The organism is Paraburkholderia nemoris (genome assembly GCF_905221015.1).
GTDB classification, from domain to species: domain Bacteria; phylum Pseudomonadota; class Gammaproteobacteria; order Burkholderiales; family Burkholderiaceae; genus Paraburkholderia; species Paraburkholderia nemoris.
The window spans coordinates 115,344-229,250 of the sequence record NZ_CAJNBO010000011.1 but is presented as its reverse complement, the minus strand read 5'-3'; the positions used below and the strand labels follow the sequence as shown (position 1 = coordinate 229,250).

At 60.3% G+C, this 113,907-nt stretch carries 110 protein-coding genes and 2 pseudogenes (2 of these 112 running past the window's edge); 66 read left to right on the top strand and 46 right to left on the bottom strand.

What is annotated here, in order from left to right; genetic code table 11:
* The 13 genes and pseudogenes from KHO33_RS19080 to KHO33_RS42935 all read left to right on the top strand — a co-directional run.
* Positions 1-115, top strand: partial view of an NAD(P)/FAD-dependent oxidoreductase gene (locus tag KHO33_RS19080; protein ID WP_200561105.1) — the 3' end only. 1,151 nt of this gene lie to the left of the window's left edge; only the last 115 of its 1,266 coding nucleotides appear in the window; the start codon falls outside the window, past its left edge; the stop codon is at positions 113-115.
* Positions 116-140: 25 nt separating this feature from the next.
* Positions 141-1,544: an MFS transporter gene (locus KHO33_RS19075; protein WP_093634284.1), complete on the top strand. Its 1,404-nt coding sequence runs from the start codon at positions 141-143 to the stop codon at positions 1,542-1,544.
* 420 nt (positions 1,545-1,964) lie between these two features.
* Entirely contained in the window at positions 1,965-2,213 is a 249-nt protein-coding gene (locus tag KHO33_RS19070) for an RHS repeat domain-containing protein (protein WP_234480339.1), read from the top strand.
* Between the two features lie 41 nt (positions 2,214-2,254).
* On the top strand, positions 2,255-5,908 hold the full coding sequence (locus tag KHO33_RS19065) for an RHS repeat-associated core domain-containing protein (protein WP_200561103.1): 3,654 nt from the start codon (positions 2,255-2,257) through the stop codon (positions 5,906-5,908).
* A 15-nt stretch (positions 5,909-5,923) separates the two neighbouring features.
* Positions 5,924-6,313, top strand: coding sequence for a hypothetical protein (locus KHO33_RS19060; protein ID WP_200561101.1), 390 nt, complete (start codon positions 5,924-5,926; stop codon positions 6,311-6,313).
* 85 nt (positions 6,314-6,398) lie between these two features.
* Positions 6,399-6,794 carry a hypothetical protein gene (locus KHO33_RS19055; RefSeq protein WP_200561099.1) on the top strand — a complete coding sequence of 132 codons (396 nt, stop codon included), beginning with the start codon at positions 6,399-6,401 and terminating at the stop codon, positions 6,792-6,794.
* A gap of 172 nt (positions 6,795-6,966) precedes the next feature.
* A complete protein-coding gene (locus tag KHO33_RS19050) occupies positions 6,967-7,338 on the top strand; it encodes an RHS repeat-associated core domain-containing protein (RefSeq protein ID WP_200561097.1) in 372 nt (123 codons plus the stop codon).
* A 122-nt stretch (positions 7,339-7,460) separates the two neighbouring features.
* On the top strand, positions 7,461-7,901 hold the full coding sequence (locus tag KHO33_RS19045; RefSeq protein ID WP_200561095.1) for an Imm50 family immunity protein: 441 nt from the start codon (positions 7,461-7,463) through the stop codon (positions 7,899-7,901).
* Positions 7,902-7,916: 15 nt separating this feature from the next.
* Positions 7,917-8,468: a polymorphic toxin type 37 domain-containing protein gene (locus KHO33_RS42945; RefSeq protein ID WP_407946186.1), complete on the top strand. Its 552-nt coding sequence runs from the start codon at positions 7,917-7,919 to the stop codon at positions 8,466-8,468.
* Positions 8,465-8,773 carry a hypothetical protein gene (locus tag KHO33_RS19030; protein WP_120304165.1) on the top strand — a complete coding sequence of 103 codons (309 nt, stop codon included), beginning with the start codon at positions 8,465-8,467 and terminating at the stop codon, positions 8,771-8,773. The genes KHO33_RS42945 and KHO33_RS19030 overlap by 4 nt, the downstream gene beginning before the upstream one ends.
* Positions 8,774-9,032: 259 nt before the next feature.
* A pseudogene (locus KHO33_RS42940) lies at positions 9,033-9,581 on the top strand (RHS repeat-associated core domain-containing protein); the annotation flags it as partial.
* The gene (locus KHO33_RS19020) at positions 9,571-10,005 is read left to right on the top strand and encodes a hypothetical protein (RefSeq protein ID WP_128576023.1); all 435 of its coding nucleotides are present in this window, start codon (positions 9,571-9,573) and stop codon (positions 10,003-10,005) included. The pseudogene KHO33_RS42940 and the gene KHO33_RS19020, both read left to right, overlap by 11 nt.
* A gap of 131 nt (positions 10,006-10,136) precedes the next feature.
* A complete protein-coding gene (locus tag KHO33_RS42935; protein WP_200561634.1) occupies positions 10,137-10,478 on the top strand; it encodes an RHS repeat-associated core domain-containing protein in 342 nt (113 codons plus the stop codon).
* Positions 10,479-10,987: 509 nt separating this feature from the next.
* Here the strand turns inward: KHO33_RS42935 and KHO33_RS42800 are convergent.
* On the bottom strand, positions 10,988-11,089 hold the full coding sequence (locus KHO33_RS42800; RefSeq protein WP_268963893.1) for a SymE family type I addiction module toxin: 102 nt from the start codon (positions 11,087-11,089) through the stop codon (positions 10,988-10,990).
* The gene (locus tag KHO33_RS42795) at positions 11,090-11,221 is read right to left on the bottom strand and encodes a hypothetical protein (RefSeq protein WP_321207607.1); all 132 of its coding nucleotides are present in this window, start codon (positions 11,219-11,221) and stop codon (positions 11,090-11,092) included.
* 132 nt (positions 11,222-11,353) lie between these two features.
* Here KHO33_RS42795 and KHO33_RS19005 point away from each other — a divergent pair, with 132 nt between their 5' ends.
* From KHO33_RS19005 to KHO33_RS18995, 3 genes are all read left to right on the top strand, one after another.
* Positions 11,354-11,740 carry a hypothetical protein gene (locus KHO33_RS19005; protein WP_128576021.1) on the top strand — a complete coding sequence of 129 codons (387 nt, stop codon included), beginning with the start codon at positions 11,354-11,356 and terminating at the stop codon, positions 11,738-11,740.
* A gap of 203 nt (positions 11,741-11,943) precedes the next feature.
* Positions 11,944-12,141 carry an RHS repeat-associated core domain-containing protein gene (locus KHO33_RS42930; RefSeq protein WP_200561093.1) on the top strand — a complete coding sequence of 66 codons (198 nt, stop codon included), beginning with the start codon at positions 11,944-11,946 and terminating at the stop codon, positions 12,139-12,141.
* Between the two features lie 143 nt (positions 12,142-12,284).
* Positions 12,285-12,596 carry a hypothetical protein gene (locus tag KHO33_RS18995; RefSeq protein WP_200561091.1) on the top strand — a complete coding sequence of 104 codons (312 nt, stop codon included), beginning with the start codon at positions 12,285-12,287 and terminating at the stop codon, positions 12,594-12,596.
* A 71-nt stretch (positions 12,597-12,667) separates the two neighbouring features.
* Here the strand turns inward: KHO33_RS18995 and KHO33_RS18990 are convergent, their stop codons facing one another.
* The 5 genes from KHO33_RS18990 to KHO33_RS18970 all read right to left on the bottom strand — a co-directional run bounded on the left by KHO33_RS18990 (position 12,668) and on the right by KHO33_RS18970 (position 17,289).
* Complete coding sequence (locus tag KHO33_RS18990; protein ID WP_200561089.1) at positions 12,668-12,769, bottom strand: SymE family type I addiction module toxin; 102 nt, start codon at positions 12,767-12,769, stop codon at positions 12,668-12,670.
* Between the two features lie 46 nt (positions 12,770-12,815).
* Positions 12,816-14,492, bottom strand: a complete 1,677-nt coding sequence (locus tag KHO33_RS18985) for a J domain-containing protein (RefSeq protein ID WP_200561087.1) — start codon at positions 14,490-14,492, stop codon at positions 12,816-12,818.
* A gap of 6 nt (positions 14,493-14,498) precedes the next feature.
* Positions 14,499-16,208 carry a molecular chaperone HscC gene (locus KHO33_RS18980; protein WP_200561085.1) on the bottom strand — a complete coding sequence of 570 codons (1,710 nt, stop codon included), beginning with the start codon at positions 16,206-16,208 and terminating at the stop codon, positions 14,499-14,501.
* Between the two features lie 293 nt (positions 16,209-16,501).
* Positions 16,502-16,963: a GNAT family N-acetyltransferase gene (locus KHO33_RS18975; RefSeq protein WP_054034106.1), complete on the bottom strand. Its 462-nt coding sequence runs from the start codon at positions 16,961-16,963 to the stop codon at positions 16,502-16,504.
* A 50-nt stretch (positions 16,964-17,013) separates the two neighbouring features.
* Positions 17,014-17,289, bottom strand: a complete 276-nt coding sequence (locus KHO33_RS18970) for a hypothetical protein (protein ID WP_200561082.1) — start codon at positions 17,287-17,289, stop codon at positions 17,014-17,016.
* A 108-nt stretch (positions 17,290-17,397) separates the two neighbouring features.
* Here KHO33_RS18970 and pdxR (KHO33_RS18965) point away from each other — a divergent pair, with 108 nt between their 5' ends.
* Positions 17,398-18,870, top strand: a complete 1,473-nt coding sequence (gene pdxR / locus KHO33_RS18965; RefSeq protein WP_200561080.1) for a MocR-like pyridoxine biosynthesis transcription factor PdxR — start codon at positions 17,398-17,400, stop codon at positions 18,868-18,870.
* A 42-nt stretch (positions 18,871-18,912) separates the two neighbouring features.
* Here the strand turns inward: pdxR (KHO33_RS18965) and KHO33_RS18960 are convergent, their stop codons facing one another.
* From KHO33_RS18960 to KHO33_RS18950, 3 genes are all read right to left on the bottom strand, one after another.
* On the bottom strand, positions 18,913-20,016 hold the full coding sequence (locus KHO33_RS18960; RefSeq protein ID WP_054034102.1) for an NAD(P)/FAD-dependent oxidoreductase: 1,104 nt from the start codon (positions 20,014-20,016) through the stop codon (positions 18,913-18,915).
* 184 nt (positions 20,017-20,200) lie between these two features.
* Positions 20,201-20,404 (bottom strand): DUF3562 domain-containing protein, encoded by a 204-nt coding sequence (locus KHO33_RS18955; protein ID WP_200561078.1) that lies wholly within the window; start codon positions 20,402-20,404, stop codon positions 20,201-20,203.
* Positions 20,405-20,588: 184 nt separating this feature from the next.
* Entirely contained in the window at positions 20,589-21,653 is a 1,065-nt protein-coding gene (locus KHO33_RS18950) for a DMT family transporter (protein WP_200561076.1), read from the bottom strand.
* A 171-nt stretch (positions 21,654-21,824) separates the two neighbouring features.
* Between KHO33_RS18950 and KHO33_RS18945 the strand changes: the two genes are divergently transcribed.
* The 8 genes from KHO33_RS18945 to KHO33_RS42790 all read left to right on the top strand — a co-directional run bounded on the left by KHO33_RS18945 (position 21,825) and on the right by KHO33_RS42790 (position 29,661).
* The gene (locus tag KHO33_RS18945; RefSeq protein ID WP_200561075.1) at positions 21,825-22,427 is read left to right on the top strand and encodes a lipocalin family protein; all 603 of its coding nucleotides are present in this window, start codon (positions 21,825-21,827) and stop codon (positions 22,425-22,427) included.
* 86 nt (positions 22,428-22,513) lie between these two features.
* Complete coding sequence (locus KHO33_RS18940) at positions 22,514-23,290, top strand: DUF1295 domain-containing protein (RefSeq protein ID WP_200561073.1); 777 nt, start codon at positions 22,514-22,516, stop codon at positions 23,288-23,290.
* A gap of 53 nt (positions 23,291-23,343) precedes the next feature.
* On the top strand, positions 23,344-24,459 hold the full coding sequence (locus KHO33_RS18935) for an SAM-dependent methyltransferase (RefSeq protein ID WP_200561071.1): 1,116 nt from the start codon (positions 23,344-23,346) through the stop codon (positions 24,457-24,459).
* Positions 24,460-24,472: 13 nt separating this feature from the next.
* Positions 24,473-25,072 carry a uracil-DNA glycosylase family protein gene (locus KHO33_RS18930; RefSeq protein WP_200561069.1) on the top strand — a complete coding sequence of 200 codons (600 nt, stop codon included), beginning with the start codon at positions 24,473-24,475 and terminating at the stop codon, positions 25,070-25,072.
* Between the two features lie 179 nt (positions 25,073-25,251).
* Positions 25,252-25,851, top strand: a complete 600-nt coding sequence (locus KHO33_RS18925; RefSeq protein ID WP_054034089.1) for a cytochrome b — start codon at positions 25,252-25,254, stop codon at positions 25,849-25,851.
* A gap of 56 nt (positions 25,852-25,907) precedes the next feature.
* Positions 25,908-27,359 carry a glycosyltransferase family 2 protein gene (locus KHO33_RS18920; RefSeq protein WP_200561067.1) on the top strand — a complete coding sequence of 484 codons (1,452 nt, stop codon included), beginning with the start codon at positions 25,908-25,910 and terminating at the stop codon, positions 27,357-27,359.
* A 195-nt stretch (positions 27,360-27,554) separates the two neighbouring features.
* Positions 27,555-28,793, top strand: a complete 1,239-nt coding sequence (locus KHO33_RS18915; protein ID WP_200561065.1) for an aromatic ring-hydroxylating oxygenase subunit alpha — start codon at positions 27,555-27,557, stop codon at positions 28,791-28,793.
* A gap of 448 nt (positions 28,794-29,241) precedes the next feature.
* The gene (locus KHO33_RS42790) at positions 29,242-29,661 is read left to right on the top strand and encodes a rubredoxin (RefSeq protein ID WP_200561063.1); all 420 of its coding nucleotides are present in this window, start codon (positions 29,242-29,244) and stop codon (positions 29,659-29,661) included.
* Here the strand turns inward: KHO33_RS42790 and KHO33_RS18900 are convergent.
* Positions 29,658-30,503 (bottom strand): oxidoreductase, encoded by an 846-nt coding sequence (locus KHO33_RS18900; protein WP_200561061.1) that lies wholly within the window; start codon positions 30,501-30,503, stop codon positions 29,658-29,660. The two genes, KHO33_RS42790 and KHO33_RS18900, sit on opposite strands and share 4 nt — an antisense overlap.
* Before the next feature lie 57 nt (positions 30,504-30,560).
* Positions 30,561-31,490, bottom strand: coding sequence for a LysR family transcriptional regulator (locus KHO33_RS18895; RefSeq protein WP_200561059.1), 930 nt, complete (start codon positions 31,488-31,490; stop codon positions 30,561-30,563).
* 110 nt (positions 31,491-31,600) lie between these two features.
* On the opposite strand from KHO33_RS18895, the gene lysA reads away from it, so the two are divergent.
* Positions 31,601-32,842, top strand: coding sequence for a diaminopimelate decarboxylase (lysA, locus tag KHO33_RS18890; RefSeq protein WP_407946183.1), 1,242 nt, complete (start codon positions 31,601-31,603; stop codon positions 32,840-32,842).
* Between the two features lie 54 nt (positions 32,843-32,896).
* Here the strand turns inward: lysA and KHO33_RS18885 are convergent, their stop codons facing one another.
* Complete coding sequence (locus KHO33_RS18885) at positions 32,897-33,817, bottom strand: LysR substrate-binding domain-containing protein (protein ID WP_200561056.1); 921 nt, start codon at positions 33,815-33,817, stop codon at positions 32,897-32,899.
* Positions 33,818-33,933: 116 nt separating this feature from the next.
* Here KHO33_RS18885 and KHO33_RS18880 point away from each other — a divergent pair, with 116 nt between their 5' ends.
* The 10 genes from KHO33_RS18880 to KHO33_RS18840 all read left to right on the top strand — a co-directional run bounded on the left by KHO33_RS18880 (position 33,934) and on the right by KHO33_RS18840 (position 48,243).
* Entirely contained in the window at positions 33,934-34,701 is a 768-nt protein-coding gene (locus tag KHO33_RS18880; RefSeq protein ID WP_054034078.1) for a transporter substrate-binding domain-containing protein, read from the top strand.
* A 39-nt stretch (positions 34,702-34,740) separates the two neighbouring features.
* Complete coding sequence (locus tag KHO33_RS18875; protein WP_200561054.1) at positions 34,741-35,856, top strand: succinylglutamate desuccinylase/aspartoacylase family protein; 1,116 nt, start codon at positions 34,741-34,743, stop codon at positions 35,854-35,856.
* Between the two features lie 727 nt (positions 35,857-36,583).
* On the top strand, positions 36,584-37,015 hold the full coding sequence (locus tag KHO33_RS42150; protein ID WP_234475624.1) for a hypothetical protein: 432 nt from the start codon (positions 36,584-36,586) through the stop codon (positions 37,013-37,015).
* Positions 36,997-37,386: a hypothetical protein gene (locus KHO33_RS42145; protein ID WP_234475625.1), complete on the top strand. Its 390-nt coding sequence runs from the start codon at positions 36,997-36,999 to the stop codon at positions 37,384-37,386. Before KHO33_RS42150 ends, KHO33_RS42145 begins: the two co-directional genes overlap by 19 nt.
* A 227-nt stretch (positions 37,387-37,613) precedes the next feature.
* Complete coding sequence (locus tag KHO33_RS18865; RefSeq protein ID WP_090691283.1) at positions 37,614-38,393, top strand: hypothetical protein; 780 nt, start codon at positions 37,614-37,616, stop codon at positions 38,391-38,393.
* A gap of 219 nt (positions 38,394-38,612) precedes the next feature.
* On the top strand, positions 38,613-39,386 hold the full coding sequence (locus KHO33_RS18860; RefSeq protein ID WP_234480338.1) for a hypothetical protein: 774 nt from the start codon (positions 38,613-38,615) through the stop codon (positions 39,384-39,386).
* A gap of 86 nt (positions 39,387-39,472) precedes the next feature.
* Complete coding sequence (locus KHO33_RS18855) at positions 39,473-43,027, top strand: calcium-binding protein (RefSeq protein WP_200561050.1); 3,555 nt, start codon at positions 39,473-39,475, stop codon at positions 43,025-43,027.
* A 155-nt stretch (positions 43,028-43,182) separates the two neighbouring features.
* Positions 43,183-45,333 carry a type I secretion system permease/ATPase gene (locus KHO33_RS18850; protein WP_200561630.1) on the top strand — a complete coding sequence of 717 codons (2,151 nt, stop codon included), beginning with the start codon at positions 43,183-43,185 and terminating at the stop codon, positions 45,331-45,333.
* Positions 45,333-46,760, top strand: a complete 1,428-nt coding sequence (locus KHO33_RS18845) for an HlyD family type I secretion periplasmic adaptor subunit (RefSeq protein ID WP_200561048.1) — start codon at positions 45,333-45,335, stop codon at positions 46,758-46,760. The genes KHO33_RS18850 and KHO33_RS18845 overlap by 1 nt, the downstream gene beginning before the upstream one ends.
* Before the next feature lie 100 nt (positions 46,761-46,860).
* On the top strand, positions 46,861-48,243 hold the full coding sequence (locus KHO33_RS18840; RefSeq protein WP_236074687.1) for a TolC family protein: 1,383 nt from the start codon (positions 46,861-46,863) through the stop codon (positions 48,241-48,243).
* A 131-nt stretch (positions 48,244-48,374) separates the two neighbouring features.
* Here the strand turns inward: KHO33_RS18840 and KHO33_RS18835 are convergent, their stop codons facing one another.
* From KHO33_RS18835 to KHO33_RS18820, 4 genes are all read right to left on the bottom strand, one after another.
* Positions 48,375-48,641 carry a cupin domain-containing protein gene (locus tag KHO33_RS18835; RefSeq protein WP_200561046.1) on the bottom strand — a complete coding sequence of 89 codons (267 nt, stop codon included), beginning with the start codon at positions 48,639-48,641 and terminating at the stop codon, positions 48,375-48,377.
* A 76-nt stretch (positions 48,642-48,717) separates the two neighbouring features.
* Positions 48,718-49,113 (bottom strand): hypothetical protein, encoded by a 396-nt coding sequence (locus KHO33_RS18830; protein ID WP_200561044.1) that lies wholly within the window; start codon positions 49,111-49,113, stop codon positions 48,718-48,720.
* A 414-nt stretch (positions 49,114-49,527) separates the two neighbouring features.
* Complete coding sequence (locus KHO33_RS18825; protein ID WP_200561042.1) at positions 49,528-51,684, bottom strand: phosphocholine-specific phospholipase C; 2,157 nt, start codon at positions 51,682-51,684, stop codon at positions 49,528-49,530.
* A 63-nt stretch (positions 51,685-51,747) separates the two neighbouring features.
* Complete coding sequence (locus KHO33_RS18820; protein ID WP_200561041.1) at positions 51,748-52,071, bottom strand: hypothetical protein; 324 nt, start codon at positions 52,069-52,071, stop codon at positions 51,748-51,750.
* A 209-nt stretch (positions 52,072-52,280) separates the two neighbouring features.
* On the opposite strand from KHO33_RS18820, the gene KHO33_RS18815 reads away from it, so the two are divergent.
* The 5 genes from KHO33_RS18815 (at position 52,281) to KHO33_RS18795 (ending at position 60,286) form a co-directional block, all read left to right on the top strand.
* Positions 52,281-54,263, top strand: coding sequence for an amylo-alpha-1,6-glucosidase (locus KHO33_RS18815; protein ID WP_200561039.1), 1,983 nt, complete (start codon positions 52,281-52,283; stop codon positions 54,261-54,263).
* Between the two features lie 51 nt (positions 54,264-54,314).
* Positions 54,315-57,122 (top strand): MGH1-like glycoside hydrolase domain-containing protein, encoded by a 2,808-nt coding sequence (locus KHO33_RS18810; protein ID WP_200561037.1) that lies wholly within the window; start codon positions 54,315-54,317, stop codon positions 57,120-57,122.
* Between the two features lie 18 nt (positions 57,123-57,140).
* Positions 57,141-58,742, top strand: a complete 1,602-nt coding sequence (gene zwf / locus KHO33_RS18805) for a glucose-6-phosphate dehydrogenase (RefSeq protein WP_200561035.1) — start codon at positions 57,141-57,143, stop codon at positions 58,740-58,742.
* A 35-nt stretch (positions 58,743-58,777) separates the two neighbouring features.
* Positions 58,778-59,578, top strand: coding sequence for an ROK family protein (locus KHO33_RS18800; RefSeq protein ID WP_054034057.1), 801 nt, complete (start codon positions 58,778-58,780; stop codon positions 59,576-59,578).
* Between the two features lie 141 nt (positions 59,579-59,719).
* Positions 59,720-60,286 (top strand): YbhB/YbcL family Raf kinase inhibitor-like protein, encoded by a 567-nt coding sequence (locus KHO33_RS18795; protein WP_054034055.1) that lies wholly within the window; start codon positions 59,720-59,722, stop codon positions 60,284-60,286.
* Between the two features lie 69 nt (positions 60,287-60,355).
* Here the strand turns inward: KHO33_RS18795 and KHO33_RS18790 are convergent, their stop codons facing one another.
* Positions 60,356-61,351: an aldo/keto reductase gene (locus tag KHO33_RS18790; protein ID WP_200561033.1), complete on the bottom strand. Its 996-nt coding sequence runs from the start codon at positions 61,349-61,351 to the stop codon at positions 60,356-60,358.
* A 591-nt stretch (positions 61,352-61,942) separates the two neighbouring features.
* On the opposite strand from KHO33_RS18790, the gene KHO33_RS18785 reads away from it, so the two are divergent.
* The 5 genes from KHO33_RS18785 (at position 61,943) to KHO33_RS18765 (ending at position 66,800) form a co-directional block, all read left to right on the top strand.
* Complete coding sequence (locus tag KHO33_RS18785) at positions 61,943-64,135, top strand: TonB-dependent receptor (RefSeq protein WP_054034050.1); 2,193 nt, start codon at positions 61,943-61,945, stop codon at positions 64,133-64,135.
* Between the two features lie 77 nt (positions 64,136-64,212).
* Positions 64,213-64,896, top strand: a complete 684-nt coding sequence (locus KHO33_RS18780; protein WP_054034048.1) for a Fe2+-dependent dioxygenase — start codon at positions 64,213-64,215, stop codon at positions 64,894-64,896.
* On the top strand, positions 64,893-65,615 hold the full coding sequence (locus tag KHO33_RS18775; RefSeq protein WP_054034046.1) for a PepSY-associated TM helix domain-containing protein: 723 nt from the start codon (positions 64,893-64,895) through the stop codon (positions 65,613-65,615). The genes KHO33_RS18780 and KHO33_RS18775 overlap by 4 nt, the downstream gene beginning before the upstream one ends.
* A gap of 135 nt (positions 65,616-65,750) precedes the next feature.
* On the top strand, positions 65,751-66,440 hold the full coding sequence (locus tag KHO33_RS18770; protein WP_200561031.1) for a nitroreductase: 690 nt from the start codon (positions 65,751-65,753) through the stop codon (positions 66,438-66,440).
* 48 nt (positions 66,441-66,488) lie between these two features.
* Positions 66,489-66,800 (top strand): high-potential iron-sulfur protein, encoded by a 312-nt coding sequence (locus KHO33_RS18765; RefSeq protein WP_054034272.1) that lies wholly within the window; start codon positions 66,489-66,491, stop codon positions 66,798-66,800.
* Positions 66,801-66,844: 44 nt separating this feature from the next.
* On the opposite strand, the gene KHO33_RS18760 is transcribed toward KHO33_RS18765, so the two are convergent.
* Positions 66,845-67,195, bottom strand: a complete 351-nt coding sequence (locus tag KHO33_RS18760) for a DOPA 4,5-dioxygenase family protein (protein WP_097395052.1) — start codon at positions 67,193-67,195, stop codon at positions 66,845-66,847.
* 998 nt (positions 67,196-68,193) lie between these two features.
* Between KHO33_RS18760 and KHO33_RS18755 the strand changes: the two genes are divergently transcribed.
* Complete coding sequence (locus KHO33_RS18755; RefSeq protein WP_054034044.1) at positions 68,194-68,667, top strand: hypothetical protein; 474 nt, start codon at positions 68,194-68,196, stop codon at positions 68,665-68,667.
* A 255-nt stretch (positions 68,668-68,922) separates the two neighbouring features.
* Positions 68,923-69,204, top strand: a complete 282-nt coding sequence (locus tag KHO33_RS18750) for a hypothetical protein (protein WP_200561029.1) — start codon at positions 68,923-68,925, stop codon at positions 69,202-69,204.
* A gap of 43 nt (positions 69,205-69,247) precedes the next feature.
* On the opposite strand, the gene KHO33_RS18745 is transcribed toward KHO33_RS18750, so the two are convergent.
* Together KHO33_RS18745 and KHO33_RS18740 are read right to left on the bottom strand one after the other, a co-directional pair.
* Complete coding sequence (locus KHO33_RS18745; RefSeq protein ID WP_200561027.1) at positions 69,248-71,206, bottom strand: hypothetical protein; 1,959 nt, start codon at positions 71,204-71,206, stop codon at positions 69,248-69,250.
* Positions 71,207-71,496: 290 nt separating this feature from the next.
* Entirely contained in the window at positions 71,497-71,652 is a 156-nt protein-coding gene (locus KHO33_RS18740) for a glycine zipper 2TM domain-containing protein (protein ID WP_407946185.1), read from the bottom strand.
* Between the two features lie 273 nt (positions 71,653-71,925).
* Between KHO33_RS18740 and KHO33_RS18735 the strand changes: the two genes are divergently transcribed.
* The 5 genes from KHO33_RS18735 to KHO33_RS18715 all read left to right on the top strand — a co-directional run bounded on the left by KHO33_RS18735 (position 71,926) and on the right by KHO33_RS18715 (position 75,211).
* Positions 71,926-72,279 (top strand): YciI family protein, encoded by a 354-nt coding sequence (locus tag KHO33_RS18735; protein WP_054034039.1) that lies wholly within the window; start codon positions 71,926-71,928, stop codon positions 72,277-72,279.
* Positions 72,280-72,434: 155 nt separating this feature from the next.
* Positions 72,435-72,848, top strand: a complete 414-nt coding sequence (locus KHO33_RS18730; RefSeq protein WP_054034037.1) for a YciI family protein — start codon at positions 72,435-72,437, stop codon at positions 72,846-72,848.
* Between the two features lie 61 nt (positions 72,849-72,909).
* The gene (locus tag KHO33_RS18725; protein WP_093634237.1) at positions 72,910-73,437 is read left to right on the top strand and encodes an SRPBCC family protein; all 528 of its coding nucleotides are present in this window, start codon (positions 72,910-72,912) and stop codon (positions 73,435-73,437) included.
* 84 nt (positions 73,438-73,521) lie between these two features.
* The gene (locus KHO33_RS18720; protein WP_054034033.1) at positions 73,522-73,929 is read left to right on the top strand and encodes a VOC family protein; all 408 of its coding nucleotides are present in this window, start codon (positions 73,522-73,524) and stop codon (positions 73,927-73,929) included.
* Positions 73,930-73,933: 4 nt separating this feature from the next.
* Positions 73,934-75,211: an RNA polymerase sigma factor gene (locus KHO33_RS18715; protein ID WP_200561025.1), complete on the top strand. Its 1,278-nt coding sequence runs from the start codon at positions 73,934-73,936 to the stop codon at positions 75,209-75,211.
* Between the two features lie 74 nt (positions 75,212-75,285).
* Here KHO33_RS18715 and KHO33_RS18710 read toward each other — a convergent pair whose 3' ends face one another.
* From KHO33_RS18710 to KHO33_RS18690, 5 genes are all read right to left on the bottom strand, one after another.
* Positions 75,286-75,864 carry a DUF4337 domain-containing protein gene (locus tag KHO33_RS18710; protein WP_054034270.1) on the bottom strand — a complete coding sequence of 193 codons (579 nt, stop codon included), beginning with the start codon at positions 75,862-75,864 and terminating at the stop codon, positions 75,286-75,288.
* A 199-nt stretch (positions 75,865-76,063) separates the two neighbouring features.
* Positions 76,064-76,240 (bottom strand): DUF1427 family protein, encoded by a 177-nt coding sequence (locus KHO33_RS18705; protein WP_054034268.1) that lies wholly within the window; start codon positions 76,238-76,240, stop codon positions 76,064-76,066.
* A gap of 55 nt (positions 76,241-76,295) precedes the next feature.
* Positions 76,296-77,261 carry a quinone oxidoreductase family protein gene (locus KHO33_RS18700; RefSeq protein ID WP_200561023.1) on the bottom strand — a complete coding sequence of 322 codons (966 nt, stop codon included), beginning with the start codon at positions 77,259-77,261 and terminating at the stop codon, positions 76,296-76,298.
* Positions 77,262-77,429: 168 nt separating this feature from the next.
* Complete coding sequence (locus KHO33_RS18695) at positions 77,430-78,269, bottom strand: AraC family transcriptional regulator (protein ID WP_054034266.1); 840 nt, start codon at positions 78,267-78,269, stop codon at positions 77,430-77,432.
* Positions 78,270-78,391: 122 nt separating this feature from the next.
* Positions 78,392-79,336: an AEC family transporter gene (locus tag KHO33_RS18690; RefSeq protein WP_200561021.1), complete on the bottom strand. Its 945-nt coding sequence runs from the start codon at positions 79,334-79,336 to the stop codon at positions 78,392-78,394.
* Between the two features lie 127 nt (positions 79,337-79,463).
* Here KHO33_RS18690 and KHO33_RS18685 point away from each other — a divergent pair, with 127 nt between their 5' ends.
* Complete coding sequence (locus KHO33_RS18685) at positions 79,464-80,330, top strand: LysR family transcriptional regulator (protein WP_200561019.1); 867 nt, start codon at positions 79,464-79,466, stop codon at positions 80,328-80,330.
* 9 nt (positions 80,331-80,339) lie between these two features.
* Here the strand turns inward: KHO33_RS18685 and KHO33_RS18680 are convergent, their stop codons facing one another.
* Complete coding sequence (locus KHO33_RS18680; protein WP_200561018.1) at positions 80,340-81,011, bottom strand: VC0807 family protein; 672 nt, start codon at positions 81,009-81,011, stop codon at positions 80,340-80,342.
* 258 nt (positions 81,012-81,269) lie between these two features.
* Between KHO33_RS18680 and KHO33_RS18675 the strand changes: the two genes are divergently transcribed.
* Positions 81,270-81,806 carry a GNAT family N-acetyltransferase gene (locus KHO33_RS18675; RefSeq protein WP_054034025.1) on the top strand — a complete coding sequence of 179 codons (537 nt, stop codon included), beginning with the start codon at positions 81,270-81,272 and terminating at the stop codon, positions 81,804-81,806.
* A gap of 113 nt (positions 81,807-81,919) precedes the next feature.
* Here KHO33_RS18675 and KHO33_RS18670 read toward each other — a convergent pair whose 3' ends face one another.
* On the bottom strand, positions 81,920-82,660 hold the full coding sequence (locus KHO33_RS18670) for a GNAT family N-acetyltransferase (RefSeq protein ID WP_054034022.1): 741 nt from the start codon (positions 82,658-82,660) through the stop codon (positions 81,920-81,922).
* 109 nt (positions 82,661-82,769) lie between these two features.
* Between KHO33_RS18670 and pdxR (KHO33_RS18665) the strand changes: the two genes are divergently transcribed.
* Positions 82,770-84,281 (top strand): MocR-like pyridoxine biosynthesis transcription factor PdxR, encoded by a 1,512-nt coding sequence (gene pdxR / locus KHO33_RS18665; protein WP_200561016.1) that lies wholly within the window; start codon positions 82,770-82,772, stop codon positions 84,279-84,281.
* 224 nt (positions 84,282-84,505) lie between these two features.
* Positions 84,506-84,838: a hypothetical protein gene (locus KHO33_RS18660; protein ID WP_054034020.1), complete on the top strand. Its 333-nt coding sequence runs from the start codon at positions 84,506-84,508 to the stop codon at positions 84,836-84,838.
* A gap of 69 nt (positions 84,839-84,907) precedes the next feature.
* Here KHO33_RS18660 and KHO33_RS18655 read toward each other — a convergent pair whose 3' ends face one another.
* On the bottom strand, positions 84,908-85,714 hold the full coding sequence (locus tag KHO33_RS18655; RefSeq protein ID WP_054034018.1) for an aminoglycoside phosphotransferase family protein: 807 nt from the start codon (positions 85,712-85,714) through the stop codon (positions 84,908-84,910).
* 6 nt (positions 85,715-85,720) lie between these two features.
* On the bottom strand, positions 85,721-86,377 hold the full coding sequence (locus tag KHO33_RS18650; RefSeq protein WP_054034016.1) for an aspartate/glutamate racemase family protein: 657 nt from the start codon (positions 86,375-86,377) through the stop codon (positions 85,721-85,723).
* On the opposite strand from KHO33_RS18650, the gene KHO33_RS18645 reads away from it, so the two are divergent.
* Entirely contained in the window at positions 86,357-87,337 is a 981-nt protein-coding gene (locus KHO33_RS18645; RefSeq protein WP_234475676.1) for a GNAT family N-acetyltransferase, read from the top strand. The genes KHO33_RS18650 and KHO33_RS18645 overlap by 21 nt on opposite strands.
* 166 nt (positions 87,338-87,503) lie before the next feature.
* Here KHO33_RS18645 and KHO33_RS18640 read toward each other — a convergent pair whose 3' ends face one another.
* The 3 genes and pseudogenes from KHO33_RS18640 to KHO33_RS18630 all read right to left on the bottom strand — a co-directional run bounded on the left by KHO33_RS18640 (position 87,504) and on the right by KHO33_RS18630 (position 91,236).
* Positions 87,504-87,755, bottom strand: a complete 252-nt coding sequence (locus KHO33_RS18640; protein ID WP_054034014.1) for a hypothetical protein — start codon at positions 87,753-87,755, stop codon at positions 87,504-87,506.
* A gap of 183 nt (positions 87,756-87,938) precedes the next feature.
* Complete coding sequence (locus KHO33_RS18635; protein ID WP_200561014.1) at positions 87,939-89,882, bottom strand: putative bifunctional diguanylate cyclase/phosphodiesterase; 1,944 nt, start codon at positions 89,880-89,882, stop codon at positions 87,939-87,941.
* A 636-nt stretch (positions 89,883-90,518) separates the two neighbouring features.
* A pseudogene (locus KHO33_RS18630) lies at positions 90,519-91,236 on the bottom strand (transposase).
* A 418-nt stretch (positions 91,237-91,654) separates the two neighbouring features.
* Here KHO33_RS18630 and KHO33_RS18625 point away from each other — a divergent pair.
* Positions 91,655-92,239: a flavin reductase family protein gene (locus KHO33_RS18625; protein WP_054034001.1), complete on the top strand. Its 585-nt coding sequence runs from the start codon at positions 91,655-91,657 to the stop codon at positions 92,237-92,239.
* A gap of 39 nt (positions 92,240-92,278) precedes the next feature.
* Here KHO33_RS18625 and KHO33_RS18620 read toward each other — a convergent pair whose 3' ends face one another.
* Positions 92,279-92,764: a GNAT family N-acetyltransferase gene (locus KHO33_RS18620; protein WP_054033999.1), complete on the bottom strand. Its 486-nt coding sequence runs from the start codon at positions 92,762-92,764 to the stop codon at positions 92,279-92,281.
* Between the two features lie 158 nt (positions 92,765-92,922).
* Here KHO33_RS18620 and thrS point away from each other — a divergent pair, with 158 nt between their 5' ends.
* Positions 92,923-94,326 carry a threonine--tRNA ligase gene (thrS, locus tag KHO33_RS18615; RefSeq protein WP_328821142.1) on the top strand — a complete coding sequence of 468 codons (1,404 nt, stop codon included), beginning with the start codon at positions 92,923-92,925 and terminating at the stop codon, positions 94,324-94,326.
* A gap of 121 nt (positions 94,327-94,447) precedes the next feature.
* Here the strand turns inward: thrS and KHO33_RS18610 are convergent, their stop codons facing one another.
* The 8 genes from KHO33_RS18610 to KHO33_RS18575 all read right to left on the bottom strand — a co-directional run bounded on the left by KHO33_RS18610 (position 94,448) and on the right by KHO33_RS18575 (position 103,365).
* Complete coding sequence (locus tag KHO33_RS18610) at positions 94,448-95,179, bottom strand: maleate cis-trans isomerase family protein (RefSeq protein ID WP_200561012.1); 732 nt, start codon at positions 95,177-95,179, stop codon at positions 94,448-94,450.
* Between the two features lie 39 nt (positions 95,180-95,218).
* Positions 95,219-96,598, bottom strand: coding sequence for an amidohydrolase family protein (locus tag KHO33_RS18605; protein WP_234475682.1), 1,380 nt, complete (start codon positions 96,596-96,598; stop codon positions 95,219-95,221).
* A 101-nt stretch (positions 96,599-96,699) separates the two neighbouring features.
* A complete protein-coding gene (locus KHO33_RS18600; RefSeq protein WP_054033993.1) occupies positions 96,700-98,049 on the bottom strand; it encodes a nucleobase:cation symporter-2 family protein in 1,350 nt (449 codons plus the stop codon).
* Positions 98,050-98,200: 151 nt separating this feature from the next.
* Positions 98,201-99,313, bottom strand: a complete 1,113-nt coding sequence (locus KHO33_RS18595; protein WP_054033991.1) for a CobW family GTP-binding protein — start codon at positions 99,311-99,313, stop codon at positions 98,201-98,203.
* Between the two features lie 50 nt (positions 99,314-99,363).
* Positions 99,364-99,978 carry a UbiX family flavin prenyltransferase gene (locus KHO33_RS18590; protein ID WP_054033989.1) on the bottom strand — a complete coding sequence of 205 codons (615 nt, stop codon included), beginning with the start codon at positions 99,976-99,978 and terminating at the stop codon, positions 99,364-99,366.
* Complete coding sequence (locus KHO33_RS18585; protein ID WP_054033987.1) at positions 99,975-101,372, bottom strand: UbiD family decarboxylase; 1,398 nt, start codon at positions 101,370-101,372, stop codon at positions 99,975-99,977. The genes KHO33_RS18590 and KHO33_RS18585 overlap by 4 nt, the downstream gene beginning before the upstream one ends.
* A 101-nt stretch (positions 101,373-101,473) precedes the next feature.
* Complete coding sequence (locus KHO33_RS18580) at positions 101,474-102,400, bottom strand: amidohydrolase family protein (protein WP_054033985.1); 927 nt, start codon at positions 102,398-102,400, stop codon at positions 101,474-101,476.
* A complete protein-coding gene (locus KHO33_RS18575; RefSeq protein ID WP_054034264.1) occupies positions 102,400-103,365 on the bottom strand; it encodes an amidohydrolase family protein in 966 nt (321 codons plus the stop codon). Before KHO33_RS18575 ends, KHO33_RS18580 begins: the two co-directional genes overlap by 1 nt.
* A 242-nt stretch (positions 103,366-103,607) precedes the next feature.
* On the opposite strand from KHO33_RS18575, the gene KHO33_RS18570 reads away from it, so the two are divergent.
* Positions 103,608-104,495 (top strand): LysR substrate-binding domain-containing protein, encoded by an 888-nt coding sequence (locus KHO33_RS18570; RefSeq protein ID WP_054033984.1) that lies wholly within the window; start codon positions 103,608-103,610, stop codon positions 104,493-104,495.
* On the opposite strand, the gene KHO33_RS18565 is transcribed toward KHO33_RS18570, so the two are convergent.
* Positions 104,482-105,378, bottom strand: a complete 897-nt coding sequence (locus tag KHO33_RS18565; protein ID WP_200561010.1) for a LysR substrate-binding domain-containing protein — start codon at positions 105,376-105,378, stop codon at positions 104,482-104,484. The two genes, KHO33_RS18570 and KHO33_RS18565, sit on opposite strands and share 14 nt — an antisense overlap.
* A 136-nt stretch (positions 105,379-105,514) precedes the next feature.
* Between KHO33_RS18565 and KHO33_RS18560 the strand changes: the two genes are divergently transcribed.
* The 3 genes from KHO33_RS18560 to KHO33_RS42140 all read left to right on the top strand — a co-directional run bounded on the left by KHO33_RS18560 (position 105,515) and on the right by KHO33_RS42140 (position 108,730).
* Entirely contained in the window at positions 105,515-106,042 is a 528-nt protein-coding gene (locus KHO33_RS18560; RefSeq protein WP_054033982.1) for a (2Fe-2S)-binding protein, read from the top strand.
* Positions 106,043-108,316 carry a xanthine dehydrogenase family protein molybdopterin-binding subunit gene (locus KHO33_RS18555; protein ID WP_200561008.1) on the top strand — a complete coding sequence of 758 codons (2,274 nt, stop codon included), beginning with the start codon at positions 106,043-106,045 and terminating at the stop codon, positions 108,314-108,316. It begins immediately after the preceding gene.
* A 63-nt stretch (positions 108,317-108,379) separates the two neighbouring features.
* Entirely contained in the window at positions 108,380-108,730 is a 351-nt protein-coding gene (locus KHO33_RS42140) for a substrate-binding domain-containing protein (protein WP_234480335.1), read from the top strand.
* A gap of 339 nt (positions 108,731-109,069) precedes the next feature.
* On the opposite strand, the gene KHO33_RS18545 is transcribed toward KHO33_RS42140, so the two are convergent.
* The 3 genes from KHO33_RS18545 to KHO33_RS18535 form a co-directional block, all read right to left on the bottom strand.
* Positions 109,070-109,654 (bottom strand): TlpA disulfide reductase family protein, encoded by a 585-nt coding sequence (locus tag KHO33_RS18545; RefSeq protein WP_128576004.1) that lies wholly within the window; start codon positions 109,652-109,654, stop codon positions 109,070-109,072.
* On the bottom strand, positions 109,644-110,702 hold the full coding sequence (locus KHO33_RS18540; RefSeq protein WP_200561006.1) for a transporter: 1,059 nt from the start codon (positions 110,700-110,702) through the stop codon (positions 109,644-109,646). The genes KHO33_RS18545 and KHO33_RS18540 overlap by 11 nt, the downstream gene beginning before the upstream one ends.
* A gap of 139 nt (positions 110,703-110,841) precedes the next feature.
* Positions 110,842-111,207, bottom strand: coding sequence for a DUF2946 domain-containing protein (locus tag KHO33_RS18535; protein WP_200561004.1), 366 nt, complete (start codon positions 111,205-111,207; stop codon positions 110,842-110,844).
* A 593-nt stretch (positions 111,208-111,800) separates the two neighbouring features.
* Between KHO33_RS18535 and KHO33_RS18530 the strand changes: the two genes are divergently transcribed.
* Positions 111,801-113,192: a surface-adhesin E family protein gene (locus KHO33_RS18530; RefSeq protein ID WP_200561002.1), complete on the top strand. Its 1,392-nt coding sequence runs from the start codon at positions 111,801-111,803 to the stop codon at positions 113,190-113,192.
* A gap of 355 nt (positions 113,193-113,547) precedes the next feature.
* Positions 113,548-113,907: the 5' portion of a hypothetical protein gene (locus tag KHO33_RS18525; protein WP_200561000.1), read on the top strand. The gene runs 156 nt beyond the window's last position; the window shows 360 of its 516 coding nt (coding positions 1-360); the start codon lies at positions 113,548-113,550; its stop codon lies off the right edge, out of view.

The following is a 113,907-nucleotide window of genomic DNA, read 5'->3' as shown; positions in this document are numbered from 1 at the left end:
CGGTGTCATCGCCATTAACACACCGCGCGAACTGAAACTGTCGCGCAAATGGATGAACCAGGGCCGGACTATCGACCTTGCCACCCTGACCGACGCCTCAACGGCGCTTGCCTAACCACACCTACGGACGGCACCACGGCATGAGAACCATCGACAACACCATGGGGGACCGCAGCAGCGCCGGTGTCTCAGGCCCCGTGACCCGGGGCTCGATCATCGCGCGTCTCGAGCGCTTGCCGAAGAATGCGATGCAGGTGCGCGCGCGCATACTGATCGGTCTCGCGACGTTCTTCGACGGTTTCGACGTGATCGCAATCGCGGCCACGCTGCCGATCCTGATTGCGAAGTGGCATCTGACGCCGTGGGAAATCGGCTTCCTGATCGGCTCCGGCTCGGTCGGCCAGTTGATTGGCGCGTTTGTGTTCCCGTGGTACGCGGAACGCAAAGGCCGTGTGAAGGCGATTGCGTTGAGCTCGGGGATTATCGGCATTACGAGTATTGCGTGCGGCTTTGCGCCGACCTTCGCGGCGTTTGTCGTGCTGCGTGTGATTCAGGGGCTCGGGCTGGGTGGCGAGCTGCCGGTGGCCGCGACCTATATCAACGAGATCAGCCGCGCGCATGGCCGTGGACGTTTCGTGCTCTTGTATGAGATCGTTTTTCCGGTCGGCTTGCTCGCATCGAACGCGTTGGGTGCGTGGATCGTGCCGCGTTTCGGCTGGCAGGCGATGTACTTCATCGGCGGCATGCCGTTGATTCTGTTCTTCGTGCTGCGCAAACTGGTGCCGGAATCGCCGCGTTGGCTGGCCGAACGCGAACGAATGGCCGATGCCGATACGGCGGTGCATGCTTTCGAACGCGCCGTGAAAGGTCCGCTTCCGCCGGTTGCCAATGCGGCTGAGTTCGACGCGATGGCCAATCGCCATCCGAAGCGCCGTATGAGCGATCTGTTCGGGCCCGCGTATCTGAAGCGCACGATGGCCGTCGCGATGCTGTGGATTACTTGCGGCTTTATTCAGTACGGTCTGTCGACATGGCTGCCGACGATCTATCGCACGGTTTATCATGCGCCGCTGCAACTCGCGTTGAATCTGGCGGTGGCGGCTTCGGTGCTGGGCGTGGTGGGTTCGCTGACCTGTGCGCTGCTGGTCGATAAGGTGGGGCGTAAGCCGATTATCAATTTGTCGTTTGTGGCGTGCGCGTTGTCGTTGCTGCTGGCGGGTGTGTTCCACAATTCGTCGGTGTATGTGGTGGCGACGTGTTGTGCGTTCTCGCTCGGGTTTCTTGCTTGCGGCTTTATCACGGCCTATGTGTACACGCCGGAGCTGTACCCGACGAGTATCCGTGCGATGGGCTGCGGCGTGGGCGGCGCATGGCTGAAGGTAGCGGCGATCTTCGCGCCGGCGATCGTGTCGAAGACGATGATCGGCGGTAATCTGGAAGTGGCGTTCTATATTCTCGCGGCTGTGCCGTTTATTGCGGCAATTGCGGTGCACTTTCTTGGGATTGAGACCAAGGGGAAGGTGCTGGAGCAACTCGAGGCTTGATGCCTTTTGGCGTGTGATGGGTTTGGTGGGCGGTTGATGTAGTACCGCAATGGCAGGAAGGCGAAGGGCGCACTGGGTGGTGCGCCCTTTGTTTTTTGGGGCCAACAGTATGGACACGTCGAGGAGTCCATTGACTAGCGTGATCGACGTATTTGGTGGACGCATTTTGCGCTGGCGCATAGTTCCCTCAAAGTTCGACCGCCGTGTAAGAAAGTCACTACACAATTAGAGAATCATCCTCTATAAATTCGATTCGCTTTTGAATATCGTCCAATCAATTAGTAAACCTATAAATATGGTTGGAGGATGTCGATGTTTGTTCCATCTAGGCGCTTCCGTTCCGGTGCGAAGACTTGCCGAGAAAGTCACTGGGTGCCAGTCGGGCGCGTAGCGAGTTGTTGCGCTGTGGTTTGCTTACTCATGTCTGTGACGTCTGCCCAAGCCGATGACGTCACCTACGGATACGACGCGCTGGGCCGCCTCACCTCGGTGACTGTCGCGGGCGCGACTGCGTATTACGACTACGACGCGGCCGGCAATATCACGGCGATTCGGCGGCAGGGGGTGGCGTCTTCGATGTCGCCGGTGAACGACGTAGGTCCTTCGCCTGTATCTGATGCCGGCAAATCGGCATCGTCGCGGGCCTTGACTCAGGCCAGCGCGCGGTAGGTTCGCGACGCCCTCCCTTCCTCAGTCTCTTTCAGACCTTTATGCACTTCATCGATACCCTCGCGGCGCGTCGGGTCCTTTTGCGCCCGCTCGTGCTGTTCTTCTTCGTGCTGATGTCATGGTTTGTCGCGCCACATGCGTATGCCGAATGCGCCGACGACTATGCAGCAAACGGTGCCTATCCGACCAACCCGAGTTGCAAACTGCTCGCGGCGAGCGCCAGCTATAAATCCGGCTATGCCTGCGGCGAGCCGTTTACGTTCGCCGCCTATTGTGGCGGTTCTTCCGGAGGCACCACGGTCGAACCGCAGTCGCCTGACGAAGCCGTGGTCCTGGACGGTGACGGTGTGGACGGCAACCCTGGAGGCGCGGGCGGCTGTGCGTCTGATGCAACGGCGGGCTGCGGGAGCAGCTCCTCGGGAGGCGACCCGGTCAGGTTGTACACGGGCCAGTTCCATCTGGTTGCCCATGACCTGCATGTCGCCGACACGATCGCACTAGATCTGGCACGGGTGTACCGCAGCAGCGCCTACGACACCTCGGGCAGGCCGATGGCCGGCGCGTTCGGCATCGGTACGACGTTCAACTACGACAGTTATCTCGCAATCAGTGCGGAGGATAGCAATGGCATGCGGCAACGGGTCGAGCTGTACCTGCCGAGTGGCATCCGCGTGCCATTCGCATTGCGTGCGGGCAGCAGCGCGATTTGGGATGACCTGACGAGCCCGGGTGAGTATTACAAAGCCACAGTGAGCAATGGCAATGGAAGCGGCAGCATCAGGGTGCTGACCCTGCGCGATGGCCGCGTGCTGCGCTTCACGATGGTCGCGGGAATCTACCGGCTCAGCAGTGTGCAGGACCGCAACGGCAATACGGTGACGATTACCCGCAATAGCGTAACCGGTGCGGTCACCAGCATCAGTGGTCCGAATGGCCGTGTGCTTACGTTCACGTCGATCGTGGGCGCACGGGGCACGCCGCTCATCTCGCGCGTGGTCGACCCGCTGAATCGTCAGGTCAGCTATACCTACGACAGCCAGGACCGCCTCACGCAGGTCACGGACGCCGGCGGCGGCGTATGGAAATACGGCTGGGACAGCAAATCACGGCTGGTGACGGTCACGGATCCGGAAAGTAACGTTCAGGTCACCAATACCTACGACGACAACGACCGCATGGTTGCCCAGAACCTCGCGGATGGCAGCACCTTCGGCTTCGCCTATACGATCACTGACGGCAAGGTGACGAAGACCGAAGTGACTGACCGCCGGGGCAGCATCCGCCGGCTCGAGTTCGATGTAAACGGGCGGGTGGTGCGCAACACGTATCCGGCAGGGCAATCGATCCAGCAGGTGCAGACGTACACATACGACGGCAACGGTCGCGTGACGAATCTCACTGCGGGTGATCGCCAGTACGCCTATACCTACGACGCTAACGGCAACCGCACGAGCGAGGCTGATCAATCCGGCACGCTGGTCACGCGTACGTTTGACAGCTATAGCCAGTTGCTGACCGAAGCGCAGGCGGGCGACCCGCAGCGGGGCGTGGCGACCGTCTACACGTACGACTCGAAGGGCAACCTGCTCACGGTCACGGACCGCGTGGGCAACCGCACAACACTTACGAACGACAGCCAGGGCCGCCCGCTGACGGTGACAGACGCGCTCAAGGGCGTGACGAAGTTCACCTGGACCGGCGCGGATCTGATAAGCGTCACCGATCCGCTGAACCGCAGCACGGAGTACACAACGGACGCGGCCGGTCGCGTGACGGTAGTGCAGGATCCGCAGGGCAACAGGACGAAACGCACGCTCGATGCTCTGAACCGTACCACCGACGTGACCGACGCACTGGGCGGCGTGACCCGCTTCACGTGGGACCGCAATGGACGCCTGCTTAGTCAGGCCGATCCGAAGGGTGTCACAACGCGCTACGCATACAACGCGGTCGGGAGGCCAGTTAGCAAGACCGATCCGTTGGGCCACAGCGAGACATACACGTGGAACAGCGCGGGGCAACTGGCGACAGTAACTGACCGCATGGACCAGACGAGGACGTATGGTTACGACGCGGCTGGTCACCTGCAGACGGTCTACTTCACGCCGACGGGCAAGCCCAACTCCAAGCCTGTTCGTAACTGGAGCTACGGCTGGGATAAGTTCGGTAGGCTGCAGACGACGTCTGATGCCGGCGTGAATCAGCCCCCTGCGGCGAGCTATCGCTACTACGACAGTGTGACGGGTTACTTCAATGGGTGGTTTGAGACGAGCAGCCAGCAGGGGCGCTGGTGGTTGCGCTACGCGGCTGACAGCCGGGATCTGGCGCGCATCGAGTTGAACGACGCGACGGTGGACTACAGCCGCGACGCTGAGCATCGGATCACGCAGATCCAGTACCAGGTGAACGGGGAGGCGCCGCGCACGTTCGGCTACAGCTACGATGCCCTAGGCCGGCGCAGTCAGGCGACACTCGCTAACGGCATCACGGCGGTCTACACGTGGGATGCCGCCAGTCAGCTGACTGGCATCACATACAAACGCGCCGATGGCAGCGTGCTGGGCGACCTGACGTACGGGTATGATCTGGGCGGCCGTCGCACGAAGGCGGGCGGGAGTCTGGCGAAAGTGGACCTGCCGCAGGCGGTGAACGACGCGCAGTACAACCTGGCGAACCAGATCACTCGCTGGAGCGGCAGGACATACAGCTACGACCTGAACGGCAACCTGGCCAGCGACGGTACGAACCAGTACAGCTGGAACGAGCAGGATCTGCTGGCCGGGATTACTGGAGGAGTCACGGCGAGCTTCAGATATGACATGTACGGCAATCGCCGGGAGCAGACGGTTGATGGTCATCGGACGCAGTCGTTCTGGATTGGCGACGAACTGAACTTCACGATTGTCGACAACGATTACGCGCACCGTGTCCGTCAATTCTCGCCGTATCCGGAGAGCGGACTGGATGAACTGACGTACCGGCGTATTGGGGACGATGCGAGTCAGGACCGCTATGTTCTGCGCGACGCGAACAACAATGTGGTTGCGCTGACGGATGCGAACCAGCAGAGCCAGACGCAGTACCGATATGAGCCCTATGGCAAGACTACGCAAACCGGCGCGGCAGACCCGAACCCGCAGCAGTACACCGGGCGGGAGAATGATGGGACGGGGCTGTATTACTACCGGAACCGGTATTACAGTCCGGCCACAGCAAGGTTCATCAGTGAGGATCCGGTTGGCTGGGCGAGTGGGCAGACGAATGCGTATGCTTATGTAGGCGGGAATCCGGTCCAGTTTAGCGATCCGTCGGGGTTGCAGTTTGCTGGCGGCGGTTCTCTTACGCCGGGCCCATATGTACCAGGTGGCGGGTTCAGACCGAGGACGCCTGGGTCTGGTTCGCTGGGGCTTGACGACTGGTTAAGCAACCCCTCTGGCGGAACCTTTGCGGACAGCAACGCTGATGATCCTGTTGTTTATCCGGATAATCCGGATAAGGCAAAAGAAAGATTCAGACCAATCAATGGCACTCCAGGGAAACAATGCCTCGACGGTTCTGTGTGGGAGAAGGATACCTCTGGCCACGGCAATCGAGACGGTGATGGATCTCAATGGAAGCGCTGGCCGAACAGGAAATCATGGGAAAACGATCGTACTCCTCAGAGCATCTGGCCCGATGGGCGCATCCGGAAATAGAGAATGGAGAGAGGTATGTCACTCAAGTTTGGTGATCTTCTGGCCAGGGCGCTACAGGAGTGGCCGGCCGAGATTGATCTGAAGCATCTAGTGCGAAGCTCTCCGACGTCGACCGGGTATACCGTTCGTGGGCTGGCTGAGATATCAGATGCAATAGAAGCGCAGCATATCGGTGTGGTTGATGAAATCATCATGCGGAATCTGCATTGCGTAATTTACGAGGTGGTACACGCTGCTGCGGCGTATGTTATCCGGATCAAGGTGTCTGAATTAAGGCCAGAAACGGTTCGGCAGAAGCTTGATAGAAATGTTCGAGATTGTATGGAAATGCCGGACTTGGGCTATCCGCCAGACGCTATTGCACTAGGCAAGCGCTACTTTGCGGAGAACGGCACGGAGGGGTAGGTTCGTCCCAGTTCGCTCTGAGGCTATCAAACAGTCAGACAGCGGAAGGGGATGGACGCGTTCGAAAATGAGGGAGGTCGTAACGGTGTCGTTCAAATTCAATGACTTGCTAAGACACGCTCTTCTCGAATGGCCCGAGGTAGTCGACCTGAGCGTACTGGTTCGACGCGATCCGCTATCGGATCGCCATTCAGTTAAAGGCTTGTACGATTTGTCTGATGCGAGGGAGGCGCACTATATTGGTTCGACAGAGGAAATTATCTTGCGTAACCTACACAACTCAATCTTCGGTGTGTTGCACGAAGCCGCGTTGTGTGTCAGTCGAATAAGGCCGGTCGATCTTAGGGAAGCTGCTGTTCGTGTTCGATTTGAAAAGCACTTAAAGAATTGTATGGAGATGCCTGAGCTTCGGTTCTTGCCTGCTGACATCGAACTGGGCAAGCGCTACTTTGCTGAGAACGAGGGGGGTGGCACAGGCTAGTCCCTAGCTTTGAGGCTATCAACAGTCAGGCACCAGAAGGGCCGCGTTTGAGCGGCCCTTCGTTTATCTACTCTTGCTCGGGCGGAGCAGTGGGCTTTGGGCGGTCACAGCCAACCGGAGGTAGGTACGTTCAACGAATGCAGCTACGACGCGCTTGCCCAACTGCAGACCGATGAGTGTCGGCGCAGTACCGTTTGTCTACTACCGGAACCGGTATTACGACCCGAACACGACGCGATTCATCAGTGAGGATCCGATTGGCTGGGCTAGTGGTCAGACGAACGCGTATGCCTACGTCAACGGCAATCCGGTGCAGTTCACGGATCCGTTTGGGGAGTCCAAACTCATGCCCATTACGGGTGGGCCGCGGGGCGGGTTTATCGTTCATCCTTTTAAACCCAACGTGAACTACTACGATTCAAATGGCGACTTATCGGCTCAGTATCATGGTGGCCATTCTCACAATGGGATGATGCCGCACGGTCACAACGCTGGGCCGAATTTTGACCGCGATGAAGGGCTTCCACTCTGTCCGATCCTTTGAGAATGGATCTCCGATCTAGGCGTTGGCGCGCAACCCATGCCGTCGACGCCCTCGTGAGAAGGTCGTCATGACCGATCGCAATGCTTGATGAGTTAACGTGTGCCGACTCCCTTGGGGGCTAAATGATGGGCGAAGTCTATGACTATGGGTGGGGTGAGGTAGGCAACTCCGACTTGCTGAAGAAGGTATTTGGATACTGGCCGGCTTTCCATGATGCGCATGTGCTGTCTATCAAGATGGAGCACGGAAAACGTGGCGCCCGGGTCGTGGATGTCGCAATCGAATTTCGGCACTGGGGGCAGGATGACCCAAACTGGATCGCGCGTGGACCAGACTGCATCATTACGCTGACTCTACTTGAGGTAAAGATTGCCGACATATCTATGGAAGCTTTTGTTCAAGACAACTGGGTATGTGACGTTTGTTTCGCGAGGACAGACGACAACCTGCTGCTCTTCGAGCTTGATCCTAATAGTGGTGTTAGCGTCTTTCTTGCGTGTACGTCTGCCGAGATTACTCGAATAGAGCCGTATTGCGCGCCAGTTACTTCGACTACGACGTGACCTCCAACATGTAATCTGTGCGGGAGCGCCACAGTACCGTTTGTTTACTACCGCAATCGCTACTACAACCCAACGACCGCACGGTTCATCAGTGAGGATCCAGTTGGCTGGGCGAGTGGGCAGACGAATGCGTATGCTTACGTCAACGGGAATCCGGTTCAGTTCAATGATCCGTCCGGATTGCAGATGGTGTTCCCATACACGCCGGTTCCGCCGCCGGGTGGCGGGTCTGGGCAGGCAGGCGGTGTTCCGCAGTGGTTTAACGACCTGTTTAACGGACCAACATGGGCGAAGCCACCATCGAATGCTTACGACAAGGATGGGCCGAAGGCGCCGGGTAAGCCCGGAGACGCGGAAGGGTTTTGCTCACCTAAGGGCGGTGACGATTGGGTCAAAAATCCGAACGGAAGAGGGTATGGCTGGCGCGGTAAGGACGGGCGCGTGTGGGTTCCGACAGGACCACATGACCCAAGCAAAGGCGAGTCACACGGTGGGTCACATTGGGACGTTGAAACGCCCGGTGGCGACTACGAAAATATCTTTCCTGGTGGAGCACGTCGTCGATGAACAGATCGCCAACAACGGTGGAACTTGAAGCAACAGGTGTGCGGTATTTTTCCAGAGGTGACGAGGACGCGTTTTTTGCATGGCTTAACAGGCTGCCGTGCGTGGTGCGATACGAAGGGCATCTCCGCACCTTGTATATCACTGTCAACCCGACAGCACTCGATCAAGAAGGTCTTCGCGAACTACTTGCCTTGTTTCGTCGATACGGAGTTGGCCTTCGGCAACTTGCTGTATTTGATCGCAGTGAGTTTAGTGATTGGTTCCGAAATAAGCAGGCCTTCTGGTACGACGAGATCTTTGGCTGAATTATCTTCGGCTTCTGTGCTTGTTAAGAGTCCCGCTCGAACGGGACTCTTGACAATCTGCGTATGTGTGACTACCTGAGCTCACGCGATCCATATAGTTACGACGAGGCAGGCAAACTCGTGAGTTCGCTCAGTTAGTTAGCTGCTTCGCGAGCGCAACAAGGAGATCGCGACGACCGATGCGGTCGGGTGCGCCTCTGAAGTGCGCTGACATCTATGAGCCTGCCGCGACTGAACAGTACCGTTTGTTTACTATCGGAACCGCTATTGCAGTCCGCAGACGGGCCGGTTCATTAGTGAGGATCCGATCGGGTGGGCCAGTGGGCAGACGAATGCGTATGCTTATGTCAACGGGAATCCCGTGTCGCTGTACGACCCTTTCGGTTTCTGGAGCGTCAGCGGGAGTGTGTATGGAGGTTTCGGCGTACAGGTCACCGTCTACGGCGACGGCTCTGCCCCAACGGCTTCGAGCATTACTGGGGTGGGGATACGCGGCGGGCGCGGCGCAGGTATAGGGCTTAGTTTCGATCCAAACGGCGCAGTACCAAGTAGAAGTAGCGATGGTTCGTCGGTAACTATCGGTGGTTTTGCGGAGGCGGGCACTAGCTTAGGTCCTTTTAATGCAAGCGTCGGTGCCTCCAGCGGCGTGGAATTCAACCAGTCTGGTTCGTCCGGCCTTCCGGGATTCGGGGGGCGGCCTTATCGAGGGGCGGGCGGCGGTATCGCGATCGGCTTTCCAAGTGCAGGTTTTGGGGGCGCTGCTTGTGCTGCAGTTGGCATTGAGGTGACCTATAGTCGTGGCAAATAAACTCATGTTCTGGCCTGCGATCAAGGTGGTGGTGCTAACAGTAGTGTTTGTGGCAGGATTGTCCGTGCAACCTGTTGCCAATATGCCGTTTGAGAGTTGGGTATTCCTTGGCGGGCTAGCAGGTGCGATGGGCTTTTTCCTGGCTTTGTGTGCTCTCCTTTTAAACCATCTTTTCTGGCCAAAAGCTAAGAAATGGAGGCTACCAGGATGGTCGAACGGTTTGTTATCACCGTGGCAACTGATTGATTTCTACTCGACGGTTTTGCTGGTAGTGGTTGCCAGTAGTGGACTTTCTCTGTGGGCGAAGCACGGGTGGCGTGAGGCTACGTTGGCGTTGTTCCCATTCGGAATGGCGTGCGGGATATGGATTGGCGTTCGACTCGGGATTGTGATTTTTAAGTCCAGAATGCCTGCACCTTCCTGATGGAAATATCCGCATAGAGTTCATACCGCTGACGCCCGCGTAACCGGAGATGCGATGTCTGCGGACAGGCCCTACTCGGTACGTAAGTACCTTCAATCAATGCGACTACGACGTGACCACGCAACTGCAAACTGGTTTGGTCTGTCGCAGTACCGTTTGTCTACTACCGGAACCGGTATTACAGTCCGGGCACAGGGAGGTTCATCAGCGAAGACCCCTTAGGCTACGCCAGTGGTCAGACGAACTCGTATGCCTACGTGGGCGGGAACCCGGTGTCAAAGACTGATCCGTTTGGGCTTGGACCATGGGACCAGAAGTATGGCTTGTCGAATACTTATTGGAATTGGCTCCACCGGCAAGATGGCGGTTCGTTGATCAAAGAGCTTAAAGACCCACGGACCGGGCAAGTCCCGAAAGACACTGCGTTGGAGTACTACAAGATCTATCTTTTAGAGACCGGGCAATGCGGGTGAAGGCTCAATATTTGTGAGGTGATGAACTTTATGCCTGGTTGCATTTTTTGTGGATCTGGTGCGGACTTCGATGTAGACGGATTCTTGGTGTCCTCGCCGTGGTCCGGTTTAGCAGACATATTTCGACGCGGGCCGACTGGGAATGCATACCGCCCCATCAGAGAGTCCTCGTCCCTACAAATCGCGGTGTCGCCAATTGACGAGCATCTCCTTGAACCGCAGATTGATGCGACGCTCAGTTTCTTGCGAAGCTACGAGGCTGAAGTGAGGCGGCTGGTCAGGTTTCCAGGGGTGGACGCGGTCGAGTTCCGCATGGGCCTCTTCTGGTTGCCCGACACAGCCATTTACCCGATTTCGCTCACGCCATCGTTTCTCAAGGCAGTTGGCGACGTCGGTGCGGCCGTTGACATATATGTTTATGCAAGTGACGGCGTAAATTAGGTTGAGCGTTGCCAGTGCAATCTGAAGTTGCAGCGACAGAAGGGGCCGCATTCTCGGCCCTTCTGCATTTAAAGCGGCGTAATGATGAGCCGCTGGTGTTCGACGGTGATACGTACGCGCTGTCCAGGCTCAAAGCCGGCGGTCTCGATCCATCGTCCGGAGAGCTTCATTCACGGAAAGGTGGCCGGCTCCTTGCGCATATGGAAGGGCAGGCGTGCCGGTTTCTGATAGCGCCAGGATTCCTGGATGGTGACGGATCGCTCGGTGACGGGTGGACGTGCTTTATGATTGGCATCAGCCATGATCAACTCCTGGTGTGAGTTGGTGGTGGTCAGCGGGCGGTGGCCGAATCGGAAATCGTGGGAAAAGAAGCAAACTCCCCAAAGCGTCTGGCCCGACGGGCGCATACGAAAATGATGACTGAAGGAAAAAACATGTCGCTCGAATTCAGCAATTTGTTCTCCCGTGCAATTTCTGAGTGGCCTGCCGAAATTGACTTGCGTTCTCTCTCGACAAGCAAATCTGGATCGGATCGATATTCCGTTGATGGACTCTATGACGTGGCCGATGAACGTGAGAGTCGGTATATTGGCTCCTCTGAAGAGACGATCATGCGCAATTTGCATACAGCGCTCTATGAGGTTCTGCATGGGGTCGCCGCCTATGTGATACGAATCAAGCTTTCTGATTTGCGAGCCGAAGCTGTCCGGGTTCGGCTGGAGCGACGTCTTCGAGAATACCTAGCTGCGCCTGATGATTGTAGTCCCCAGGATATCGAGTTAGGCAAGCGCTACTTTGCTGAGAACAGGAGGGATGCTTAGGTTCTTTCCAGTTCGTTCGTCTGGGCGGTCAAATAGTTGGACAACAGAAGGGTCGCGCGAGCGGCCTTTCGTTTGTCTAGCCCCGATTGGGCGGAGTAGTGAACTCGAGGTGGTCATGGCCAAGTGAGCATAGATACGATCATCTAAATGCAGCTACGACGCGACCACCCAACTGCAAACCGCGGAGTAGGGCTGCAGTACTGATGTATTGCTATCGGAACCGGTATTGCAACCCGGCGACCGGACGGTTCATCAGCGAGGATCCGATCGGCTGGGCGAGTGGCCAGACGAATGCGTATGCTTATGTGGGTGGCAACCCGGTTCAGTTAACGATCCGCGCGGCACGGAACGAGGGCGACCATACAATTGACTTCCGGGTACTTGGTATGTACATCCGATAACGGGGGATGGTTGATTTTATGACCCAGATGGGAAGCCAGGTCTAGATATCGACGTGAGCCATAGTCATGATGAGATGTGCCCGCATATCCACGTTTGGCGAGACGGAAAGCGAGGTAGTGGTGAGGCGCCCTTCTGACGGGGGATGTCTGATCACCATGCCGACGGCAATGTAAGTTCAATGTGGGCGCGAATTGTTACCGAGGAAGCCATGGATATTTTTTTTGCGCGGACCAGGGGCGGAGTGGAGAGATTCCTTGATATCAAATCCAAAATCTTGGACGCAGAGCTATGGGTGAACGGAGGGGTAGATTTGGAAGGTATCGATACACATCAATATGCGATAACGAAATTCAACACCAGTTTCGATATGTCCAAGGATAGTGATCGTGATGCAGCTCTTGGGACGATAGAAGATCATTACAAGGACTGCAGAATCTGGATTGAAGGCAACTGATGTGTTGAGTGTCTGACCATCAGTGCGCCCGTTGGGAATACAGAAGGGCCGCGTTCGCGGCCCTTCTGTATTTAAACCGGCGTAATGATGAGTCGCTGGTGTTCGACGGTGATGCGCACGCGGGATCGTGGTGTGAAGCCGGCGGTCTCGATCCATCGGCCGGAGAGCTTCATCCACAGAAAGAAGGGCCATCCCCCGCACAGGTGGCCACGCGAACCGCTATCGCGCCATCCTATGCGACAAACGCCGCTGCTTCACTTCCTCAATAATCCAGACACTCATCAATCCCGCGCTCACGCAAGCGATGATGTCCGGCTTGGAGAGCGCAAACGCCAACCATACGAGGTGTACGTAGCCGCGGAAAAAGGGCGGCACGGCCCGGCGCAAATCGCTCCAACGCGTCGTCGCCAACACACCACCCGCTGCGGCCATCACCGTAAAAAGCGCCCACGCGAATTGCGTCGAACGCTCGTCCCGTTGCAACAGCAAAACGATCAACGTGGCGAAGCCCGCAAACCACATCGTCGCTACAAACCACGCAAGGCGCGGCCGACGTGCGAGCCAGCCGCGACACTCCTGTTGCGCAAAAGAGAAGAAAAAAGCGAACAGCACGCCGTGCGCGAACGGCATCTGCCACGCGCGAGGATCAGTGGAGAGCCAATGGCCGGCGAAGCCGAACCCGATCGGGCCGACGGCGGCGAGTATCGCGAGTTGTTTGATGCGCGGCCATCCATAGATCAGCGCGGCCCACATCGTGCAGATCCCGAGTGTGTCCATTGCGATCGACGTCAAGCGCCCGCTGCCTCCGTCGCACAATGCGGCGGCGGTCGCGCCGAGCCACACCGGAATCCATCCGTAACGCAGCCAGCCAATCGAGCGCAGCGTTCGCAGCCGCTGTTGCTGCGGTTCGGACAGCAGCACCGTCGTCGCGGCGCTGATGACCAGCGTCACCATCAGCGTGGCCAGAAGCACGGCCAACTGAACAGGCGTCCATTGATCGAACCACTGATCGCTATTCGCGTTCATCGACGCGTTGGCGAACAGCAAGCCGCACCATGCGCTCAGCACAAGCGCTGGACCGAACAGGCGGCCTACGCCAATCCGAAACGTCAGGCATCGGGTCCAGAATTCGGCCTTCTCGCTGTCGAGTCGCAGGCGCACGACATTCGGATGATAGCGACTGAGCGCAGTCAGCAACTGTTCCATCTCGGTGCGCACGCCAGCGCGCAGCAGTGCGTGTGCGCCGGTCGCCAACGGAGGTTGAGGCCCTTCGAGCAGCGCCATTGCATTCGTGAAGCGCAAGCGTAGCGAGTTGTAGTCCTCGTCGGCGAATACGCGGTCTAGCGCGAGGGTTGCGATGGCCGCGTTGCGCCGCCGCAGATGCGCGGCGTTGTCCCGCCATCCCAGGACCGCACTCAGGTTCATGCGCAGCGTGGCGGGCGTATCTTCGTTCAGACAATGAACCAGCGCCTGCCACTCGAGTTCATCGCGCATCTGAATATTAACGATGGCCGCAAATAGATCCTGCAGCGAACGACGTGACTCGAGCTGATCCCGTTGCGAGACGAAGTGCTGCCACAACTGCACGGCGCTTTCGAAGGCGTCGTGTTCGCGAAGATGTGCTTCAGGCGGTGGGTTGGGCACCGGGACCGGCATCGATACAGGTCCCGGCACTGAAGCAGGCACCGCGGCTATCGCCACCGCAGCACCGCCGCCGCTCGCCATCTGCAAAGCCGACTCATACGCATACCGAAGCCGCTGAAACGCCTCAGCATCCTCATCCGGACGTTGCTGTTTCAAAAGACGCGCATAAGCACGGCGCACGGTACGCTCGTCGGCGTTCGCCGCAATGCCGAGCACATCCCACGGCCAGTGGTGGGCTGAAGTCATATCCATAGCCGATCAGTACGTCACGTGCACATCGAAGCGATCCAGCAGCGCGCTCAGTTCACTGCGCGCATGGGCGATTTCCTCGGCATTCTGCCGTTCGAGCAGCGACTGGAAGCGCGCGATATGCGCGGCCAGATATTGCCGATGCTCCCCCAGCGTTTCCTCATAGACACGATCAGCGCGCGTGAGCAGCGTGCGATTCTCCAGTTGATCGCGCGGATGGATCTTCAACGCAGCCAATGCCGCGAGTCGTTCGCTGATTTCTTCCGGCGTCAGCACGCCGGGGTTTTCTTCGATCACCATAGCTCGCTTCACGCCGCCGGGAAACGCAGTGGCTTCCACTTCCAACACGCCGTTGACGTCGTAGGTGAAGCGCACATCCGCACCCGCCTGGCCGGCTGGCTTGACGGGCACTTCAAGCGTGAACTCACCGAGCGGAACGTTGTCGACGGTCAAGCGCGCTTCCCCTTGGAACACCTTGATGCTCAACACCTGCTGACGGTCGCTCACAGTGAAAATACGCTGCATGCGGCTCACCGGCACGATCGTATTGCGCTCGATGATCGGCAAGTAGTGCCCGGGCACATATTGATTGGCACTGACCTGCATCGCAGTATCGATGCCGAGGCTATACGGCGCGACATCGGTCAGCACCATTTCATCGAGACCTGCGTCCCGCGTGACAAGCCCCGCCTGCACAGCAGCGCCGAGCGCGACGACTTCGTCCGGGTTCAGATTGGCGGCGGGCAAACGGCCGAACATCTTCGAGACCAGCTTGCGCACCATCGGCATACGCGAGGCGCCGCCGACGAGGATGATTTCATCGAGCGCATCCACGGCGATCTTCGAATCGCGCAACGCTCGCTCGACCGGTTTGCGCAGACGTTGCAACAAATGCTCGCAGGTCCGTTCCGCGGCCAACGCGTCGAGTTCGAGGCTGTGCTCATCATCGCCAACCGTGAGCTTGAGCGTGACGCTATCGGCACCGCTCTGCGTGAACAGACGCTTCGCACGTTCGGCCTGCTGGTGCAGACGTTGTGCGGCAATCGGAGTAAGCGATTTGACTTGAAGGCGATTGCGCTGGCAGAACAACTCGACGAGCGCTTCCGTGAAATCCTCGCCACCCAAAAAATTGTCGCCCGTGCTGGCGCGCACTTCCATCACGCCTTCGAAGAAGTCGAGCACCGAGACATCGAACGTGCCGCCGCCCAGATCGAAGATCAGGAACTTGCGTTCGCTGTCGCGCTGATGCACGCCGTACGCGAGCGAGGCCGCGGTCGGTTCGTTGACGAGGCGCAGCACATTGAGCCCGGCGAGTTCGCCGGCGATGCGCGTGGCCTTGCGTTGCGCGTCGCTGAAATAGGCGGGCACGGCGATCACGGCGTCGCTTACCGTTTCGCCGAGGAACGCTTCGGCATCGGCTTTCAGCGATTTGAGCACCAGCGAAGACAGTTCTTCAGGGCGCAGTGTCTGTACGCCGAGCGACACGTTGCGATTCGTGCCCATGTAGCGTTTGAAGTTGGCGGCGGTGCGTTCGGGATGCGTATGCAAGCGGTCATGGGCGGGGCGGCCGACGAGGATCGAGCCGTCGTCATCGATCGAGACGCACGACGGCGTCAGCACATCGCCCAGTGCGTTCGGGATGAGAGCAGCCTCGTTATTGCGCCAGACGGCCGCAAGACTATGCGTGGTTCCAAGATCGATGCCGATGATCGAAGGCATGTACAGTTTCCGATTCGTTTTGCGCCCCTTCGTGGGGAGATCGCCCAAGGTCGCGTGGGAGCCAGATGGCGCTCCGTCCAATGGCGATAACGGCAGGCTGCCTGCAAACTTGAGCGGCGAAGGGAACGAATGCGGTGTGTGTCGATGAGGGCGATGCGCTACGCATGCCGGCTGGATGGGCCGCCGGCCATGCGAATGCGATGTGTGGCCGCGCAAGAATGGCGACGCGAGAAGGGGATGCGAAGCGGGGACGCAAAGCCCGCCAGGCGGGCCTGCTGCGCTGTATCACAACGTCACAACGCCTTGCGGTACACCACGAAACCGGAGTGATCGGCGACCTTGTCGTACAGCTTCATTGCCGTGTGATTCGTCTCATGCGTTTGCCAGTAGACCCGTTGCAGACCGTCGGCCTTGGCGCGTGCATACACTGCTTCGATCAATGCACGGCCGACACCTTTACCGCGCTCGGCTTCCAGCGTATAGAGATCTTGCAGATAGCAGGTCGGTGCAACCATGGTCGTGTGACGGTGATACAGGAAGTGCACGAGGCCAAGCAACTGGCCGTTGCGTTCGGCGACCATCGCGTGCATGGGCTCGTAGGCGTCGAAGAAACGGCCCCATGTGACTTGCGTGATTTCGCGCGGCAATGCCGTTTCGCCCGAGCGGCCGTAGAACGCGTTGTAGGCGTCCCACAGCGGCAGCCATGCGTCGAAGTCGGCGGGCGTGACGGGGCGGATTTGAATCGCGTCGGACATGGGTGTGGCTCCTTGTGTGGTGATGGTTGAGGGCGAGTGCGTCGTCGCTGCTAAGGCTGAGTTGAACAAGCATAGACGGCCGCGCTGAACGCCTGCTCGCGCTCTTCTTCTGCAGTAGGTGTTGCGGACGTTGCTGAAGCTGCGCCGGCTGCGCTACTGTGCTGCTCCAGATTTTCGTTCACGCAGGCATCCAGGCTCGCACGTGCCGTTGCCGCCGGCTCGAGCAGCCCGTAGGCATAAGCCGCGCACGCCAGCGCCACGCACCACTTCACCGCGGCGCCATAGCGCAGGCGTGCGGTGACGGCGTGACGTGCATGCGTATTCATGGCAAGGGCCTCTCTCGAGAGTATTCGGCGACTCCAGAACCGTCAGCATAAGAAATTTGTGGCACCATTGTTAGCTCCACAATACGACCAGAATTTGGAGCCACGAAATTGGACTACGGTCTGTTGATGTCGAACGTCGAACGCGCAATGGGTGGGCGCAAGCTTACACAGCAGGACTTGCTCTACGAGAGTCTGCGTCGCGCGATTCTCGATGGCGATATCCGCCACGGCAGCCGTCTTCTTGCTACGCGAGCGCTTGCCGAACAATTGGGCATTGCGCGCAACTCGGTGCTCTACGCGTACGAGCGGCTTACCGACGAGGGCTTCATCACGGCGAGCCGGCATGGTTCTATCGTCAGCATGGTGAGCGGTTCGGGCGCTTCGATCTCCGCAGCAAGCGGCAGCGTGCAGACGCCTGAAAACCATCTGTCGCGCCGCGTCGCCGATCTGCCGCGCGAGCGCACGAATCCCGACGACCCCACGCCGTTTCGTCCCGGCGTGCCCGCACTCGATGAATTTCCGCTTGCGCAATGGCGTGCCTCGATGGAGCGCGCATGGCGCGCGGTCGAGCCACGGGAACTCGGTTACGGCAACAACGCCGGACACCCCGCATTGCGCCGCTCGATTGCGGAATACGTGCGCGTGTCGCGTGGTGTGCGGTGTTCGGCGGAGCAGGTGTTCATCACCTCAGGCACGCAGGCGAGTCTCGATCTATGCGCCTGCATGCTGGCGGACCCCGGCGACAGTGTCTGGGTCGAGGATCCCGGCTATCACGGCGCGAAGGCCGCATTCCAGGCCGCTGGTTTACAACTGGTGCCGATTCCCGTCGACGCGGCCGGCATGGCGCCGACGCCCGATCACTGGGAACAGACGCCCCCACGCCTGATGTACATCACGCCGTCGCACCAATATCCGCTCGGCAGCGTGCTGAGCCTCGAGCGGCGCTGGTCGATCATCGAGAATGCGGTGGCGCGCGGCGCGTGGATCATCGAAGACGACTACGACAGCGAACTGCGCCACAGCGGTCCACCGTTGCCGTCGATCCAGGGCCTCGCAGCCGACACGCCAGTGATTTACCTCGGTACTTTCAGCAAGACAATGTTTCCGGCGCTGCGGATGGGCTTCATGGTCGTGCCGGCGCACCTCGTCGCGGATATTGACGAGGCGCTCAGCGAGATCGCCCGGCAAGGGCGCGTGGCGGAACAAATCGCGTTAGCGGATTTCATCGATAGTGGGAAATACGCGCGGCATCTTCGGCGCATGCGGCGGCTGTACCAGCAGCGCCGCTCCGCATTGGTGAATGCGATCGAGCGGCATATGGGCGACCTTGTGACGGTCTCGTCCGACGGCGGCGGGATGCATCTGACGATGCGACTTGATGTGCCGCTGCGCGACCAGGACGTGAGCGCAGTGACACGCGAGCACGGTTTGCATATCGCTGCGCTCAGTGCGTTTTGTCAGCCGCCTGCTAAAGACGCCGCGCGCTACAACGGCTTCATGCTCGGCTACGCGGGCGTCAAACCGCACGAAGCCGATGCATTGGTGGCGCGACTCGCCGCCGTGGTGCGCGCACTACGCTAGATCGCGAACGAACGAACATCGTATTCTTGTGACGAAAGAAATCTAGACCGCTTCCGTCCTGAGCCAATGCGAGAGCCCAGCGTCATCCTCTGTATCCAGCGCTTGCGCGACCCGGCGCCCGACTGCCGCGCCGAATTTATAGCCGTGGCCCGAGCATGCCGACACCACCAGCGTGTTGCCGATTCGCTTCGAAAAAAAGCGTTCGTCCGCAGTGAACGTGTAAGCGCAGGTTTTTACTTCGGTGACCGTATAGTCGTCGATGCGGCTGAACGGCGGTGAAAACAACCGGCGCAGACTATCGCCTTCTCCGGGCGCCGCGATGCGATTGGCATCAGGATCGGGCGCACGTGATCTGTGCACACTGGCGCCGAACTTCAGGCCGACACAGTCGATTGGCGGCAGCACGTAACCGCTGCTGGCGCCGCCAATATCGACGATAGCGGGCGCATTCGACCATGCGTCCGCCAGATCTGCGGGTGGTTCCATATAGGCGACCACGTTGCGATAAGTCATCAGGTTTTCGGCGAGCGAGGGGAACAGTTGCAGCGTCCACGCGCCGGCGGTGACCACGAGGCGGTCGGCGCGAATGATCGTGTCGTCTTCGATGCGCACGGAGGCCGCATGCGCATCGACTGCGAGCACCTTGGTATGCGTGCGAATTTCGGCGCCGCGCATCTTGAGCCACGCTTTCATGTCGCGTGCGATGCGTTCGCTAAACAGCGCGCCGCCATCCTGATCGAGGTAGGCGTAGCGAAACGTGGAGGGGTCGAGAAACGGGTAACGCTCGGCCGCTTCGCGCGGGTCGAGTTGTTCGTACTCGAATTTCATCCGGTCGAGACCGGTGCGAAATTGTTCGGCGCCATCGCCTGCGTGTTGCGAAATGCCGAGCACGCCGCAGTTCGCATAGTGGGACACGCCCAGGTCATTCCACAGCAGATCCCAACTATCGAATGCTTCGGCGATGGTGCGTGCGTAGCCGTCGGCATCGCCATACGCGCGACGGATCATGCGACTCCGGTCGCCCGAGGCGGCAAGTGGGTTTGGAATCGAGCCCTGCTCGATCAGCGTGATGTCGTGTCCCAGCTTCGCAAGCGACCACGCTGTGCTCAAGCCGGCAATGCCCGCGCCTACGATTGTCACCCGCATGCCAACTTCCCCCGAGTCGATGTATCCGGGTCAGAGTCTAGCAGTGGGAAAAATAAACCGGTACGCGTTCTGGCAACGCGAAAAATAATCCGGTATATGTTCTGAACTGAAGAATCGCCGCGCGTGCCAGCGGGGTCGATCCAGCGTGCTACCAGGCAGGGGGTGGTCTCCGCGCGCCGCCGTGTCAGTGTTTGTGTTTCGACGGATGGCGCAGCTTGTCGCGTACTTTCTTCGCGGCGAACAGCGGCACGTAATCGAATACACGCGCTTCGTGCCCGTAGTCGGCCAGTGTGTCTGCATACATCTTCGAAACCGTTTCCGTCGGGGTATCGGTTTCCTCTGCAATGCTTCTCACCACTTCGTCGACATTAGGCTCGGGTTGGGACATGGAACTCTCCGGGGCAGGCGGGGTGGACCGGCAGGGTTGCCGGGAACGGGCGCACGACGGGAGTTTCATTAGAGGATGCGATTGGCCACGATGCCAATTGAATCGGTCTATCGCACGAACCGTTCCACAGAGATTTTTGTCTTGCGCTGCAGCAAGCGCCCGCACCACGCGGTGATCCGAGAAATCAATGTGTATGCCGATGATGAATATCTGGGAAATGCGCGTGCGCATGCGTGATTGGCGCATGGGAATGCGGATGCGTGTGCGGCTCGTGGCCGTCCCAGGCGAAATCGTGCTCGTGCTGGTGATGCGCGTCGTGCCGATGCCGATGGGTATGATCCAGCGGGGCATGCGTGTGCGGATGCTCGTGTCGTTCGCGGATGTGCAGCCAGACACCCAGCGTCATCAGGGCAGCGGCCACCCAGAATAACGGCGGCGGCATCTCCGGCCACAGCAGCCACGATAAGGTCACACCAAATAGCGGTGCGACCGAGAAATAGGCGCCGGTACGCGCGGTGCCGAGATTGCGCAGTGCGACGACGAACAGCACGAGACTTACGCCGTAACCCGCGAAACCCGTCAGCATGGCGAGCGCGACGATCGTGGCCTTGGGCCATGCGGCGCCGAGGGTGAGCGCGAGCGTCACGTTGACCGAACCGGCCACGAGTCCTTTTATGCAGGCGATGAACATGGCGTCGTGAGTCGACACCTTGCGCGTGAGATTGTTGTCGACTGCCCAGCAGGCGCAGGCGCCGACCAGCAGCAGTGTGCCGGGCGGCAGGCCGGCCGCGCCGGGCTGCCACGACAATGCCACCCCGCCCGCGACGATCGCGGCCATGCCCAGGAACACTTGGATGTCGACGTTCTCTCGAAACACGATCCACGCGATCAACGCGGTGAATACGCCTTCGAGATTCAACAGCAGCGAGCCGGTGGCGGCCGGCGTCGTTTTCAGGCCGAGCATCAGCAGCGCCGGCCCCGCGACACCGCCGGCCACGATCGCGCCGGCGAGCCACGGCACTTCGCGCACCGGGAAGCGGTGGTGACTGGTCGGCTGCCCGTCCGCCTGACCTTTCAGGCGGCGCGCCAGAATCACGGCGGCAAGGCCTGTGCCGCTGCCGAGGTAGAACAGTCCGGCCAGCAAAAACGGCGACAGCGAGCCGAGCAGCGCCTTGGCGAGCGGCGTGGTCGCGCCGAACAAGGCGGCGGCGAGCAGGGCGGTGAAAGCGGCGTTGAAGCGAGTCGGCATGGGCGGAAAATTCGGAGGGGCAAGCGTTGCCGACACGATACCGCTATCGGGCCGCGGACGCCTAACTTCGCCGAACAGGCTGGCGTTGGGGCTCCAGATCCCGCCCGTACGCATCCATCCGGCCGCGTCGAACGTAATACGCTTAATACCGCTACGTTCGAGGCCACCGCCATGCGCCGTGTTGTCTATACCGCCGTTGCTCTTGCGACCGTTCTGCTGCTGTCCCTCACGGGGTGCTCCAACGATCCACCCAATCCCAACCCGCGCGCCAGTGCGCCGCTCACAACGGTGCCGCTAGACCTGCCGCGCTATATGGGGACCTGGTACATCATCGCGAACATTCCGTACTTCGCAGAGCGGGACATGGTGGGTAGCCGCGCGGAATGGAAATTGCGGCCCGATGGCAAGATCGACGATTCGTATTACGGCCGCAAGAAGAGTTTCGACGCGCCCGAAAAGCACTATCAGTTCCTCGACACGCCCGTGCCCGGCAAAGAAGGCGGCGAATGGAGCGTGCAACTGTTCTGGCCGGTTCACGTGACGCAACTGACGCTCTACGTCGACCCCGATTATCGCTACACGATTCTGGGTTACCCCGGCAAAAACCTCGGCTGGATTTTTTCGCGCGAGCGCGACATGAGCGACGACACCTATCGGGCGCTGCTCGGGCGGCTCGATGCAATGGGCTACGACACGTCGCGTTTCAGGCGCGTACCGCAGCGGCCTGACCAGTTGGGTAAAGCGGGCTTCTCTTCGCCGGGTGACAAGGACTAGCGATGGGCGTATCGGACGCCACGCCCTCGCGCATCCGATCGCGCCCTCACAGCGTATAACCCGCATCGCCATCGAATGAGGACCCCATGTCGCCACTTGCCGCCGCCGTGATCGCCCTGATGGCGCTCATCGTGATCTTCAGCGCCGTCTGGGTATGGCAGTTGAAGACCGGGAACGCCGGCATGGTCGACCCGGTCTGGGCCTATTCGCTCGGACTGGTCGCGGTGCTTTACGCTGTGCTCGGCAACGGCGATCCGGTATCGCGCGCACTGACTGCGCTGGGTGGCCTGGTTTGGGGCGTGCGGCTCGGCACGCATCTGTGGAAACGCAATTTCGGCAAACCGGAAGACGCGCGCTATCGGCGCTTTCGTGAAGAATGGGGCGACAAGGCAGCCAGCAAGATGTTCTGGTTTTTCCAGGTGCAAGTCGTGATTTCGATGCTGCTGTCGATCGCATTTCTGGTGCCGTCGTACCGGAGTACCGCACCGGCCATCGGCTGGATCGTGCTGGCGGTGGTGGTGTGGATCGCATCGGTAGTCGGCGAAGGTATCGCGGACCGGCAACTCAAGCGCTTCGCGCAGGACCCGGCCAATCACACCACCGTGTGCCGCGTTGGCTTGTGGCGCTATTCACGGCATCCGAATTACTTCTTTGAATGCGTGCATTGGCTTGCTTACATCGCGCTGTCGATCGGCACGCCTTGGGGTTGGTTCACGTTGTTGCCGCCGGTGCTGATGGCGTTTCTGCTGCTGAAGCTCTCCGGCATTCCGTTGCTCGAAGAAAGCATGGCGAAAAGGCGCGCCGGTTACGCCGATTACATGCGTACCACCAGCGCGCTGATTCCGTGGCCGCCGCGGCATTGAGATGAGCCAGCCGCGGCGCGAAAGTCCAGAAAAGACGATAGGGAGTGAGCCTCATGAGCCTTTCCACCACCGACCATACAATGCCGCCTTCGTCGCCCACCGAACCTGGTGACGGTTGGCTGATCCAGAGCTGCGAACGCGGCTGGCTGCCCGACAGCGTGATCCGTTTCGGCATGCGTCAGTTGATGCGCCAGCGTTTGCGCGACGAAGCGATCGACAACGGCGAGGTGCGCGCACAACGGCTCAACCGTCTGCTGGGCGACTTGCGTTCAAGCCCGATCGCCATCGAAACGCAGGCCGCCAACACGCAGCATTACGAGGTGCCGGCGTCGTTCTTCCACGCGCATCTCGGACCGCATCTCAAGTATTCGAGCTGTTTGTACCCAACCGGCAACGAGACGCTCGCGCAAGCAGAAGCGGCGATGCTCGAGCGCTACGCCGAACGCGCGGAACTGGCTGACGGTCAGCGGATTCTCGATCTCGGCTGCGGATGGGGTTCGTTGTCGTTGTGGCTTGCGACGCATTATCCAAACGCGCAGATCGTCGCGCTGTCGAATTCGCATGGGCAGCGCGCGTTCATCGAAGCGCGTGCGGCGGAGTTCGGTTTGCACAACCTCTCGGTGGTCACGGGCAATGTCGTCGATTTCGAATTCGACGAAGCGCAGCTTGGCGGCGGCTTCGATCGCGTGGTGTCGATCGAGATGTTCGAGCATATGAAGAACTACGGGCTGCTGCTCGCCAAGATTTCACGCTGGATGCGCTGCGACGCGAAGCTGTTCGTGCATATCTTCGTGCATCGCACGCTTGCGTATCACTTCGAGGTGCAGGACGGCAACGACTGGATGTCGAAGTACTTTTTCACCGGTGGCACGATGCCCTCCGAAGCGCTCCTGCTGAACTTTCAGGACGATCTGCGGATGGAGCGGCAGTGGTGGGTGAACGGCACGCACTACGAGCGTACGGCGAATCATTGGCTCGCCGCGCTCGACGCAGCGCGCGACCGAGTGATGCCGATGCTGGTCCATACCTATGGCGCGCGCGATGCGGCTGTATGGTTTCAGCGGTGGCGGATGTTCTATATGGCTGTGGCCGAGTTGTTCGGCTACGCAAACGGGAATGAGTGGGGCGTGGGACACTATCGGTTTGTAAAACGCTATACCGAATCCTGACCCGCGCCTCGGTATGACTGCAAGGAAACCCATTTCACTGAATACGTTGTTGCACGACATTCGCGCCTGTACGGTCTGCGCGCCGATGCTGCCGCATGCGCCGCGGCCGGTCGTCGTGGCGTCGGCCGAGTCGCGCATTCTGATCATCGGGCAGGCACCCGGTGCGCGCGTGCATGCTTCGGGCATTCCATGGAGCGACGCGAGTGGCGCACGTTTGCGCAAGTGGCTCGAGGTTTCCGACGAGACCTTTTACGACGCCTCGAAATTTGCCATCGTGCCGATGGGTTTCTGCTTTCCGGGCAGAGGCGCGAGTGGCGATTTGCCGCCGCGGCCCGAATGCGCCGCGCTTTGGCATCAGGCTTTGCTCGCCCAGTTGCGCGAGGTGCGGCTCACGGTGCTGATTGGCCAATACGCACAGCGTTTTGGCCTCGGTGACGCATTCGGGCCGACGCTGACCGACACGCTGCTGCGCTGGCGAGATTTCGGCCCTCATGTAATACCGCTGCCGCACCCATCGCCGCGCAATATCGCCTGGTTCAAGCGCAATCCGTGGTTCGAAGCGGATGTATTGCCGACTTTGCGGGCGCGGGTTCGCGCGGTGCTCCAGGAATGATTCGCCTCGCGCCGTCAAAATACCTCGAAATAATCGGAAACACACAATTAAGCGCCTGGCGGAATAAAACGGCAAACTAATGCGTTTGCTTCATACCGGCGTCGAGATCAGGCCTGCTGCGGCACGGCCGAATTTTCAAACAGCTTTCGCCAGAAAACCACTTGCAGACGGAACGACCGATGAATACTCACGCCGACTCCCTGACCGATTCAACCGGCACGCCGCTGGTGTCGCGCTATACCCGCACGGCGATAACGCTGCACTGGCTGATCGCGCTGCTGATGATCGGCAATGTCGTACTCGGCTTGACTGCGGAATCATGGCCCGACGACTGGGTGCGTCCGGTGGTCGACACGCATAAGTCGATCGGTATCACGGTGCTTGGTCTCGCGCTGATGCGCATCTTGTGGCGCGTGACGCACAAGCCGCCGCCGTTGCCGCGTGAGTTTCCGTCGTGGGAAAAGATCGCCGCGCACGTTGCCCATTTCTTGCTGTACCTGCTGATGATTGCGCTGCCGCTTTCCGGCTGGCTGCACGATTCCGCGTGGAAAGACGCCGCCACGCATCCCATGCATCTGTTCAATCTGTTTCCCTGGCCGCGCATCGGCTATGTGATGAATCTCGACCCGGTGCTCAAGGAGACACTGCACGATCGCTTCGGCGCCTTGCATACCTGGCTCGGCTACGCGCTGTATGCGTTGCTGGCAATGCATATCGGCGGCGCGCTGAAACATCAGTGGATCGATCGCAAGTCGGTTCTGAAACGCATGGTGCCGTAAGCATCGCCGCGCTGCTTTCTATCTAATAACCACCAACGACGGACTCGGCAGTCATTTTGAAGAAAACTCTGGAACAGGCGCTCGCCCTCGCATCGCCGCGCATACTGCCGCGTCCCACTACGCTGCTGAGCACGCTGATTCATTTCAGCGTCGTCGTGCTGTGGTTGTTGCTGTTCGCCCGCGCATTCTTTCTGCAAGGTGTGGTGGCGTGGTCGACCGGCATTGCGTACGTCGTGTACGACACCTTGCTGCTCGCGTTCGTCACCTGGAAAACGCTGCCGTTGATGCGGCCCACGCCGCCGCTCGAGCCGGACTTCGATGCGCGCAACTTGCCGGACATGGGTGTGATCGTCGCGTCGCATAACGAGGCGACGGTATTGCCGGTGACGCTCGCCGCGTTGCTGCGCCAGACGCATGGCCCGGCACAAATCGTGATCGCCGACGACGGCTCCACCGATGCCACCCATGCGCTGCTCACCGAACGCTTCGGCCTCACTGCCGCCGCTGACGGCGTGTTGAGCGCGCCGAGTTCGCTGTATCCGAATCTGTACTGGCTGCGCGTGCCGCACGGTGGCAAGGCGCGTGCGCTGAACGCCGCCATCATGGTCATGACCACCGAGACCGTGATGACCGTTGACGCCGACACACTGCTCGACGACGACGCCACCTACGCCATGCGCGCCGCCTTCGCGAGCGAGCCGAAGCTGGTCGCGGCGGCCGGCATTCTGGTGCCGGTATGCGGCAAATCGGTGTCGGGCCGCGTGTTCCAGTGGTTCCAGACCTACGAGTACATGCGCAACTTCATCGCCCGTTTTGCGTGGATGCGCGCCGACAGTCTGCTGCTGATTTCCGGCGCCTTCGCCTCGTTCAGGCGCGACGCGCTGGTCGACGTGGGCGGTTTCGATCCGCAGTGCCTAGTCGAAGACTACGAACTGATTCATCGGCTGCGCCGCTATTCGGTCGATCATGATCTCGGCTGGGACGTGCGTGTGGTCGGTGATGCGCATGCGCACACCGACGCGCCGGACAACCTCGGCAGTTTCCTGCGGCAGCGCCGCCGCTGGTTTGCGGGCTTCCTGCAAACGCAGTACTGGAACCGCGACATGACCGGCAATCCGCGCTACGGCACGATGGGCATGCTGATGCTGCCGGTTAAGGCCATCGATACGATGCAGCCGATCTACGGGCTGACCGCCTTCGCGCTGCTGCTCGGCTTTCTGTTCGGCGGGCATGGCGCGATCGTCGTGTCGATTTTCAGCGTGATCGGCCTCAAGACGGCGATCGACCTCGCGTTTTATCTCTGGTGCATCCATCTGTATCGCCGCTGGACTGGTCACCGCACCGGCTCCAGTTTGTCGATGGCGGTGCTCGCAGCGATCGCCGAGCCGTTCACGTTCCAGCTGGTGCGGCACGTCGGCGCGCTGCTCGGCTGGCTGCATTTCCTGCGCGGCGGACGCTCGTGGGGCGTGCAACGCCGCTCCGGGCTCGTGACGCGCGACGAAAGCTAGGCGCCAATCGTCTGGTCAAAGTCAGAGGCACATAGGTCGGAAGACTGGCTCGCCCACCCAACGGGCGGTGAGCCGGACATGGCATGCAGGCGGGGGAACCATGCCGCTTCGGCTTCGAGTAGACTGTACGGCGATGTCGGCCCGCGAATTGCAGGGCGACCACCTTCTATCCGCTCGTGCACGGAGGCTCCACCTATGCATGCTGTTCCCCCGCTCGAACAAGACACCGTCGATGCGCCGGTCGATACGTCGCCGGCTCATGCAGCCGCGCAAACCCACGCCTCAACAGGCGCGAAACCACACGCGCCGGATCAGGCCGCCAACGACGCCCCAGTGCGCGATCTGCGGCGCGTAGGTATTCACCCTGATTACTGGTATCCGCTCGCGTGGTCGCATGAGGTGAAGCGGGGCAAGACGCATGGTGTGACGTTCGCGGGTGAGCCGATCGTGCTGGCGCGTACGGAGTCCGGCAAGGTATTTGCGCTCGAAGACCGTTGCGCGCATCGCCAGGTACCGTTGCATCAGGGCGTGGTGGACGGCGAATCGATCCGCTGCGGGTATCACGGCTGGACCTACGATTGTTCGGGCACCTGCATCGACGTGCCGTATCTGGGCCGCGACCGTCTGCCCAACGGCGTGCGTTCTTATCCGTGCCGCGAAGTCGAAGGCCTGATTTTCGTGTTTCCCGGCAACGCCGAGTTGGCCGAAGAACGGCCGCTACCCGCGTTCAGCTCCGTATCCGACAAGAAGTACAAGACGCGCCGTTTCGGCCGTCCCGTGAATTGCCACTATTCGTTCATGCACGAGAATCTGATGGATATGAACCATCAGTTCCTGCATCGCCGCCAGATGGGTCAGATGCGCGCCCGTTCGCTGGGCCGGCGGCGCGGTGAGGGTTGGGTCGAAGTCGATTACACGTTTGCGCGCATGGCCGGCCAGCAGCCGATCGGCGAAGCGATCGTGTTCGGCCAGAGCCGCAAGACCGGTGGCGACAACGACAAGGACGTGATGACGATCCGCACCGAGTATCCGTATCAGACGCTGCAGATTCGCACGTCCGATCAGACGCTGGTGATGGACTTATGGATCGTCTACGTGCCACTCGATCGTGAGCAGCGCACGAACCGCACCTTTGGCCTGCTATCGATTCGCAAACCGGGCATTCCCGGCGTGCTGAATCTCGCGTGGCCGCTGCTCGTGTGGTTCACCGAACGCATTTTCAAGGAAGACCGCGAGATCGTCGAAGCAGAACAGCGTGCGCACGATTCGCAGGGCGCGGACTGGAATCACGAGGTGTTTCCGGTCATCAACGAACTACGCGCCTTGTTGCGCGAAAGCGGCGCGCCGGATCAGGTGGTGGGCGCCGGCACGGGTGGCGCCGCAGTGATCCGCTTCTGGGATTCGCGTCACGGCAACCCATTGTCGAATACCTGATATTCGAGTTCTTTTGGCGTTTCGGCCGTTGCCGCGATCGTGGCGGCGGTGTCTGAGCGTGCTGGCGAGGTGGCGCTCTCGTAGGCAGGCTTTCCGCCCGGTGGAGAATGAATCCATCTCCACCCGGTAGGGAATTCAGGCCGATCGAGCAGCGATAATGGCATCTGACACGCCAAGGTTTGCGCCAATCGAGATGCGCCGACCTCCGACCCGTGTACCATTTCGCTTTTTCCAATCTTTAAGAACGCCTCGTGACTACGCAACACATCCCCACCGCCTCCCGTAAATCCCTCACTCTGCTGCAACTGCTGGGCCTCATCGGCGCCGCCGGACTGATCGCTGCGATCGTGCTGAACCAGTTCGCCTGACCCCGCCACGAAGCCCTCGCTTCAAGCATCCGACCCTATGCCGGCGCTCGCTGCCGGCTTCATCGATATTCCGATTTGCCATGTACAAGAAGGGCGTCGCTGTAGAAATCCAGTTTTCTCCCGAACGGCTCAACGACGGCGCCGGCGATCCGTACTGGATCGATTTGACGCAAGTCGAAGCGCAACGGCTGTTGGAAAGCCTGCAGGCACGTCTTGCTGAAAGTAGTGCAGGTACCGCCGCGCCTTTGGTTGTGAGCCTTGATGAGATGGCGGCGGCGTCGCGCCTGGTCGATGCGCCACATGCCGCGGAAGAAAGCGCAGCGCCTGCGGACGACTTCAAACAATGGGTCTGCGTGATCTGCGGCTGGATCTACGACGAAGCCGCCGGCTTGCCGGAAGAAGGTATCGCGCCGGGCACCCGCTGGGCAGAGGTCCCGGCCGACTGGCGTTGCCCACTGTGCGACGTGGGCAAGGAAGATTTTGCGTTGGTCGAGTTTTAAGCCGGAAAATCCGCGCCGACCGTCGTGGCCTCCCACGCATCGAAGTCACCGCGCATGAAGTCGAGCTTCTTGCGCGCCAGTTCGAGCGCGGCCTTGCCGAGCAGCAAACGCAGCGGCGGCTTGTCTGACAGCGCGGCGTCGATGATTGCCTGGGCGGCGCGCACCGGATCACCCGCCTGCTTGCCGCTGCGCGCCTCGGTCTGTTTGCGGCGCTCACCGGCCGTGGCCGTATAGTCGTCGATCTCCGTCGCTGATTGCTTGATCGACGGACCCGCCCAGTTCGTGCGGAACGGGCCGGGTTCGACGATCAATACGTCGATGCCGAGCGGCTTCACTTCCGTCGCGAGCGATTCGGACAAACCTTCCACCGCGTATTTGGTGGCGTGGTAATAACCGGTCGCGGCGAAACTCGTGATGCCGCCAATCGACGACACATTCACGATCAAGCCACTGTGCTGCTCACGCATGATCGGCAGCACGGCCTTCGTGATGTCGACCAGACCGAACACGTTGGTCTCGAACATGGCGCGGACTTCGTCGTCCTCGCCTTCTTCGATCGCGGCCAGATAGCCGTAACCCGCGTTATTGACGAGCGCGTCGATGCGCCCGAAATGCTGCTTGGCCTGCGCGACTACATCGTCGATCTGCTTGCGGTTCGTTACGTCGAGCGGGAGAACCAACGCGCGATCGCCGTGTGCTTCGGCGATATCTTTCACTTTCGACGCGTCGCGTGCGGTGACCACCGCGCGCCAGCCGCGCTCAAGCACCAGCCTCGCCAACTCGCGGCCGAAGCCGGTGGAACAGCCTGTAATCAGCCAGACGGGATTGTCTCGATTCATCATTTGGGAACCTCCGGTTGATGGGCGAACGTGGCGCGGTTTGTTAGTCGAGTAGCGCCTTTATTGCTGCTTGCGTTTTGAGTGGGTTTTTAATTCTATTCTTAACGCGGCGGCCTCGCTTTGCAGCGCTTCGACGAACGCGCCGGCCAGCGGATGGCTTGGGCGATGCTCCGGATGAACCACACTCACGCGAAACGGCAGTGACACGGCGAGCGGCCGGATATGCAGATTGCGGCCCGCGAAATCCAATGCAGTAAGCGGATTGACGATGGCCACGCCGAGACCTTGCCGCACGAAGCTGCACACGGAGACGGCGGTGGGCGTCTCGATCATCTGGCGGCGCGCGATGCCGGCTTGCGTGAAGGCTTCGTCGATCTGAATCCGGTATGGATCGTTCGACGACAGACTGATGAAGGGCTGATTCGCGAAGTCCTTCAAATCGATCGCGCGCTTGGCGAGCAATGGATGCCCATCGGGCAGCACACAGACCTCGTCTACTTCGAGCAAGGGCGTCAGGCGTGTTCCAGCAGGCGGCGCGCCGTGTTCGGTCAAGCCGAGGTCATAGCGCTGCGCGGTTAGCCATTCTTCGAGAAACGGCGATTCCTGCGTTGCGATCGAGAGGCTGACGCCAGGCTGTACATCGTGAAAACGTTTCGCGGCGCCTGGCAGGATCGAATGCGAAAACGCGGGCAACGCGATGATGGAAAGCTGGCCGCCCTGAAACTCGCGCAGACTTGCCGCCGTGGACGCCACCCGTTCGAGCCCGATATACGCGCGCTTGATTTCATCGAACAGCGTCAACGCGGACATGGTTGGACGCAGCCGCCCATGCACGCGTTCGAACAAAGCAAAACCGATGCTCTGTTCCATGCGCGCAAGCTCGCGGCTTACCGTGGGCTGCGAGGTGAAGAGCATCTCGGCCGCTTTGGTGACGCTGCCTGCCGTCATCAACGCACGGAAGACTTCGATATGTCGATGAGTGAGCGCCATGATGTGTATATCAGAAGTGAATGGATTCACGAAGAATAGGTATTTTACTGAATGACTGATTCTCAGCATCATGTGGCTCACTAATGCTTCGATATAGAGAGCCGCGAACCGTGACCACATTCAATCCACCACAACTCGTCGAACTTGCGCATCAGTACGGCACGCCGCTTTGGGTCTACGACGCCGATGTGATCCGCCAGCGTATTGCCGAATTGCGCAGCTTCGACGTGATCCGCTACGCGCAGAAGGCGTGTTCGAACGTGCATATCCTGAAGCTGATGCGCGACGAAGGGGCGATGGTCGATGCCGTGTCGTTAGGCGAAATCGCGCGCAGTCTAGCGGCGGGTTTCCAGCCGGACGCTGATCCTGAGGGCGTGGTGTTTACCGCTGACCTCATTGATCACGCGACGCTGGCCACAGTGATCGAGCATCGCATCACGGTCAACGCCGGTTCGCTCGATATGCTTGAACGTGTTGGACGACATGCACCTGAAGGTCACCGTGTGTGGTTGCGGATCAATCCCGGTTTCGGCCACGGTCACAGCAACAAGACCAACACGGGCGGCGAGCATAGCAAGCATGGCATCTGGCTTGACGACGTGCCGTTGGCGATTGCCATAGTGCGGCGTTACGGCTTGAAGCTGGTCGGGTTGCACATGCATATCGGCTCCGGCGTCGACTACACGCATCTATCGCGCGTGTGTGATGCGATGGTCGAAGCGGTGCAAGGTTTAGGCCACGATATCGAAGCGATTTCGGCCGGGGGCGGTTTGTCGGTGCCGTACAGCGAAGGCGAACCGCGGATCGACGTCGAGCATTATTTCCGCCTTTGGGATGCGGCGCGCAAGCAGATCGAAGCGCATCTTGGGCATCGCGTGAGACTCGAAATCGAGCCTGGGCGCTTTCTGGTCGCCGAGGCGGGTGTGCTGGTTGCCGAGGTGCACGCGCTGAACCGGCGGCCGAACCGGCAGTTCGCTCTGGTGGATGCGGGATTCAATGATCTGGTGAGGCCGTCGTTTTACGGCAGCCATCATGAGATGACAGTGGTGAAGGGTAATGGCATGCCGAGCGAAGCTCCGCCTGGCTCTTTCGTGGTGGCCGGGCCGTTGTGTGAAGCGGGCGACGTGTTCACGCAGGAGGCGGGTGGTGTTGTCGCGAGCCGCTCCATGCCGGCTCCTGAAGTAGGGGACTTCGTCGTGTTTCATGACACCGGGGCATACGGCGCGTCGATGTCATCGAACTACAACAGCCGGCCGTTGGCGCCTGAGGTGTTGGTGGAGAACGGCAAGCCGCGGTTGATTCGGCGCAGGCAGACCATCGAGGAGCTGATCGCGCTCGAAACGCCAGATTGATTTTGTCGAGCGTGGTTGCTGCGAGCGCTCGTTGGGCTCTTTATGCTCCAACGCTCATCGCGCCCGCACAGTGCGCATGTACGACGCAATCATCGTCGCGAGTTCCTGTGCGGCTGGCGTGACGGGAATCGCCGCACGCTGCAACAGGCAGACGTTCTGTTCGACCGCCCGTTCGCGCACATTGATCGACGTGAGCGTGCTCGCAAACGGTCCGCGTTTGACGACGATCGACGACTCCAGCGACAGGCAGTCCGTCGCGCCAACCAGATGCAGCGTCTCGTACAGACCTTCTACCGTCGCGATGATTTTCGGCGGCGGCAGGCCGTGGCTCTCGAACAGATGGTTCAGGCGATTGACCTGCGGATCGTCGGTGAGATTCGGCGAGGGCGTCGCCACCCACGTGCAATCGACGAGATCGGCAATCGAGGTGGCACCCGCTTTCGGATGACCGCGACGGCAGACCACCACAGGATCGGACGGATAGAGCGGCGTCACGGACAGATCGGCCGTATCGGTGTGCTTCGACACTAGCGCGACGGCGAAATCGAGCCTACCTTCGCGAATCCACGAAATCATCATCCGCGAGGTGCCGGTGCGCAAATGTACCGCGACCCGCTCGAAGCGTGCGCGGAATTCCATCAGCACCGGCGCGAAGGCATCGATCAGCGGCTCGGTGGTCATGCCGAACGTGACCTCACCCGCGTAGTCGCCACGCAACTGCTGCACTTCCTGCTCGGCCCGCTCGCATTCGCCGAGAATCGCGCCGGCACGCTGCAGGAGCCGCTGGCCGAGCGCGGTTAGCGCGATGCCGCGGTTCGTGCGGGTGAATAAAGTCGCACCCAGCATCGATTCGAGGTTCTGCAGCTGCTGCGTGATGCCGCTCTGGGCGACACCGAGCGCCCGCGACGCCGCGCGAATGCTGCCGTGCTCGGCAACGGCGGTGAACGCGCGTAGCTGGGAGATCGTCAGCGTCATGAGAAGTCTCTGTGATCGGTAAAAGTGATCATGATATTACTTTCGGGACTTCTTTGAGGCGCAACGGCGGCATAGGATGGCCCAGTAGTAATCCGCCCAACCCACACCCGCCTCCCATGAAAATTCCGCTGATGATCCTGAGCGCCGCGCTGGCTTTCAGCAGTGCTGCGTTTGCCGCCGACCCCGCCACGCTGCGCCTCGGCATCGATCCGACCTATCCGCCGATGGACTCCAAGGCGCCCGACGGCAGCTTCAAAGGTTTCGACGTCGATCTCGGCAACGAGATCTGCCGGCGCATCCATGCGCATTGCCAGTGGGTCGAACTCGAATTCTCGGGGATGATTCCGGCGCTGCAGGCGCGCAAGATCGACGCGATCCTTTCGTCGATGGCGATCACAGAGAAACGTGAGCAACAGATTCTGTTTTCGTCGAAGCTGTTCCAGTTCAAATCGCGGCTGATCGCGCGGCAAGGTTCGGCGCTCGCGGGCGGCTTGAATGCGTTGGCCGGCAAGCAGATCGGCGTGCAGTCGGGGACGCAGTTCGAAGGGTACGCGTTGAAGAATTGGGCGCCGCTTGGCGTGCACGTGGTTGCGTACAAGAGTCAGGATGAGGTGTTCGCCGACTTGCAGAACGGTCGCCTCGATGGCGCGCTGCTCGGATCTGTTGAAGCCGACTACGGCTTTTTGCGCACGCCGGCGGGGAAGGGGTTTGCGTTTGTCGGCGAGCCGCTTTCGATGGGTGATCGCGGCGTAGGTATCGGTCTGCGCAAGGATGAGACTGCGGTGCAGGCGTCCATTAACGAGGCGATTGCTTCGATGCGCAAGGACGGTACGTACGCGCAGATTGCGAAGAAGTACTTCGACTTCGATCCGTACGGCAACTGATTTTCTCACTTCATATTTTTCTCCAGGCTTTTTGCTCTCATGAATAAGCAATCGATTCCGCTTCTGTCGCCGGCCATCGGCACGCACCGCGAACTGGTGTCGTTTCATTTTGGTCCTGCGGATAGCGGACAGAAGATATATATCCAGTCGTCGCTGCATGCTGATGAAACGCCGGCGATGCTGACGACGGTTTTGCTTAAGCGTCGATTGCTTGAACTGGAGAAGCAAGGTGCGTTGAACGCGGAAATCGTGCTGGTGCCGGTCGCGAATCCGGTTGGGCTTGGACAGTACGTACTCGGGCAGTTTCTTGGGCGCTTCGATCTGGGCAGCGGCAAGAACTTCAATCGACACTTCATGCAGTTTTCGAAACTGGTGGAGCGGGCTAAGGATGCCTTGGGTTCGGATGCTGCGGAGAATCGGCGGATTGTTCGCGAGTTGATTGCTGCTGAACTCGCCGAGCAGAAACCGTTGACCGAATTCGAGTCGCTGCAATTGGCTTTGCTGAAGCTTTCGTTCGATGCGGATGTGGTGATCGATTTGCATTGCTCGTTGGAAGCGGCGATGCATCTCTATACCAGTGAGGCGGCGTGGCCTGAGTTTGAACCTCTGTCACGGTATCTTGGTGCGCAGGCTTCGTTGCTGGCGACTAACTCGGGTGGGGAGTCGTTTGATGAGACGCATAGCTTGTTGTGGTGGCAACTGCAGGAAGCTATGCCTGCTGATAAGCCGGTACCCAATGGGGCGATTGCTGTCACTGTGGAATGCCGTGGGCAACGGGATGTGTCTTACGAAGTCGCGCAGGAGGATGCGGACGCGTTGGTCGATTATCTGGTCTGGCGGAAGGCTATTAAGCTTGATGTGAAGCCTTTGCCCGAGTTGCTTGAGCCTGCGACGCCGCTCGCTGGCAGCGAGCAGTTTTATGCGCCCGTTAGCGGGATTCTGATTCATCGCGCGAAGATCGGGGACACGATTCGTGTTGGGCAGCCCTTGTTCGATATCGTCGATCCGTTGACGGATGAGACGACTACGCTCGTTAGCAATACCGAGGGTGTGTTTTATATGCGGCGCGCGATTCGGTTTGTGACGGCCGGGGCGCCGTTGGGGCGGGTTACGGGGAAGAAGGCGTTCAGGACCGGGGTCTTGTTGGGGGCGTGAGAGTCTTTGCCTTTTGTAGCGATTTTGTCTGAGGCTGTTAGGGCAGAGGAGTTTCCTTGCCGTGTGCTTACAACGCTGGTCTCGCGGCAAAAGGCGAGGCAAATGCCGTGCCGGACAGCAAAGGTATGGCCTGCCTTTTTCAGTTGGATCCGATGACCCTGAAGAATTTGAAACACTGACTGGTACGATCCAATTCGAGGAGGCTCCGGAGTCATCTGGAGCCCCATCTGTCACCGGCACAATTGGAACCCAGCCGGTATATATATCGGCGTCCCCGCGGACAGCTCATACGAGACTCCCACGAACCGTGACGGAATGCCATATCGCACCCGTCAGTTGCATCCCCGCTAGGACGGCCAAGCTAGGAGCTAGGTCCGAACACGTGCGCATAGTCGACCCCCGCGTATAGCGTCTGTCCCATCTGGAAGACCAGCAATTCATTCGGTCACATTCCATTATCACGCACTAGCATTGCGTCGCGGTCCGCACTTCGCCAGCGCCAATCCGCCTACCTGCCCAAGCAACACAGATAGCCGATCGATAGCCGCTTTCTTCGATGTGTCTGACCATTCCCGGCACCAATGCAGAAATTTCTGCTAGACGCGTGCAGATCGTTTCTTCGATGATTGCGAGGCACGCTAAAAAGTGCCCGAGCGAGAAAAGCCCGCTGCGCCAGCACCTGTTCACCGCTCCGACGCATGGTCAGGACAGCACCGGAATAAGATAAATGAATTGCACAAGAAAATACCTGGGCATTGCCGCCTTGATCATCATTTCCCTACTAGCGTTTTCTCTGGGATGCTTTTTTATAAAGAAGCAAGATACAGAAAAGACTACGGCCGGTGCGGTGGCGGGAGGTGATGCAAGGATCATCAATGCCAACTCAAACGGCAACGATCCTACTGTATCGATGAATCCATATCCGGCGTCGTCACCGATACACGGTGAGTTCAATGAATTCCGCAATTGGGTGCTGAATAACAAGAAACTGGCGGCTCTTAGCGACGCGGCAGGTCCCCGTCATCTGTTGAGGCTGTCCGGCCAGCTAGCAGTAAAGGGATTGCCTCGACTATCCACTGTGATCTACTTGAGCAGCGACTGTCCGCTGTCACCAAGATATTGCCATCGCTGGACACCCATATGTGCAGCACGTTTCTAAAAGGCGGACTCAACGCCATGGAGTTCACGGTCCAAGCTTCTTCAGTCATGGAATCGTTTAGCGACGACGAAGCAAAAGCATGGTTCGCTATTAACAAAGCTGCCATTGAGGCACAACTGGATGGGTCGCCGCTTATCGTGCTGTCAACTGAAGACGCAACGCGGGGCGTTCTAAAAATCGCAAGATCGATGTATGAGCCGGAATCCACGGCATTTATTTCCGGGTTGACTAGCTTGAAGACAGCGAACGACGAGGATGCTTGCGCGACAGTTCGAACACTCTACTCCAAAGGGAACGCTCTGCCCGAGCCTTATCGGGGATATATGGCAAGGATGCTTCTCACAGGAAAAGAGGGAAATGAAAAATTTTGATGCCAGCCACTATTTGATATCGAGTGCGAATTTATCTTATTCCGTCTCGTATTTTTCGACACACCTGAACATTCCTGGCATCAATACAGAAATTTCCGCATGGCAACGCGCAGCGTTTCTTCGAATATTGCGGCCACGCTAAAAGGTTCCCGAGCGACAGAAGGCTGCCACGCCAGCGCCTGCTCACCGCTCCGATACATGGTTAGGACCGCACTGGAATGACACAAATGAGCTACAAAAAGAGATGCTTGGCCATTTCCGCTTTAATCGTCACTTTGCTGGCGGCGTTTTTCCTTGGATGCCTATTTACGAAGAAGCACGATGCCGGCAAGACTACGATCGGCGATGACAAGATAAGCAATCTAATCTTGAATGACCCCAATGCATGGATAAATCCGTATTCGGCGTCATCACCAATACATCGCGAGTTCGATGAATTTAAAAAATGGATGCTGAATAACAAGAAACTGGCAGGCCTCAACGATTCAGCGAGTCCCGGCCATCTGTTGCGGTTATCCGACCAACTGCAGACAAAGGGAGTGCCCAGGTTACCGACTAACCTGCTGGAGCAACGTTTGTCCTCTGTTAGCAAGATATTGCCGTCGCTGGATACCCATCTGTGTAGCACGCTTCTAAAAGGCGGATTTAGCACCACAGAGTTCATGGTCCAAGCTTCTTCGGTCTTGGAATCATTTAGCGACGAGGAAGCGAAGGCATGGTTCCTTGTCAACAAAGCTGCCATCGAGGCACAACTGGATGGATCACCGCTCATCGTTCTGTCTGCTGAAGACGCGGCGCGGGGCATTCTGGAAATCGCAAAGTCAATGTATGGACCGCAATCCAGGGCCTTCATTTCCGGGCTAACTGGCCTGAAGACAGCGAACGATGAAGATACGTGCACGACGGTACGAATCCTTTATGCCAAAGGCAATTCTCTGCCTGAACCTTATCGCGGATACATGGCGAGGTGGCTTCTCACAGGAACAGAGGGGAACGAAAAGCTTTGATAGAGACTATTTCCTAATGAGGAATGCGAGCCGGTTTGATGCTGCCTTTCAGGTTTCGATCCATCTGACCATTCCCGGCACCGATGCAGAAATTTCCGATAGATGGTCGCGCAATCTTTCATTGATGATTGCGGGACAGGCTAAAAGTGCTTGAACGAGAGAAGCCCGTCGCGCCAGCGCCTGTTCAGCGTTCTGAGGCGCGGGTAACAAAGCATTGAAATGGCACAAATGAAATTAACGACGAGATTCTTACTCAGTGCGATTGTGGTTATCTGCGTTGCAACGGCATTTTTCCACGGCTGTCATCAGAAGCCGAAAAAGGGCGTAAACGAGACTGCGGTTAGGGATGTCATGGTCCGTGATGCTACGGTATGGACAAATCCCTTTTCGAAGACGTCTCCTATATACCGCGAGGCTGAAGAATTTCACCAATGGCTGCTAGATAACAGGACGCTGGCCGATGAGGTTGACGCGGCCGGGTCGGTTGATAAATTAATGCTAGCGGGTCAGTTGGCAACAAAAGGATTGGCCCGATTGCCGACTGATTTGCTGGAGCAACGCCTGCCTCTTGTTGGCAGGATGCTCGCTTCATTGGATACACATACGTGCAGCAGGTTTATACGGGGCGAGATACCCGACTCAGAGTTCATCAGCTATGCAGCCCCGATCATGGAGTCCTTCAGCGCCGCTGAAGCGAAAGCATGGTTCACTGTGAATGGGTCTGCCATCAAGGCTCAGTTGGGTAACGCTCCGATTCTCGTTCTGTCGACTGAAAATGCAAAGCAAGCGATTTTTCAAATCGCAAAATCGATGCAAGAGCCGGAACACAGTGCGTTTGGTTCCGGATTGGCGGGCTTGCAAACTGAGAGCGACGAGGATGCGTGCGCGACTGCGCGAACTCTCTATCTCAAAGGAAATTCTTTGGCTGAACCGTATCGGGGATACATGGCGAGATTGCTTCTTACTGGAAAAGATGGACATCAAAAGCCTTGAGCCGATCGCTCTCAGCTGGAAATTCGGGCTGACTTGATGGTTTTTTTATCCGCTTTTTTCCCAACATAAAATTGGACTACTACACAATGAATATCAGTATAGTTGACGGTCTTCTTGGCCCAATAACCGATACTGTTTCATCGATTGTTACCACTATCGAGTCCGTGGCAGGTAAGGATATGGTAGGGGCTGCTGCCAATGCCGGTACGGTACTTATCAATGGTGCAGCAATCCTCACTGACAGTGGCTACCTATCGACGCTCAATTCGGCCGTCGGCACCACCAGCACGGCAGCGATGACTATCAAACGCTTCCCAGACCAGATGGAAGCATTGAATACTTCACTGTCCAACTATAACAGCGCTATAGCGTCTGGCGATCACGGAGCGATAAGCGCTACCGGCCTGAACCTGACAGGCTCTGTCGCAACGGTCATTAGTACCATCGGGTCGATAGTCGCGAGCGTTGCTGACGCGATGGCAACCACGGGTTTGATCGGAGCGACAGCGGCGGCCCCTATAACGAGCCTTGGTCTGGCGATTTCGGCGACGGCGGGATTGTTTGCGCTGGCCGCAACTAACGCGGTCGTGGACGCGGTAAAAGCAGCCGCGGACAATATCAGTAATCTGCTCAATGACATCGAGGCACAGTTGGGTACAGGCTCGTCGGATTCCGGTCAGACGGGTGCGCCTGGCGCTGGCGGGACTGGACCCGAATCCGGCGCTGGCGGCGCCGCAATGGGTAAATATCAGGAAACGTATCCCCTAATCAGCCCACTTGTCCTCGACCTGACTGGTTCGGGAATCAACCTGACTCCGCTGAACACAAGTTCTCCGTACTTCGACTTAACCAACAATGGTTTCGCCCGCCAAACCGGCTGGGTTGGTGCCGGTATGGGATTGCTTTGTTTCGATCCGAACGACCAGAACATCACGAATATCACCCAGCTATTCGGCAACGAAACGACTGACGGATTCGATATCCTGCGTAGGCTCGACGCCAATCATGACAATGTTATCGACGCATCCGATCCCGAATTCGCAAGCCTGCGGGTGTGGGTCGATGCCAACGGGAATGGCGCTTCGGATTCAGGCGAACTCTACACACTCAGTCAGCTCGGCATCGTTTCTATCAACCTGAATGCCACTGCGGTAACTGAGACCATCGCAGGCAATAAAATAAGTTCGATTAGCAGTTATACGCTGGCAGACGGCACCACTCGCGAAATTGTCGATGCATGGTTCGCCAACAGCACGATGAACACCAAACCGCTTACGCCAGTCGATGTGACGGCAGCTGCAGCGGCGCTCCCTCAATTGGCAGGCGCGGGAACATTGCGGGACCTGCGCTCGGCCATGACGCTCGATCAGGATTTGCAGAATCTCGTGCAGATCTTTGTGAAGCAACCGCCTGGCACCAGCCCCTCCAGCTTGGAGTCGGCTGCGCAAGCGATTCTTTTCCAGTGGGCGAGGGTTACTCAAGTGGCGCCCACGTCGCGTGGTGGCTCGATTGACGCACGGCAACTTAGCTTCGTAGAACAGTACTTGGGCCGGCCGTTCAATACAACCGGTGACGGTGCCAACCCGGGAATCAGGGCGGCTGCCTACTTGCAACAATCCTGGAATGATCTGTACGACGCGGCGTTGGCACGCCTCGTCTTGCAATCGCCTCTGGGTGCGAGCATGGCGCCCGAATTCAGGTACGACGCCGCCACCGATACGGTCCAGGCGACTGCTACGTTCGCACCGGCACTAGCCGCAGCCTTCCAGCGTCTCGGCACGATTAACGCCACAAATCTTGCTTCGTGGGATCTGCTGTTACGCGTCGCAGACGCAGCGCGATTTGACATGGGGATGTCCAACTCGGTGTTCGAGAAATACGTTGCCGCTGCGACGAACGACACCGTCGCATCGATTGCGAACGCCATTGCCTCGGGCCTCCAGATCAGCATCGACGGATCGGGGCGCATCCAGGAAACCGGTAGCACGATCTATCACGATTTCTATGCTGGTCCGGGAGTTAGTGTGCTGATCGGTGAGCGCGCTGGCAACGACCCAAGCATCCAGTTGCCGGGTCACGATGTATTCCACTACTCCGCCGGTGATGGCGTCGTGGAAATTCGCGAAAGTGACCCAAACTCCAGCGCGCCTGCCAACACACTGAGCTTCGGTTCGGGGATCGACCCGTCATCGATCAAAGCCAGGGTCCTGAGCAACGGCGACATGGTGCTGACCGACGGCGTCACAGGCGACCAGATTACGCTGGTAGGGGAACTACGCGACAGCGGCGGGGGCGTCCAGTTTGTGCAGTTTGCAGATGGCACAACATGGACGAGGTATCAGTTGATTCAGGTTGCCGCACTCTGTGGAACATCGGGTAATGACAAGCTCTACGGGACTGCCAGCGCGGAAGTATTCGATGGCAAAGGCGGCAACGATTATGTCCAGGGCGGTGGCGGTGGAGATACGTTCATCTTCAACGCGGGGTACGGAAAACTGGAAATTTACGAATCGGACAAGAGCAACAGTCCCTACAACGTTCTTCAGCTTGGCCCTGGAATCAACAAATCGTCGGTCACGGTACGGGGGACAAGCAGTGGCAATCTGGTGCTAACGGACGGTATCGCGGGGGATCAGATCACCCTGGACTCGGCAATGCTCTTTGATTCAATGGGAGTGCAGGCGGTACGGTTCTCTGACAACACAATCTGGACGCGTCAGCAGCTAATTCAGATGGCCACTACGGGCACGGCGGGTAATGACACGCTCTATGGAACTGGCAACGCCGAGGTATTCGACGGAAAGGGCGGCAATGATTACGTCGTGGGTGGCGGCGGTGGCGATACGTTCATCTTTAATGCGGGCTACGGAAAACTTGAGATTAGTGAATATGATTCCGCCAGCGCGCCGCATAACGTGCTCCAACTGGGTACGGGAATCAGTGCGTCATCAGTCGCGGTGAGGAGCACGAGCAATTCCGGCATTGTGCTGACGGACGGCATCGCGGGCGACCAGATCACGCTGGATTCGTTTATGAGCGGCAGATCCTGGGGAGTGCAAGAGGTGCAATTCGCCGATGGGACGACATGGAACAGACAGCAACTGCTCCAGATGGCGGCAACCGGTACGGCGGGCGACGACAAAATCTATGGAGCATCCAACGGGCTAGTATTCGACGGCAAGGGCGGCAATGACTATATCCAGAGTCAAGGCGGTGGCGACACGTTCATCTTCAATGCGGGCTACGGGAAACTGGAGATTTCGGAACTAGACTCAAGCAAGACGCCCCATAACGTGCTGCAACTGGGTGCGGGAATCAGCGCGTCATCAGTCACGGTGAAGGCCACGAGCAATTCCGGTATTGTGCTGACGCATGGCATCGCGGGTGACCAGATCACGCTGGATTCGTTTATGAACGGCAGCGCTTGGGGGGTGCAAGAGGTGCAGTTTGCCGATGGCACGACATGGAACAGGCAGCAACTGCTCCAAATGGCGACTGGCACGGTGAGCCTCGCCGATCGGCAAGTCAACAACCTGATTGCGGGCATGGCATTTTACGGCGCGCAATCGGCTGCTAATTCGCAGACGCTGGCTGCGATCCAGCAGCAACCGCAAGCGATGCTCGCGGCCAACCTGTACTAACACTTCCTTCATCTGCTGTTCAGGCATCCGCGGTGCTTTGCGTCACGGATGCCCGCGTGTCTATCCGCGGCATAGTTCTCCATGCTGTAACTGACTCGCAAGTGCCGTACCGAAAAAGTCAATAACCCTTGAACGCTCCTGAATTCAACCAGTCGGTGCCTTCCGCGTCCGACCCAGCTTCTGATACTGCTCCCCACGACAAGCCCGTTCACGATCCGGCACTAGCATGCCTTGTCGTCATCGCGCGATTTCATGGCGTTGCCGCAGACGCCGCGCAGTTACGTCATGCCGCGGCGCGCAGCAATGAGCGCTTCGACAGTGATGCGCTCGTTCTGGGCGCTCGCTCGATTGGTTTGAAGGCGTCGCCAGCGCCGCTGCGAATCGACCGGCTTGATCGCACGCCTTTGCCCGCACTTGCTTTTGACAAGGACGGCAAGCATTTCATCATTGCGCGCTGCGACGGCAAGACGGTCTTTGTTCTTGAAGCGGAGGCTCTCGCTCCTACTGTGATGCCACTCGACACGCTGGCGGTCCGTACGACTGGCCGGATGCTGCTATTCACATCGAGAGCCTCGCTGGCCGGTGAACTCGCGCGGTTCGATTTTTCGTGGTTCATTCCGGCGATCATCAAATACCGGCGACTATTGCTGGAAGTGCTCGGCGTGTCGCTGGTCCTGCAGATCTTCGGGCTCGTCTCGCCACTGATGTTTCAGGTAGTGATGGACAAGGTGCTCGTGAACCGCGCCTACAACACCCTTATCGTTGTTGGCATTGCGCTTTTCGTCAGCTCCACTTTCGAGGTGCTTCTCACGGGTCTGCGCAACTTCACTTTCTCGCACACCACCAACCGGATCGACGTGGAACTGGGCGCGCGTCTGTTCCGCCATCTGGTGGCACTGCCGTTACCCTATTTTGCGGCCCGGCGCGTGGGCGATACCGTAGCTCGCGTACGAGAACTGGAGAACATCCGAAACTTCCTGACAGGTCAGGCGCTGACTGCCGTTATCGATCTTGTGTTCTCGTTCGTTTTCATCGGAGTGATGTGCCTCTACAGCGTGTGGCTCACGCTCATCGTCGTCGCGTCGTTGCCGCTCTACGCCGTCATTTCAGCCACGCTTGTGCCCGCTTTGCGTCGGCGTCTGAACGAGAAATTCGCACGCGGCGCGGACAACCAGTCGTTTCTGGTCGAAACCGTTTCCAGCATCGAAACGGTCAAGGCAATGGCCGTCGAGCCGCAGTTCATCAAAAGATGGGAAACGCAACTCGCGGCCTACGTCGCATCGGGCTTCCGCGTGACGACGCTTGGAAATGTGGGCCAGCAGCTTATCCAGTTTGTCGGCAAGCTGGTCACGCTCGCGACGCTGCTGCTGGGCGCGAAGCTGGTCATTGACGGTCGGCTGACTGTCGGGCAACTGATTGCGTTCAACATGATGTCGCAGCACGTCGCCTCGCCGATCCTGCGTCTTGCCCAGCTATGGCAGGATTTCCAGCAGATTGGCATCTCAATGGGACGACTGGGTGACATTCTCAACACGCGAAACGAATTGCCGCATAGCCGGCAGGCACTGCCTGCGGTGCATGGCGACATCCGGTTTGAGAATATCTGTTTCCGGTACCGGACGGACGGCCCACCGATTCTCAATGACATATCCCTGGACGTGCGCGCGGGCGAAGTGATTGGCATTGTTGGCCGTTCAGGCTCTGGCAAGAGCACACTCACGAAGCTGCTGCAGAGACTTTACTTGCCTGAGCAGGGCACTGTACGCATCGACGGCATCGACCTTGCTCTCGCCGATCCTGCGTGGTTGCGCCGACAGGTGGGCGTGGTACTGCAGGAGAACGCGCTCTTTAACCGTACGGTCCGCGAGAACATTGCGCTAACCGATCCAGGCGCGCCACTTGAACTTGTGATGCGGGCCGCAAAACTGGCCGGCGCGCATGATTTCATCTGCGAACTGCCGCAGGCCTACGACACGCCTGTCGAAGAGCACGGCGGCAATCTGTCAGGCGGCCAGCGCCAGCGACTGGCGATTGCACGGGCGCTGCTCACCAATCCACGCATCCTGATCTTCGACGAGGCGACGAGCGCGCTCGACTTCGAAACCGAGCGCGTTATCCAGAACAACATGCGAGCCATCTGCGCGGGACGAACCGTGATCATCATCGCCCACCGCCTGAGCGCCGTGCGTCATGCGACGCAGATCATCGCGATGGACAAGGGGCGGATTGTGGAACGTGGGACACACGACGCGCTGCTCGCGCATGGCGGCTATTACGCCTACCTTATTTCTCTGCAGAACAGTTGATGATGCGTTTCCATCTGCAGGCATTCGCTGATCTGATGGGTCGGTACGCGGGTATATGGCGGGCCGGGTGGTCGATCCGCGACCAGCTTGATGCTCCCGAAAAGCTCAGTTACGAACTGGCTTTCCAGCCGGCCCAGCTCGAACTGGTTGAAACACCTGTTCATCCAGCGCCTCGATGGGCAATTCGCATTCTGGTGATCCTGTCAGTGCTGATCCTGCTGATCGGCATCCTTGGTCGGCTTGATATCGTTGTCACGGCAAAGGGCAAGTTTGTTCCCAACGAGCGCGTCAAGATCATCCAGCCGGCGATAACCGGCGTGGTGCGGCAGATTCTGGTTCGTGACGGTCGGCGCGTCAATGCGGGACAGGCATTGCTGGTCCTGGACGCGACACAGGCAGCGGCTGACGCGGACAAGGCCCGTTCATCGCGGATCGATGCAGCACTCGCGTCCGCCAGGGCGGCCGCACTGCTGGATGCGGTCAAAACCGGGCACGTCCCGCCACTGGTTGCCGTGGATGGCGCATCGTCCGAGCAACAGGTCCAGGCGCAGAATTTCACCGAAGGGCTTTACCGAGAATACGCGGACAAGCTCGCCGCGTCGCAAGCCGAGCTTCTTAAGCGGGAAGCCGAACTCTCGACGACCCGACAGCAAGTGGCCAAACTGCGTGCAACTGCGCCACTGGCGCGTAGCGCAGCCGAGGATTACCGTGCGTTGGCACGCGACCAATACGTCGCGCAGCATGACTATCTCGGCAAGGAGCAGACCGCGCTTGAACAGGAGCATGAACTCGCCGCGCAGCAGAGTCACGCTCGCGAACTTGCCGCTTCCGTGGTGGAACAGCAGGCGGCGATCCAGGTGACAACCTCGCAATTCTCTCGGGAACAGCTTGATGCACTCGAGAAGGCAAAACAGCAGTTTGCACAGAACCGCGCTGACGAAACCAAGGCCGTGACGCGACAGGAACTGATGACACTTTACGCACCGGTTTCGGGAACGGTCGAGCAACTGGCCGTACATACGCTCGGCGGAGTTGTCACAACGGCACAATCGATCATGGAGATCGTGCCGGACGACGCGGTGGAAGTCGAAGCAAGCATTGAGAACAAGGACGTGGGCTTCGTCAATGTCGGGCAGGACGCCATCGTCAAGATCGAAGCGTTCCCGTATACCCGGTACGGTTACCTGATCGGCAAGATCACGTCAGTATCGAACGACGCAATGCAGGACAGGAACCGGAAGCTGGGCCTGACGTTTACGGCGCGCATTCGGCTGCCGACCAATCAGATGCAGATCAATAACAAATCAATCAATCTCACTCCGGGCATGGAGGTGACGGCGGAAATCAGGACCGGGCGGCGCAGTGTTGCCGGATATTTCCTTGATCCGCTGATGCAGACAACCGGGGAGAGCCTGCGTGAACGTTGAACGGGTCAATGGCAAGGGGCCCGGTTACGCTCGCACGCTGAGGACGGCGCTGTGGCTATCGGTATTGGGCGCCACTCCGGGTATCGCGGGAGCAGTCGATGTGTTCGGCACCGACGCCTTAGTCTCCCGAACACCTGCGAACGCGTTTTCAGATATTGACGCCGCGCATCCCTGTCAGTTCGGGCCGCTGGAGGCGCCGCTTCTTCTGGCGGAGGCGGTGAATCGCGCCTTGTGCGGAAACCCGAAAACGCGGGAAGCCTGGGCGAATGTAAAGGTGCAGGCCGCGGCGGTTGGCGTGGCAAAGTCAGCCTATCTGCCGAACTTGACGGCCAACCTGCAGGACGTGCGCGAAGACTCCGTGACGGACGTGAAAGGTTATCCGCGCCTGAGCTCAGCGAACCGCTCGACGGTTTTTTCCGGCTCGGTCTCGGCGAACTGGGTGCTGTACGACTTTGGTGGCAGGAAGGCTGCGCTTGCAAATGCACAGGCTTTGCTCGCGGCTGCGCGGGCCAACCAGGATGCCGCTCTGCAGACCGCCTTTTCCACTGTGGCAACAGACTACTACGCAGCGCAGGCGGCAACCGGCAAGCTGGCCCTGACGAAGGAAACGGAAAGTATCGCGCGTGACAGCTTTGTCGCGGCGTCGACACGCGTGACCCGCGGCGTCGCGGCGATTTCCGACCAGTTGCAGGCTCAGACTTCATATGCGCAGGCGACGTTCAACCGGGCGAAGGCCGAAGGCGACTTGCAGGCCGCTCTCGGCACGCTCGCCTTTGACATGAGCCTCAGCCCGGATCAACCAATCAAGATGCCGGACGCTGAAGATGGCGTGGTGCCAGACCAGGATTTCACAGCGTCGGTCGCCGGGATGATCGAGCAAGCGCAAAGCGCCCACCCGGTTATCGCTGCCGCCAGGGCGAAGCTTGACGCGGCAATGGCGAGCGAGCAGCAGACACGTGCCGAAGGGTTGCCCAACTTCAGTCTGATCGCGAAGTACAGCCAGAACAACCAGCCCGCCAGTCTGGGGCTGGGCCAGCCTCAATTGGCCGCGACAGGGCACGACTGGTATGTTGGCGTACAGGTGCAGATCCCGTTGTTCGAAGGGTTGAGCCGGACGTACAAGGTGCGTGGAGCACATGCTCAAGTGGAGGTCCAGGAGAACACGCTCGATGAAGCTCGCCAGCAGGTCGGGCTCGATGTCTGGAAAAGCTATCAGGTACTGCAGACGAACATACAGAATGTGGGGAACACGGCTACGTTGAAGCGGATTGCGCAGCGGTCATTTGACGTCGCAAACCATCGGTACACGGCGGGTGTGGGAAACATTCTGGAACTGCTGAACGCACAGAAGTCGCTTTCGGAGGCAAAGCAGCAACGCATCCAGGCGCTAACAGACTGGCGCGCGGCGCGGCTTCAGTTAGCCGCGAAGATGGGACGCCTGGATGCCGGAGATCTGCGTACGGAACAGGTTCCACAGCAATAGTCAGGTGCGTGCCACGGGGAGCGCGCGGTTTGCAGCCGCACTGAACTGGGGGGCTATCGTAACCGCATCGGAGGCCCCTTTGCTTGCGTAGGAGCATGCAGATCGAGGCACTCCGCCTACACGCGCACCTCCTACTTCCTTCCCACCAGATACGTCACACCATTCGGACCGTAACTCTCTGCATGCGGTTTGTTCGCCGGCAAGTGAAAGACGTCGCCGACTTTATATACCTGCTCGGTGTCGCCCACGCGTATGTGCAACTCGCCTTCCAGAATCAACGCCTTCGCCTCGAACGGATGTTCGTGTACGTCCATCGTGATGTTCGCCTCCCGCGTCACAACGACGGCCTCGGGGAATCCTTCTTTCGTCAGGCTTTCAATGAATGCTTCGCGGTCCATGGCGCCCTCAGCGGCTAGCAGTTGCGAAGATTTACTGTAACGCTATCCGCCAATTCGTGCAGCGCGCAGCCCTGTGTTATGCCGGTGCCGTTACACCTGAGCCGACCTTCCTGCGCGTTCTCGTGCGCGGCGCCACTGATTCACCCAACCCTTTCCTGCGGCGCGCAGCATTCAATTCCGCTTCCTCCGCATCGGCCATCACGACTGAGATCTTTCCTCGCTCGATGTTCGCCTCGGTTTCGTACTGCTGTGCCGTACGCTCCAACAACTCCGCAAGCAACATCTGATCGCGACGGTCGCAATGGTTCATTGCGATACCTTTGCGCAGCGTCCTCGCCAGCATAGCCAGCGATGAAAGCCGTTCCACATACGTGCGGGTTGCTTCCAGTACCTCGCCGGCAAGTCGCTTATATTCAGCGGGCTTCACCGAAAGGCGAGGGTTCATAAAGGGAGCTTCAGCGGGTTTGTTCATGGCGCGATTTCCGGTTGATTCTCGAAATCGCCCGACACTCGCTGCAAACGGGTGGGCGGGCACGTAGCGAGGTTGAGAGACCGGTGTCCCGACAAGCCGGCGAGCCTTGCGGCCCCCTCGCCATCACCCGCCCGTTGAAGACGCGCTGAGGCAAACGCACGGACCTGCACAACAGGTTATGCGATCAGAACAGTCGGGCTCTCACACCCGGTCATCATTGTTTTGACGACCGCCAGATTATAAATGCGCTCTTCTCTTAAAATTCACTTTGCTAAGCTAACTATCTAGCTTTGGCTAATCGGCCTAAGACCGTTCTAATTTTCTTTCGCCGTAATAGCCCGGAGCAACTGAGCTTCGATCAGGCGACTCAACAAAGCAGCCACCCAACCGAAGCCCGTCCATCATCACCTTGCTTTAATTCACCACCAACACCGGCGCCACAGCCGCCGGGTCACTAATACTCGGCCGGCCATTCTCAACGTGCCCAGCCAGACGAACCGAGAAGCTGGCGTCGTCGTTACTCGTCACCGTCAAGTCGTACCAGTGGTGGCTCGACGCCAGCACCCAGGCCTCTTCGATGTGCGCCCCCGCCGGCACCAGCACCGGACGCGCGCGCGCGCCATACGCGTTGTCCGTCACCGTCAAGCGGGCAATACCGCCGCCCTTGTTGCTGAACTTGATAAACACATTGCCGTTCGCAACGTCGTATTGCACCTTGATTTCCGGCTGTGCGGGTTTGTTGTTGCCATGTCCACCAAACGCTGCCTGTGCAGTCTGCGCCGTCGCCGTCTGCGTATTCCCCGCAAACTTGCGCACGAAACCATTCGGCCCAAACACTTCGAACGCGTACACACCGTTCGTCGTCGTCAGATCGAAGGTCTCGTTGAGCGACTTGCCGGCCTCGACGGTATAACGCCACGGACCATCCGTGCGATTCGTCGAGTACACGTAGAAATGCGCGCCTTGATTGCCGCTATTGGCAAACGCGATGTCAAACGTGTTCTTCTTCACGTCCGCGTGACCGTTCACGTGCAACTCGTACGGCAACGCACGGGCGAAACGGATGCCGCTTTCCTGCGGGTCGAATGCCACTGGCGTGGTGGGCACCGTGGGTTTCGGCTGCGACGAGCACTCGTTGGCGATTTGCTGGTAGTTGCTCGTGTCCGGGAGCGCAGGTACGGAGGAGTCCGGCGTGCGGAAGTCGAAGGCGGTGGTCAGGTCGCCGCACACGGCACGGCGCCATGCGGTGATGTTCGGCTCATACACGCCAAAGCGCGTTTCGATGAAGCGAATCACCGAGGTGTGATCGAACACCTGCGAGCACACAAAGCCGCCCTTGCTCCACGGCGACACGATCGTCATCGGTACGCGCGGGCCGAGGCCATACGGCAAACCGTCCGCGGTGTAGCTGCCGCCACGTCCGGGATTCACCGCGTTGTGAATCTCGCCGTCGGTGCTGACGGTCGACTGTCCCTGGGCCGGCGTCGTTGCCGGTTGCGGCGGCACGAGGTGATCGAAGAAGCCGTCGTTCTCGTCGTACATGATGAACAGCACGGTCTTGCTCCACACTTCGGGATTCGACGTCAGCGCATCGAGAATCTGCGACGTGTATTCCGCGCCGTATGCGGGCGTATAGCTCGGATGCTCGGAGTACGCAGCCGGCGGGCACAACCACGACACCTGCGGCAGACTACCCGCGAGTACGTCGTTCTTCAGGTCCGCAATCGTGCGCACGGTCTGCGCGCGCTCGTACAAGGCGCTGCCCGGCTGCGCGTTGATGAAATTCGCGAAGTTCTGCAGCACGTTGGTGCCGTAGTTGCCGTTCAACGGATCGGCGCCGGTCAAACCCTGCTGATACACCTGCCACGTAATTCCCGCGGCTTGCAGGCGTTCCGGATACGTGGTCCACGAGAGCAACTGATAAGCCGGCGGGCCGTCGTTGTCGACGAAATCGTTGTTGTCGAGCAGGGGGCCGCCCATGGTGCCGGTCGGATCGACCATGCCGGTCATCAGGTACGACCGGTTCGGGTGCGTCGGTCCCGGCAGCGAGCAGAAATAGGCATCGCACACGGTGAACGCGTCGGCCAGTGCATAGTGGAACGGGATGTCACTACGCAGGTAGTAGCCCATCGTCATGTCCGTCTTGTACTGGGGCCACTGGTTGTACGCGCCGTTGTTCATCGCGTAGTGCGTCGGGTACCACGAGTGGTCGAGGTCGCCGATACATTGCGCACTGGTCGTCGCCGTGTTCAGATGGAACGGCAGCACCGGTTGCGCGGCGTTCTCCTTCGACGGCTGGTACCACACGGGTTGCTTGCCACCTGGCAGCGGAATCGGGAAGCGGTCGTTGTAACCACGTACGCCGCGCATATGGCCGAAGTAGTGGTCGAACGAACGGTTCTCCTGCATGAACACGACGATGTGCTCGACATCGCGGATCGTGCCGGTGCGCGAAAACGCGGGCACGGCGAGCGCATTGCGAATGGACTCGGGCAGCGCGGTCAGCGCGGCGGCAGCGCCGGCGGATGAAGCCACGGTCTGCAGGAAACGGCGACGGCTATTTGATGTCATCGAATATCACCTTCTGCGGGTGGGGAAAGAATAGCGCGCCTCGCGCGCGCCGGTGGAGTCGGATCAGTTGCTGTTGGCGTTGTCGCCCGGTGCGTAATGCATCACGGGCGTGACTTGCTGGCTGTCGGCAGCGAGGCTCGCTTGCATGTTTTGTGTGATCGGATCGGACGCAGCGGCAGGGTCGGCTGCGAGTGGCGCTGATGCGTTGGGCATTGCCGCTGCTGGGGCCGTCGTGGCGCTTTGCGCGACAGCGTTGTCAGCGCTGTTCTCGGCGGTCGGCGATGAAGACGTCGAGGCCGAGCCGGAGTCATCGGCGCCACAACCGCCCAACGCGAAAGTTGCGAGTGCAACGAAGGCGGCGCTGGCAAGGCGAGTGTTTGTTCTCATGTCTGCATCCAATTTATGGCGGCGGATGCAGTCTCCATTCCTTTCGAGAAATAATTGTGAAACGTTTGCGAGCGGATAGACTTACGTTGCGATGTCGGCTATTAGAAAGGAGTTGGAAAGCAGTAAGCAGGAGAATGGTCACGTAAGCGCCACACGGCTGAAGCCTTGGCACACCGAACGATTTGCGCCTCGCATACTTTGGCAAGTCCATGACACGCATCGAAAGACCTTTCGACATCACGCGTCTCGAAGACGAATGGCTCGAGGCTGACGGCTTCGGCGGCTTCGCTTCGGGAACCGTCGGCACGCTGCGCACGCGCCGCTATCAGGCCTTGCTGCTCACGGCCACGCGCGCGCCTGGCGGACGCGTGGTGCTCGTGAACGGGGTGGAAGCGTGGCTCGAAGCGAACGGGCAGCGTTATCCGTTGAGCATGCAGCGGTATATGCCGGACGTGATCTATCCCGACCTGGCAGCGAGTCTTCTCGCGTTCGACACCGCCCCGTGGCCGACATGGCGTTTGCAACTCGATCCGCACGCAACGCTGATAACGGAAGTGTTTGTCAGCAAGGCGACGCGCGAAACGGTTTTGCGTTGGCGGCTGGAAGGCGCAGTAGCGGCTTCCGGCGCAGGCACGTTCACCCTGAAAGTCAGGCCCTTGCTCTCCGGGCGCGATTACCATGCACTGCACCACGAAAACTCCGCTTTCAATTTCACCGCGCAGATGAGCAGCGATCAGGCGTGCGTGAATTGGCAACCTTATGGCGACCTGCCGGTCATCAACGCGGCGACCAATGGCGTCTACACGCACGCACCGGATTGGTATCGGAACTTCTGCTACGTTCGCGAGCGCGAGCGTGGCCTCGACTTCAGCGAGGACCTCGCTACGCCAGGCGTGTTCAGCTTCAATCTCGCGGATGGCGAAGCGGTGATGGTCCTCAGCGCTTCGATCGCGCTCTCGGCGGCGGAGTCGGCAAGTACCAAACCAGCCGTCGCCCACGCAACGGAACTCGCGCACATCGAACAGCAGCGCCGCAGCGCACTCGGCCCACGCCTGCAACGTTCCGCCGACGCCTACCTCGTCGCCCGCAACGAAGGCGGCACGATCCTCGCCGGCTTCCCCTGGTTCACCGATTGGGGCCGCGACACGTTCATCGCCATGCGCGGCTTGCTGATCGCAACGGAGCGCCTCGACGAAGCCGAAGCGATCCTGCTCGAATGGTCGGGCACCTTGTCCGATGGCATGCTGCCGAATCGCTTTCCCGATTACGGCGACACCCCTGAATACAACTCTGTCGATGCATCGTTATGGTTCGTCATCGCGGTCCACGACTATCTGGCGACGAACCACGCGCAAGCCGACACTCGAACGCGCCTGCAGCAGGCGGTCGAAACCATCCTCACGGGCTACACGAACGGCACGCGCTTCAACATCAAAGCCTCCGCCGCCGACGGTCTCCTGAGCGCCGGCGTCTCGGGTGTCCAACTCACGTGGATGGACGCAAAGGTCGGCGATTGGGTGGTGACGCCGCGCATCGGCAAACCTGTGGAAGTGCAGGCGCTCTGGATCAACGCATTGCGCATTGCAGCAACGTGGAACCCACAATGGCAGCAACCTGGTGACCGGGCGCTGCAAGCGTTTCATGAACGTTTTACCGATCCGTCGACGCAAGCGCTCGTCGATAACGTCGACGTGGATTTCGTGAAAGGCGCCGTTGACCGCTCGATCCGCCCAAATCAGATCTTCGCCGTAGGTGGCCTGCCATTTCCCTTGCTCGAAGGCGCGGCGGCGCGCGCGGTGGTCGATCAGGTCGAAACGCAGCTGCTCACGCCGCTTGGCCTCAGAACACTCGCCCCGTCCGATCCCGCCTACCGCGGGCACTACGGCGGCACGCCGCTGGAGCGCGATGGTGCCTATCATCAGGGGACAGTTTGGCCATGGCTGCTAGGCCCATTTGTCGAAGCGTGGCTGCGGGTCCACGGCGCAGAGCCGGATGCCCGTACCCAAGCCAAAGCGCGCTTTCTCGACCCGCTGTACGCGCATCTCGATCACGCCGGCCTCGACCATCTCTCCGAAATCGCCGACGGCGATGCGCCGCACACGCCCGCCGGTACGCCGTTTCAGGCGTGGTCGCTCGGGGAGTTGCTGCGCATCGAAAACCTGCTTGCCCGATTGGAGTCCATCGCCCCTTAAACCGCGCTACGATGTGAGTCCCACCGCCAGGCCCGACGCAAGGACGTAGTCATGCCACCGCTGCGCGCTGCCAATCTGCTCGACACGATCGAAGGTTCCCGCCTGCACTCCGCCGACTGTGCCCATTGGCAACGCTGGGGGCCGTATCTCAGCGAGCGTCAGTGGGGCACCGTGCGCGAGGATTACAGCGCGGACGGCACCGCCTGGGACTCTTTCCCCCACGACCACGCACGCAGCCGCGCCTACCGCTGGGGCGAAGACGGCATCGCAGGTTTCGGCGATGACAAACTCAGCTGGTGTGTGTCGCTCGCGCTGTGGAACCGTAAAGATCCGATCCTGAAGGAACGTCTGTTCGGCCTCACCAATGCGCAGGGCAATCACGGCGAGGACGTGAAGGAGCTGTACTTCTACGTCGACGGCACGCCGACGCATTCGTACATGCGGATGCTCTACAAGTACCCGCACGCCGCCTTTCCGTACGACGACTTGGTGCAGGAAAACGCGCGACGTGATGGCGACATGCCGGAATACGAAATCCTCGACACTGGCGTGTTCGATGATTGCTGTTATTTCGATGTGCAGGTCGAATACGCGAAGCATGCGCCCGATGACATCCTGATGCGCGTGACGATCGAGAATCGCGCGGACGAGGCGGCTTCGCTCGACGTGCTGCCGCAGATCTGGGCGCGCAATTCGTGGTCGTGGAAGGAGAACAAGGACAAACCGTCGCTGGTCGCCGGCAAGAACCATAACGGTGATGTCCATTTGATCGGCAAGCAGCATGGCCATGATCCGATCGTCGTGACAGCGTGGTCGAAAGACGCGCCGCAGATGACGTGGCTGTTCTGCGAGAACGACACCAACGTCAAGCGCCTGTTCAACATGGATGGCGCCGGGCCGTTCAAGGACGGCTTCAACGACTACCTCGTCCACAGCGACGAACAGGCGGTCCGCCGCGACGCCGGCACCAAGGCGGGCGCGCACGCATCGATTGAACTCGGCCCGCATGGCCGCGCCGTGGTGTATATGCGCTGGCGTCCGCAGTCGGCGCCGGATGACGCGCAACTCGACGCGGATGCAGTGTTCGCTCACCGCATCGCCGAGGCCGATGAATTCTATGGCGCACTGCAACACGAGATCACCGATCCCGACGCGCGCCTCGTGCAGCGCCAGGCGCTCGCCGGCATGCTGTGGTCCAAGCAGTACTACCAGTACGACGTGCAACGCTGGCTCGAAGGCGATCCGCTGCAACCCACGCCGCCTGCGTCGCGCAAACGCGGCCGCAATGTGGACTGGCGGCATCTGTGCAACGCGGACATCGTGTCGATGCCCGACAAGTGGGAGTACCCGTGGTACGCGTCATGGGACCTGGCGTTTCATGCGGCCGCATTCGCGCTGATCGATCCCGCGTTTGCCAAGCGGCAATTGTTGCTGCTGGTGAAGGACCGGTATCAGCATCCGAATGGCCAACTGCCGGCCTACGAGTGGGCGCTCGGCGACGCGAATCCGCCCGTGCATGCGTGGGCCGCGTGGCGCGTCTATGAAATCGACCGCGCGTTGACCGGCAAGGCGGACCGGGATTTTCTGGAGCTCGTATTTCACAAGCTCCTGTTGAACTTCACGTGGTGGGTGAACCGCAAGGACGCGGATGGCCGTAACGTTTTCCAGGGCGGCTTTCTCGGGTTGGACAACGTCGGTATCTTCGACCGCTCGTCGCCGCTGCCGACGGGCGGTCACATCGATCAGTCCGACGGCACTGCTTGGATGGCGGCATACGCGCTCGACCTGATGCGGATCGCGCTTGAACTCGCGTATGCGAACCACGTGTTCGTCGACATCGGCGTGAAGTTTTTCGAGCACTTCCTGTATATCGCCGAGGCCGTGAGTTGTGACGACGGTTGCGATACCGGTCTATGGGACAGCGAAGACGAATTCTTCTACGACAAATTGCGCCTGCCCGACGGCAGCAATATTCCGATGCGCCTGCGGTCGATCGTCGGCCTGATTCCGCTTTTCGCGGTACACGTGCTCGAAGAACGTTTGCATGGTCACTTGCCGGGTCTGCGCGAGCGGCTCGTCTGGTTCCTCGAGCATCGCCCCGATCTGGCGAAGCTGGTTTCGCGCTGGAACGAGCCTGGCAAGGGCAATGCGTTACTGCTCTCGCTTCTGCGCGGGCATCGGATGAAAGCGTTGCTGCGCCGGGCGCTCGACGAAAGCGAATTCCTCTCCGATCACGGCGTGCGGGCGCTGTCGCGATTCCATCGCGACCATCCATTCGAGTTCAATCACAACGGCACAAGCGTGACGGTCAAGTATCTGCCGGCCGAATCTGACACCCGCGTGTTCGGCGGCAATTCGAACTGGCGCGGACCGGTGTGGATGCCGGTGAACTATCTGCTGATTGAATCGCTCTACGAATTTCATCGTTACTACGGCGATGGCTTCCGCGTCGAATATCCAACCGGCTCAGGGCAGAAGTTTTCGCTCAGCGAAATCGGCGACGAACTGGCGCGCCGGGCGACCACCCTGTTCCTGAAGGACAAGAACGGCGAACGTCCGGTGATGGGTGCATATCCGCTATTGCAGGCTGACCCACGTTCGCGCGATCTCGTGCTGTTCCATGAGTATTTCCATGGCGACAACGGACGTGGTGTGGGTGCTTCGCATCAAACCGGCTGGAGCGGCCTGGTGGCGCTGCTGCTGCAACCGAGGGCGATGGGCGCATCCGGCAATGTGCCCTTGGCTGGCGAACCGGATCGGGCGCCGATCCCCACGTCGACTTCGGCGCCGGCTCCCGCCTGCCCAACTGAGTCCGCGCCCGAACCTGCGCCCGCGCTGGTAACGGCGGTAACCAAGTAGCTTCCATAAGCGAATCCCATGTCGACTACTCCGAACACCCCAACTTCCGCCGCTCGTGAACCCAGTTGCAAAGTCAGCGCGGGTCCGCATGACGCGCCATCGTCGCCGGCCGGCAAACGGCCTGCGCCGCCTTGCACGCTGGTGATCTTCGGCGCGGGCGGTGACCTGACCAAACGCTTGCTGATGCCCGCTTTGTACAACCTCGCAGTGGACGGTCTGCTCGATGACGGCATGAAGATCATCGGCGTGAATCACGGCGAACGCGAGACGAGCGTATGGCGCGAAGACTTGCATAAGTCGCTGCAACAGTTCGCCGCCGACAAGGCCAGCACGTTCCACGCCGGCAAGCTCGACGACAAAGCGTGGGACTGGGTCGCGCAACGGCTCGAATACATGGCCGGTGAATTCGAAACCGACGACACGTTCGCGAAGCTCAAGCAAAAGCTCGATCAATCGCCGGGTGGCAATGTGATTTTTTACCTGGCGGTCACTGCGCGCTTCTTCAAACCGATCGTCGAGCATCTCGGCAAAGCGGGTTTGCTGAAAGAAGGTGAGGGCGATGCGGGCGGCTTCCGCCGCATCGTGATCGAGAAGCCATTCGGCACCGACCTCGCTTCGGCGCGCGATCTGAACGCGCACATTCTGTCGTACGCGGACGAGTCGCAGGTGTATCGGATCGATCACTTTCTCGGCAAGGACACCGTGCAGAGCATTCTCGCAGTGCGCTTTGCGAATGCGCTGTTCGAACCGATCTGGCGGCGCGAATATATCGACAGCGTGCAGATCACCGCGGCCGAAACGATCGGCGTGGAGGGACGCGGCAAGTTTTACGAGCAGACCGGCGCGTTCCGCGACATGCTGCCGAACCATCTGTTCCAGTTGCTCGGCATGGTCGCGATGGAACCGCCCAATTCGTTCGACGCCGAAGCCGTGCGCGACAAGAAGGCCGAAATCTCCGACGCGATCCAGCCGCTGACTGCGGACGACGTCGTCTTCGGTCAATACGAAAAGGGTCCAGCGGGCATCGGCTATCGCGAGGAACCGGACGTCGCACCGGACAGCACGACCGAAACCTACGCCGCCGCCCGCGTTTATGTGGAGAACTGGCGCTGGGCGGGTGTGCCGTTCTATCTGCGCACCGGTAAGCGGCTCGCCGCGCGTCGCACGGAGATCTCGGTGCAACTGAAGCCGGTACCGTTCCGCCTGTTCCGCGACACGCCGGTCGACGCGCTGACGCCGAATGTGCTGACCTTGCGCATCGATCCCGCGCACGGCACGAGTTTCGATTTCAACGTGAAGACGCCGGGGCCGGTGATGCAGATCGGCGCGGTGCAGTCGTCGTTCGACTACGCGGATTTCTTCGCCGAACGGGCCAACGTCGGCTACGAGACCTTGCTGTACGACTGCATGCTGGGTGACGAGACGCTGTTCCAGCGCGCCGACAGCATCGAAACGAGCTGGTGCGCGGTGGACGACGTGCTGCACCCGAAGACCGGCGGCGCGATTCCGGTGCATGGTTACGCAGCCGGCAGCGAGGGGCCTGCTGAAGCGGACGCGCTGCTCGCACGCGACGGCCATGCATGGCGGCCTTTGAAGCAGGACGCAGTCGAAAAGAAGTAATTCCATGAGGCGCACCAACACAATCGGGGGACACCGTGGCCACACGTAAGACGAAAGTAAAAAGCAGTACCGAGCGGATTCTGGCGATCGATGTCGGTGGCACGGGCTTGAAAGCCGCGATCATCGATGCGGACGGGCAGATGAAAACCGACCGTTTGCGCGTGCCGACGCCGCATCCGTGCACGCCGGATCAACTGGTGGATGCGCTGGTGAAGCTGGTCGAGCCGCTCGTCGAAAAGGAGCCGCCCACGCTGATGTCGATTGGCTTCCCGGGCGTTGTGCGCAACAATCGCATTCTGACGGCGCCGCATTTTGGTGTCGAAGGCTGGCATGACATTCCGCTCGCGGATTCGTTGGCGCAGCGTCTCGGCGGTCTGCCGGTGCGCATGATCAACGACGCGGAGATGCAGGGCTTTGCCGCGATCGAAGGCCACGGGATCGAGCTCGTACTGACGCTCGGCACGGGCGCGGGTACGGCGCTGTTCCGCGATGGCGAGCTGATGCCTCACCTCGAACTTGCGCATCATCCGGTCAGCAAGAAGGGGGTGGCGTACGACGAATACATCGGCGACGCGGCGCGCGAGAAGGTGGGAAACAAGCGCTGGAATCGCCGGGTCGAGAAGATAATCGGCATTCTCAATTCGCTGGTGAATTACGACAAGCTCTGGATTGGCGGTGGCAACGCGGCGCGGCTGACGTTCAAGTTGCCCGCGAACGTCGCGACCGTTTCGAACGATGCGGGGATCGAAGGCGGCGCGCGCTTGTGGCATCCGAAGTCATTGCGTGAGACGCGGCAGTTGCCGGAGGCCAATGAGCGGACGGGCCGGTTCAAGTGACGAGTGATTTACGGATGAATTCATAGAGCGTCGGCGGAATAAAGCGACTGGTCGATACGTTTGTCACCGGTGGCCGTGACGCGCGTTTGTTGCGGCACGACCTTTTTCAGCTTAGCTAACTTATACCCGGGGAAGCCGACGATGATTCGAAGCCATACCGCTGGCGTTGCACGACGCCTGTTATTTGTCAGCATGTGCGCCGCGCTGACTTTTGCTGCAGTGAATGTCCGCGCGGCCGATGCATTTGTGCTGTCGTCGCCGGGTTTGGCCGACGGCGGCACGCTGGATTCGAGCCATGCGGCGAGCGCGAATAATTGCGGTGGCGGGAATGTGTCGCCGGCCTTGCAATGGCGGAACACGCCTGCCGGCACGAAGAGTTACGCCATTACTATTTTCGATCCGGACGGGGCAAAGGGTCTGGGTATAGTCCACTGGGTGATGTATGGCGTCGCGCCGTCGGCGACCGGACTCGGCGCAGGTGCGACGCCGGCTGGTAGCGTGGCCGGAACGAACCGGACGGGTGGCCCTGGCTATTACGGACCCTGCCCGCCGGTTGGGGACGTCCCGCATCACTATGTTGCGCAGGTTTATGCGCTCGATTTACCGCCCGACGCATTGCCGGCAGGATTGACGCGCGACGCGTTGCAGGCGGCTATGAAGGATCATGTGCTCGCTGCGGCGAGTACGGTGCTTCGATACGGACGGTAATCGGGTGGTGGTTTCTATGCCTTCGATGGCGGAAGCCGGACAGCCGGCACCGCCGTCAAAGGCACCTCCCTATCGGGCCGCATCTCCCCATCGATATTCGTGACTCACCTCATCAAGCTGCGCTTTAACCTGTGCATCGAGCACAAGCTCCGAAGTCGACAGCGTATCGCTCAACTGCTCGGCGCTACTAGCGCCAATAATCGCCGACGTAATCAGCGGATTCGCCAGCACCCACGCAAGGGAAACCCGAGTCAAAGACTCGCCCGTCGGCGCAGCAATCGCCTTCAGTTTCTCGATCGTTTCGAACTCGCGCTGATGCCAGTACCGTTCCTGATACATGGCCCCCGCCTTCCCGACGGTTTCGGTGAACCGCCCGGACGTGGGCGCAGCATCCACCCGATGCTTACCAGTCAGCAAACCACCCGCCAACGGGTTATAGGGCATCACGGCCAATTGCTCTTCATCCGCCAAAGGCAACAACTCCCGCTCGATCTGACGGAACAACAGGTTATAGCGGGGCTGCACTGATACAAACCGCGCCACGCGCAGCACATCGGCGCGGCCCAGCGCCCGCGCCAGCCGATACGCCAGGAAATTCGACACGCCGATATACCGAGCCTTGCCGGATCGCACGATCACGTCCAGTGCTTCGAGCGTCTCGTCGAGCGGGGTGTTCGCGTCGTCAGAATGGAGCTGGTACAGGTCCACGTAATCCGTGCCGAGCCGCCGCAACGATGCGTCAATCGCATCCAGCAGATGTTTGCGCGACGCACCTTGATCCCACGCTGACGGCCCCATCTTGCCGACCGCCTTCGTCGCCAGAATGAAGCGGTCGCGTTTGCCCTTCAACCACCGTCCGACGATCTCCTCTGTGCGTCCGGCAATGCTTTCGCCGCCGCCGAGCGGATAAACGTTGGCGGTATCGATGAAGTTCACGCCGGCGTCCGCTGCCGTGTCGAGAATCCGCCGCGAAACATCTTCTTCAGTCTGCAGGCCAAAGGTCATCGTGCCGAGACACAGGCGCGAAACGGTCAGGCCAGTGCGGCCGAATTTGCGGTATTGCATGGTCAACTCCGAAGATGGACGGGACAGTTGCGGTATGCGGTGTTGTAAAAAGGATAAACGGTGTGGCGATTTCGCGTTCGGCCGCGGGCACCCACAAGCGCGGTGCGCCGTTAGCATTTAGAAAGCTTTCCGTGCTGGTCGACTGATTTGCGAAGGTGACGCGAGCTTTCGTTGCCGCGCTACATCACCCGGGTCACTCAGATCAGCGCTGCTGAGCGTTGAGAGAAGTTGACGTGTTTTTCGAGGATATAAACAAGTCGGCATATTCGTCTAATAAATATTAGAAAGTGCCACCTGTCGGGCTTCTTAACATTACAAATAAGTAATTTTCAGCTGACTGCGACGTTTAGAAAATTACGTTTTCCATACGATCGTAAAAATTCGAAACAATTCCATTACAGCAGGTAAGGATCGCCGCGATTGATGCGTTCTTATGCATATGGAATGATATCGATTCTCATTTAACCACTAGCCAGCCATCCCGTCGTTCTTGCTCCAAGCAGGAGACCGGCAGCCAGCCAATTGCGGTTTTGTCATTGATTCCATGTCGAGCATGCGAATCGGGCAAGCGCACTTCCGACGGGATTTCCCATGTTCACTCACACGCCGCTTGCGACTGCGTTAGCGCTAGCTTTTGCCGTTCCATTTGCGACGCCCGCCGTCGCGCAGACCGCTCCGCAAGCTGCGTCGCAGCCGTCGGCGCAAAACGCGCAGTCGCCCGCAGCGGCCGACAACGCGACCTTGCCGACCATCGGCGTCGCGGCGCAAGCTGAACAACAGGACTTCCAGGCAGAACGCTCGACGGTCGGCGCCAAGACGCCCACCGCATTGCGCGACATTCCGCAGACGGTGACCGTGATCAACAAGGCGGTGCTCGCCTCGCAAGGCGCCACGTCGTTCCAGGACGCGCTGCGCAATGCGCCGGGCGTGACGATCGGCGGCGCCGAAGGCGGTCAGATCGGCAACAACATCAACTTGCGCGGTTTCACCGCGCAGAACGACATCTATCTGGACGGCTTCCGCGATCGCAATCAGTACTATCGCGACACCTTCGACCTCGAAGAACTCGAAGTGCTGTACGGTCCGTCGTCGATGTTGTTCGGCCGTGGCTCGACGGGCGGCGTGATCAACCAGGTCAGCAAGAAGGCGAACCTGAAGGACTCGGCGGAAGTCACGGGAATGATCGGCACCGACGACCGCTATCGCAGCACCGTCGACGTCAACCATAAGCTGACGGACACCTCCGCGATTCGCCTGAACGCATTCGGCCAAAGCCTCGGTTCGACGCGTGACGAGATGAAGAACAAGGACTACGGTATCGCGCCGGAAGTGCGCTTCGGCATTGGCACGCCGACTGAAGTCACGATCTCCGCGCTGATCCAGCACAACTACGACATGCCTGACTACGGCGTGCAGGCGTTGAACGGCCGCCCGTCGCCGGTGCCGAAGAACACGTTTTATGGCTTAACCACCGACCGCACGATTCAGGACGTGCAGACGTTCACCGCCGCGATCAAACACAAGTTCTCGGACCAGCTCACGCTGACCAACCAGACGCAGTTCTCGCACTCGATGACCGACGCGCGCGAAACCGCGCCGCAAGCGGTGTTGACGGGGCCGCTCGCCACCAGTACGGCGCTGACCAATGGCAATTTCACGACGCTGTCGCCTTCGCAACTGTTCATCAAGTTGCAAAGCCACGACCGTGTGATCGAAAACCACTCGCTGTACAACGACACCTCGCTTCAATACAAATTCGACACCGGGCCGCTCAAGCACGAGTTGATCGCCGGGGTCGACCTGGGTCACGACAGCTATTCGAATCAGGCTTACACGCGCAACAACTTGCCGGTTGTTTCGATGGTGAACCCGGCGTATCTGTCTTCGCCTGCCGGTGTGACCACCACGGTCGGCAACCGCGCCGACTCCGGCTCGAACGAAATTGGCGCTTACGTGAACGACACCGTGTCGATCGGCCAGCACTGGAAGGTGATCGGCGGTTTGCGTTGGGATCGCTTCCAGGCGCAGATCCACAACACGGTCAGCCTGCCGGGTTACGCGACGCAAACCAACTTCTTCACCAGCGTTCGCGCCGGCGTGATTTATCAGCCGACCGACTGGCAGTCGTACTACGTGTCGTACGGCACGTCGTTCGATCCGTCGCTCGAGGCGCTAACGGTCACCAACCTGACGCAGAACCTTGCGCCGGAATCCACCCGGTCGTATGAAATCGGCGGCAAGTGGGATCTGCTGGGCGGCAATATTTCGGTGAACTCCGCGTTCTTCCGCGAGGAAATGACCAACGCCCGCACTCAAGTCTCGCCGACCGAATACGAACTCGACGGCGACATTCGCGTCGACGGTTTCCAGGCCGGCGTGACGGGCCACATTACCGACAAGTGGCAAGTGTTCGGTGGCTACACGTACATGGACGCCATTGTCCTGAAGGCGCTCGACGGCACCCAGGGGCACACACCGGCCAACACGCCGCGTAATACGCTGACGTTCTGGACCACCTACGCGATCACGCCGCATTGGGAAATCGGCGGCGGCCCGACTTACATGTCGCCGCGCTATGCGTCGAACACAAACTACGTGCAGGTGCCGGGTTACACACGCTGGGATGCGACCGCCGCCTATCACGCGAAGAAATACGACGTCCGGTTGAATCTGCTGAACCTGACCAACAAGATGTACTACGACGCGCTCATCCAGTCGGATGGCGGCCGTTCGGTGCCGGGTATCGGACGCACGCTGCTGGCAACGTTCGACTACCGGTTCTGAAGCATGTCTCGTCGATACGGTAGGCTTGCCGTTCTCGCAAACGGCAGGCCGACGTAACGAGGCCAAGGAAACTCAAGATGCTGCTGCACATTCCGAATGTACTGAACGCCGAGCAATTGCGCTTTGTGCGCGAGCGGCTCGACAGCGCCGGCGACGCATGGGTCGATGGCCGCGCCACCGCCGGTTATCAGGGCGCGCCGGTCAAACGCAACCAGCAGATCGCCGAGCATTCACTGGTCGCGCGTGAACTCGGCGATGTGATTCTCGCGTCGATCGAACGCAACCCGCTCTTCATCAGTGCGGCGTTGCCGAATCAGGTGTATCCGCCGCTCTTCAATCGCTACGAAGGCGGCATGGAATTCGGCAGCCACGTGGACGGCGCGGTGCGGGTGCTGCCCAATGGCGTGAAGCTGCGCACGGACGTGTCGGTAACGCTGTTCCTCTCCGAACCCGGCGAATACGACGGTGGTGAACTCGTTGTCGAAGACACCTACGGCGTGCAACAGGTCAAGCTGCCGGCGGGCGACATGATCGTTTATCCCGCCACCAGTTTGCATCAGGTCACGCCGGTCACGCGCGGTGCGCGCCTCGCCAGCTTCTTCTGGGTGCAAAGCCTCGTGCGCAGCGACACGCAGCGCGCTTTGCTATTCGATATGGACACGGCGATTCAACGTCTGAACGCCACGCATGCCGACGATGCCGCGCGCCGCAGCCTTGTCGGTTGCTATCACAACCTGTTGCGCACCTGGAGTGAAACGTGAGCGTACCCGAGGCTATTGAATTCCGACCGGCTGGGGCCATCGACGCCGAGGCGGTCGCACCGCAGCGGCTCGACCGCGACGAACTGAAAGCACGGCAGCAGCGCTCGCGCCGCGCTACCTTCGTCAAATGGCTGCGCAAAGTGCATGGCTGGATCGGTTTGTGGGGCGCCGCGCTGGGTTTGCTGTTCGGCACTACGGGTTTTCTGTTGAATCATCGTGGCGGGCCGCTCAAGGTGTCGACCGGTGAGCCGCAGGTGTCGGTCGTGCAGGTGCCGTTGCCGCAACCGGCGCCGGAAACGCCACGCGAACTCGGCAAGTGGCTCAAGCAGGAACTGAAACTGACCGGTACCCCGGGACGCGCGCAGAAAGAACCCGCGCATCCGGTTGCGTGGGGCGAGCGCAGCGTGCTCCAGCCCGAGCACTGGCAGCTCACTTTTTCGTCGCCGCATGAGAACACCGCCGCGGAGTATTGGGTCGGCAATGGCTATGTAACGGTCAAGCGCAGTGAAAACTCGTTTCTCGCGACGCTCACGAATCTGCACAAGGGCGTCGGTTTGAGCGTCGGCTGGGTGCTGCTGATCGATACGCTGGCGGGCAGCATTATTCTGCTGTCGCTCACCGGCGTGCTGCTTTGGACGGAGTTGAACAACCGCAAAACCGTCGGCGCGGTGTTGGTGATCGGGTCGATCGTTGCTGCCGTGTGTATGGGGCTGCTCTAGTAGACCCTGAGGGCTGCGCCGCAGCGGTTGGCGCGCACGCCCGGAACCCTGCACGCCCGCCAGCGGAAAAGTGGGCGCTCGCGCTAGAATCGTCGCAGACCGCCAAAAACCGTTGGCCTTGCCGGATTTCTGCCGATGACCACGTCCCCCAATCAGGTCGACGCCGCGTTGATATCGCGGCGGTCGATCCGCGCCTTTCTGCCCACGCCGGTTGCGCGCGCCGATATCGAGGCGATTCTCGAAGCGGCCAGCCGCGCTCCCTCGGGCACCAATACTCAGCCGTGGAAAGTCTATGTGGTGACGGGCGAGTCGCTCGCGCGCCTGTCGCAGGCTCTGGTCGCCGCCTATGACGACCCTCAGCGCGATGCTTTGTATCAGGAAGAGTATCGCTACTATCCGCACCAATGGGTGTCGCCGTATATCGACCGCCGCCGCAAGATCGGCTGGGATCTGTACGGCTTGCTAGGCATCGACAAGGGCGACAAGGCGCGCATGCATAAACAGCATGCGCAGAACTTCCGATTCTTCGGCGCGCCGGTTGGCCTGTTCTTCACGATCGAGCGGGTGATGGAGCTCGGCAGCTGGCTCGACTACGGCATGTTCCTGCAAGCGATCATGACGGCGGCGCGCGGGCGCGGCCTCGATACCTGTCCGCAGGCGGCCTTTACGCAGTTTCACCGGCTGATTGCCGAGCATCTCGGCCTGCTGGCCGAAGAGCAACTGGTGTGCGGCATGTCGCTCGGTTTCGCCGACGAAAACGCGCTGGTCAATACGCTACGCACCGATCGCGAACCGGTTGAACGGTTCACGCGATTTCTCGATTGAACCCGATCCACGGGCATCCCCACTTTCCAATCTTCCCCTCGGACCATGATGAAAACCTCACGCCGCCATTTTTTGATGCTGAGTGTGGGCGTGAGCTCATCGCTCATGCTGTCCCGCGTCGCGTTCGCCGATACCGCGAACGCACTGAGCGAAGCCGATCCGAAGGCGCAGGCCGTCGGCTATAAAGAGGACGCGGCAAAGGTCGACAAGGCGAAGTTCCCCAGCTACGCCGCTGGACAAACCTGCGCCAACTGCTCGCTATTCCAGGGTAAGCCTACCGACGCCTACGGTGGCTGCACGCTGTTCGGCGACAAGCAGGTCGCCGCGCGTGGCTGGTGCAACTCTTACTCGAATATGTGACCGGGCTAGCTAGCGCCTTTGGGCCGCTACGCGCGCCTTGGCACCTAGTTCAAAGCGCTCAGTACGAGCTCATGCGAACGGCCGATCCAAAGCGCCGCGTCGCGGTGGTCGCGCAAGGCGTCGCCGGTATTCGGGTGCAGAAAAATATCGAGTGCGCCGTGATTCAGCGTGAGCCAGCCGACGAGTTCGGCGAACTGTTCCTGCGCGAATGCGAGTTGGTACGACCACATCGGGTGCGGCCCGACCGGCCGTTCGTGAAAGCGGCCCATTTGCAGCTTGCCGTTCCAGTGCGCTTCAATTTGCTCGCGGAAGGTCCACGCGGCGTCGCGGCTGCCTGAATCGAAGTAAACGTGGGCGTGCCAGCTCTCGATGGCCGAGGTGTCGCGAAAGGTCATAGCGGGTTCCGTTCCGTCTTTGTCAGACGGTCATTCTGCTCGAAATTGCGCTGACGCGTGCGGCGCGCGCCGCATCAGAAACTCTATTTCCTCTTCGGCGACGATTTCGAAGCCCAGGCGCTCGTACAGGCCACGCGCTTGTGTTTCGGGCGCTTAATCTCACGGCCCAAGTCCGAAGAAACCACCACCCCGCGGCGATTCGGCAAACTGGCCTGCCAATTCCCCTCGTTTCGCGCAATTGCATTTTCGTGTGTTCACATAAACTGTTTTCCATGGAGCGACAAGTCACCGAGCCCATCGACGCGGTCTTCCCCCGCGTTGTTTTGAACCGTACCGTTGATGGCAGTTTGCCGCGTTTGACCGACGTGGCAGGGCAGTAAAGCAGTAGGAAGTCGAAGCAATGCAAATAGTGCGCAATCGCAGCAGTCACGCGCACGAATCAGCAGGGGGTTGCAGCGAGGCGATGTTGATGGCGAGGGACCGAGCTGCAACGCATTACCGCAATACCGCCGTAAAGCAATACCGCCGTAAAGCAATACCGCAGCAAAGCAATACAGTACCGCAGTAAAGCAGTACCGCAATAACGCAGTAGCAGTTCTGGTAGCAACAGCTTTGGTAGTTTGTGATGGTTATAAAAGTCGGCAAGCATCCACGCGCCTGTACGACTCTTCCATCCTGTCAGGCCCTGTTCCCTCGCGGGAACAGGGTTTTTTTTCGTCGGCGTGTCCGATGTGACTTGTATTTATTCGATCCGAACCTATATGCCAGCGTTGCATTTCCGGCCAGCCCTAGCGGAAAATCTGCTCGCGCGTGGCGAGACGCCGCGCACATTCGAGACTTTGAGTTGTTTAAGTCTGTCTTAATAGTTGCTTGCCATGATGGCATCACAGACTCACATTAAGGGCCTGTCAAGCCGCCGGCGCATCGGCGGCGTTTGCCACCGGAGAGCACAGCATTCGGTGGCAAAGCCGAGAGTTAGCGAAGGAGGTTGAATCGATATGTCCAGTAAATCGCGAGTCCGCAAGCACACCCAGCCGGCCATGTCCCCGCTGCTGCGCGCGCTGACCTATAGCCGCACCGCCCACGAGCCGGTCACCGAGGCGATGCTCCTGCAGTGCTACACCGCCCTCGATGCATTCCGGCGCGGTCGAGGCACGCGGGATTTACATCTGACCTTGAGCCGGCATCTGCTGGTGTCGCAAGAATTGGCGCGTCTTGGCCTCGGCGAAGACGTGATTGCCGATATCGAAAGCGCGCATGCTGCGATGGTGCAGCTCGATGCGCGTGAGCATCACGACGGCGCCTGGGTCCTCGAAGACAGCGAATACGCCCGTCTTTGCACCGCGCTGGCGATTCTGGATGGGCAACTGGCGATCGCATCGTTGAGCGAGATCGCGAACGCGGAAGCGAAGATGATCGAGGGGCTGATGAGATCGGCCCATACGCAAGCGATTGTCGAAGCGACCGTCTAAGCACCGTCGCGCTTCGCCGCAAGCTAACGCTCAAACAAAAAACGCCCTGCATGGGGCGTTTTTTTCGTTTCGACACAAGACGCCCTACATGCTGATACGCATGCGCGGCGGTGCGCAGAAGCCGGCCTTGCGTCTGCTCGTTCTATCCGAAGCGGGTCATCACGACCGGAAGGCGCACCCTGGTCATTGCTCGTCACGGCATGGGGCTAAACTCTCAGCACGCCCGGTGACGGCGCCCTCAAGGAGACAGATGTCATGGAACGCTCTGAATTCCTCGCCGTCACGCGGCAACTGGCAGCCGCCGCTGAGCTTCTGGCCAAGGCCGGTCCAGAGGACTGGCGACTCGACGCGTTCCAGATGCTCGCGTTCTTTCGCCGATACGACCAGCCCGGTTCCGGTTCGAATGCAGTCGTAACGTCCAACGACGAACTGTTCGCGAGCACCGGCCACGCGGCACTGACGATGGCGGGACGCAACGAATTTGCTGCGTCCCACGCGCTTCTCGAGCAGGCCCGATCACTTTTGCCGGCTACATGAAGAAAGCCGCTGCGATGGGCCCGCGTTTCTTGTTTGTCCTGCTCTAATCGTTGTACTTCGTAATATCGAAGTACTGAGTGCCATTCTGCCCACCACTCAACTGCACGAGCCGTGAACCACCCGACGTCAACGCCGGGAACGGGCAATTTGTGCAAGTCTGCACGCCCAGAGAATTAACCCCCGCGGAGACCGTCGTTTGATACTGACCAAACGTGGTGTTGTTCGGCGCGCCAACCGAGAAGCCGTCCACTTCCGTCGTCGAACCGCTGGCCGTTCCAGGGTAAGCCTGAATCTGCACTGACGTCACCGGATACGCGAGATTCTGTCCGTTGATGAGGCTCGACCACGTCACGCTCATCGCGTACTGCACGCCGGCTAGCGACCCGGCTGGCGTGAGGAACTGGGTCGCGAAGTCCGCCAGTAGCGTCGGCCACGCAACCGCGCTACCCGCCGCCGCGCTTAGCGGGCTGCCCGGATTGATGATCGACGACTGGCCGAGCTGCGCGCCGTTCGCGTCGTAGAACGTCACGGTGTAGGTCGAGTAGAGCGGCACGGCGCTCGCGTCGATCGATTGCGCTGAGTAGTAGCCGCTCGAAGCCGCCGGCGTGAAGTTCGCGGACGACGACAGCGATTGCCATGACCAGCGATACAGTGACGTATTGCTGCTGGTGGTAGCGGGCGAAACCGGTGCCGCGCTCAACTTCAGCTCCGACAGCCCCAGCGTGCTGCTGCCGACCGCATTACGCTGCATCAGCCAGACCGGCGCAGCGAGGCCAGGTCCTGTAACGGAAGCCGAATACACCGTCGGATTCGACGCGGTCGGAATCGCAATCGTGAGACCCGACTCATACCGGTTCACATCATTCAGCTTCGAATCGAGGAAGGTGCGACGCTGGATTTGCGACATGATCGACACAGCGAATTGCGACTGATTGCCGATCAGATCCCAGCCGAGTTGCGTGCCGCTGGCGAGCGTGACGGGCGTGGAGAGCTGTTGCGCGATGGTGTAAAGCACGCCTGTCGTGCCGCTCGCCAGCGTGACCGGCAACTGCACGAGCGCGAGCTGCTTGCCGTTACTTGTGAAGAAGGCGAGCGTCTTCGGTGAACCGAACACCGCACCCGTCAAGGCCGCTTCCGTCAGACCGTGGGCGACGGCCAGATCGGTCGAGCCGCTTTCGAGGTAGGCGGAGTCGATGGCCGGCGAGCATGACGTGTTGAGCGCGCCGGTTGCCGCGCAGGCAGTCAGCAGAGACGCCAGCGGCTCCAGATAGTTGGCCGCCGCGGGCGGCGCTGCCAGCGCGATCGATTGGGCAGTCTGGTTGTTCAGCGCGATGGTCGTACCCGGCGCCGCATTCGACAGCAGCAACAGGCCGCCGTTGGCGGCCGACACGACCGAGACCGTGTCGATCACCGCATCGGCGCCGGTGTGGTTCGGCGTAAAGGCCGTACCGATGGGATCGAAGCCCGCCGTCAGGATGCCGTTCTGCGTGAGGATTTTCGTCAGCATCGTGTCGAGCGTGATGGTGGCGATCTGCACGGACGGCAGCGTCACCTTGGCGAGTGCCGTGGTGGACGCGAGGTCGAGCGGGTTGCCCGAAGCGGTCAGCATGGCGGCAATCGCCGTGGTCAGCGTGGTGACGTTGGCGACAGCCGGCGCCGTGCCATTGGGCAATTTGGCGAGCACGGAGACGAGCGGGGCGGAGATGCCGGTGGCGTCGGTGGCGACGATCAGGAACGGCGCGGTCATACCCTTCACCGAGATCGTGTACGCGCCCTGGGTGTTGGTGGTTGCCGTGGCCTGAGCGCCGGTCGCATCGGTCAGCGTGACGGTTGCGCCGACTACGGCGCTGCCGGTGGCGACCGTGCCGTTCACCGAGGTGGCCGTGACCGTCGGCGTGCTCGACGACGCTGAGCTGGAACCGCCGCCGCCGCAACCGCCGAGTTGGAACAACGCAAAGGCCACTGCGGCCGCGACGCCGCTACGCACTAACGATCGATGCATGAATTTCCCCGATGCCCTGTTTATATGATTCGTTTGTTATGCCGGCAGATTATGCCGATAAATTCGATTGCATTTGCGGCGTCGGTTTATCGGATTGAAAGCAGATTATTTGCTGCTTTTAATCTACACACAATGCGTTCACGACGCGCGCTTAAGCGTTGGGAGAATACTTCAAAGTGGCGTTGTTGTGTCGCGTGGGAGAGCGACTGAATAGGAGAATATGAAGGGTAGTCGCGTTTGGGAACCCGTCATATTCTCTGATCGAATTGCTTCAGACAGTTCAGGCGCAATTACTTGCCCAACTCGTGCCCGATAATCCCGCCGGCCACTGCGCCGCCGACTGTGCCGACCGCGCTGTGATCGGTCGCCTCGTTGCCGATAACGCCGCCCGCCGCCGCGCCGCCAAGGGTGCAGCCTGCCATCAATGTCAGTAGCGCCAATACCATTGCAATGACGCCCAAGCCAGATCGATTTCGCATGATGTCACCTCGGATGTGTATCGATACAACCGAAACAGCAATCCACGTGCCGCATCTGTATTACGAGTGTCCGTAGGGCTTACGGTCCGCGGGTGCCCGAGCGGTGAAACGGGTTTGCTGGAGTCATCCGCGCTTGCTAGACTGCCTTTCGCAACCCAACTGTAAGCGCGCTCTTGCCGTGGTACGCCTCGCTGCTGTTCACTGGTGTTCACGTCCGCGGCGCGATCAATCGGAGACGCCATGTCTTACATGCTGCTTATCGTCGAACCCCCGAATCAACGCGTCGAACGCGGTGAGCAGGCGGGGCGCGAGGTTTATGACCAGATGGTGCGTTTCGCAACCGGCCTCAAAGAGCGCGGCAAGCTGGTCGCAGCCGAAGCACTGACTTCCACGAATGACGCCGTGCGCGTGCAGGTGCGCGATGGTCAAGCGAAGCTGCTCGATGGTCCCTTCGCCGAAGCCAAGGAAATGGTCGGCGGCTTCTACCTGCTCGATGTTGAAACCCGCGAAGAAGCGGTGGCGATCGCGCAAGCCTGCCCGGCGGCCTCGTGGTGCACTGTCGAAGTCCGCAAGCTTGGTCCTTGCTTCCTATAAGCGGGTTTGCCCATTTGCGGCTATTTTCTTGGGGTTTTCCCTAGGCTAACGACAAACGTGTCGATCCGGCCGCGCATCGCTCGTCGTGTGAGTAAGGGGCCAGCAAACAGATAACGGCTCTCCACTAACCACACACCACCCCAGGAGCGATTGCGATGCGATTCATGATCATAGTGAAGGCGACGGCCCTCAGCGAAGCCGGCGGCCAGCCGGACGAAGCCCTGATGGCGGCGATGGGCGCCTACCATGAAGAACTGGCCAAGGCCGGTGTGCTCCTCGACGCAACCGGCCTGAAACCGAGTTCAAAAGGCTGGCGCATCCACTACAGCGGGGGCAAGCGCACGCTGATCGACGGCCCGTTCGCGGAAACCAAAGAACTGATCGCCGGCTACACGCTGATTCAGGTTCGCTCCCGCGAAGAAGCCATGGAATGGGCGCGGCGCTTCCCGGCGCCGTTCGGCGAGGATGCCGAAGGCGAAATCGAAGTGCGGCAACTGTATGAACTCGAGGACTTCGAGCCGAGCCCGGAAGTGGACCGCTTCCGCAAGCTGGACGCAGCCAAACATTAATCGCGACGCCGATCCGACCGCCAGACGAGGCGCCGATCCGGCCACATCGAGAGGATTCATCATGCTCAAAGTTATTCTGATCACCGTCGTTGCGGCGGTGGGTCTGCTGCTCATCTACGCGGCGACGCGGCCCGACAACTTTCGCATCGAACGCAGCGTGCGCATCGAGGCGCCGCCCGAGCGGGTCTACGGGTTGATCGACGACCTGCATCAATTCAATCGCTGGAATCCGTTCCTGCGCAAAGATCCCGCGGCGCAGGGCACTTACAGCGGCACGCCGAGCGGCAAGGGTGCGCGCTATGCGTGGCAAGGCGAAAAGGTCGGCGTGGGGCAGATGGAGATCGTCGACACGGCGGCGCCGGCGAACGTGACGATGAACCTCGATTTTATCAAGCCGTTCGAAGCCCATAACATGGCCGATTTCACGTTGAAGCCGGAGGCCGGCGCGACTCAGGTCACTTGGGCGATGTATGGGCCAGCGCCGTTTCTGTCGAAGCTGATGCAGGTGTTCGTCAGCATGGACCGCATGGTCGGCAAGGATTTCGAAGATGGCCTGAGCAATCTGAAAACGCTGGCCGAGGCGAGTTGAGTGCGCGGGATCGCTGCATGCGTGGCGCAGTGCGGTGCACTGCGACGCCCCGGCGAGCCCACAACCCGATCACTGGATTTCATCATGCATAAGCAGATCTACGTCAATCTCGCGGTCGACAATCTCGACCGGTCGAAGGCATTTTTCAGCGCGATAGGTTTCAGCTTCGAGGCGCAATTCACCAACGAGCAGGCCGCGTGTCTGATTCTCGGCGAAAACCTCTACGCGATGCTGCTAGTCAAGGACCTGTTCAAATCCTTCACGCGCAAGTCGCTTTGCAATCCGAAGGAAAGCACGGAGGCGTTGGTGGGTCTCTCGTGCGAGAGCCGGGGTGAGGTGGATGCGCTGGTCGCGAAGGCGCTCGCCGCCGGCGGCACGGTGCCGCGCGCGCCGCAGGACTACGGTTTCATGTACGGGCACGGCTTCGAAGATATCGACGGACACATCTGGGAGCTGATCTACATGGATCCGAACGCCAAGGCAGCGGGCTGATCCCGTGACAAAACCGGCCACCCATCGTGCCATCGAGGCAGTCTGGCGGATCGAATCCGCCAAGGTCATCGCCCACGTCGCGCGGATCGTGCGCGACGTGGGGCTCGCCGAGGAGCTGGCGCAGGACGCGCTGGTGGCGGCGCTCGAACATTGGCCTGACGCGGGCGTGCCCGACAACCCGGGAGCGTGGCTGATGGCGACCGCGAAGAACCGTGCTCTCGACCGCTTGCGCCAGGAAGCGCTGCATGCTCGCAAGCGTGAGGAGTTGGGCCACGATCTCGACGCAATGGAGGCGCACCTCGTGCCGGATTTCGTCGATACCCTCGATGCTGCACGCGCCGACGATATCGGCGACGACCTGCTGCGCCTGGTGTTCACGGCGTGCCACCCGGTGTTGTCCACGGACGCTCGTGTCGCGCTGACGTTGCGCCTGCTCGGCGGCCTCACCACAGACGAAATCGCCCGCGCGTTTCTCGTGCCTGAGCCGACCATCGCGCAGCGCATCGTGCGGGCCAAACGCACGTTGTCTGCGGCCAAGGTGCCGTTCGAGGTGCCGCAGGCGGATGCGCGTGCGCCGCGGCTCGCGTCGGTGCTGCAGGTGATCTATCTGATTTTCAACGAAGGCTATTCGGCCACAACCGGCGACGACTGGATGCGTCCGGCGTTGTGCGCGGAAGCGTTGCGGCTGGGGCGTGTGCTGAGCGGACTCGTGCCCGACGAAAGCGAAGTGCATGGCCTCGTCGCGTTGATGGAAATCCAGGCGTCGCGTACGCATGCGCGCACTGATGCCGAGGGGCGGCCGGTGCTACTGCTCGACCAGGACCGCAGCCGCTGGGACCCGCTGCTGATCCGCCGTGGGCTGGCAGCGCTCGGCACCGCGCACGCGTTGGGCGGCGCGAGCGGCCCCTATGCGTTGCAGGCGGCGCTGGCCGCGTGCCATGCGCGTGCACGCCGTGCCGAGGAGACTGACTGGGCGCAGATTGTCGCGTTGTACGACGCGCTGGCGCAGGTGACACCTTCACCGGTGGTGGAGTTGAATCGGGCGGTGGCAGTCGGCATGGCGTTCGGGCCGGCTGCCGGTCTGGAAATCGTCGACGCGCTCGCCGCCGATCCGGCGCTCGCGAACTATCACTGGTTGCCGAGCGTGCGCGGCGATTTGTTAGAAAAACTCGGCCGGGTGGAAGAGGCGTGCGCCGAATTCGAGCGCGCTGCCGGCATGACGCGCAATGCGCGTGAGCGCGAGTTGTTGCTCGAGCGTGCTGCGCGCGGCCGCGCGCATTGAACCGTACGTAAGTAACTTACCGGATCAACTGACGCACGCCATGCCGAGCATCGCGGCAAACGTCGTTCGTGCAATCACGCCGAAAAGAACGCCACAGCGGCAGTGATCACACCCGCAGCCGCAATCCCGAACGACAGATTGCGCAGCCATTTCTTGCGAGTCAGCAACGTGATCGCGCAGAGGGCGATGGCCACCTGAATCAAGGTCGTCGCCTGCGCCCAGCGATGATGGCCATGCAGCAGCGCTTCGCTTTTGGCGTCGTTGTCCACGACTTCCTTTTCGATCGCTTCAGCCTTCGCGCGGATCGGCTCTTTCTGCTGCTTGTACTTGTCGACGTCGGCGGCGAACTTCGCGTGCGCATCGGCATTGCCGAGCGACAGCGCCGCACCGAGTTCAGCGAGATTCTCTTTCTCGCCCTTGGCCTGGTAGTAGTTCCATTGATTCGACGCTTCGGTCTTTTTAATGGCGGCTTCGTTCTTGTAGTACAGCGCCAGATTTTCGCTGTTGCCGCTCTGGTAGGCACACAGTGCGCCGATCGTCGCGAGGATCGCCGTCATCACGGCCATGCGGCTCGCAAACGGGTCCGAGTCATGGTGGCCAGCGTGTTCAACCGCATGGTCGTGCGGACCATGCACTTCATATTCTTCAGACATCTGATTCTCCGAGCCAGGCTTTTCTTGTGGTCTCCGGGCGGCGCGCATGTCGGTGGCACCTGCGCGGGCGATGCGGCAAGCGCGGTTCGCCAGCCCGGCGGGCTCCATCTTAGCGTGTGGCGCCCGGTGACGGAAAAGCTATCGGTGCGAAGAGATATCGATGACAGACGTTAGCGGGAAGGACGTCGGTGGGAGGGCGTCAGTGAATACCGACGGACAGCCACGTCCGCACTAACGGGATCGCGTGCTCGCCGGCCAGCATGCCGAGCAACCCGACCAGGGCGATGGTCGGCGGCGCGGGCGACTTCACCTGCATCACGCTGTAGATCAAACCGACCACGACGCCGGCCACGAGCGAGACCAAATACGCTTTCATGTTGTTCATACCCATCTGAAATGCGGGCAGCCACGCCCGCCGGTCATGTCGGCAATTACATCGTGATGACGACCCGGCCGCGCGTGCCGGCAGCCACCGACTCGTAGGCTTCGCGTGCCCGTTCGAGCGGGAATTCCTGCGAGATGGCCGGCCCTTGCAGCTTGCCGCTTTCGAAGCCTTCCACCAACGCCGTCATCAACGGCGCCGATTCGGCGACGCCTAGCTTGGCGCTGTCCACGCCGAGCAGTTGCGTCTCGTTGTGATAGAAATCGATCAGGTCGAATTCCACGCGACGTTTGCCCGTGGCGCTGATTTCCAGCACCCGGCCGCGGCGCTTGACGAGACTCAGTGCGGTCTCGAAGGCGACGCCGCCGACCGTGTCGTACACCACGTCCGCGCCGGCGCCGCCGGTCAGCGCTTTGATAGCCGCGGTTGCGTTTTCGTCGAACGGAACGTAGTCGTCGATCAATCGGCCTGCGGGGGTGTCGGCGGAAAGCGGGTGACGGTCGACTCCAATCACGCGCGCGCCTCGCGCTTTCGCGATCTGCACTACCGCGCCGCCGACGCCGCCACCTGCGCCGATCACGGCGATCGTCTCGCCCGCTTGAAGGTGTGCGTACTCGACCGTGCCGAGCCACGCGACCACGAAGTTCACGCCGATCGCGGCGGCCTCCGTGTGGCTGAGCGTGGTGGGCTTGCGCGACAGCGCGGCGAGCGGAATCTTGATGAACTCGGCGTGGGTGCCGTCGCGTGTGAAGCCGATATCGCCGCCCGTGCCCCAGACTTCGGCGCCGAGCCATTCGGCGGGACCGGCTGTCACGACGCCGCTGAAGTCGCGGCCGGGCGTGCGCGGCAGGACGGTGTGTTCGAAATGGCCGGACACGTTCTTGACGTCGCTCGGATTCACCGAGGCCGCCTTGACCTGCACGACGGCGCTGTCCGCGTCGGCTTGGGGCGTCGGCAGATCGACGTATTCGAGCACCTCGGGGTTGCCAAAAGTCTTGAACTGAATCGCTTTCATTGCGTGTCACTCCTGTCGGGTCTTGTGCTGCGTCGTGCAGCCGATGAGCGTAGTCTAGATGGCCGGTGAAGAGGTGTTGAAACAAAAGCTTTCGAATTTCGGACAAGGCGTGCCGCGGGCCGATGCGCAGACCCTGCTGGGAGTCGTTTAGCCGCCAGCGAGGACGGCTCACCCGTCAGTGGACAGCTTGTCTTGCCCCTGCTCCGGCGAAGCTTCAGAAGCCGCCTCGCTCAGCGTGCCGCTTGGATCGAAGCCGGTCGGCGGCGCGCCCAACTCGCGCCGGAACATGTCGCTGAAGCTGCTCGGCTGGAAGCCCAGCGAGCGCGCGATGCTGCTGACCGAGCGTCCTTCGGCGAGACCTGACACGGCCACCGCCAACTGCACCTGACGCCGCCATTCAGCAAACCCCACGCCCAACTCACGTGTGAAGAGGCGCGCCAGGGTGCGCACGCTAGCGCCGACCGAGGCCGCATGCTGTTCGAAGCTGATCGCGATCGAAGGGTTGTCGATCACCGCGCGGCACAACGCATCGAGTCGTCGGTCCGACGCATCGGGCAGCGCGATGCGCAGCGACGAGCGCGGGGCATGCCCCAACTCCAGCATCGCGAGACGATAGGCGGCTTCCAGATAGGTTTCGTCGCGAGTGTGCGAGCTCTCATGCTCCGCAATCGATGTGATGAGTTCGCGCAGCAGGCCGTTGATCTCGAACACGTCGCTGTGCCGGCTCAGATGGCCGACGTTGCGCTCGTGGAGATAGATATTGCGCATCTCCACGTCGCTCATCATGTGGATGGAGTGAACGGTGCCGGCCGGCAGCCAGACCGCGCGCTGCGGCGGCACCACCAGCGCCTCGCGGCCGACTTCCACCCACATCACGCCCGATACCGCATAGAGCACCTGCGCCCAGGTATGCGAATGCGGGTCGATGCGCAGCCCACGCGGATAGCGCCGCGCGAGGGAGCGGGCGTCGGCGTCGTCGTGAAGTTCGGGTGGGCGGGCTTTGGGCACGGCGGTTCGGTTCGCTGTTTGCTGTTCGCTCTTTGCTCTTTGCGGATTGAGAGCGCGGACCTTGGTGGTCCGTGTGCGAAGCATAGCGCGAGGCGCGGAATGCTGGATATTCCCCGCGCCGCTTACGTACGATGCCCCATCACCAGCAGCAATAACGAAAGGGTCACCACCGACCCCACCGTCGATAGCAAAATCGTGCGTGACGTGATGTGCGCCTCGCGTCGGTAGAACTCGGCCAGCATGAACGGGCCGGTGCCGGTGGGCAACGCGGCCAGCACAACAGCCATCTCAACCAGCGTGGACGAGAGCCCGAACACGCGCGCCGCGAGCCACCAGGTCAGCGCCGGCTGCCCCACCAGCTTGACGCCGGTCAGCAGCAGCGAGATGCCGCCTGCACCAGCCTCGGACGGACGCTTTTCCGCGAGGAACAAGCCAAGGCTGACCAGCGCGCACGGACTGGCGGCGCCGCTCAGCAGCTTCAGAAACGTCTCCGCGCTTTGCGGCAACGCGACATGGGTGCTCGCGAACAGCACACCCGCAATCGGCGACACGATCAACGGATTACGCGCCAGCGAGCCCAACACTTTCAACCCCAATTTGTGCGGCGTGCGTTCGGTCTGCAGTCCGACTTCGATCAGCACGATGGCAAGCGCAAAAAGTACGCACGCGACGAGGATCGTGGCGATCGTGGTCGGTGTCAGGCTGGCTGAGCCGAACGCGATCATGCCGAGCGGAAAGCCGATGTAGCCGGTGTTCGGATACGACGCTGCAATCGCATCGACGCTTGCGTCGGCCAGATGCCGGCCGCCGATCATCCGCATGGCGAGAATCGGCAGAAATGCGCCGAGGCACCCGATCGAGAACGCCGCGACGAAGGCAGGCTGATAAAGCTGTTGCCATGTGGCATGCGCCATCGTGTCGAACAGCAGCGCCGGCAGCGCCAGCCAGACGACGAAGCGGTTCAGTTCGGACGCGGAGTTCGGTCCGAGCACGCCGCGCCGGCGGCATGCAAAGCCCGCGAAAATCAGGCCGAACACGGGAAGCAGAATCTCTAGAGTAGCTAACATCGATTGAATAGAAAGCGTGGGCGCAGGGAGCGATGCGCCAGCGTAGTGGCTTGCGTTGATACAATCCAATACTGTTTTCTGCCATCAACAATACCTTTTCTGCATCGTCATTCAGCACGAGGGCGTCGTGATCGATATCAAGCCGTTGCGCTACTTCGTGACACTCGCCGAGACGCGGCATTTCGGCCGCGCGGCAGCGCGCCTGAATCTATCGCAACCACCGTTGAGCCGGCAACTGGCGGCACTGGAGGCGAACCTGGGCGTGACGCTGCTCGAGCGCAGTCCGCGCAGCGTCACGCTGACCGCGGCGGGCGAGCGCTTTTACGCCGATGCGAAGGCGATCCTTGCGTCGGTGGAGCAAGCGGTCAGCAATGCCCGGGCGGCGGCACATGGCGACGCCGGCAAGCTCGCCATCGGCTTCACGATGTGCGCTGCATACAGCGTTGTGCCCGGCTATGCGCGCGCGTTCGGCGCCGCGTTTCCCGAGGTTGCATTGAACCTGCGCGAGGTCGTGTCGAACGATCTTGCCGCGCAAGTGCTGGCCGGCCAGATCGACGCCGCGATCATGTTTCCAGGCGTGCCCGACAAGGGTATCGCGACCCTGACGATCCTCCGCGAGCCTTTGTGCGTTGCGCTGTCACGCAGCCATCCGAGAGCACGCGCGCGGCGTTTGAAAATCGCGCAACTGGCGGGCGAACCATTCGTGCTGGCGTCCGAGGAAGTCGCGCCGAGCTTGCACACGACGATTCTCGAGCATTGCCGTTCGGGCGGCTTCGAAGCGGATATCCGCTTCGAAGTGCAGTTGCAGCAGACCGTGCTCAGTCTCGTCGATGAAGGGGTAGGAGTGGCGCTGGTGCCGGCCTCGATGCGCAAAGCGCAACTTGCGGGCGTGGTGTTCCGGCCGTTGGTCGATGCGCCGCTGATCGAGCAGGTGCTGGCGTGGTCGCCGGCCAATCGCAATCCGTGTCTCGCGCGGTTTCTCGAGATGGCGTGAGGGGCGGCTTCATGAATTCGCCAGACGGTCCGTGGCGTTTGCAGGGTCGGCCGGATCGGCTGGATAGCGCATGGCGTCCTGCTTGAGGCGTTGCCGGCACCAGAACGTCCATGCCGTTAAGCCGGCATAGACGCCGTAACGCAGCACGACGGAGGCCAACTCCGAGCGAGGATCGTTCGGCCACTGCCAGATGATCAGGCTGCGCAAGAGGTTCTCGCCGGTCATGCCCAGGCCCCATACGAGCGTCATCAACCGGATATAGGCGACGAGCGTAGGGCGTTCGCGCCAATGTTTTTCGTAGCTTTCGACGCTGCGATGATCTTCGCGTGCCATCGTGGAACGGCCGAGGTAGTACACGAGCGGCCGCGGCAACGCCAGGGAGACGAGGAACGACGCGCCGATCATCCCTGAGACCATTGGATCTTCCAGCGCTCGCATGTGCGCGCTACCCCCGGCGGCCATTGCAAGCAGCGACAGCACGATGCCGGCCAGCACGATTGCACTGAGCGCGTCGAAATGGCGATAGCGGACAAGGTCCCAGCTCATCCACGCGATCAAGGGCAGTGCCGATGCAACCAGCGCGCCGAGTTGGCCGTAGTGAGGGAACGCAAGCCGGTAGGCGAGCCAGGGAAAGGCGACGTTCACGACCAGCGCGGAGAGGTAACGCAAGCGGGCTTTCATGGACGGAGCGGCAGTGAACGTGGCAATGATGGCGAATCGCGCACGCCGGTCTGAGACGTGCTGATCGCATCGGCGTGGCTGCACATGCTTATCCAGGGAGTGTAGGGCGAAGCCCCTTCGCCTACCAGCGTTTGCAGTGGGTGAGAGCGCCGCCTGGATTTTGGCCGCGAACCTGGCGCGCAAAAAATCTGCGATCATCCGAGGCACTCTTCAAAGCTTCTCGACCTCATAGCGTCTACGCCAACCACCCGCCCGCCTATGTCCAATCGCCCCACGCTCCTCACCACCGACCGCCTGATCATGCGTCCGCACGCGCGCGACGATTTCCTCGAGAGTTATGCGATGTGGTCCGATCCCGAAGTGATCCGTTACATCGGCGGCAAGCCGTTTACGCGCGAAGAAGTCTGGGCGCGCCTGCTGCGCTACGCCGGGCATTGGGCGATGCTGGGATACGGCTATTGGGTGGTGCGGGAAAAGGACAGCGGCCGGTTCCTGGGCGAAGTCGGCTTTGCCGATTACCACCGTGAGATCGAGCCTTCCTTGCTGGACACACCTGAAATCGGTTGGGCGTTGGACCCTGCCGTCCACAACCGCGGCTACGCGACCGAAGCCGTGCGCGCTGCGCTCGGTTGGGCCGATGCGAATTGGCCAGGCGGCGAGACGGCCTGCATCATCGCGCCGGAAAACCAGCCTTCGCTGAACGTGGCGCGCAAGTGCGGTTATCGTGAGCAACTCCGCACGACGTACAAAGGCAACCCGACCATCCTGCTGCGGCGAACGGCAGGCGTTGCCTGAGTCGTCGCGCGGCACTCGACTGAAGTCTATTTAGTCTCTGAAGTCTCGGCATCGACGAGCCGGCCCGAGCCGGTCTTCTGGCCGGCTCGCAACCAGACCGCAACGGCGCTGGCTTATTGACCGCTTTCGCTCGTCGTCGCCCGCTGCCGCGCGATCAGGTCCACCAGCCGCTCAACCTGCTTGCCCTGCGCATCGAAATTGCCTGCATCGAGCCAGCGTGCATAGCTCGGACGCAGCGCAGGCCATTCGCTGTCGATGATCGAAAACCACGCTGTATCGCGATTGCGTTCGCGATACACGATCGCCTGCCGGAAGATTCCTTCGAACGTAAAGCCATAGCGCAACGCCGCCGTGCGCGATGGTCCATTGAGCGAATCGCACTTCCATTCGAAGCGGCGATAGCCGAGGTCGTCGAATACATGGTTCATCAGCAGGAACATCGCTTCGGTGGCGATGCGGGTGCGCTTCAGGCGCGGCGAATAGGTGACGTGCCCGACTTCGATCACGCCGTTCGCGCGGTCGATGCGCATCAGCGCGAGCGTGCCGACCGCCTTGCCGGTGGCCAGATCGATCACCGCGTAGTGCAGCGGATCAGGCGATGCGGCCATACGCGTCAGATGCTCGCGATACGCGGCAAGGCTCTCGAACGGACCGACCGTCAGATAGGTCCAGTCGCGGCCATCGGGCGCCGAGCTGTAGGCCTCGTACAGGTCTGCCGCATGGCGTTCGACGTCCACCGGTTCGATCCGGCAATAGCTGCCCACCAGCGGCTCGCGGCCGGGCGCCTGGGCGCCTTTCCAATCCGGCACGGGGACGCCAATCGGCTGCTCGAACGCATTACGTCTGGGTTCCATGTCTGCTCTCCTGTCGATAGTTGGATGGTCGATGCTTATGGAGAACGATACGGCAAACGTGGTATGTTAAAAAGATCCAGCAGAACAGCATTTGATAGGTCCAGCCAGGATGATCGAAATCATTGGCCCGCTCGCCAACCCGACCGCCGCGACCATCGCCGGCAGCGGTGAAAAGTCCGTGCCGCTGCAAAAGCAACTGATCGAACGTCTGCAGCAAGCGATCCTTACGGGGCGTTTGCCGGCTGGGTCATTGCTGCCGTCGTCGCGCTTGTTGGCAGCGGAAATGGGCGTGTCGCGCAACACGGTGGTGATCGCGTACGAGCATCTGGCCGCAGTGGGCTATGTGGTGGCCGACAAAAAGGGCACGCGCGTGAGTCCGCTCTCCAGCCCGTCGGCACGCGGTGAAACACGGACATCGTCGGCCGCGCCGGAGGTCGCCTACGCGGCGCGCGTCGAGCAATTCTCGGCGACGCGCACCCATGCCGACAACACCTTACCGCTGACACCGGGCACGCCCGCGCTGGACCGCTTTCCACTGGCCGCCTGGCGGCGCGTGCTCGAACGTTCGATGGAGCGCGCGTTGCCGCTCGCGCTCGGCTACGGCGACCCGGCGGGCGAACCGGCGCTGCGCGACGCGATCGCCGCGCATTTGCGGATGGCGCGTGGTGTGCGCTGCGAGGGCTCGCAGGTGGTCATCACCGAAGGCGCGCAGGAAGCGCTGAACCTGTGCGTGCGGCTATTCACCAATCCGGGCGACGTCGCGTGGGTTGAAGATCCTGGCTATCGCGGCGCCAAAGCTGCTTTCAACCTCGGTGATCTGAGCATGGTGCCGATGCCGGTCGATCCCGAAGGCATCGCGGTGCCACCCGACGCGTGGCGCACGCATCCTCCCAAGCTGATCTACACGTCGCCCGCGCATCAGTACCCGACCGGTGCGGTGTTGTCGGTGGCGCGCCGGCTTGAACTGATCGCGCAGGCGCGCCGCTGCGGCGCGTGGCTGATCGAGGACGACTACGACGGCGAATTCCGCCATACCGGCGAGCCGATCGCCAGCATGCAAGGGCTGGTCGAGGACGCGCCGGTTCTGTACGTCGGCTCATTCAGCAAAACGATGTTTCCGGCGCTGCGCATCGGCTTCGTGGTGTTGCCGCGCGTGATCGCCGCGCACACGGCCGTCGCATTGCAGGAGATGTTGCGCGGCGGGCATCGTCTGGAGCAACTGGCGCTCGCGCATTTCATCGATAGCGGCGAATTCGGGCGGCATCTGGGCCGCATGCGACGTTTGTATCGGGAGCGCCAGCAGGCGCTGCGCGATGCGCTCACCATGCATTTCGCGCCGTCGCAGATTCTGGGCGGCAATTGCGGCATGCATCTGACGCTGCGCTTGCCGCCGCATATTTCCGATCGGACCCTCGCAGAACGCGCGCTTGCCAGGCGGCTCAATCCGCGTCCGTTGTCGGGTTTTGCACTGCAGCAGCGCGAGGAGGCGAACGGGCTGGTGATCGGCTACGGCAGCACGTCAGCCGAACAACTGGCGCTCGCTGTTCGCGTATTGGCCACGCTGGTGCGGGAGATGGCGGGCGAGTCGGGTAGCCGGTCGACAACCCGGCGCGCCGTGTAACTTTTTACGTCTGTCCGCGCGGCCCATGTCGCGCTATCGTGTCGTCTATGCGCGGCGAATTCGAAGTGCGCGACGTCGACGAATCGCCCGCAGGTCATGCCCAGCGCACCGCCCTGCAGCACCGCGTGGCATGCGGCGCGCGCCTGCCGGGCCGCTACCGCGCTCGGGCATGAAGAATGCCTTGCTTGTGGTTATCTTTGACGATTTATCCGACCGGAGACGACATGAAGGAAATCGAACCGACCGCCTGGTTTGAGCTGGCTGCCCATACGCCTGTCCATGAAGGCTGGTACGAGGTGCAGCTGACGAGCGGCGACACGGCATTTGCGAAATATGGCGACGGCGTATGGACCGAGAAACCGCTGCTGGTGTTCACGCACTGGCGCGGCCTTTCCTCTGACCCTTCGAAAGCTGCGGACGGCGAGGCAGAATCGATTGGCGCGGAGGCCACCGCGGCCCAGGGCGTGCGCGCCGCATGGAACGCGTTCTTCCCGGGGCTCGGCGAAGATCAGCATAAACCGCTGGACGCTCTGCCTAACGGCAAAGCTCCGCATTAACTGACGCAGGGTTTGGGCGGCGGCTTGCGGGCTGCTGCCCAAGGCAGTTTCCTCTTCAGCTCCAAGCAGTCACTTCCGCTTCAACGCCTCCGCCGCTTTTCTGCCGATGTCTATATCGATGTCCGGTGTCTCGCCCGTTTCGAGAATCCACGCCGCTGACAATCCCGACCAGGCGAGAATCCATTGCAGCAGACGGTGTCTGTCGAGCCCGGCGACGTGCGCCACGCGTTCGACGCGGCGCTCGAACCGTCCAGGTACTAGCGCGGACTCCTCGTCCGGATTACAGAAGATATTCGCGTAGTCGAAGCCGCGTTCGCCATAGAGACCTTTCGGGTCGATCGCCAGCCAGCCACGCGCGCCGAAATCGAGGACGTTGCCGTGATGAATGTCGCCGTGCAGCACAACCGAATCTTGCGGCGCGGCGAGTAGGGCTTGCGCTGTCGCGGCACTGTCGGAGAGCCAGCCGCCGTATTGCTGCGCTGCGGGCCAGAGACTCTCGAACCAGCGTGGTAAGCCGATCAGGTCGGGCAGCGGTTTGTTACGTGGTGCGTGGAGTCGTGCCGCGGCGGCACAGAGGATGTCGATGGCGTGGTCGTCCGCCTCATCGTCGCCCGTACGGGCCTGGTCCGCTAACGCGTGATTGCTTTGGGCGCGCTCCAACAGCAGGGCGTCGGCATCGTGGGCGAGCACGCGGGCCGCGCCGTCGCCGTCCCACCACACCATCAACTGCGCGCCGAATTTCTCTTCGGGTTCCTGCGCAACTTTCAGCATCGCGGCGACGCCATGCTGACGCACCGGCAGCAGCCGGCTGCTATGCGTGCGAATCGGCTCGCCGTCCGGCAGCAAGTCCCATTTGACGAGGTACTCGGCGAACATCGCGCTTCAGGCTGCGAGTGTGGCCGCGTGGACTGCGGCGGCGAGGGCGATGGCTGGTGTGGTGAAAGGCTTCGCTCCGCTTTTGACCAGGTAAGCCGCACCGGCCATCGATGTTTGTGCGAACGCTACGACGTTCGCGCCGTTTTCGTAGGCTGCATCCGCAGCGGTGGCGATCATGGATAGATAGCCTGCTGTGTCGTCTGCTCTGAAACGGTCCCATGCGCCGCTTACCAACTGAACCTCGACTTCTGCGGTGGTGTGGGCGGCGGCTTGAGCGAACACGCGGGTGGTGGGTTCGAGTGTGGTTGATACGGTGCATAGCACGACAACCTTGCCGCCGTTTTCCACGGCGCGCTGAGCCAGCGCCGCGTCGGCCCGTAAAATGGGTACCGGCGCGGCTTGTGCGGCTAGGGCGTCGTTCACTGATGGCCCGAGCGTCGAGCAGTTGAGCAATACGGCGTGGGCGTTGTCCTTCAGCGTGAGGAGCACCTCGCGGGTTTGCGATGCGATCGCCTCGGTCAAGCCGCCGGCCTGCTCAGCGGCGGCGAGCAAGTCGGCGCGGACCACGTGCGTTAATTCGAGCGCCTCGAGTCCGGCGGCGCGGGCTGCGGCATCGAACAACGCGATGTTGCTGTCAGCAGTGTGCAAGCAAACGATGCGCACGGTTTCTCCAACGGTTTGTGGTGGGTTTGTATTCTCGCCTGGAAATGGCTACGCGTCGTGCCGGATGACGGCATTCGATCGGCGCCGCGACCCCCGTGGCATGCCACTCGTCAGCAATGGGCACCGACCGGGCAACTGTCTGCATTCGACGTCGACGCCGAGATCATCGACAATCGTCCCTGCAGGCTCAAACCGTTGCACCTTGTAGATAACGATACTGAAATGCTCAATCTTTCCGATAACCTGGGTCTAGCTACTGATCTATTGCTGCACGCAGAAACCGGTATGGTCGAGTCGCAGGATGACTACGTCGTCGTCCGGACACCGGACGCACCAGAATATTTTTTTGGCAACATGCTCGTCCTGGAGCAACGACCTTCGGGAACCGATCTAAAACGGCTGGAGGCTGATTTTGCCCAATTTGTCGGGATCCCACCGCTGATCGCACATCGCACGTTTGCCTGGCCGGAAAGAGCAGACAGTGTTGTGAATCTCGACGCATTCGTTGAGCAAGGTTACGACGCAACGGTTTGTCGTGTGCTGGCTGCGCATCCAAATGACATACGATCAGTTGCGACCAACTCATTGGTCGAAGTCCGCAAGTTTGGGACGCAGAAGGATTGGGACGATTGGTCTCGAATGCAGCTCGCCGACATGTCCAATCCGTCGAACATTACCTCACAGCGATACTTGGCACATCAACAGACCGCCTACAGGACTCTAATTGCCCGCGGTCTTGGAAACTGGTGGGGAGCGTTTATCAATGAAGAACAGGTGGGAAGTCTGGGCTTATTCTTCCTCGGCGGCATTGGGCGTTTCCAATCGGTTCTTACCGCGGAACAGCATCGAAACCGAAATGTTTGTAAGACCTTGGTGAGCGAGGTTATCAAACTGACGGCCGGACAATCAGACCGGCTCGTCATGGTTGCAGATGAAAGCATGTTCCGGACAAACCCGTGAGCAGCTGCGCGCGGCGCGCAACGGCTAGAAGCTAGCCCTTCACGTGACGACTCCGATGCCAGAATGTGGCAATCGTATTCTCGGTGCGACGCGCATATGAGCTTCCCGATCCGAAGGAAGAGAACCAATGATCTCAATTACCAATTCGTTTGCCGCGAGGCGACCCCTATCCGTGCCCTGTCACGAATTTTTTCGTCGCGTGATAGCCGTGCTTTGTTGAATCGGCAACGGCATGGCCGGCCTTTTTCGTACCGTGGCCGACCGCGTGCGCGGCATCGCGCACAGCATGTCCGCTCTTCTTCCCTGCCGTCTTGACATCGTTCTTGAACTCGTGAGCACCTGTGGCCAGACTCGCATGAGCCAGCGGGCTAAGCACGGCCAACACGAACAGAATGATCGAAATTCCCTTCTTCTTCATCACTTTGGTTTTCCCACTTAAGATTGCAACAGGCGGAGCGATAACTGATGTCTCAAACCGTCGCAACGCGAACGGCAAATACCGGCTTCGGTCCTTGAATTAAGCGGCTTCGTGGACGCTAACAATGTGATGGCGCAAGCCAACCCGAATTCTTGTCCCCCAACGGAGCGCTTTGGGAAGATCTTACCTGCTCTTGCGAGCCAAATAAGATTGCACCGGCACGACATCGTGGCAACTCGCAAGAGAACCACCCGCGTGCGTTTCCATCTCGAGAAGCATGTCGGCAGGAACCGCGCTGGACCATAGGTAACCCTGCCCCATGTCGCAGCCGATGCCAGCGAGCCAGTCGGCCAGCTCGCGCGTCTCGACGCCTTCGGCCACCACCGTGAGCCCCACGCCGTGAGCCATCGCGACGATGGCTTCCACGAGCACGCGGTTTTTTGGGCAACCGGTGGCCGACTGCGTGAACGAGCGGTCGATCTTCAACGTAGCAAAGGGAAAGCGCGTGAGGTAGCCGAGCGCCGAGTAGCCGGTGCCGAAATCGTCGATGGCGATGCGCACGCCCATCTGGTTTAAGGCGTTTAGCGTGTCGAGCGTGGTCGCATGGTTGACGAGCAGCAGCCCCTCGGTGATCTCCAATTCAAGCCATTCCGGCCGGCAGCCGGTGTCGCGCAGGACCTGCTGCACGACGGTCGGCAGGTGGCTCAGGTGAAACTGGCTCGGCGACAGGTTGACGGCGATGTGTCGCTGGCCCTCCTGCCACGAGTTCCATCGGCAGACGACGCTGCATGCCTTGCGCATGACCTGCTCGGCGATCGGCACGATCAAACCCGTCTCCTCGGCGATGCCGATGAAGTCGGACGGTGGTATCCAGCCGAGCTCTGGATGCATCCAGCGCAACAGCGCCTCCGCGCCGACGATGCAGCCGGTCGCGAGATCGATCAGCGGCTGGTAGTGGACGTCGAGTTCACCGCGAGCGATGCCGCGGCGCAAGTCCGCTTCGAGACGCAAGCGTTCGGTGGCGTTGTCCGTGATATCGCGCGTATAGAACTGCACGTTGTTGCGCCCGGTCTCCTTGGCGTGATAGAGGGCGCCGTCGGCATAGCGGACGAGTTGTTCTGTGGCGTCGCCATGATCGGGATAGACGGCAATGCCGATGCTCGCCTGGACCACGAGCGCCCGGCCCTCGAGCTGCATCGGAGCGGCCACGGTTGACAGTACGCGGTCGGCGAGGCCGCGCAGTTCCGCGGCGTTGCGAACGTGCGGCGCGACGATGATGAATTCGTCGCCGCCGAGACGGGCCACGGTGTCCGTGGCGCGCACGCTCGCTTCGAGCCGCCGCGCGACCTCGCACAGCAATTGATCGCCGGTGACGTGGCCGAACGTGTCGTTGATGGTCTTGAAGCGGTCGAGGTCCATCATCAGGACGCCGACCCTGCTGCCTTCCTGGCCAGCCTGCTGCAACTCCTGCAAAATGCGCTCGTTGAACTGGGCGCGATTTGCAAGCCCGGTCAGCGTGTCGAAATACGCGAGCTGATGGATCTTGCTCCGGTACTCGTAGACTTCGGTCATGTCGCGCGCGACAGCGAGCAGGCCGAGCACTTTGCCGTTGGCGTCGCGCTCGAGGCGCAGCCGCGTATGGAAAGTTCGCTGGATGCCGTCCGAGCCACGGGCTTTCCATTCGACGTCGGAGTCCCTGCCCGTTTCGATGGCCTGTCGGATTTGCTCGTGGTACGTGTGCTGCTCCATCGAAAATGCGGAAATCTCCAGCACGGTCTTGCCGAGAAACGTCTCCGGCGGCCTGCCGGTGAAGCGCTCGTGAGCACCGTTGACATAGGTGCGGCGGCCTTCGCAATCGAAGCGGACGATGATGTCTGGCAGGTTTTCGGCGAGCGAACGAAACTCGCGCTCGTGGGCGGCCAGCAGCTCCTCCATGCGCTTGCGTTCGGTAATGTCCCGGCCGAACACCACGGCGCCCTCCATCAGCGAGCGAAGCTCCGCCTCCTGCTCACGAAGCGACCTTTCGACCAGCCTCGTCTCGGCAAGGTGGGAGAAACCTTGCTCGGAGGCTCGGCGATAGCGGCGGATTTTTAGCCACAGGAGGAATGTTCGTGTGGTGCTACGCATGGAGGGTCCTGTACTTTTTTCACGTTCTCGACAGGTAAACGGCGCGCGCTTAGGATTGGCGCAGGGAGAGGCTTGTAGGGATATCCTGATTTTGTTGTGAGTGGATACGCAAGTGGCGTGTTGGGCAGCCATGTCGCGTTTCGTTAAGGGACATCGACATGCTCCGCCCCAAAGCGGCGCTATCCTCCAACCTTGCCTCATGAGGCCTGCTGGATTGCTTCAAACGATCGGTCAACACGGTCTGCTATTTCAATGGAAGATTCCGTGCTGGTGCAGCCCAACGCCTACCCTGGCGCATTGCAGGTATTTCGGGCCCGTGGCGCGAAAGTCGCATCGCTCCCGGAACGCTCTCGCAGGAGATTGTGGTCAACCTCCTCAAGCACGGGATAGATGAGCACGTGGCGCGCGTTCGACGTCGCTACCAGGAGCGACGCGATGCAATGCTCAACGCATTGCAAGCACATCTCGAGTCTTCGTCTGAGCTTTTCGACCGCCGATCCTCAACTCATGGACGAAGCAATTCGCCGGCTTGCCGACACCATAGCCGCCGCAATCAAAAACACAACTTCCGATTGAGGCTGTATTGGCGTAGCGCCTCTCAAACAAGCACGGTTTCCTTACTGGTTTATCTTTTGGTTAGCCCACGTGTGCGAGGTGGCGTGTCGTGGGAACCTTGGGGCGGCCGGTCGCGCAGCAGCAGGGGCATCAAACGCCGGTTGGCTGTCTGCGCCGCCCACTCGCAATATGCGGCGCTGCCGAGCACCCAGCCCTTGAGCGTCGACTGCATCAGGTCATTGACCTCGCGTTCATCAAGCGGCTGTACACCCAAATCGCGGTAAGCCTGCTGGCGCTCGGACGGCGTATTGCCGAGCGCCCGGTAGAGTGGATGGTCCTTGATGAAGTTATCGACACGCAGCCCGATGTGGTGCGTGTAGCTGGACCACTGGTAGTTTCCCGGCTCGGCTACAAGGCGGTTGCGCACCGGCGCATGATCGATGACCTGGCTTGCGAGCAGGAAATACCGATCGGGCTCAATCACTGTTGCCCGGTACTCGCCACGCCACATCGCACCGCGGCGCCCATGGCGGCGATTGAAGGTCTCGACATAGCGACGGCCTACCGCCTGCATCGCCACCGCCACGCTCGACTCGTATGAAGGCGTGACGAGGAACTGTATCGCGTCAGGCATGAGTACCCATGCGTGGACTGCCAGATCGGCGACGCGCGCTGCGTCCGCCAGGCAGGCGAGGAAGTACAGGTAGTCTCCTTCGTCCAGGAATGCGGGCCCCGTGAGCCCCTGCAAGATAACGTGCTGCGGTTGTTCTGGGACGTAGTGCCGTGCAAGCCGTGTCATGCTGAATTAACCGGAAATCTGATGTGAGAAAGCGATCCGACAGATATCGAACGCGCGACAGTAAGTCACGTGTGTATAGGAGGAAATTCTATCGGTCATATGCGTGCGTTTGCATCACGAACAGGCCTTTTTTATGGCCTCTTTTCGCTGATTTGCCGTTCGCAGCAGGCATCCAAAAGATAACGACAGGACAGGTTCGGCTGCCGTTGCGAGGGGCAATCTACAGACAAATTGCCGACACCCGGAAAGTGGTGCCATATGGAGCGGTGCTCTAATCGCACCGGATAAGTCGCAGGTGGCGTTTTCGGTGCCTGGAAGTAAAGGCGCGCAACGCGCGATGAGGGAATTGACGAGCAGGCACCCGCTTCGCGCGTCCCCGCTACAATCTGCCTGATCCATTTGACGCGGAAGAGCACGTATGAAAGTCACCCGGGAACCCGTCGCATTGTCGCGGGCCACGCAGTTACTGAATCATGGACCCGTCACGATCATTACCAGCGCGCACGGCGGGCGCTCGAACGTGATGGCCGCATCGTGGGCGATGCCGCTCGATTTCACCCCGCCGAAGGTGGTCGTGGTGGTGGACAGCCGCACGCTCACGCGGCAACTGATCGAAGCGAGCGGCGTTTTCGGGCTGCAACTGCCGAGCCGTGGATTTGCCGCACAGACGCTGGCAGTGGGAACGAACGCAGGCGCTGAACTCGACAAGTTCTCGGCCTTCGACCTCGAGACTTTCCCTGCACAAGAAATCGATGTACCGATGCTGGCGGGCTGCATCACGTGGATGGAATGCAAGGTGATTCCGGACGATAGCCAGCGGCACGATCTGATCATTGGCGAAGTGGTCGCCGCCTATGCGGACAGTCGCGTGTACTCGAACAACCGCTGGCACTTTGGCGATGATCCCGATCTGCGTACGTGTCATTACGTTGCGGGCGGGACGTTCTTCGCCACCGGCGACGCGTTTGAAGTCGCGCCGGTGGCGAGCGGCGTGGGGGATTGATCGGTTAGCGGCTACGTTTCTGTTCGGGCTAAGCGTGTCTCATGTATTGCCATCGGCAAACGCCGTGAGTGCCTCGCCTGCCAGCCGGTAGCGAACCCATTCGCTTTGCGCGCTCGCGCCGATCGATTCATAGAATCCGATCGCGGGTTCGTTCCAGTCGAGCACACTCCATTCGAAGCGCCCACAGCCTGTTTCGCAGGCAATTTGTGCAAGATGGCGCAGCATCTGTTTGCCCGCGCCACTGCCACGCGATGTCGGCGATATGTACAGGTCTTCCAGATAGAGCCCCTGTTTGCCGAGCCACGTCGAATAGGAAAAGAAGTAAACGCAGAAGCCGATCGGCTGGCCGTTCATTTCACAGATCAAAGCCTTCGCGGTCGACGTGGCCGAGAACAGGCTCGTTTCGATGTCTTCGACGGTCGCGACAACTTCGTGCTCCGCTTTTTCATACACCGCGAGTTCGGTGATGAAGCGGAGAATCAGGGTGGCGTCGACTGCGTGGGCGGGGCGGATGTGGATGGTCAAGATGAGATGCTCGGTCGGGTGTATGGTCGATCGAAGTTTAGCGAAAATGCGTCGGCTTCGGATCAAACATCCATCGTATCGCTTATCCAGATCGCGGTTGACGCGTCGCCACAAAATCGTTTACTGTCGATCCATGGACTTCCACTCGATTCCCTTCGCTGCCGTCACCACCACGACGACCACCTTCACAGGCGGGTCGTCTGGAGGTTGCGCACGCTAGAAGCAGGAAGCTGTGGCAGACCACCAAAGGCCCCGCCGGAAACGGACGGGGCCTTTGGCGTTTCTGGACCTCCGTTTGCGGCATCGATCCTCAGTCTCTGCAAGATCAAATCAAACGGAGTGTCATCGTGAACGACATCGACCATCGTGTACTGGGCAACAAACTCGACCTCTTCCATCAGCAGGAAGAAGGCGCCGGCATGGTTTTCTGGCACCCACGCGGCTGGGAGTTGTACCGCGTGCTGGAAGACTACATTCGTGCCCGCATGCGGCGCGCGGGCTTTCGCGAGATCCGTACGCCGCAACTGCTGGCGCGCTCGTTGTGGGAGAAAAGCGGTCACTGGGAGAAGTTCGGCGCGGCGATGTATTCGCTGGCCGACGCGGAAGAAGGGCGCGCGCTGTGTTTGAAGCCAATGAGCTGTCCGTGTCACGTGCAGGTGTTCAACCAGCGTGTGCGGTCGTATCGCGAGTTGCCGGTTCGTTATAGCGAATTCGGCGCGTGTCATCGTGACGAACCTTCGGGATCGCTTGAAGGGCTCAAGCGTACGCGCGCATTCGTGCAGGACGATGCGCATGTGTTTTGCACGGAGGCGCATATCGAAGTCGAAGTGGGGCGCTTCTGTTCGCTGCTGCGTGCTGTTTATGCGGACCTAGGTTTCCCGGACTTCAAAGTGGCGCTCGCTACACGGCCTGCGATGCGCGCGGGCAACGATCAAACGTGGGATCGTGCAGAAGAGGCGCTGGCCAATGCAGCGCGTGCAGCGAGCCTTGAATTCGACGTACTCGAAGGAGAGGGGGCGTTTTACGGCCCGAAGCTGGAGTTTCATCTAACGGATAGTCGAGAACGCAGCTGGCAATGCGGCACGATCCAACTCGATTTCGTGCTGCCCGATCGGCTCGACGCGGAGTTCGCTAACGAGCGCAACGAACGCGAGCGGCCGGTGATGATTCATCATGCTTTGCTCGGCAGCATGGAGCGCTTCATCGCGATGCTGCTCGAACATCACGAAGGATGGCTGCCGGTGTGGCTTGCGCCGGAGCAGGTCGTGGTCGCGACGATCAGTGATGCGCACGCAGCCTATGCGCAAGAGGTGATGCAGGCGCTTGACGACGCCGGCATCAGAGTGCTGCTCGACGGCCGACCGGAGCGATTGGAGAAGAAGATCGTCGACGCTCGCGAAAAGCAGGTGCCGATTTTCGTCGCAGTCGGTTCGCGCGATGAGCGCGATCGGACGATCAGCATTCGCATGCGCGATGGGCAGCAGTCGACGCTTGCGCTCGCCGAGGGCGTCGAGCATTTGCGGCTGTTTGCGTTGCCGCCTGCAACGAAGATGAAGCAATGAAACATGGTCAGCTTAAAGGCGCACGGACCTGCGCCTTTAAGTTACCGTTGTCACTTAGCCACTCAATTTCGTCGCAAACTAGACTCATGCGGTTTGCTCACTACACCCGTTCGAACCGCGTTCAATCCACCTCCTCAAACAATCTACCCCAGCTCCTAAGCGGCCTGGTGTCCACGCCCAACATTCTCAAAGATTTCCAAACGACGGTGGCCACCGTGTCATACGCGGGAATATCCGTCGCCATCTCAAACGCCCGCACCAGATGCGCCGCGTGCAGATTCGTGCAGAACGTTGTCACTGCATCCGGCCTCGCAAACGCGGCTTCACGCATCATGATCGCCAGTTGCGTATCCGGCACCTCGGCAAAACTGAAATTGTCCTGCAAGCCGAGATGTCGTTCGGAAACGCATTCGATGCCGAGCTTCTCGTAGTTGCGCACGATCCGCTGCTGAACCTCGTCGATATACGGCGACACCAAACCGAACCGCCGCACGCCTGTCTTGGCGAAAATCTCATTGAGCGCCAGTACGGAGGTCGTCGCGGGAATACCGGTCGCTTCAGTGATCTGGCGGCACAGCGCCTGGTCGCGTTCAAAACCGAGCCAGCCGGCCGAGGTGCCGCTCCAGCCGATCACGTCGACCCGTGCATCGGCCAACTGACACGCCGCTACGAGAATCCGGCTCGCGTCGAACTGGCCGAGTGCCTGCTCCGACAACGCGATCTCCGTGACCGTGAAGCGCGCAAAGTGTGCGCTGACGTGCGGCAGTTCGCTGAGCATGGCAGCAGTAATCGGCTCCAGCGCCGTGTTCGACGACGGCGTGAGGATGCCGAGCCGGATACTCCTGTGTCGCATCGTGGTGCGCCCCTTGGGTGCTTGAGTGCTTCGATGGGGTTAGTCGGCGAGCAACAGCTTCACGCCCTCGGCCGCTTCATAGCGAAGCTGCTCGAGATCGAGGCCCGGAATCACGCCGTTGTCCACCACGACACGACCGTTCACCACGTTGTAGCGAACCCGAGCCGGTTCACCTGCCGTCACCGGCGCCACCGCCACGTCATGGAAGCCGTTGAAGCGCAGATCGCTGACGTCATACAGCACGAAGTCCGCTGCCTTGCCGACTTCGAGCGTGCCGACCGCATCGAGACCGAGCACGCCTGCGCCGCCCGCGCTGCCCCAATGAATCGTCTCTTCGACGGTGGTCGCCGACGCGCCTTGCGCCGCCCGATGCACTAACCACGCGAAGTGCGCTTCATTGGTCATGCTGCCGGATTCGTTCGAGGCGACGCCGTCTACGGCCAGCGACATCGGCACGCCCGCTGCCGCCATTTGCGGTGCCGGCGCAATGCCGCTGCCGAGGCGCGCATTGCTCACCGGACAATGCGAGCAGCCGCTGCCGGTTTCCGCAAGCATCGCGATTTCACTCGGCTGCAGATGCACGAGGTGAGCGAACCAGACGTCCGGCCCGAGCCACTCGTGATCGGCGACGAACTCGACCGGCAGTTTGTTGAAGCGTTCTTTGCAGAAATCGACGTAACGGGTCGTTTCGGAAAGATGCGTATGCAGCCTTAGGCCCATGCGCCGCGCCGCGCGAGCGACTTCAGGCAGCAGTTCTGGCGGCAGTGAAAACGTCGGCGTAGTCGGTGCAACTACCACGCGCCGCATGGAGGCCGCTCCCGAATCGTGATAGCGCGACTTCAAGCGCTCGACGTCGGCAAGCATCTGATCGAGCGTCTCGGGTTTCAACGCCACTTTGGAAAAGCCCGGATGGTCGCCCGCCGCCTGCAATGCGCCGCCGCGGCACAGCACGAAACGCATGCCGAACGATGCCGCTTCGTCGAAAAGCAGATCGCCGGTTTCGGTGGTGCCGTCCGCGTGATACAGGTAGTGGTGATCGGCACAGGTTGTCACGCCGGACAACAGTAACTCGGCAAGACCCAATCGCGCAGCGACGCGCGCCAGGTCCGGCGTAAAGCGAGCCAGCCGCGGATACGGCACGGCGGCCAGCCATTCCTGCAGATCGGCGTTGATGCCGGAGGGCACCGCCTTCAGCAGGTTCTGGAACAGATGGTGGTGCGTGTTCACCCAGCCCGGATAAACGACGCATGAACGCGCGTCGATCACGCGTTCATCGGCGCGCGGCTCGAGGTTGGGGGCGATGGCCTCGATACGGCCGTTGCGAATCCGCAGATCGACTTGACCCAGGCGCGCGTTATCGCCGCTTCGGCCGCTCATCACCGCGACAGGGTTCTTGATCAGCAACGCTTCAGTTTGCATGCTCACGATTCAATGTCCTTTCAGATACTTCGAAGCGGCCGCCGGTCCATGGAGGTACAACGGCCGCGCTCATCCTGCTGTCTCGGTCGCTAATTCGCGTACTAGGATTCGCGCACCAGGTTGCTGTGCGTCTCGACGACTTTTTCTTCTTCGTGCGCGCCGTTCAACACCGCGTTCAACACAACCGACACCAGACACGCCAGCACCACCCCGCTATGCAGGAAAGGCTGCGTCCAGTCGGGCATATGCTTGAAGACTTGCGGCGCCATCACCGGAATCAGCGCAGTGGCGATCGTGAAGCCAACGATCAGCACGTTGTAGCGATTGCGCTCGAAGTCCACCTTTGCCAGCGTCTGCACACCGGCCGCCACCACCACGCCGAACATCGCGATACCCGCACCACCAAGCGCCGCTGCGGGCGTTGAGGCGACCACCGCGCCGATCTTCGGCACCAGCGCCACCACGCACATCAGCACGCCACTGATTGCCACAACCCACCGGCTGCGCACGCCGGTGAGGATCACGAGGCCGACGTTCTCCATGAAGGCGATGAACGGAAATGCCGCGAACATGCCCGCAATCGCGCTCGCCAGACCATTCGCACGCATGCCGCGCACCACGTCCTCCTCGCTGACGTCCTTGTCGACGATGTCACCGATGGCGACGAACAGTCCCATCGATTCGACCATCTGCACCACCATCACCACGATCATCGTCAGCACCGGCACCAGCGAGAACACGGGCGTGCCGAAGTGGAACGGCATCGGCAGTGTGAACCACGGCGCGGCGCTGACGCTTGTGAAATTGCCCATGCCGAGCGAGCACGCCAGGATGCCGCCCGCGATCAATCCGATCAGCACCGAGAGATTGCGCAGGAACGGGCCGGCAAAGCGGTTGATCGCGAGAATCACCAGCGCGACGAACAGCGTGACGCTCAGGAAGGGCAGCGCGCCGAACTGCTGCTGAGCGGCCTCGCCGCCTCCGGCCCATTGATAGGCAACGGGGAACAGTTGCAAACCGATCACGGTCACGATGCAACCGGTCACCACAGGTGGGAAGAATCTTCGTAAGCGTCCGACCAAAGGCGCTGCAAACATCGTGAAGAGACCCGCGCCAATCACCGCGCCACACACGCCTGCAAAACCGACGCCCGGACTCAAACCGATCGCGATGACCGGCCCGACGCTGCTGAACGCGACGCCTTGCAGAATCGGCAGTCGCACGCCGAACTTCCAGACGCCGACGGTCTGCAGGATCGTCGAGATGCCTGAACAAAACAGGGCGGTGCTGATGAGCACGGTCGTGTCGGCGGGCGACATCTTCAGTGCCGACGCGACGATCAACGGGACTGCGATCGCACCGATATAAGCCACTAGCATGTGCTGCAAACCGAGCGTGATCATCTGGCGCTTCGGCAGAATCCGATCAACGGGATGTATGGCGGTGTTCATGACGTGTCTCCTTTGTCACGCAAAGCTGCCGGCCGGAGTGGGTGCCTTGGCGTTTACTCCAGTCTCAGCACAGCGATTTTCGGTTTCTGGCCGGGACGCACCACACGGCTTTGCCGTGCAGCATCACTTCGCGCGCCGGCCAAGTCTCCCGTCAGGCCGCAACCGGCACGGCAAGACAGGCATGGAAGCGGTCGGTCAGCGCGGCGCGATCGAGATCGCGTCCGATGAATACAATGCGGCATGAGCGTGGTTCAGTGCCCCACACCTGCGCCGCGCGAAGTTCGATGACGTTGTGCACGCCTTGCAGCACATAGCGGTGCGATTGGCCTTGCAAAGCGAGAATGCCTTTCATACGGAACAGGTTGGTGGCGTCGGACTGACGTAGTTCGGTGAGCCAGACTTGCAGCGCGTCAAGATCGATGTCCGCATCGATTTCGATTCCCACCGAGGACACGCTTTCGTCGTGCTGGTGGTCGGCGTGATCGTCGTCATGATGGGCATGTTCATGATCGGGATGGGCTTCGTGCGCGTCGTGGTGATCCTCGTGTTCGTGCGCGTGGGTGTGCGCTTCTTCATGCAAGCCATCCGTTTCCACGAGAATCTGCGAAAACTCGTTCGCACCGACGCCGAGAATCTTGTCGAGATCGATCTGGGCGTAGCTCGATTCGACGATCTCTGCGGTGGCGTTCAATCCGCGAATGCGTTGCGTCAGTGAAGCGATATGTTCTGCGGTCACCAGATCGACCTTGTTGATCACGATGCGGTCCGCGCAGACGATCTGATCGACCGCCTGGTTGTCGCTGCCGTCGAGTACCAGATCGTCCAGGTGCGCGGCGATATGCTTCGCATCCACCATCGTGACAACCGCATCCAACGTCACCTGTTTCGCGATCGGGTCGTCAAGGAAGAAAGTCTGTGCGACGGGATACGGATCGGCGAGTCCACTCGTTTCGACGATGATGTGATCGAGCCGGTCAGGTCTTTCCACCAGCATGCGTACGATCCGCACCAGGTCTTCACGCACCGCGCCGACGCAGCACACGCAACCGTTCGTCATCTCGTAGATCTCTTCGGTCGATTCGAGCACGAGACCACCGTCGATACCGATCTCGCCGAACTCGTTTTCGATCACCGCGATCTTGCGCCCGTGCTTCTCGCGCAGGATGTAATTGAGCAGCGTCGTTTTGCCGGCGCCGAGAAAGCCGGTCAGCACCGTGACAGGGATTTTCTCGATTTCATTGTGGGTGGTGTGAATGTGATTCATGGCTCGTCTCCGTTTCTTCGTTCGTACTACGGTTGGTGCGGTTCGGCTTGTCAGGCGATATGAGGTGCTTGTGCCGCTTCATGTAGCGCGGCTTCTGTGTCGCCATCTCGCCAGCGTTTGACGGTGCCCGCTTCGAGACCGAACAGATCGAGCACGCGGCCAAGCGTGTGGTCGATCATCTGGTCGAGCGAAACAGGGCGCGCGTAGAACGCTGGCACAGGTGGCGCGACGATCGCGCCCATTTCAGTGACGGCGATCATGTTGCGCAGATGCGCCAATGTGTAGGGGGTTTCACGCGCCAGCAGCACCAAGGGGCGGCGCTCTTTCAACGTGACGTCGGCGGCGCGCGAGATCAGGCTCGACGACATGCCGCTGGCAATTTCGGCAAGCGTCTTCATCGAACAGGGCGCGACGATCATGCCCAGCGAGCGGAACGAGCCGCTGGAAATGGCCGCGGCCATATCGTCGCATCGGTAGGTGAAGCTGGCGAGGGCGCTGACTTCGGCGAACTTGTAGTCGGTTTCATGCGTCATCGTCAGCAGGGCGCTGCGCGAGACGGTCAGATGTGTTTCGATGTCGAGATCGCGCAGCAGCTGCAGCATACGCACGCCGTATGTGAAACCGGACGCGCCGCTGATGCCGACTACGAGTCGCCGCGGGGTCATTGCCGTGCTCCGATGGCGGCGCGAGCCAGAATCTCAACCGCTTGTTGTGACGCCTGCTCGCTGATCTTCGCGCGAATGCCGTCGAAGTGGGAACCGCGTGTCGCGTCGATGCCCATGCGCGAGGTGGTGCCCGCCGCGGAAGATGAAGGATCGAGCGGACTACCCGGTAAGCCATCGACGATAAACACGTCCTGATGCGGCTGGAAATGCGTGGCGATGGCCCACAGCACTTGCGAATCGTTGGTGATGTCGATATCGCTATCCACCGCCACCACGTTCTTCAGATACGGGTCCCAGCCGAGCAGCGCGAGCATGATCTGGCGCGCTTCGCCGTCGCGTGTCTGATTCAGCGCGACGTAGCAGTGGAAGTGCGTGCCCGAGTTCGGATAGTGCAGCGCGGTGACGGAAGGAAAGCGCGCCTTCAACTTCTCGCTCATTTCCGCTTCGCGCGGCAAGCGGGCCAGCGTCAGGTGTTCGGCGTAAGGGCCGCCGACAACATCGACGAGCCATGCATCGTTGCGCCGCATCATCGTGTCGACGCGCAGCACGTTGTTGGTGGAGCGGTCCGACGAATAGCCGGTGAATTCGCCGAACGGACCTTCTTCTGCGTGAGCGTCCGGATCGATCGTGCCTTCAAGGACAAACTCAGCGGAAGCGGGAACGCCGATGCCGTAACGCGGCGTGCGTACCAACTCCAGCGGCGCGCCGAATAATCCCCCTGCAATCGCTCGCTCGTCCGTACCGAAGGGCACGCGCGCCGCGGCGGCCAGCATGAACAACGGATGCGCACCGATCACCATCGCGACTTTCAACGTGTCACCGCGCGCTTGAGCGGTTTGCAGCATGCGCCAGAGGTGGCCGCGTGAATGCAGGCTGGTGGCGAGCGCATTGCGGGCATGCCGCATCGAACGGTGATAGCTGAGATTCGCGACGCCCGTCACCGGATCTTCGGCAACGATCACCGCGTTGGTGATGTACGGGCCGCGATCGGTGTCGAAGTGGCGGATCATCGGCAGTTGCGCGAGATCGACGGCGTCGCCTTCGACAACCTGATCGAGAACCGGACCGGTCGGAACGAAAACCGGCGCGATAGGGGCATTCGCACGTTGTTGGTAGGCGTCGAATAAGCCCGACGCAGCGACGTCGAATAAGCGCCCAATGCGGGTACGTGAAGCAAAGAAATTGGTGACCAGCGGTGTCGCAATGCCGTCGACCTTTTCGCAGATCAACATGTCATGCCGTCCGCGTGCGGCCAGTTCGGCCACGATAGCCGTGACGTCCTGATCCGCGGCCACCGGCTGCTTGATGGTCAATACATCGTCGGGAAACTGCTCGCGATACGCAAGGGCAACGCGATGAAAATCCTGCGTGGCGCGGAAGAGGTTATCCGCCATAGTGAACTCCGTCGAAAGCGATAACGAAAGCGGACTGTCGGGGGAGGCAGGCGCGGCACCAACCGTTGGCCGCACCTGCCCTGCAGCAAGCGCTAAACGCGTTAAGCAGGCTGCGTTACGTCATTCACGTAAGTCGCCTTCAAACGCTTCTCAGCTTCGGCCAGATCTTTAGGCGGCTTGGTCGGTTCGATGCCGACCAGGCGGGCGATGTTGTTGCCCATATAGTCTTCGAGACCGTCTTCATCCAGATCCATGCCTTGCGGCGCCGGACCGCACAGCATTTCGAGCTCGCGCAGCCACATACCCGGCTCGTTCGGCGGCGAATCGGTACCGAAAACGATCTTGTTGCGCGGCAGCTCACGAGCGAATTCGACGATGCGCGACTGATAGCACCAGCCCGATTCGCAATACACGTTTGGCGTATCCATCGCCATCCAGAACGATTCGAACGAGTAATTGCCGCCCGTTTGGATCCCGAAGTGACCGATGATGAAATTCACCATCGGGAATTCGCGGATGATCGGATAGAACTGCGTCGGAATCGTGTACGGGCCGTCGCCGGTGTGAATCAGCACCACCACGCCGAGCTCCGCGCACTTCTTCATCGCCGGGCGCAGCCAGTCGAGCGCACGATCCGGGCGATAGCCGTGCATGTTCGCGTGCAGCTTGAGCATCTTGAAGCCGTACTCTTTCACGTGGAATTCGAGTTCGGCGGCGCCGTTCTCCGGACCCCAACGCGGGTTGTACGTAAAGTTGCCGATAAAGCGATCCGGGTACTTTTGCGTCAACTCGGCGATATACGACATGTAGTCGCGAATGCCTTCACGGCCGCGGCGATTGCCGTCGCGATAGCCGGTGTTGCCAGGCGGCGGCTGAATGAAGCCCATGTCGATACGGCGCGGCTTGCCGTTGATGATGTACGGACCGTCCATCATCTTTAGCAGGCGTTCACCGGTGAACGGTTCGCCGGTGTGGCGCCACGCTTCGTCGACGAGATTGGTCGGGTGCAGATGGGTATCGATGATCATCAGCGGGCTCCTGCGTAGGCTGTTTGAGATGCCTGAGCGGCGTGCTTCTGCGAAGTGCCGGCATGGTGTTTCAGATAGGCTTGCGCTTCCTCGACGCTCCTCGGAGGCGCACTCGGTTCGATGCCGATCATGCGGGCGAGGTTGTTGCCGAGGTAATCCTCGAGCGTGTCTTCGTCGAGATTCAGGCCTTGCGGCGGCTCGTGGCACAACACTTCGAGCAAACGCAGCCACATGCCTGGTTCATTCGGCGGCGTGTCCGAGCCGTAGAGAATCTTGTGCGTCGGCAGCACCTTCGCGAATTCGACAATTCGCGATTGCAGGCACCAGCTCGATTCGCAGTACACGTTCGGCGTATCGAGCGCCATTTGATACGGCTCGAAGCAATACACGCCACCCGTCTGCACGCCAAAGTGCGCCATGATGAAATTCACCGACGGGAATTCGCGGATCAGCGGATACCACTCGCTTGGAATGCTGTAGGGACCGTCGCCGGTGTGCAGCTTCACGAGCAGGCCGAGGTCCGCGCATTTACGCAATGCAGGACGCAGCCAGTCGAGCGCTCGGTCGGGACGGTATGCATGCATGTTGGCCTGCAACTGCACCATCTTGAAGCCGTGTTCCTTCGCATAGAACTCGATCGCTTCGGCGCCGTTCTCTGGACCGCAACGCGGGTTGTACACGAAGCAACCGATCAGACGGTCCGGGTACTTTTGCGTCATTTCGACGGTGTACGCCATGTAATCGTCGATCGATTCGCGGCCCGAACGATTGCCGTCGGTCCACGTATAAATGGTGTTGCCTTGCGGCGGTTGAATGAAGGCCTTGTCGATGCGGCGCGGCTTGCCGTTGATGAGGTACGGGCCGTCCATCGTTGCGATCAGACGCTCACCGGTAAATGGCTCGCCGTCGTGGCGCCAGGCGAGGTCGACCAGATTGGTCGGGTAACAGCTGGTGTCGATGATCATGTACTCGATCTCCTTGAGAGGAACTGGTGTATCCAGTTGCCGGATCGCGGGCAGGCGCATCGATGGAACGGAGCCCAGACAGGCTTGCCCATGCGGCCCTTTGCAAGGCGCCATTTTTGTGCGCCTTCCCCTCGCCGGCATCGAGTGTCACACTGATGTGCACTGCTGCTTGCGATGCAGTCTCACAAGATAAAAACGCTCTGTACAATATTTTTTAACCACGATCTTGATACGTTCTCGATATGGACATCCGGCTGTTGCGTTACTTCGCGGTACTTGCCGACGAACTGCATTTCGGCCGGGCAGCCGCACGGCTGCACATTTCGCAGCCGCCTTTGAGTCAGCAGATTCGCATCCTTGAAGAAGAGATGGGCACCGCGTTGTTCACGCGCTCGCAACACCGTGTCGAACTCACCGATGCAGGGAAAACACTTAAAGAGCAGGTGCCGCTGATCTTCGCGCAGTTTGAACGCGCGATCGACCTGACGCGTTGCGCGGGGCGCGGCGAAGTGGGAAGTCTCGAGATCGGCATCATTAGCTCGGCGATGGTCGATCCGATTCCGCGCGCACTGCGGGTATTTGCGGAGAAGCATCCGCAAGTGCAGTGGACGCTGCATGAAATGACACCTGCCGCGCAGATTCTCGCGCTCAAGGAGCGGCGCCTGGATGTGTGCTTCTTCCGGGTATCGCATGAGGACCCGGAGATTCGTAGTGAAGTGGTGATGCGCGAATCGGCGGTGGTGGCGCTGCCGTCAGGGCACAGGCTTGCCGCGCGTGAGGAGATCGCGTTGCGCGAGTTGGAGGCGGAGCGCTTTGTGTCGTTCGGTTTGCAGCAGTCGCAGCTCGCGCGCTTTCTGCAGGACTGTTGCGTCGAGGCAGGGTTTACACCGCAGATCGATCAGGAGGTGGTCGAGGTGCATACGCTGCTGTGTCTCGTGCGCGAAGGGCTGGGCGTGGCGTTGCTGCCTTCGTCGGCACGGCAATTGACGACCGGTGGTGTCGCGTTCGTGCCGCTGGCTGCGCCGCGTCCCGAGGTGTCGCTGCATGCGCGCTATCGGGCTGAGGATCCGTCGCCGGTGTTGTCGTTGTTTCTCGATACGGTGCGCGAGGTGGCTGCTAGCATGGGCTGACCGTTTGCGCGACCAACTCGCGAATCACGTCGATCAGGGGCGCAACGCGCGCCGCTTTCTCGCGGGGCCATACGGCATACAGGTTGTAATGCGTCGGAATTTCAACTTGAGTGAGTTCGACCAGACGCCCCTCGCGTTTTGCATCCGCTGCGAGCAGGCCACGCGCTAAACCCGCGCCCACGCCTGCGCTGGCCGCTGCAATCAGTCCGGCGGCATTGTCGAACACGGCGACTGCATCCGGTTCGACCTCGGGCATACCTGCCGCGGAAAGCCACGGAATCCACGAGCGTTTCGTATAGCCGAGCAAGGGCAAATCGAGCACCTGTTCGGGCGTGAGCGGCAGACTCAGCCCGCGCGCTTCAAGAAGCGCGGGCGAGGCCATGGCAGTCAACCGATCGCCGCAAATCAGCGCGTTCTCGAAACCTTCCCATTCTCCATACCCATACCGCAACGCAATATCGATGCGCTCAAACGCGCTACGTTCATGCCGCGGCGTGGACAGTACCGTCAACGACGTGCCGGTCAACGCATCGAGTAAAGCAGGCAAGCGCGTGACCAGCCAGCTCTGCGCGAGTTCGGGATCGACGTCGAGCGTGATCGACTGCTTGACCGTGCGTTCTTTCACTGACGACAACGCGCGATCGATCTGCTCGAAGCCATCCGCCAGTTGATTCGCAAACAGTACGCCCGCATCCGTCAGCACCACGCGGCCGCTTTCGCGCACGAACAAGGGCTGCCCGACGAACTCCTCGAGCGTGCGGATCTGCTGGCTGATCGCGCTATGTGTGAGCGACAACTGGCGCGCCGCGCTCGAAAAGCTGCCGACGCGTGCCGCTTGCAGAAAGGCCTGCATCGACTGAATGGAAGGGTAGCGTTTCAACATGGGTGTTAGCCGGACTTACCGATGATGGAAGAAATCGTCGCTGGCGTTGTGCTTAACGGCTTTCAATAATGGCCGCAAGCACGCGGACCCTTTGAATCACGCGCCGCGCTGCACAACACCATTCAGGAGACAGCGCATGATCGAGATCGTGGTCAACGACACGCGGCACTCGCTCGACAATGTACCGGAAGACATGCCCCTGTTGTGGGTGTTGCGCGACCGGCTCAAATTGACCGGGACGAAATTTGGCTGCGGCGGCGGCTTTTGCGGGGCGTGTACGGTGCATCTGGAAGGCGAGGCCGTGCGTTCCTGTTTGTTGCCGATTGCCGCGGTGGCGGGAAAACGCATCACGACAATCGAAGGTCTGTCGAAAGACGGCAGGCATCCGCTGCAACTCGCGTGGGTGACGGAAGATGTGCCGCAGTGCGGCTACTGTCAGTCTGGTCAGTTGATGCAGGCGGCCTCGTTTCTGAAGGACAAGCCGACGGTCAACGATGAAACCATCGCGACGGCCATGTCCGGCAACATCTGCCGCTGCGGGACCTATTCGCGCATTCGCAAGGCGATCAAACGCGCCGCTTCCGGTGATTCGGCGCTCGCATCGGTCACGTGGGGCGAGTCCATCTGCGCTTCCGTCTGCACCTCCACGAAAGAGGAGGCTTGAATGCGCAACGACAAGCAAGCACTGAACGGCGCACACGGCGCGGCGCGTCGACGTTTCATCAAACAGAGTTCGGCGTTGTTGGCTTCGGGCCTAGCGATCGGTTTTCAACTGCCCGGGGCTTTCGCGAAAGACGCCAACGTAAGCGGCGATCCTAAACCGCAGGCAGGCGAGTTCGAACCGAACGCATGGGTGCGCGTACTGCCTGACGACACGATCAAACTCGTGGTCCATAAGCACGACTCGGGCACGGGGACGCGTACCGCGTTGGCTGCGGTTGTCGCCGAGGAACTCGATGTCGATCCGTTTCGCGTGGAGGTGATCACGCCGGAGAATCCGTTTTACGGGGACTACATTCATCCATTGTGGAAAGTGTTCTCGACAGGTGGCAGTACCAGCGTCTCGCTTGAATACGATCGCTTGCGGCGTGCGGGGGCAACCGCGCGTGCCATGTTGATCGAAGCCGCGGCGAAACAATGGAATGTGACGCCGTCCGCGTGCACGACGGAAAACGGCTTCGTTATCGATAAGGCAAGTGGCAAGCGCGCGAACTATGGATCGTTGGCGAGCGTAGCTGCGCAATTGCCCGCGCCGAAAGACGTCGCGTTGAAAGACCCGTCGCAGTTCAAGTACATCGGCAAGCTGCAGAAGAAGCGTGGCGCCGATCTGAAAGCGAGAGGGGCGTTTCCGTACAGCATCGATGTGTCGTTGCCGGACATGCTGGTGGCAGTTGTCACGCGTGCGCCGGTGATCGATGCGCGTGTGCGGAGCGTCGATGCTAAAGCCGCATTGGCCGTGCCGGGCGTGCGGCAGGTGTTGCAGATTCCTGGTCGTCCCGACCTGCTTGGCGGCAATCAGGCGGGCGTTGCTGTGTTGGCCGATGATTATTGGTCGGCGCATCAAGGCCAGGCGGCGCTGAAGGTTGAGTGGGAAGACAGTCCGCTGGAAACCTTCGACAGCAGTACGCTCGCCGCACGTCAGGCTGCCTGGCTTGACGATCCTGTTGCGCATGTTGTGCCGACGATTCAAACCGGCGACGCGAAGACTGCATGGCCACATGGTGCGCGTGTGATCGAGGCGTCGTATTCGATGCCCTATAAGGCGCAAAACGCGCTTGAGCCGATCAATGTCACTGCTTGGGCGAAGGATGGTCGCATTGAGTACTGGGGCGGTTTGCAAGTGCCTTCCACGGTGCAGGAAGCGGCTGAGGTGATCGGCGGGATTCCTGCTGAGCGCGTTGTGTTGCATGAGCTTGTGTCGGGTGGCAGCTTCGGTTCGCGCGAATCGAAGTACTGGTTGTTCGAAGTGACATGGCTTGCGTTGAAAGCCGGCAAGCCGGTCAAGCTGATGAACAGCCGCGAAGATGAAATGCGTGCGCTCTTTTATCACTCGGCGAGTTATCACCGTGCTAAAGCCGCATTTGATGCGCACGGTAATCTCACCACTTTGCAGTTGCGTGCCGTGATGCCCGTTTCGCCGGAACAGTGGGAGCCGGGTTATTTCGATCGTCCGGACCGGATGGACTACAGCACCACCGAAGCGATCAGCAAATACGAGTTCGCTTACGATGCGCCGCACGTCGATATTGGTTGGGTACGTCACGAGACCGGTGTCCCGACGGGTTGGTATCGCGCGGTGAGTTATATCCCGAACGTGTTCGCGGTGGAGTCGTTTATGGATGAGGCCGCGCATGCCGCGCGGCGCGATCCGATTGAGTTTCGGCTTGCGTATATGAAGGACCCGCGGCATAAGGCGGTGTTGCGCGAGGCGGCGGAGCGGGCTGGGTGGGGGAAGGCGTTGCCTGCGGGGACGGCGTTGGGTGTGGCGACGAATCAGGCATACAGCAGCTATGTTGCGGTGGTGGCACGCGTTGTGAAGAAGGGTGATGCGGTTGTGGTTGAGAAGCTGAGCTGTGTGGCGGATTGCGGGTTGGCTGTGTCGCCGGGTGGGGTTGAGGAACAGTTGTATGGCGGGCTGATGTGGGGGTTAGGGCATGCGACCGCGGATCGGATCGATATTCGGCATGGGCAGGTGGAGCAGAAGAACTTCGATACGTATCGCGTGATGCGGATGCGTGATATGCCGGAGGTTGATATTTTGATTATGCAGGGGGATCCGGCTAAGCCTGGAGGCGTTGGGGAGTTGTCGAGTCCTTCAGTGGCGCCGGCTGTGGCTAATGCGGTGTTCAGGTTGACGGGGAAGAGGTTGAGGGATACGCCGTTTGGGTTGGAGGGGCTGGGGGCGGATGGGAAGGTTGGTGGGAAAGTAAAGGCTTGAGCGGGCGCCTGCGACCCGTCTCGAGGGGACGGCCCGTCTCTGACCCAACACGACCATAATTTTTTGCCTGAACGGCTGGCCCGATCGGCTAGCGCGGATATCTTCAGCCGCATTGATCGTAATTTCCGATTGCCCGGCGCGTACATCCAGTACATCGAGCCTACCCCGCTAATGATGATCGTCGCGACCGGGGATGGCCTGACGCCGGCGGATCTGCGCAGCGGGCCCGTCATCATGCGTGACCAGCGCATGCTGTGCGTGCCGAGGGATCATCCATTTGTCGACGCCGGCCTGCTCGATCTCGAGCTCCTTTCACAGGAGCGGCTCGTGCTTCGGACACCCGACGATCGCATTACTCATCACATGATGAGCGGGAACCCTCGGCCTTCTCAGCATCGATCCACAGACTTGTGAACTATCCCTATGCCCATCGAACCGTCCGAAGTCGGACCGTTTCGGTCAGTGAGAGCTGCGGCGTAAATGCCCGAAACTGGCCCGAACTGAGTCCGACGACCCACTCCGGCCCTTGGACCAGGCGTCACTTCTTCGGCTGCTTTGTGGGTACAGCGGTCATTTATCCCTTCGGGCCGGTCGGCAAGTCATCAGCCGTAGTGGTCACTGGTGGGACCACGAATCAGGGCCGTGCGAACGTCCACCGCCAGGAAGGGCGAACGCTCCTTCGCGCTCCACACCGACCATCCGTTTTGCTCAAAAGCAGACGCGCACCACAATCCGCACCCGTCATTTACGCATCTATTGCCTCAGAAGTGGCGTGACAACGCGTTGCAAGCGCTCGGACGTCCAAACGGGATATTTGTCGTCCCATCCGTTGTCCGCGAGGAGACCCGTTCGTCCAATCGTGAAGCTCACCGGAATGCGCCACATGCGCCCGTAGTCGCCTGCCCAGGCGCTGCCCAGAAGCCCCACCGGAAAGCTAAGGCCGGCGGCAACCTCACGAACGGTTGACAGTTCGTCTGCTCCATCCAGGCTGAACCCGAGCACTTGCAGCCCCCGATCTGCGTTGCGCGCGGCGTAGGCGGACAGCAGAGGCAATTCGTCACGGCATGGTTCGCACCAGGTGGCCCAGAACGTCAGGATAACCACTTTGCCGAACAGATCAGCACTGTTTATGCTTCGGCCATCCAGCGTATGAAGGACGAGCGGCGGAGCGGGGTGACCAACGGCCAGCGTGGCAGCGTGGGTCGCCAGGGGGCGGCCCAACCCGCCTGCAGCCAGAGACAATGCGAGCACCGCACGCAACCACGCCCGCCGCGCAGTCAATGTTGAGGACGCAGGATCTTCATGCGTCAGTGGCGCTTGCGGAATGTCAGAACGCATAGCTCATCCCCACGTTACCAGTCCAGCGCGGAAACAACTGATAACCGTCGAGCTTGCTGTATATCGCGCGCTGCACGAAACCATATATCTCCAGGTTTTTCCATACGTTAACAGTGATGCCGGGGCTGACATAAACGACCGTTCCCGCTGTGTTCGCCGTATCCGCGAGCGTGCCCTGGTCATGGCTCTTGCGGGTAACGTTTATCTGCAACTGCGGAACCCACTTCGGGTTCGCCTCATAGCGCAGGCCGACGCTCATACTGGCCAGATTTCCGGGGCGGTACGTCGCGCCGGCATGATCGAGATTTTCGACGATTGCGGACTGGAATTGCCCGTTAATGAACGCGTCGAAATTCTGGCTGATCGCCTGGTAATAGTAGGCCCCTACGATCAGGTCAGTACTGCCGGTGCCGGGTTGCAAGCTGGTGTCGAGCGCCTGGCCCGCAGCCGCATTGGGGCCATTCGAGAAGAACACCGGATCGTGCCCAACGGTTGCACCTGTATTGACATTCTGACCACCGTATCGGCCGGTGGGTAACTTGACACCAAGCTGCAATCCAAGATTGTGCGTTGGCAGAAAACCCTGATAGCTGGCGATCAGCTTGATATCTCCCAGGCCTTTGCTGGTTGCGCCGCTCACGTTGTCGGGAGTGAGCTGGTCCGTCGTCGCGTTGCCGTATGTCGTGTGGCTACGGTAAATGTAGGGAATGAGAGCACTGAAATTCCAGCTCGCGCTGGGGCTATAGCTGATGCCGAGATTGATGTATCGATTGATCGTCTGGCGCTCCACCTCCTGACTGCCACCGGCGTCATTGATGCCGGCGGGCTGCGTGTTCGAAACTGAACCGGTACCGCTGCGCAACTGGTTCTGGTTGATGAAGTCGTATTCGATATTGATTCGCCAGCCTGGGGCAGCGGAATAGCCCATCGCTGCATCGGTGCTCAAGGAGCAGCCGCAAGTGGCGCACGCGTAAGCCGCAGCGGGAAAAATCGCTGCCACGACAAAAGGCAGCGTGCAGCGCAATAGCGCGTTCTGGTTGGTAGACATGATTTCCTCTCTGCTCGATGCGGGCGCGCGTCACCCCCCTCCTTGGGTGGAAGGACGTGCGTGTTTTCCTCAGACGACAGACTGCCGCGCCGGCCTGATTACGAAGCAGGCTGACGCTGCGGATGACAGGAAACAACGACTAGGAAAGGACGGGAGGAGCGCGAGGCCGGCCAGAGGGAAACGCGGCGGGGTGAGGAACAAACGGGGGCGGCGCCGATACTTGCGCAACCGCTAACAGTACCGTTGCAAAGAAACCGGCGGGAGGAACGCTCAGCGCTGCTACATGATGAGCGAGGAGATCGCAGTACCCACACGCCGCGAGCTTGTCCTGGGACGTATGGTGTGCAGTGGGAGCGTCACTTTCGACTGCCGAACAAATGGCACTGACGGGCACATCGGCGCGGGACGCAACGAGCAGCTGACTCACGAGCGGCGCAAAAACCACAAGCCACATGGCGATGAGGCCAAGCCATGCGACAGAGTGTTTGTGGGCGCGGAGCTTCATGGTAGTCAAAAATTTTTCAGGATTCTATCCGTCGGGAAGCGGGCCTGCGTCGCACTTCCCTTATGCGTGCCATCAGCCGGAAGGGGCCGGATCGGCTGGATGGGTACTTCGTTGGGTAACTGGAAGTCAGGACCGTTTCGCGCAGAACAGAAAGCGCCTGCGGTCAGATCGAACCGTTGATCGGCTGAAAGAGTTTGCGAGACCGGCGGTGCGAGCATTGCCATCGGGATTGCAAGCAATCTGAGAATGCCGCCAATCTTCGAATGGAAAAAGCGAGGCATGATCTTGACGGACCGACCGGCTAGTGTGTTGTAGACGATTGTCGCGCAAGCTTTTGACAGCGCCGATGGGTAGATATCCTACAAAACGGTAGGGAAAGGACGGGATATGCCCCGCGCTATAACGTCTGATGTACCAGCGGAGTGGACGTTCGAAAGTCCGCGTGAAAGCGTAGGTCAACGTCTTTAACGACAGATCTGCTAACGACTTTAGGCATGCTTTTTTTGGGGGGCTAAAGATTGGCTTTTCGGGCGCCGTTAAGCCTGTATCCCAATCCTCTTTTTCGATCGATGAGCAGCCACCGAGTCCCTGGCATGGTTGCCGTATGCATGGCGCTTGTAAGCCTCCCAGTAGCGGCGGAAGTCTGGCAGCCGATTACGGCGAAAGGTGACCTCGACTATCTCGTCGATTCCGTGCACAGAATTGGAACCCATGTGTACCTGATTGACCGCGGCACGGTCAACTCGCCCCAAGGGCCGTTGAAATTTGAAGCTCCCATCGAGTTCGATTGTTCGCAACATGCGCTTCGCATGGCATGGGGAGACGTCCTTGTCGGGGGTCGCGCGCCTCAGCGGTCGTACGGCAAAAGTTTCGGGCACTATGCAGCCATGCCATTCGTCTCGGCGCCGGCCTCGGCCTATGGCGAAGCCATTCTTCAATGGGGATGTCACCTGCCGGTGCAACCGGAGCGACTGGTCAATATTGGTCATTCCAGCGGCGACAAACTGATTCAGATCGATACGCGCAGCATCAACAAATCCGGCGAATACACGTCGTTCTGGACGCGGTACGACTACCCTCAAATCCAGTTCGATCCGCCCTATGACGCACCGTACGACTCCAAGCGAGAATTCGTCACGGTGAATTGCGAGACCGGTCATTTTCGAATTTCGGTCGGCTATGACTTTACGCCCGAAGGCGCAGTCACCGACAACATGATCGCTCGCGACGACGCCGAGACGCCTATCGATTCGACAGACGACTACGAAGTCGCGATAAAGGCGGTTGCTTGCGGCAAACCCGTTGACCCGGAAACCTACACCGGAATCGGCGGCGAGACCCTCAGGGCCAAACAGCCGGTCTCCGCGGATGTCGACATCGACAGCATACCGGCTTCCCCCGCGGTGATCGCGCCCGCCCAAAGTTTCTATTCGATACTTCCAGACAGGCCGCCATTCACGACAGCGCGGATTGTGGAAACGTCGAAGAGCAGCAAGCTACCCACGGCCCGTATCGCGATCGACATTCGGCCGACAGCGGGCAATGTGGAGCGAGTTCGAGAAATCTACAGTTCTGACTTCTTCGTTGATCGCGACATGCTTGGACTGGTTCAACTCAAGTCCAAGATGAACATGCGGAGTTCGGAAAGCAGGACCGTGTACGTCGCGCAATCACTGACAGTCAATGCAAATACGTGGAAAGAAGGCGGAGAAGTATCGTTCGTGACTGAAAGCCACAACGTACCTGGTCAGGGTGAGCCCATAAAATATGGACTGAATTGTCATATCGGATCGCATGTCGAGGCGAAGGTCGTTAATGCGGGACTCGATGGATATGCGTGGCCACTCGATTGCAAGAGGCTCAACGGCGACATAGCGAAGGGATACTACATCGAAGCGCTCGGCTTTTTTATCACCACGCACGAGGATTCCAAAGACTTTGGTGTGAGTGATACTACTGTCGATAGTGTGACTATCGAGCGTTAGGGAAGGTGTATTTTTTATGGCATACGAGACCGTGTGCGGAGAAAGCGGTAGGCCCCTCGCATGCCGACAATTCCGCTCTGTTCCCGCGAGTCCGCGTGGGCGGAAACGTGGGCGAAAAATCCGCCCCAGACGAAAAAGGCCTTATGGACATGCATCCATATGGCCTTGATTTCATTGGTCGGGGCGAGGTGATTTGACTCCGGAACAATCAATAGAATCAATGGCTTGCGATTCATTCCGTAGCCGATGTTACAGAGAAGTGTAGGAAAAATTCACGCGAAACCGCGGATGATATGACGGCGCGGTAGTAGTGCTCATTTAGAATTGACCTATTCGAATAGAAAACGAGAGAACGATGCAAAAGATCATCGAAGACCTTACTTCTCCGGAATGGTGGTTCTCTGTTGTGGTGGTGGCGATTCTTGTAGGCCTTGTTGGTGTCTATTTGTCCCGATTCGCGGACGGTGCATGGCGGCGTCTTGTAACGATCCGGGTAAACTGGACGGAAGCTGAACGTCTGCAAATAAAAAAAACGGTCGATTACTACACACGCCATCCACAGCTATTGCCCTTTTTGATCTCTGACGTTCAAGGAAAACTTACTAGCATGGTCGGACTGGGGGTTATGGCGGTGAGCGTGCTTGTAGGCGGGATGGTGACAATCACAAATTTTGGGACTGGCGGAGGACGCGGCACAATCCCTTATCAAATCTTT

What these genes read in the sequence shown, in the direction of transcription:
- KHO33_RS18675 (WP_054034025.1), top strand. Translation starts at nt 81,270, where the DNA reads ATGTCCAATCGCCCCACGCTCCTCACCACCGACCGCCTGATCATGCGT.
- KHO33_RS18820 (WP_200561041.1), bottom strand. Translation starts at nt 52,071, where the DNA reads ATGAGAACAAACACTCGCCTTGCCAGCGCCGCCTTCGTTGCACTCGCA.
- KHO33_RS18705 (WP_054034268.1), bottom strand. Translation starts at nt 76,240, where the DNA reads ATGAAAGCGTATTTGGTCTCGCTCGTGGCCGGCGTCGTGGTCGGTTTG.
- KHO33_RS18980 (WP_200561085.1), bottom strand. Translation starts at nt 16,208, where the DNA reads ATGCCTTCGATCATCGGCATCGATCTTGGAACCACGCATAGTCTTGCG.
- KHO33_RS18655 (WP_054034018.1), bottom strand. Translation starts at nt 85,714, where the DNA reads ATGTTCGCCGAGTACCTCGTCAAATGGGACTTGCTGCCGGACGGCGAG.
- KHO33_RS19045 (WP_200561095.1), top strand. Translation starts at nt 7,461, where the DNA reads ATGATGGGCGAAGTCTATGACTATGGGTGGGGTGAGGTAGGCAACTCC.
- KHO33_RS18755 (WP_054034044.1), top strand. Translation starts at nt 68,194, where the DNA reads ATGTCCAGTAAATCGCGAGTCCGCAAGCACACCCAGCCGGCCATGTCC.
- KHO33_RS18560 (WP_054033982.1), top strand. Translation starts at nt 105,515, where the DNA reads ATGATCGAGATCGTGGTCAACGACACGCGGCACTCGCTCGACAATGTA.
- KHO33_RS18945 (WP_200561075.1), top strand. Translation starts at nt 21,825, where the DNA reads ATGCGCCGTGTTGTCTATACCGCCGTTGCTCTTGCGACCGTTCTGCTG.
- KHO33_RS18640 (WP_054034014.1), bottom strand. Translation starts at nt 87,755, where the DNA reads ATGAAGAAGAAGGGAATTTCGATCATTCTGTTCGTGTTGGCCGTGCTT.
- KHO33_RS18700 (WP_200561023.1), bottom strand. Translation starts at nt 77,261, where the DNA reads ATGAAAGCGATTCAGTTCAAGACTTTTGGCAACCCCGAGGTGCTCGAA.
- KHO33_RS19060 (WP_200561101.1), top strand. Translation starts at nt 5,924, where the DNA reads ATGTCACTCAAGTTTGGTGATCTTCTGGCCAGGGCGCTACAGGAGTGG.
- KHO33_RS18740 (WP_407946185.1), bottom strand. Translation starts at nt 71,652, where the DNA reads ATGGTATTGGCGCTACTGACATTGATGGCAGGCTGCACCCTTGGCGGC.
- KHO33_RS18950 (WP_200561076.1), bottom strand. Translation starts at nt 21,653, where the DNA reads ATGCCGACTCGCTTCAACGCCGCTTTCACCGCCCTGCTCGCCGCCGCC.
- KHO33_RS19065 (WP_200561103.1), top strand. Translation starts at nt 2,255, where the DNA reads ATGCACTTCATCGATACCCTCGCGGCGCGTCGGGTCCTTTTGCGCCCG.
- KHO33_RS18925 (WP_054034089.1), top strand. Translation starts at nt 25,252, where the DNA reads ATGAATACTCACGCCGACTCCCTGACCGATTCAACCGGCACGCCGCTG.
- KHO33_RS19030 (WP_120304165.1), top strand. Translation starts at nt 8,465, where the DNA reads ATGAACAGATCGCCAACAACGGTGGAACTTGAAGCAACAGGTGTGCGG.
- KHO33_RS18955 (WP_200561078.1), bottom strand. Translation starts at nt 20,404, where the DNA reads ATGTCCCAACCCGAGCCTAATGTCGACGAAGTGGTGAGAAGCATTGCA.
- KHO33_RS18570 (WP_054033984.1), top strand. Translation starts at nt 103,608, where the DNA reads ATGGACATCCGGCTGTTGCGTTACTTCGCGGTACTTGCCGACGAACTG.
- KHO33_RS18770 (WP_200561031.1), top strand. Translation starts at nt 65,751, where the DNA reads ATGACCACGTCCCCCAATCAGGTCGACGCCGCGTTGATATCGCGGCGG.
- KHO33_RS18795 (WP_054034055.1), top strand. Translation starts at nt 59,720, where the DNA reads ATGATTCGAAGCCATACCGCTGGCGTTGCACGACGCCTGTTATTTGTC.
- KHO33_RS18605 (WP_234475682.1), bottom strand. Translation starts at nt 96,598, where the DNA reads ATGCAAACTGAAGCGTTGCTGATCAAGAACCCTGTCGCGGTGATGAGC.
- KHO33_RS18985 (WP_200561087.1), bottom strand. Translation starts at nt 14,492, where the DNA reads ATGGATATGACTTCAGCCCACCACTGGCCGTGGGATGTGCTCGGCATT.
- KHO33_RS18710 (WP_054034270.1), bottom strand. Translation starts at nt 75,864, where the DNA reads ATGTCTGAAGAATATGAAGTGCATGGTCCGCACGACCATGCGGTTGAA.
- KHO33_RS18565 (WP_200561010.1), bottom strand. Translation starts at nt 105,378, where the DNA reads ATGTTGAAACGCTACCCTTCCATTCAGTCGATGCAGGCCTTTCTGCAA.
- KHO33_RS42150 (WP_234475624.1), top strand. Translation starts at nt 36,584, where the DNA reads ATGAATTGCACAAGAAAATACCTGGGCATTGCCGCCTTGATCATCATT.
- KHO33_RS19070 (WP_234480339.1), top strand. Translation starts at nt 1,965, where the DNA reads ATGTCTGTGACGTCTGCCCAAGCCGATGACGTCACCTACGGATACGAC.
- KHO33_RS18865 (WP_090691283.1), top strand. Translation starts at nt 37,614, where the DNA reads ATGAGCTACAAAAAGAGATGCTTGGCCATTTCCGCTTTAATCGTCACT.
- KHO33_RS18585 (WP_054033987.1), bottom strand. Translation starts at nt 101,372, where the DNA reads ATGGCGGATAACCTCTTCCGCGCCACGCAGGATTTTCATCGCGTTGCC.
- KHO33_RS18680 (WP_200561018.1), bottom strand. Translation starts at nt 81,011, where the DNA reads ATGAAAGCCCGCTTGCGTTACCTCTCCGCGCTGGTCGTGAACGTCGCC.
- KHO33_RS18940 (WP_200561073.1), top strand. Translation starts at nt 22,514, where the DNA reads ATGTCGCCACTTGCCGCCGCCGTGATCGCCCTGATGGCGCTCATCGTG.
- KHO33_RS18885 (WP_200561056.1), bottom strand. Translation starts at nt 33,817, where the DNA reads ATGACGCTGACGATCTCCCAGCTACGCGCGTTCACCGCCGTTGCCGAG.
- KHO33_RS18580 (WP_054033985.1), bottom strand. Translation starts at nt 102,400, where the DNA reads ATGATCATCGATACCCATCTGCACCCGACCAATCTCGTCGACGAAGCG.
- KHO33_RS18555 (WP_200561008.1), top strand. Translation starts at nt 106,043, where the DNA reads ATGCGCAACGACAAGCAAGCACTGAACGGCGCACACGGCGCGGCGCGT.
- KHO33_RS18660 (WP_054034020.1), top strand. Translation starts at nt 84,506, where the DNA reads ATGAAGGAAATCGAACCGACCGCCTGGTTTGAGCTGGCTGCCCATACG.
- KHO33_RS42930 (WP_200561093.1), top strand. Translation starts at nt 11,944, where the DNA reads ATGTATTGCTATCGGAACCGGTATTGCAACCCGGCGACCGGACGGTTC.
- KHO33_RS19050 (WP_200561097.1), top strand. Translation starts at nt 6,967, where the DNA reads ATGAGTGTCGGCGCAGTACCGTTTGTCTACTACCGGAACCGGTATTAC.
- KHO33_RS18600 (WP_054033993.1), bottom strand. Translation starts at nt 98,049, where the DNA reads ATGAACACCGCCATACATCCCGTTGATCGGATTCTGCCGAAGCGCCAG.
- KHO33_RS18895 (WP_200561059.1), bottom strand. Translation starts at nt 31,490, where the DNA reads ATGGCGCTCACTCATCGACATATCGAAGTCTTCCGTGCGTTGATGACG.
- KHO33_RS18785 (WP_054034050.1), top strand. Translation starts at nt 61,943, where the DNA reads ATGTTCACTCACACGCCGCTTGCGACTGCGTTAGCGCTAGCTTTTGCC.
- KHO33_RS19005 (WP_128576021.1), top strand. Translation starts at nt 11,354, where the DNA reads ATGTCGCTCGAATTCAGCAATTTGTTCTCCCGTGCAATTTCTGAGTGG.
- KHO33_RS18825 (WP_200561042.1), bottom strand. Translation starts at nt 51,684, where the DNA reads ATGACATCAAATAGCCGTCGCCGTTTCCTGCAGACCGTGGCTTCATCC.
- KHO33_RS18875 (WP_200561054.1), top strand. Translation starts at nt 34,741, where the DNA reads ATGAATAAGCAATCGATTCCGCTTCTGTCGCCGGCCATCGGCACGCAC.
- KHO33_RS18960 (WP_054034102.1), bottom strand. Translation starts at nt 20,016, where the DNA reads ATGCGGGTGACAATCGTAGGCGCGGGCATTGCCGGCTTGAGCACAGCG.
- KHO33_RS19075 (WP_093634284.1), top strand. Translation starts at nt 141, where the DNA reads ATGAGAACCATCGACAACACCATGGGGGACCGCAGCAGCGCCGGTGTC.
- KHO33_RS42145 (WP_234475625.1), top strand. Translation starts at nt 36,997, where the DNA reads ATGTGCAGCACGTTTCTAAAAGGCGGACTCAACGCCATGGAGTTCACG.
- KHO33_RS18610 (WP_200561012.1), bottom strand. Translation starts at nt 95,179, where the DNA reads ATGCGACACAGGAGTATCCGGCTCGGCATCCTCACGCCGTCGTCGAAC.
- KHO33_RS18745 (WP_200561027.1), bottom strand. Translation starts at nt 71,206, where the DNA reads ATGCATCGATCGTTAGTGCGTAGCGGCGTCGCGGCCGCAGTGGCCTTT.
- KHO33_RS18635 (WP_200561014.1), bottom strand. Translation starts at nt 89,882, where the DNA reads ATGCGTAGCACCACACGAACATTCCTCCTGTGGCTAAAAATCCGCCGC.
- KHO33_RS18670 (WP_054034022.1), bottom strand. Translation starts at nt 82,660, where the DNA reads ATGGAACCCAGACGTAATGCGTTCGAGCAGCCGATTGGCGTCCCCGTG.
- KHO33_RS18975 (WP_054034106.1), bottom strand. Translation starts at nt 16,963, where the DNA reads ATGTCCGACGCGATTCAAATCCGCCCCGTCACGCCCGCCGACTTCGAC.
- KHO33_RS18535 (WP_200561004.1), bottom strand. Translation starts at nt 111,207, where the DNA reads ATGAAGCTCCGCGCCCACAAACACTCTGTCGCATGGCTTGGCCTCATC.
- KHO33_RS18720 (WP_054034033.1), top strand. Translation starts at nt 73,522, where the DNA reads ATGCATAAGCAGATCTACGTCAATCTCGCGGTCGACAATCTCGACCGG.
- KHO33_RS42800 (WP_268963893.1), bottom strand. Translation starts at nt 11,089, where the DNA reads ATGAAGCTCTCCGGACGATGGATCGAGACCGCCGGCTTTGAGCCTGGA.
- KHO33_RS18690 (WP_200561021.1), bottom strand. Translation starts at nt 79,336, where the DNA reads ATGTTAGCTACTCTAGAGATTCTGCTTCCCGTGTTCGGCCTGATTTTC.
- KHO33_RS18815 (WP_200561039.1), top strand. Translation starts at nt 52,281, where the DNA reads ATGACACGCATCGAAAGACCTTTCGACATCACGCGTCTCGAAGACGAA.
- KHO33_RS18830 (WP_200561044.1), bottom strand. Translation starts at nt 49,113, where the DNA reads ATGAACAAACCCGCTGAAGCTCCCTTTATGAACCCTCGCCTTTCGGTG.
- KHO33_RS18860 (WP_234480338.1), top strand. Translation starts at nt 38,613, where the DNA reads ATGGCACAAATGAAATTAACGACGAGATTCTTACTCAGTGCGATTGTG.
- KHO33_RS18730 (WP_054034037.1), top strand. Translation starts at nt 72,435, where the DNA reads ATGCGATTCATGATCATAGTGAAGGCGACGGCCCTCAGCGAAGCCGGC.
- KHO33_RS18855 (WP_200561050.1), top strand. Translation starts at nt 39,473, where the DNA reads ATGAATATCAGTATAGTTGACGGTCTTCTTGGCCCAATAACCGATACT.
- KHO33_RS18810 (WP_200561037.1), top strand. Translation starts at nt 54,315, where the DNA reads ATGCCACCGCTGCGCGCTGCCAATCTGCTCGACACGATCGAAGGTTCC.
- KHO33_RS18935 (WP_200561071.1), top strand. Translation starts at nt 23,344, where the DNA reads ATGAGCCTTTCCACCACCGACCATACAATGCCGCCTTCGTCGCCCACC.
- KHO33_RS18780 (WP_054034048.1), top strand. Translation starts at nt 64,213, where the DNA reads ATGCTGCTGCACATTCCGAATGTACTGAACGCCGAGCAATTGCGCTTT.
- zwf (WP_200561035.1), top strand. Translation starts at nt 57,141, where the DNA reads ATGTCGACTACTCCGAACACCCCAACTTCCGCCGCTCGTGAACCCAGT.
- KHO33_RS18970 (WP_200561082.1), bottom strand. Translation starts at nt 17,289, where the DNA reads ATGAATACGCATGCACGTCACGCCGTCACCGCACGCCTGCGCTATGGC.
- KHO33_RS18995 (WP_200561091.1), top strand. Translation starts at nt 12,285, where the DNA reads ATGTCTGATCACCATGCCGACGGCAATGTAAGTTCAATGTGGGCGCGA.
- KHO33_RS18880 (WP_054034078.1), top strand. Translation starts at nt 33,934, where the DNA reads ATGAAAATTCCGCTGATGATCCTGAGCGCCGCGCTGGCTTTCAGCAGT.
- KHO33_RS18990 (WP_200561089.1), bottom strand. Translation starts at nt 12,769, where the DNA reads ATGAAGCTCTCCGGCCGATGGATCGAGACCGCCGGCTTCACACCACGA.
- KHO33_RS18545 (WP_128576004.1), bottom strand. Translation starts at nt 109,654, where the DNA reads ATGCGTTCTGACATTCCGCAAGCGCCACTGACGCATGAAGATCCTGCG.
- KHO33_RS18735 (WP_054034039.1), top strand. Translation starts at nt 71,926, where the DNA reads ATGTCTTACATGCTGCTTATCGTCGAACCCCCGAATCAACGCGTCGAA.
- KHO33_RS42795 (WP_321207607.1), bottom strand. Translation starts at nt 11,221, where the DNA reads ATGGCTGATGCCAATCATAAAGCACGTCCACCCGTCACCGAGCGATCC.
- KHO33_RS18765 (WP_054034272.1), top strand. Translation starts at nt 66,489, where the DNA reads ATGAAAACCTCACGCCGCCATTTTTTGATGCTGAGTGTGGGCGTGAGC.
- KHO33_RS18790 (WP_200561033.1), bottom strand. Translation starts at nt 61,351, where the DNA reads ATGCAATACCGCAAATTCGGCCGCACTGGCCTGACCGTTTCGCGCCTG.
- KHO33_RS18595 (WP_054033991.1), bottom strand. Translation starts at nt 99,313, where the DNA reads ATGAATCACATTCACACCACCCACAATGAAATCGAGAAAATCCCTGTC.
- KHO33_RS18835 (WP_200561046.1), bottom strand. Translation starts at nt 48,641, where the DNA reads ATGGACCGCGAAGCATTCATTGAAAGCCTGACGAAAGAAGGATTCCCC.
- KHO33_RS18930 (WP_200561069.1), top strand. Translation starts at nt 24,473, where the DNA reads ATGACTGCAAGGAAACCCATTTCACTGAATACGTTGTTGCACGACATT.
- KHO33_RS18625 (WP_054034001.1), top strand. Translation starts at nt 91,655, where the DNA reads ATGAAAGTCACCCGGGAACCCGTCGCATTGTCGCGGGCCACGCAGTTA.
- KHO33_RS18750 (WP_200561029.1), top strand. Translation starts at nt 68,923, where the DNA reads ATGGAACGCTCTGAATTCCTCGCCGTCACGCGGCAACTGGCAGCCGCC.
- pdxR (WP_200561016.1), top strand. Translation starts at nt 82,770, where the DNA reads ATGATCGAAATCATTGGCCCGCTCGCCAACCCGACCGCCGCGACCATC.
- KHO33_RS18845 (WP_200561048.1), top strand. Translation starts at nt 45,333, where the DNA reads ATGATGCGTTTCCATCTGCAGGCATTCGCTGATCTGATGGGTCGGTAC.
- KHO33_RS18760 (WP_097395052.1), bottom strand. Translation starts at nt 67,195, where the DNA reads ATGACCTTTCGCGACACCTCGGCCATCGAGAGCTGGCACGCCCACGTT.
- KHO33_RS18575 (WP_054034264.1), bottom strand. Translation starts at nt 103,365, where the DNA reads ATGATCATCGACACCAGCTGTTACCCGACCAATCTGGTCGACCTCGCC.
- KHO33_RS18725 (WP_093634237.1), top strand. Translation starts at nt 72,910, where the DNA reads ATGCTCAAAGTTATTCTGATCACCGTCGTTGCGGCGGTGGGTCTGCTG.
- KHO33_RS18590 (WP_054033989.1), bottom strand. Translation starts at nt 99,978, where the DNA reads ATGACCCCGCGGCGACTCGTAGTCGGCATCAGCGGCGCGTCCGGTTTC.
- KHO33_RS42790 (WP_200561063.1), top strand. Translation starts at nt 29,242, where the DNA reads ATGTACAAGAAGGGCGTCGCTGTAGAAATCCAGTTTTCTCCCGAACGG.
- KHO33_RS18900 (WP_200561061.1), bottom strand. Translation starts at nt 30,503, where the DNA reads ATGATGAATCGAGACAATCCCGTCTGGCTGATTACAGGCTGTTCCACC.
- KHO33_RS18915 (WP_200561065.1), top strand. Translation starts at nt 27,555, where the DNA reads ATGCATGCTGTTCCCCCGCTCGAACAAGACACCGTCGATGCGCCGGTC.
- KHO33_RS18540 (WP_200561006.1), bottom strand. Translation starts at nt 110,702, where the DNA reads ATGTCTACCAACCAGAACGCGCTATTGCGCTGCACGCTGCCTTTTGTC.
- KHO33_RS18530 (WP_200561002.1), top strand. Translation starts at nt 111,801, where the DNA reads ATGGTTGCCGTATGCATGGCGCTTGTAAGCCTCCCAGTAGCGGCGGAA.